The sequence below is a fragment of the Armatimonadota bacterium genome, from assembly GCA_023511795.1.
In the GTDB taxonomy this organism is placed as follows: Bacteria; Armatimonadota; UBA5829; order DTJY01; family DTJY01; genus JAIMAU01.
Window position 1 is genome coordinate 461,372 of sequence record JAIMAU010000001.1, and the last position, 115,343, is coordinate 576,714.

Consider the following 115,343-nt stretch of genomic DNA (forward strand, 5'->3'; position numbering starts at 1 on the left):
ACGAATGCAAGCCTAAGTCAAATTTGCCTCACCTGCTTAATTAGTGATGTCTTGTAGGTATACTCTAATCTGGAGAGTGCAGCAAATGGCTGTAACCTAAGATTGAGTGAGAATGCCGAAGGGTGTCTTCTTCCAACCAAATAAGGGAACATAAACCGAGAACAACATATAGATCAGCCGGTTACTTGACAGGTAGCTGTGTTTGGAATATAATCTCGAATGCCAATGCTGACACTCTTGAGCTAGTCTTAGACCGTTGCTGGAATGGATTTCAGCGATGGTGACGTTTGGTAAGGGAGGTATGCACATTGGGCAAATACCGTCGCATTGCTAGGCAGAGATTGGCTCGGCTAATCACACTCCTGCTAGTTAAGATTCTTCCCCGACTCGAAGCCATAGGCCGGCTTGAGAAAGGTCTAGCGCTCCTTACCTCAATTGCTCAATTCATTCCATATGAAGAGTGGCAGCGGGAGCAGCTTAGACAGCTGAATGAGGCTTTTAGGAAGAACCATCCGGCGATTCGCCTTGCACGCCGTGTAGTTTCCGAAGTTCATCCAAAATTCCTAATGTCTTTGTTCAACGCTTTATGGATTCCTTGGTGGATAAAGGGAGAAACTAGGGCCGAGTTTGTAAAGAGAGAGGGTTTCGAACCGCCGTGCTTGGCGGTTATCTCTCCGCTTAAGGAATGTAACCTCCAATGTGTCGGATGTTATGCGAGCGCAGTCACTAAGGGCGAAAATGAGCGGCTCGATTTCGATACAATAGATAAATTGGTTACCGAGCTGAAGTCCTTTGGCACAACATTTATTGTATTTACTGGCGGGGAGCCAATGCACCCTGCAATCTGGCCAACCATAAAGGCAATTTGCGCGAAACACAAAGACCAGGCGTTCATGATGTACACAAACGGAACGCTAATCAACGATGAGAAGGTCGCCGATTTTATAGAACTCGGTAACCTTTCGCCTGCTATTAGCCTTGAGGGTTGGGAGGAAGAAACCGACGCAAGGCGGGGTAAAGGAGTCTATGCCAAAGTTATGGCAGCAATGGATAAACTACGTGAGGCAGGCGTGCTTTTTGGTTTCTCGCTCACATATACTAGCAAGAATTTTGAAGTTGCAACCAGCCCCAGGTTCATTGACCATCTTATGAAAAAGGGATGCTTGTACGGCTGGTATTTTATGTACGTCCCAGTGGGTAAGAATCCGGATACCTCGCTTGTAGTAACCCCGTGGCAAAGAGATCGCATCCGTCAGTTTACTTGGGATATGCTTCGCGAGAAGGGACTCTTCATTGCTGATTTTTGGAATTCTGGTCCTATTTCGAAAGGCTGCATTGCTGGCGGTCGGTACCTGCATATAAACAATCGGGGCGACATTGAACCTTGCGTCTTCTTTAAATTTACAACCCACAATATTCGCAATACAAGCCTTCTCGAAGCGCTTCGCTCTCCTCTCTTCTCCGAAATTCGCAAAGGTCTAAAACATCAGCGAAACCCACTTACACCTTGCCGGTTCATGGACCATCCTGACGAAGCCGTGAGAGTTATTAAAGTCACGGGGGCGCGCCCAAGTGAAGAGGGTGGCGATGCCCTGCTAGGCCCGGAGATTAAGCCGTTCTTGGATCGATTTGCAAAGGAATATCGCGAAGAATATGCAGACCCAGTTTGGACGCAAACTGCCGATTATGCATGGTTTGCACATGTTTACAAGGCTCCTGATTGGATTCCACCGGCTACTGGCAGGGTTACAAGGCTTCCAGCTGAGTCCAAGGGTCGTATGGAGGAACCAGCTGTTCGCCGTTAAAATAGCTAAAGCGGTTCTTTGTGGTAATTCTGAATTCTAACGAGGGGTCGCCGAAAGCAAAAATGATTGTGCTTGGCTGGAGGTGGCCCCTTCATTGTTTTAATTTGTTTGGCAGAGCAATTTTACTATTGACATGCGTTCTGCGCTGTGTTATACTCACGGCTAGTGTTGGCAGCGGACAGTCTGCTAGCAGTTCGTTTGAAAACAAAATAAAGTCGCCGAATTTCCGTCAGGAGAACGGGGGAACCGCTTTTTGTGGTTGGGGCGCATCGCATATGCGTAGGGTAACTCTTCAGCCCGAGCCCGTCAGCTAACTCCGTAGGCGTTGTGAAGAGAAAATAAGTCACATGGTTGGTCTTCTCTTGCAAGCCTTCCGTAGGTAGTAGCGTTGAGCCACGTTCCCCAATCAGTGGTTTTTTTATATTTGTTTGCCCTAACCCTTCAAATGTTTCCTTCCCCTGTTTGGTGGTGTGATTATGCCAGTTGTATTTGACGGCAGGCGGCAAATCTCGTATTAGGTCAGGAGAGTGAGAAATTGAGAAGCGCCAGAAAGGCAGCATTAGTAACTGCCGGAGTTATCTGCTTAATTCTTGCTTTTTTTAATCATGTTTTTGGAGAACCTATAGGTCAAAAAACAAAGTCCTCTAGTCCGAATCAAGCTGTCGAGAATCCTAAGACAAATGAAGAACCAAAGCTTCAAGTGCCTCCCGAGGGTCGAGACCTTACTACACAAGAACTCCACATTATCCTGGACCCAATTTTTAGTAGCTCGTTCGATAAAAAAGGTCGCCCAGATGCTATTAAGGAATCGTCAGCAAAGCAAGATAATAACGACACAAACTTTGTTTCTCGCGTAATAGCCGGAACGAGAAACCTGATAAGCAGGGCGTTTTCCTACGTGGGAGGGCGCTATAAATGGGGCGGCACTTCAAGGGATGGTATTGATTGCTCAGGTCTGACGCGAATGCTCTACCTAAAAGAGGGTATTGACCTGCCTCATAATGCAAAAATGCAGTTTAAGCTTGGCAAGCCTGTAAAAAAAGAAGATTTGCTACCTGGCGACCTTGTCTTTTTTAATACACGTGGGCCCCTAACCCATGTCGGGATTTGGATTGGCAATGGACAATTCATCCATGCGGCTAGCCGAAAACGAGGCGTTAGAATTGACTATCTGAGTAACCCTTATTACTCTAAAAGATTTGCCGGCGCACGGCGGTATAAAGATTTTAGCAAGGTTGCCGATTCTCGAGAATAGAAAGCTAAGATATCGAAGGTTAATTTGCAGATTCTCTAGGCTTTTCGCGTTACAAAGCGCCCAATTTTTAAATTTGAAGGAAATCCATTAAGTTTTGTCAAAAAGCGCCTTGGTGGATAAAAATGTACGTTCTTGGTTTGGACGTGGGGACTCAGGGCGCAAGAGCTTTAGTATTGGATGCTGAAGGCGAGGTACTGGCGCAGGCATCCCAACCATTTGCTTCGTCTGCGCACCTTGAGTTGCTTCCGCCTGGTTGGTCAGAACAGCATCCTCATGAGTGGTGGAATGCTGCGGTTGCATGTCTCCGGAAGGTGACCGATGAATTAAAACTATGTGGTCGCGATCCCCGGGGAATTAAAGCCATCGCTGTTGACTCGACCTCGGGCACGATTCTCCCGCTTGACCGCAAGGGTGAGCCACTTCGCCCCGCAATTATGTATAACGACGCTCGGTCTGTTACAGAAGCGGAAGAGTGCAATTCTGCCGGTAAGATTCTAGTTGAAAAGCTAGGATATAAGTTCTCATCAGCATTTGCTCTTCCAAAGATTTTGTGGATAAAAAAGAACCAGCCCGAAATATTCGAGCAGACATCGGTATTTGCCCACGCAGTTGATTTCCTTGTTAGCAAACTTGCGGGCAATTTCCATATGTCTGATACCTCAAACGCGCTTAAGACGGGCTATGACCTTATTGATCGTCGCTGGCCTGCATTTATCGAGGAATCTCTTTGCATCCCCACCGAGAAACTTCCCCAGATTGTAACCCCAGGCTTGGTCATAGGCCAAGTTACAGAGAAAGCCGCTCGCGAAACCGGCATTCCAAGCGGAATTCCAGTAGTGGCAGGGGTGACAGATGGCACGGCCGGGTTCCTAGCATCTGGTGCGGTCAAAGTTGGTGATTGGAATACGACCATAGGCACCACGATGGTTCTTAAAGGGGTTTCAAAAGAGCTAGTAAAAGACCCTCTCGGACGAATTTACTGCCATGTCCATCCAGAGGGGTATTGGCTGCCCGGTGGAGCAAGCAATGTTGGCGCGGAGTGCTTGGAAAAACTTTTTAGCGGCAAAAATCTTGATGAATTAGATGCTTACGTGCCTCAATATGCACCAACCGCCTTAGTAGTTTATCCGTTAGTTCGCAAAGGGGAGCGTTTCCCGTTCGTAAATCCCGACGCGGAAGGATTTATCTTGGGACAGCCTAGGGATAGCCGTGACCTTTACACGGCGTACCTCGAAGGGGTTGGCTTTGTCGAGCGCTGGTGCCTAGAGGTATTTGCTGAACTTGGCGCAGAGGTCGGCGACACCATTTACACGACAGGAGGCGGAGCAAAAAGTGTTGAATGGATGCAGGTTCGTGCTAACATTCTAAACCGCCGAATTGTTCGTCCAAAGCTCACTGAGTGTGCTGTTGGTGCCGCAGTAATTGCTGCCTCCAAAACTTTATTCGAAAGCCTTGAGTTGGCAGTAAGCGCCATGGTTAAGGTAGGGGAGGCAGTGGAGCCTGAGCCTAAGAAAGTCGAACTATACGACGTCAATTACCGCATTTTTCGTGAAGCGTGCGTCAGCCGAGGTTATTCATAGCGGCATGCCGTTTCTGGCTCCTTGGGTCAAGGGTAAATATTGCTAGCAAAAGGTTGATTATAGCCTCTATAATAATTTCAATGTTTCTAAGTTCTTCTTGCTTGTTTGAATGCCATATAGGGAAGCCTTTCCCTGGAAAGGAAAATTTATTTTTGAGGGTAAAAATTATTGTGAACTTGGACAAATAAAAATGCGTCTAATATACAAACTAGGCGTTGAAGCGCTGAGGAGGTTGTTCAAAATGCGATATTCATTGTTTTTTCTATTTATTGCAATATCTCTTGGGATGGCATTTGCTGCTGATGAGCCGCAGAATACACCGGTGCAATCAACTATCTCGATTGACTTTGCTGATATGGACATAAGTCAAGCGCTGAGTTCGCTGGCTCAAAAGGCTCAGATCACAATCGTAGTGGACCCAAACATCAAAGGAAAGGTGACCTGTAGCCTTAATGATGTTCAGCCTGAGCAGGCGTTAGCCACAATCTGTAAGCTGAACAAACTGACCTGGGTCAAAACCTATACAAGCGCAGGTTCTGATACCAGTAAGCTAGATGCAACAAAGCTTATTAATTTGCTGGATGCATTGAAGGCTCTTGGCAATAACTCGTTAATTTTGGAGGACTCTGCTTCACAAAGTGCAACCATATTTGCCGCGGGAGTTAAGCTCGAAGCAGAAAAGGTTAACAGTATGGCGGCAGATTTGAAACTTAAACCGGTATATTTGGTGCGTGGGGAGTCCAGCGCAAGTGCCGAAGCGACAAAGAAAGCTCAGGAGGGACCAAAACAAGTCCAGAGCATAAGCGTAATGATGCCGCCTTCCGATCCCCGAGCTGCTGCTCAGGAAGTCTGGAGTTATTTCGCCCAGATGACGCCGGAGCAAAGAGGTCAAGTTATGCGCGAGATTCGGCATATGATGTTTGAAAACTTAACGCCCGAGCAGCGAGAGGAGATGCGTCGGAGATTCGAGGACTGGCGTAGGCGTCGAGATGATGGCCCGCGTGACGGTCGTCAACCTATTCCAGGGCCCATGCCTCCGCCACCTCCGCAGCCCCAACCGCGACAATAACGCAAAATGTTATTTTAAGGTAGTAGATAAGCCCATGGAAAAATCCATGGGCTTACTTTTTGGTTGACAAAGGTCTCATATTCGGAGCACAATAAAGCAGTTTATGAGTTAAAAGGGGGGTTAGCCATGCGTATAGGGTTTATTTGTGACTTAAGCGAGCAAGATTTTAAATTTGCATCCGAAAACGGATTCAAATGCGTCGAATACAATGGCAATGTAGATGTTGAATTTACAAAAAAGGCAAGCGAGTTGACGGGCTATGTGAAGAAGTATGGAGTAGAGTTTAATATGATTGGACTGTTCGGTCGGAATTATATTGCTGATGATCCGGCTGAGCGTGCTAAACATCTTGCTGACGCCAAAACCTGCATTGACTTTTGCTGTGAAATTGGTTCGCCCCTTTTTGTGACTGGCGGAGGACATGAAGAAAATCGCTCGCTTCAGGAGAATTGCAAGCGTGCCATTGACTTTCTGGGCGAGCTGATTGAGTACGGCAAAAGCAAGGGTGTTAGGGTAGCACTTTACAATTGCCACTGGGGCAATTTTGCAGTTGCGCCTGACTCATGGGAAATCATTATGCCGGCGCTGCCCGACCTAGGGATTAAATATGACCCATCGCATGCAATCGGCGACAATCGTGACTATTTGGCAGAGCTGCGAGATTGGGGCAACAGGGTATACCATGTTCATGCGAAGGGCTCACTAATTATAGGCGGAAAGCGTTTTCCTGACCCCAATCCAGGTATGGACCAGACAAATTGGGGCGCAATTTTTGCAATTCTCTATTACCACAATTATCAGGGCGATGTGAATATCGAGCAACACTCAGGCAGGTGGCTGACTGACCTCAAATATCCTGGTTTACTATTTTCCAAGCGCTATTTGGAACAGTTTGTGCTCTGAGAAGTGTCGGGGACAAGTCGTGCTAATGACAGATAATCTACGTGGGCTGAGGAAGGAAGTTGCGGGGCCTAGGGAAAAGGAGATTGATTATGACAAATAGCCGTATAGCGATTTGGGTTATATTTTGGTGCCTTCTAGCATCAGGTGTGCTGATTTTTGCAGGTTGTGGCAAGCCTAGGTTTCCTAAAGCGCCGATAAAGCCAGTTAACGAATTCTCGCTTGGAACAGCGAAGTTTAAGCCATTTGTTAGGCCCCCAACGGCTCAGGAATTGTTCGACCGCACACTTGAGTTTTATGATTCTTTCAGCAGCGCTGCTGTATCCTGGCGTCAAAGCGAGCACCATTTCGAGGGCCAGCCCGTCGAACCCAGTGGTGCAGTCGAAGGGATAAAAGAAAAAACCGGTACTGCTAGTGTGGAACTTAGGTATGTCAAACCAGATAAGCTATTGTACAAGCGCGATGGGGATTCACCGCTCACGGAAGTTATAAACGGTGGTGTCCATCTTTTCTACGTGCCTGAGCAAGAGATATGTTTTCGTTCGCGCCCAGGAGCAAGAAACGAGATTCCTTCGCACTTGTTGGCTAGGTTTCTTGGCCTTATACCTGTAGATGATAGGGAGTATTCTTCTTTGCAGTTGTTAAGGGAAAATAAGGTTGGTAGTGCGGATGTTTACCTTCTGGAAGCAAAGCTACCCTCCAAGGTTGCTGGCACGCGAACTTTACCGGCGGAGGTCCGCCGCTTCTACATTGGGAAGTCAGACCTCCTGCTTCGTCGAACTGAGATCAAAGAGATTGCAGATGGAGTAAATATAGGCGCATCGGAAAACCGGAGGACGTATCAATTCCTGGGTTTTATTGCTAATTCTCCGCTCTCGGATGATTTGTTCCCTACCGAATGTCCGAAGAATATACGTGTTGCAACCATGCCTTCATCTGGTTTGCCGCGCTGAGAAAGGAAGAAACAGCATGACTTCACGAGAAAGAATTCTTACCGCATTAGCCCATAAAGAGCCTGACCGCGTGCCAATTGATTTTGGGGGCATGCGCTCGACAGGCATAATGGCCATAGCATACAACAAGCTTAAAGCATACCTGGGAATTACAGGTGGTGAAACGCGAGTCTATGATACCATGCAACAGTTAGCTCTTCCCGAGCCCCAAATACTTGAGCGGTTCCATGTTGATGTGATTGACCTAAACAATACCCTGGGGCGTTTTGAAGAAGAGTGGAAGGATTGGACGCTACCCGATGGTTCGCCTGCAAAAGTGCCCGTTGATTTTAATCCTATTCGCGAAGGAGATTGCCTGGTTGTTAAGGATTCGCTTGGTCGAGTGCAGATGCGAATGCCCGACGGATGTCTTTATTTCGAGCCATGCTTCAATCCACTGGCAGACGCATATACATTTGCCGATGTAGACCGACTGTTTGAAATGAAGCCCGTTGAACCGAAGGACCTTCTCAGCATGCAGGAGCGTGCAAAATGGCTCTATGAAAACACGGATTATGCGATTATGCTTGGATTTGGCGGCAATATCTTAGAAGGAGGACAGAACGCTTTCGGATGGGAGCGGTTCATGACTGAAATTGCTTTGAATACTGCGCTTGTTGAGTACGCACTGGATAAGATGGTTGAGGTTTACATGGAAAACTTGCGAATCTACCTAGAAATGCTTGGCGGTTACATTCAGTTGATTCAAATGGGCGACGATCTTGGGACACAAATTGCTACAATGCTTTCGCCCGACCTCTATCGTCGAGTGGTCAAGCCAAGGCATGCTAAGCAATATTGGTATGTTCGAGAGCATTCAGACGTTCACGTTTTCTTGCATGCATGCGGTTCATGCTGGGAGATTATGGGTGACTTGATTGAAGAAGGTGTTGAAGCGCTAAACCCGGTTCAGACTTCGGCAGCAGGGATGGATCCTCGCAGGCTAAAAAAGGAATTTGGAGATAAGCTTACGTTTTGGGGTGGAGGATGCGACACGCAGTCAGTTCTTCCAAACGCCACTCCAGAAGAAATCAAACAACACGTGAAAGAGCGCATTGAGATATTTGCTCCAGGAGGCGGTTTTGTCTTTACACAAATCCACAACGTCCAGGCAAACGTACCGCCGCAGAACGTCGTAGCTTGCTATGATGCCGCTTGGCGATATGGGAAATATCCAATAGGAAGTATTGATTAAAAATCAATTAGGCAAGCCATAGTTTTGCCAGTGCTTGACATTTTGGCAGTTTTATGTATAATAAATATAACCCCAAGTGAATTGCCTCAATAGAAATTGTAAAGGTAAAGCATGAAATCCTATCAGGCGATTTCCCTTCTATATTGCATAATTGCTTTGTTTATTCTTCCTTCAATCTGCTTGGCTGAGGTAACGCTTTTGGAGGCAAAGCGTAGTCTCCCTGACGGTAGCCAAGTTTCGTTCTCCAATATTGCTGTAACCGCTAGCTTCCCGCGGTGTATATATGCCGAAGCTATTGATAGGAGCCAGGGAATTAGAATAAATACGGACAAGATATTCTCCGAGAATGAGCTGATTTATGTATCAGGTACAATTGAGACAGACCCTCTAACGGGAGAGCGGTATATTTTTGCCTACCCAGAATATCCACAGCGCTCAGGGGGCGCGCATGTAGTTAAACCCATTGGAATGAACGCAAGAGCAGTGACTGGCGGGGATTGCGGCCTTCAGCAAGGCATAGCTGGCGATGCCAATTTAAATAATATCGGCTTACTGGTAACAATTTGGGGAACGGTCACAACATATGATTACAATAACCCTGCGCGTTGGTTTAAAATTAGCGACTCACCCGGCACCGAAGTCAAGATTATTGCTTCTGACGGTGTTAATGTTGACAAGGATTGGAAGTTTGTTAGGGTTACAGGAGTCGTCACTGCTGAGAAGGAAGACGGCATGATGATTCGTGCCGTTAAGGTCCGCAGGCAAAGCGACATTGTGTGTCATGAGACACGCTCGGCTGCTAGACTTGCGCTAATGACGTTGGATGAAAAAATTGGTCAACTATTTCAAATTCGAATAGATGGTCCAACGTTAGACGAGTCGGAACGCCAGATAATCCAGAGTAAGCACATCGGCGGGGTAGTTTATTTTCAATATAATGGCAACCTAAATGACCCAGTTCAGGCTGCTACACTCAGCAATGATCTGCAAGAATGTGCCATTGGCCCAGATGGTCGAGGCATCCCTCTGCTTCTTTCACTTGACCAAGAAGGCGGCAGGGTTACAAGAATAACCGGCGGCGCTGAATTTCCTGGCAACATGGCTATTGGGGCATCTCGTTCTGCCCAAATGTCGTTTTTGACTGGCAGTGTCTTCGGAGCAGAGATAAAAGCCATTGGGGCGAATATGAATCTAGCGCCAGTATTGGATGTAAATAATAACCCGCTGAATCCTGTAATTGGGGTTCGCTCATTTGGCGAACAGGCGCAATTGGTTTCAGACCTCGGAATAGCTTATATGGAAGGATTACATAGCCAAGGAGTGCTTGCGACAGGAAAGCATTTTCCAGGGCATGGAGATACCGCCGTTGATTCGCATACCGGCCTGCCGATTGTAACTTATGATTTCGAGACTCTGGACACTATCCATGGAAAACCTTTTAGAGATTTGGTAAACAGGGGCCTTGATGCCATAATGACCGCACATATAGTTGTTACTTGCCTAGACCCCAATCATCCTGCCACCTTATCGCCTCAAGTGATTGAAGGTTATCTTCGAACTAACATTGGGTTTGATGGTGTGGTTATGACTGACTCAATGGGTATGGCAGGGATTACCTCTAATTATACGGTCGAGCAAGCAGCGGTAATGGCAGTTCAAGCAGGTGTGGATATGCTGTCTCTTCCACCAAATCTAGATGCGGCTTTCGATGCCGTCAAATCAGCTGTGCTAAATGGACAGATTCCGTTATCTCGGATTGACCAAGCGGTTGCCAGGATCCTTCGTTTGAAGTATCGGTCCGGCGTTTTCGACAATCCTTATGTCGACGCAAGCATGGCTGATGATATTGTGGGCAATTCCGACCACAGAAATGCTGAATTAATTGCGGCAAGAGCAGGAGTCACCTTAGTTCAGAATATAGATGGCTATCTTCCTTTAAGTCTTTCTCCCTCTCAGAAAATACTTCTCGTAACGGTGCAGTCGTCCGAGACAACGACCGATGCCGCCACTCGATTCGCTACGATAATGAGCCAAAAACATTCCAATATCCAATCAATTCCGATATCAGCGAATCCAACTTCATCGGAGCGGAACAATGTTAAGAATGCTGCAGTGTCTGCAAGTGTGGTAATAGTCGGTACCTCAAGAGCCCAGCTTTCTTCCAATTCAGGCCAGGCGACGCTAGTAAACCAACTAGTATCAATGGGAAAACCAGTTGTCGTTGTGGGGCTTCGAGAACCTTATGAGTTGGCGAGCTTTCTCGGTGTGAAAGCTTATGTTGCGGCATATAACTACAGAAACTGCGGTTTCCAAGCAGCTGCTGATGTGATCTTCGGCGATGTCAATCCAACTGGTGTGCTTCCTGTTACTATTCCAGATTTATATCCTTTTGGCCATGGATTAAGCTACTAGGCCGCAAGAAATGGTAAATAACAATCCTTGACGATTTTAACTAGTCTATGGTAAATAAAAACAAAGGATGCGAAAGGAAATTGAAAATTATGTAATATGGGCTTGGCGATGGACGTATGCAGCTTGTCCATTTGCCAAGCTGGACTGAAGAAATGCAGTCTAAGTTTATGGCCGTGGGCAAGCTGCGTGGGCTCGCTCACGGCTGTTTTGCAATGTAAGAAAGGGCCGGAAGCGAGACAAGAAGCTTTCCGGCCTTTTTAGTGTGGCGAAATATCACTTGCGGAGTCTCGAATTCTGGAGGTTTTTATGAAAGGAAGAATACTTACAGGCGACCGACCCACCGGACCATTACACCTAGGACATTACGTGGGTTCGCTAGCCAATCGAGTCAAGCTTCAAAATGAGTATGAAACGTTTATTATTATCGCTGATGTGCAAGCGCTGACCACGAACTTTGAGCATCCAGAGAAACTTCCGGCCGATGTGCGCCAAGTTACCCAGGATTACCTGGCGGCTGGGATTGATCCAGAGAAGACAACAATTTTTGTTCAATCACTGGTGCCGGAGATTGCAGAGCTTACCATATTCTACTCAATGTTCGTTACTGTAAATGTTCTTCGACATAATCCAACTATTAAGACAGAAGCAAAGCAATACGGCTATAAGGATATGACCTATGGCTTCCTAGGCTATCCTGTAAGCCAAGCGGCGGATATCACATTCTGCAAGGCAAATCTTGTTCCAGTGGGCGCAGACCAAGTTCCTCATATCGAATTTGCACGCAAAATAGTTCGTAGGTTTAATGAGCTTTACAAACCGGTGCTTGTCGAGCCTGAGGCGCTTGTAGGCGAGGTTGGACGGCTTGTTGGGCTTGATGGCAATGCGAAAATGAGTAAGAGCTTGGGGAATTGTATTTATCTTTCGGATAGCCCAGAGGAAGTAGAGAAAAAGGTCAACATGGCGGTCACAGACCCTGCTCGAATGCGCAGAAGCGACCCTGGACATCCAAACGTATGCACAGTATTTGCATATCACAAAGTCTTTAATCCTGATTTTATAAAGGAGCTTAAGAAAGAGTGCGAAACAGCAGGGATTGGTTGTGTAGAGTGCAAAAAACGCCTTGCAAAAGAAATAAATGCACTTCTCGACCCGATACGCGAGCGCCGAGCAAAGTACGAAGCAAATCCAAAGCTAATTGACGATATCCTAATTGCTGGAACCAAGCGCGCCCGTGAGGAAGGTGCCAAAACTATGGCTGAAGTTCGTGAAGCAATGTGCTTGGATTACTTTGAGATAAAGTAATGCATTTGTAGTTCTACATGAAATGCTAATAAATCCAAGGCTTTCTGGTCCAGAGTTTTCAAACTGGGTTTTCGGTTTAATTTCTTGTGAAATAATAAAATTGCAAAAACAATTTTAGTTGTGGTGAGGAAGGCATTGCTAATGGTTGGTCCTACTCTTGTCGGGAAGAAAGCCAAGCTCAGACCACTACGCGATGATGATTTGGAAAGGCGCGTCAAGTGGCTAAACGACCCCGAAACACATAAATTGCTAATGGGGTGCGAACCTAGCCGACAATTATATCTTGCAGATGCCCAGCGGTGGCGCAGCATCCTTGAATCAGACCCTTCTGCGCTTGTGTTTGCCATTGATACTATTCACGGCCGGCATATTGGTGACGTAGACCTCCACAATATTGACAAATCCAAGAAATCCGCAAAGCTTACAATCCTCATCGGCGACAAATCATATTGGGACCGTGGCTATGGCAGCGATGTTATAAAGACGCTTTTAGATTATGCATTTTCCGACCTTGGTCTTGAAAGTGTAGCACTTCGGGTATTTGCGTTTAATAAGCGTGCCATGCGATGTTATGAGAAATGCGGATTTCGACAGGTTGAAAGCAAGCCCATCGATTCGAATACCGAAGAGATAAGCATGGTGGCTACTAAGGAAAGCTTTGCTTTGGCAATGTTGCAAAATCAGCAACTTAGAGCTGCATAATTTTTAGACACACAAAATTCCCCAATATTATCTAGGTTTTTGGTATAATGATTGCAATCTTTTTAGTATGAGTACCCGCGGGATGCAGAGCCTTTTTAAGCTTGACAGGCTAAGAATCTCCTATAATTCAGTTCCAGTTCTAGATGACATTTCCTTTAAAGTAAACAGAGGGGAATTCCTGGGAATCATAGGGCCAAACGGCTCTGGAAAGTCTACTCTTCTTCGAGCGATGACTGGGATTCTTCCGCCGGCTGCTGGGTCGGTTAAGTTAGAGGGCAAAGAGGTATCGCAGATTCCCAGCCGTTCTTTAGCTTTGCGTATTGCTGTTGTTCCCCAAGAAATTCTGGTAACCTTTGACTTTACGGTGCTTGAAATTGTTCTTATGGGGCGTGCCCCGTATCTCGGAAGGCTTGAATTCGAAGACCAAGACGATCTTGAAATTGCAAGAGAGGCGCTAAAACGCACGAATCTACTCCATCTAGCCAATCGCAGAATAGAAAAGTTAAGCGGTGGCGAACGACAAAGAGTTATGATAGCCAGGGCGCTTGCTCAGAACACCGATATTCTATTTCTTGACGAACCAACTGCTCATCTCGACATCAATTACCAAGTTGAGATACTTCATCTGCTCAAACGTGAGAATGTCGAATACGGAAAGACAATTGTCGTTGTTTTGCATGATCTCAATTTAGCTGCGGAGTTTTGCAATCGGTTGCTGATGTTGAGTGGTGGAAAGCTATATGTTGATGGCACGCCCGAGGAGGTTATTACGGCATCGAACGTTCAGAAAGTATATGGAACCCCAGTTTGGGTCCGCAGGCATCCGACGTCGGGGCGTCCGTATGTACTTTCGATTAGCAGCAGGGGAATCGCGTCTAAACTTGCTGCCGAGGCAGTTGGATTACAAGGATACAAAGTTCATGTAATTTGCGGTGGTGGTAGCGGCGCCACGATATTCGCTAATCTTCTTGAGATGGGTTGTGAGGTTACAGCTGGGGTTGTCAACATTGGCGATACCGATCAAGAGGCAGCTGAAACATTGGGAATCGAATATGTCGAGGAGTCGCCTTTCTCACCGATTTCGGAGAAAGCGCAAAGTGCGAATGTTGACTTCATTTTGCGTTCTGATGCGGTGGTTGTTGCGGAAGCTCCATTTGGCACTGGAAATTTGGCAAACTTACAGTGTGCATTGCAAGCTCTTGAAGCTGGGAAACCTGTTGCAGTGATTGGGCAATTAGAAGGCTTTGCTGAGCGTGATTTTTCTAATGGCAGAGCGGCAGAGATGTTTGGAAAACTTATCGAGAACGGAGCTTCGGTTCTAAATTCAGCCGATGAACTTGCCGCTTGGATTGCTAAAACAAGGACCTGTGTAGTATAATATGCTGTCGCATCCGGTGTAACTTGGATGGATGGGGCTCGAGCTAGCAAAGGAAATGGCACGAACGGCGGTTTTGCTGTGTGTTCGTGCCATTAGTGTTAGGCTTTTCGCATTTGTATTCATGCGCTTTGCCTTTGCCGCCAAAGCAAATTGCAAATCGGTTAGACGGCTCTCTGCACTTTGCCAGCTTTTAGGCATTTTGTGCAAACCCGGATGGTCTTCGGCATACCGTTGACCATAACTTTTGCAGATTGCAAATTTGGGAGCCATCTGCGCTTTGTCTTTGGAGCGCGAAGAGCCCACGATCCAGAGTGTTTATGGCGGATATTTTGTCCGAACTGCGGACCTTTTCCGCAGATTTCGCAAACTTTCGACATGGGTGTGAAACCTCCTAGTACTTTGCCGGAAAACACCCTAACATAATAACACAACCAAGTAAGGTTTGGCAAGACCTATTGTACCATGCGTGACGCACCAATTTTAAGCATCATTCGAAGGATTATGCCGCTTTCTCCAGCCGATACAATTGGCCGGGCAGCCGAGCTTTTGCGTACCTCAGGGCTTTCTATGTTGCCGGTTGTTAGCAACGGTCTGATAGTGGGAGTGTTGTCGATTTCTCAGCTGTTGGAGGTTCTTAGCGAAGGTAATGCAAAGGAAACTGCTGAGCATCCAGTCTCGACAATAATGTCTCAGAAGGTCATATGCGCGAACAGATACATGAGCATTGGTCAAGCTTCTGAGGTGATGAGGGAACACGGCGTGGAAGCACTTCCTATTTTGGATGAGCATGGCATATATCTTGGTGTAATCACTGCGTCAGATGTGGCAAGTGCGCTTTCACTTTCGATTCGACCACCGACGGTGGCAGGGATGGCTACGCCTTTGGGCGTGTATCTAACGACTGGCCATGTTAGAGCTGGAGCGGGGGACATTGGACTCTTCTTGTCAGGAGTCTCGCTTATGCTTCTAAATTATTTAGCCATTGGGATAGTATCCGTTTTTGCATGGCTTTTGGAAAAAACCTCAGGGTTGCCGTTTTGGTCAGTACTTGTCTCACCAGTGCCTCAGACGACGCCTTTAATGGCAATGCTAAAAAGCATAGTAGTAGGGTCTTTTGCGCCCGTATTTCTAATATTACTAAGGCTGGCTCCGCTGTCCGGGTATCATGCTGCCGAGCATCAGGTTGTTCATGCCATCGAAAATGGGGAAGCTTTGACCCCTGAACATGTGCAGGCGCAGCCAAGGGTTCATCCTAGGTGTGGAACGAACATAGTAGCTGCAGCCACCTTGTTTTTGATACTTGGGAAGCTATTTTCCATAGAGGTAGCAACTATTATTGCGGTTTTAATATTGGTAACATCGTGGAAGGTGATAGGTAGTTATTTTCAATATTATGTGACCACAAAACCGCCAACCGAAAAGCAATTAGCAAGCGGGATTCGAGCAGGGAAAGAATTGCTGGAACGATATCGCAGCAATCCGGGCTATTATGTGACAGGATGGAGAAGGATTTGGAATACTGGTATGCCCCAGGTAATGCTCGGCGTTGCAGCAGTAACAACATTAGACCCATTGCTGCACGAAATTCTCCCGGGGGTATTCTAATTTGAACGGAGGATTCCTGATGGTCGAAAAAGGCAAAATAACGAAGGATATGACAATAGCTGAGGTGCTTGAAATATGTCCGCGAGCGGTGGAAATATTAAATGCGCATGGCATGGGCTGTTTTGCGTGTATGGTTGCCGAAGCCGAAACTATCGAGCAAGGTGCACTTATGCACAATATGGATGTACAGGAAATTCTCGACAAACTTAATGAATGCTTTTGTGAATAATGACTATAATGTCATAAAATATTTAGATTATCGAGTGGAATGGAGCAATGATAAAGAATAAACTTGCGCAAGGTATAGAAAAAGCACTTCAAGAAGCAAAAGAGGCAGGCGAGCTAGCGTTTGAAAAACTCCCTGACATAACTTTAGAACCTCCTAAAAACAAAGCATTCGGTGATTTCACGACAAATATTGCAATGGTTTTGGCGAGTGAAGTAGGCCTTAGCCCACGTGAGGTAGCAGCACGCATTGTTGGGCGTATTGGCGACCTTAATGGTTTGATTAAGAAGGTCGAGGTTGCAGGGGCGGGTTATATCAATTTCTATCTAAGTCCGGAATGGCTTTACGATGTCCTGCGCCGAATTAGTGCTGAGGGCGATTCATATGGCAGAGCCAACATCGGGCGTGGAGAGAAAGTACAAGTAGAGTATGTGAGTGCAAATCCGAATGGGCCAATCACGGTGGCACATGCTAGGGGCGGGACTATCGGCGATGTAATTGCCAATTTGCTAGAGGCTCTTGGTTACGATGTAACCCGCGAGTCGTATATTAATGATGCGCCGACCAGTACGCAGATGCAAAATTTCGGTAAGTCGGTACATGCTAGATACATGCAAGTACTGGGGTATGATTGGCCAATGCCGGAAGACGGATATCATGGGGAATATGTTGTGGATATTGCCAAAGATTTAGTTCAAAAATATGGCGACAAGTTTCTCTCTGTGCCCGAAGATGAAAGAATCAAAGTTCTTACGGACTTGGCTGAGCAAGAAATGCTGAGCATCCAAAAGGCGGATTTGGAGAGGTTTGGCATAAAGTTCGATGTTTGGTTCTCTGAGCGCACACTTCATGAGAGCAGCAAAGTAATGAAGGCAGTCGAGAAGCTTCTCGAAAAAGGTTATGCCTACAAAAAAGCTGGTGCAATCTGGTTGAAGTCAACTGCCTTCGGTGACGATAAGGACCGAACGTTAGTCCGAAGTAATGGCCAGCCTACATATATTGCTTCAGATGCGGCTTACCATGCGGATAAATTTGAGCGAGGGTTCCAACACATAATTGATGTGTGGGGTCCGGACCATCATGGCTATGTAACACGAACAAAAGCGGCAATTGCGGCTTTGGGATACGATCCGGAGAAAGTTGAGATTATCATCTACCAGGCGGTACGTCTCTTTTCAGGGGGCGAAATGGTTATGATGTCAAAACGGGCGGGTGATGTTGTGCTCCTTTCAGAGCTTCTTGATGACGTTGGGAAAGATGCAAGCAGGTTCTTTTTCCTTATGAGAAGCGCTGATAGCACATTGGATTTTGACCTCAAACTAGCGAAGGAACAATCCGCGGAGAACCCAGTTTACTATGTACAATATGCCCACGCACGAATTATGAGCATCCTCCGCCTAGCAAAGGAGAACAATATCGAGGTTCCCGCCGCCGATAAAGCTGATTTGTCGCTGCTTACTCACGAATCTGAAGTTGATTTGATAAAAAAGCTAGCCGAATTCCCCGATCTAGTGCTTCAAGCAGGGCAATTGCGCGAACCTCATAGATTGACTAGATATGCACAAGATTTAGCTGCAATCTTTCACAGTTTTTACACAGACTGCCGAGTAGTAAGCGATGATAACGCTCTGACAGCCGCGCGACTAGTTCTAGTGGATGCAACCAGGGTTGTTTTAGCAAGCGTTTTGGGTTTGATGGGGGTCACCGCTCCAGAAAGAATGTAGCGTGGTTTTGGCGTTTTGCCTTGGAGCATTGTTAGACAGCTTGAAGACACCCAAGTATCGAACACGCGGAGGAACACTGCTTGCGTGGAAGTCGTATACAAAGGGGATACCAATTTTGGGAGCAATATAATGCATTCCAAAGTATTTTACGGAATTTTAATCTTTCTTTTTCTTGGGATTTCAGCGTGGGGAGGCACGTTTACAGACCGTGATGGCGGTAAGCATCAATGGTATGTGAATGACACCCATACATTGGTGTGGGATGGTAACTCTTATATTCCTTTTGGCGTTGAATTTTCACCAAAATACCTCACCGATGCGCAAACTGAAGAAAACCTGGCGGCCGATGAGGCGGAGATTGGTGCACTCAAGCTTGCTGGTATCTCGGACGTAATCATCAAACCTGCAAAAGCTTTGAGTTCAATTCCACCTTCAGCATTCCAAAGGATTATAGATCTTCTTGAGACTAATGGAATGCATTATGGAATTGAACTCAACGATTCGCCATATTACTCGCTTGTGGGTTGGGTGATTGCGCCTACGAAATATCGTGAGGATGGCATACAAGCAAGGGGCGAGGTTATTAAGAGCATCCCCGACACTCAGATGGCGTTTTACGTACTTTGCAATGCCATCACTGGAGAAGTAAACCGTCAAGGTCAGGCAACTGTTGGGGTAGACGAAGTGCGAATTTTCGTAGAAGAGATGCCGGCTGTTACTCAGGTGCTTCTCATCTATCCGCTGAGAAAAATTCGGCAAAGCTCCTCTGAATGGGGATTGCCTGACCTTTGGGCTTCGTATGACAAGCACCGGGACCATTTGGTGGCATATCTTTCACAGCTGAAATTTGGACCAGGTCTTCGCTTCTTTGTTGATCCATTCACCGAGCGGCTGGCACCCATTGGCGATACTGAGAGTATGTTTCCCGCATCACCAAGCTTTAGAATCGAGTATTCATCCTGGCTCTCACGCAGATATAACAACACGCAGACCCTCAGCATGCAATGGGCACTGACGGATTACGTAATTAAAACTTATACGGAAGCAGCTCGCCTTATTCCACTTTGGAGGCAGGGCAGGGGTGTAGGTGAGGTATACGATCCTTCTACCAACAAGAGGTACAAGGTTGATCCCACGAGGTCTACTATCTGGCAGGACTTCTTGGAGTTTCGTGAGACCTCGGTTCGAGGGTATATGAACTCGATGGCTGATGCTTTGAAGAGGCTTGTGGCGGATGTTCCAGTCGTTTTTACCGGAAATGCCCTGCAGCCGATGTTCCAGAACTCAGACCCAGCAGGCTATGATGGCTTGGTGGTGCCCAAGCCATTTGACAATCGCACGACGAATCAGCGGGCGGCCGAGGTGCTTTCTCTTGCAGAGAATTCAATGCGAAATATTTGGATTCTTTCTCGCATAAGCCCAGCCGCGCCTGGAGAAATAGTGTACCAGAAGAAGGAGGAACTTTTTGCAGAGCTCAATACGCTAAGAAGCCTCGGGTCCAAGGGCTTTTTCCTTTCGCAGATACCCGCAGAGGCTAAAATTGGCAGTGCAGATTTGCTATTCTGGCTTGCAGAATACGGGAATCTTAGCATATCGGATAAGCAGTTTGCTAGCTACAGGCCACGTGTTGCCTTCTACCCAAGGGATTATGGGGAAATCGGCATAAAGCGATTCAGCAGCGGAGTATGGTGGATTCCTTCGCTTGCTGCTGGACATAAACTCAATTTGGGCGAGGCATATGGTGGATACGTGCTGGCAGGAGTCAGTGGCATGGGGCTCTATGTTTGGTCAACTAAGGGTTCAAGAACTATTACCATAGCTACTCCTCAGCCTATCACATTGACTACTATGATAGGTGAAAAAACTACACTCAATCCTTCTAAGGGCAGAGTCGCTATTCCTTTGAGTGAAGAGCCAGTTATTGTGGATGGCATACCACCTGAGCAGTTTCTCCCTTTGGAGGTTGTTGTTGGAGCGCTACAAGAACTTGAGAAACTAATTGAAAAAGCACGTACTAGCGTTCCTGATATTGAGGCATATGTTCGGCTGGCCGCTCAGGCAAAAAAGCAAATAGAAAAAAACGAGTTTCTTATGAGCTATGATTTTATTATGGGAGCGATCCAAGAGCTTGAACACAAGGTGCGTGCAATGGAAACGGCGCCACCCGGTATGACAGGCGGCATGTAAAACCTTAGCGGCAAGGAAGGAGCTAGCAATGAAAGCCATGGTTTTCAACGCTCCAAATGATTTATATGTTACTGAGCGTCCTCTTCCGGAGATGGGTGACTATGATGCCTTGGTTAAAGTCGGCGCATGTGGTATATGCGGCACAGATATTCATATTCTTCGTGGCGAGCATATTGTCAAGTTTCCGGTCGTGCCTGGCCATGAATTTGCCGGCGAAGTAGTAGCTATAGGAAGTAAGGTTGATAATATAAAGGCTGGCGACCGGGTGACCGTCGACCCAAATATCGTTGACAATACTTGCTTTTTCTGCCAAAGGGGCGAAATCCATCTATGCAAAAACCTCACCGCCATTGGCGTGAACTTGGATGGTGGGTTTGCTGAGTATTGCTCTGTTCCTGCAGTTCAATGCTATAAGGTTCCTGCAAGCCTTAGCATAGAAGAAGCGGCAATGGTTGAGCCACTCGCATGTTGCATCCATGGCATCGACCAAGCGAAAATTGAGCCGGGGTGTAATGTGGTTATATTGGGTGCTGGGTTTATTGGTTTGCTAATGGTTCAACTTGCCAAAATAGCCGGGGCGAAGCACATAATTGTGAGTGAGCCTGACGAGAGAAAGCGACACCTAGCGGCAAGGTTTGGTTCCGATGTTCAAGTTGACCCAAGGACGCGTGATGTAGCAGCAGAGGTTGGCGAGGTGACGGGCGTTGGCGCTGACGTAGTTATTGAGGCTGCCGGTATGCCCGAGACAGCTGTACTAGCGATTGATTTGGCACGCCGTGGAGGAACGGTCCTTCAGTTTGGCATGGTGAGTCCCGACCGGTTGGTCGAAATGTCGCCATATCAGATTTATTATAAGGAGCTAACAATTCGTGGGTCATTCGTCAATCCGTTTACACATTCACGAGCAGTGGAGCTCCTGGCGTCTAAGCAAGTGGATGTGATGCCGCTTATAACTCATCGCTTTGGACTAGAAAAGGCGGCAATGGCAATCCAAACAGCACGCACTGGCGATGCAATAAAAATATTGATTATTCCTGATTAACGAAGTAATATGCCGAGTATTGGAAAAACGCTAAAGAAATCATTCGCAGATTCATACGATTACCTAGGGCTCGTTCTGTTTTGTAGCTTTCTATGGTTTGGGATTGTAATCGCAATATTCTCAACAGCTAAGCTTCCACTAACCACGCTGGTACACGTTTTGTTGTTTATTGTGCTTTGCATATTATTGCTATCACCAATAACTGCCGGTGTGCTGGCGGTGGCACGGAAAATCGCCGCAAGGGACGACCCTTCAATACTTGACCTTTTTCTTGGTTTTAAATACTTCTTAATCCCTGCGTGGAAGCTAGGCACATCAGAAATAGTAATCACGGCATTGTTGGTTGCCAATATCTGGTTTTATCTAACTCGAACCATGCCATTGAAATTGGTTTCTGTTTTCTTTTCTTATCTGTTGTTGGCATGGATAATGAGTATGATTTACCATTATCCCTTGTTAATCGAACAGAATCCAGGTACGCTGAAGATTCTAAAGAGGGGATTTCTATTAATGCTCGACAATTTGGGCTTTACGGCCATTGTATTCCTTGCTATAATCATGCTTACTTGCCTATGCACTGTCACATTGGTAGGATTACCTCTTTTATACGCTGGTATGGTAGGAATATTAGCAACCCGGGCTGCAAGATCGCTTTTCATAAAATACGGAATTTTGCCGCCTGAGCCTGAGCCCCAACCAGTTGCGGATGATGTTTGGAGACTCCCTGACTAGGGAGAGGGAATTAGAATAACCAATTTTTGGGTGTTTTAATCCGCACCCGGCATATCATTGTTCAAAGTTCAAAGAAAACTGCTCTGAAAGGAACATTGCGATGTCGGAAGTTGTTTGTATTGGAATATTGGTTGCAGATGTCATTGGGAAACCGGTTACAGAGTATCCCGAGCGGGGAAAACTTGTTTTAGTCGACCGAATGGAGCTTCACAGCGGCGGATGTGCATCAAGTACAGCGATAGCACTTTCCAAAATAGGGGTGGAGACCGGAGTAATCGGCAAAGTCGGAGACGACGGTTTTGGTGACTTTTTAATTGGGGTTCTTGAACGCGCGGGCATAGACGCCAGGGGGGTTGTGCGCGACCCCGAGACAGCAACTTCGGCAACGATGGTCATGGTTCACCCAGATGGTGAGCGAAGCTTCATTCATTACCTGGGAGCAAACGCAACATTGACCGAACACGATGTGAATTTTGACTTGCTAAAGGATGCAAAAATATTGCATATCGCAGGGTCGTTTTTGATGCCGGCGTTCGATGGAGAGCCAACTGCAAGGGTTCTGCAGAAAGCAAAGCAGATGGGGCTTACAACAAGTATCGACACCGCATGGGATTCGAAGGGCCGATGGATGAGTCTAATCGAACCATGCCTTTCATATGTTGACATAGCAGTTCCAAGTATAGAGGAAGCACGAATGGTGACCGGCAAGCACAATCCACCTGATGTTGCGGCCGTGCTAATGGATCATGGAGTGAAAATTGTGGCTCTCAAAATGGGTGAGGAAGGTTGCTACATACGCTCGAAGGATGTTGAGCTTTATATACCGCGGTTTGACGTAGTGGCAGTAGATGCATGCGGGGCAGGTGACTGTTTTGCGGCAGGTTTCCTTACCGGCATCTTAAGTGGTTGGGACTTGGAAAAAACAGGTAGGTTTGCGAATGCTGTTGGCGCCACTTGCGTTATGGCATTAGGCGCAACTACGGGAATAAAAAGTCTAGAGGATACGCTATATTTCATGGAGCATACCCCGACATGTTAAGTAGTGAGCTGAGGACAAAATATCTTAAATTCTTTGAGGAACAAGGACACCTTATACACCCAAGTGATTCTCTCGTGCCCGATGATCCCACCTTGCTATTCACCAGCGCTGGAATGGTTCAGTTCAAACCGTATTTTATTGGCGCACGCAAGCCTCCAAGAAGTCGCATAACTACCGCTCAGAAATGTCTGCGAACTGGAGATTTGGAGGTAGTAGGAACAACACCATTCCACCATACTTTTTTTGAGATGATGGGCAACTTCTCCTTTGGCGACTATTTCAAAAAAGAGGCAATTACTTGGGCATGGGAGTTTCTTGCGAAAGTTCTTGGTTTCTCACCAAACGACCTTTGGGTTAGCGTTTATGAGAACGACGACGAGGCATATGAAATTTGGGAGAAAATAGTTGGTGTTCCGGCCGAGCGCATTGTTCGTCTAGGGGCTGGAAAGAACTACTGGCCTCCAAATGCACCAACCGAGGGTCCAAATGGCCCGTGCGGGCCGTGTTCTGAGATATTCTTTGACTATGGTGCAGATGTCGGCTGCAAGCGACCAAATTGCGACCCTTCTTGCGATTGTGCGAGGTTTAGCGAGGTTTGGAATCTTGTTTTTATGCAATACAATCGCGAAGAAGATGGTACGCTAACGCCACTGCCCCAAAAAAACATCGATACGGGTCTTGGACTCGAACGTGTGACAGCAATTCTCCAAGGCACGCCTACAAACTTCGAAACCGATTTGTTTTTCCCAATTATCAAAACCATAGAAGAGATAAGCGGGGCGAAGTACCAAGCAAAGGAATCAGATGCTGATATAGCCTTCCGCGTTATTGCCGACCATATCCGGGCGATGGTTTTTGCAATCGCGGATGGTGTTCTTCCATCGAACGTAGGAAGAGGATATGTTTTGCGGCGAATTATCCGCCGGGCAGTACTAAAAGGCAGATTACTTGGCCTCCAGGAACCATTCCTAGACCGAATTGCACCTGTTGTGGTTAAGGTTATGAAAGACCCTTACCCAGAGCTGGTGGAACGTGAAGGGCATGTCTGCAGGACTATAAGAGCTGATGAGGAAAAATTCCTGCGCACTTTGAACCAAGGGATGCAGAAGTTGGAGGAGGCAATAGAGGCTGTACTCAAGGGCAGTGGCGGTGAAGAGAAAGTGCTTCCGGGAATGGAGGCGTTTGTTCTCTACGATACTTACGGATTCCCTTTGGAGCTTACAGAAGAGATTGCCGCCGAACACGGACTGCGCGTAGATATCCAAGGCTTCAATGAGGCGATGGAAGAACAGCGGAGAAAGGCCAGAGAAGGAAGCGAAATTCCCTCCGAACTATTCGCAGTAAGCCTCATGACCCTTGCTGAAATAGAAAAAGAAGAGCCTGAGACTGAGTTTGTTGGCTATGATATGCTAATTTCAGAATCGAAAATAGTTGGCATTCTGAAAAATGGAGAACTTGTTGATTCTGCTTCCCAAAATGATGAAATTGAGCTTGTGTTGGACCGAACACCATTCTATGCCGAGTCTGGAGGACAAGTAGGCGATAAAGGCATTATTACAACAAGAGAAGGTGCAGAAGTTGCTGTAGAGCATACATACCGAGCCGGTTCGCTTATTGTACATTCTGGCAGAGTGACCTCTGGGAAATTGAGTCATGGAGAGAGAGTAACGGCTGCGGTAGACAGTGTGCGGAGAATGGCGACAATGCGCAACCATACAGCAACTCACTTGCTCCATAAGGCGCTTAGAGTAGTGCTCGGCGAACATGTTGTCCAGTCTGGTTCGTCGGTTGATCCTGAACGACTGAGGTTCGACTTTACGCACCCATCGCCACTTTCGTCTGAGGAATTAGCGCGGGTAGAAAGTATTGTAAATACCGAGATATTTAATGCCCTTCCTGTCGAAATTTACCAGACCACCCTCGAACAGGCGAAAGAGGATGGTGCGATGGCTCTATTTACCGAGAAATATGGCGGCCAGGTAAGAGTGGTAAGGATCGGCGATGTAAGTTTAGAACTTTGTGGCGGGACTCATGTGTCAAACACTAGTCAAATTGGGATATTTAAAATCGTCAGCGAAAGTAGCGTTGGTGCAGGTCTTCGAAGAATTGAGGCAATGACAGGACTTGCTGCGCTTGCATACCTAAATGAACGCGAGGCGCTTCTCAACGATGCGGCGGAAATCTTGAGGACGGCTCCAACAGATGTTCCCGATGCTGTGCGCAGGCTTGTTGAGAATTTAAAAACTGCAGAAAAGCGAATCGGCGATCTCCAGCGTCGAATTGTTTCGGGAGGCGCAGAAGAGCTTGCTTCGAGAGCCGTTGATGTGAACGGTGTAAAGCTCATTGCGGCGCGCGTTGAAGGCGATGCTGAGGCGTTGAGCACGTTGGCAGATGGCTTGGCGAATAAACTAAAATCTGCTGTTGTTGTGCTGGGTGCCCCGGCAGATGGGAAAGTAATTTTTGTCAGTAAAGTCACCGCCGACCTTGTGAAAAAAGGTTTCAATGCTGGAGATATAATACGTGAGGTGGCGAAAGTTGCAGGCGGAGGTGGCGGAGGACGTCCAGATTTTGCGCAGGCTGGCGGGCGTGATGTCAGCAAACTTGACGAAGCGCTTGAGAAGGCTAGGGAGCTTGTGAAAAAGAAAGCAGAGGGTAGCACCCCATAACTTCTGAGCAAATTTTTGTTTTTTGTGCTTGCAATTAAAGACATGCGGTATATGGGTCTAGATGTGGGTGATAAAACAATCGGCGTTGCCTTAAGCGATGAGCTTGGAATGGTGGCAACGCCATTAACTGTAATACGGCGAAGCACAAGCGTTAAGAAAGACATTGCTGAGATTAAAAAGCTGGCTGAAGCTTATCAAGTCGGCATTATCGTCGTTGGATTGCCCCTAATGTTGTCAGGGACGGTTGGAGCCCAGGCAGAAAAGGCTAAGGAGTTTGTCGAAGCACTCAAGCCACATGTCAAAGTTCCAGTCAAGCTTTGGGACGAACGGCTGACTACTGTTGAAGTGGAACGGATACTTATCGAAGCAGACCAGTCGCGTGAAAGTCGCAAGGCGGTTGTCGACAAACTAGCGGCGGCGGTGATGCTTCAATCCTATCTCGATCGTAAAAGGCGCGAGGTCCGTAATAGTGAGCAATCTTAGACGTGTTAGCCTTTTGGCAGTATTCCTTCTAGCAATCGTGGCGTTAGGGGTTTTGCTTTGGCTTAGTTGGGGGGTATGGACGCCAGCAGGTCGCGACCGCAAAGTAATGGTTTTGATACCCAATGGTTACTCTACCAAAAAAATTGCACGTTTGCTAGCAAAATCGGGTGTTATCCGCAGCTCATCTGGTTTTATTCTGCTTGCACTGTGGCAGCATAAAAGCGAAAGCCTCAAACCCGGTGCATACGAGCTAAGCCCTGCCATGACCCCCAGCAAAATTCTCAGGAAAATTGCCGCGGGCGATGTTAGCGCAAAGTGGGTTACGTTTCCAGAAGGGTTCACTACTTCGCAGATTGCCGAGCGTCTTCACGCAGAAGGCTTGGTAAATATGGATAGATTCTATAGCTTAGCACGAACCAGGGGGTCAGATTTTACTACAAGCTTCCCACATCCAGGAGATGACTTAGAGGGCTACTTATTCCCAGATACTTATCTGATTTCCATTGGCAGCTCAGAGGAATCTATAATTCAAGAGATGCTTGATAATTTCGGAAAAAGAATAGCGGATCTGATGCCTGAAATTGCTACAAGCGGCATGAGCCTTCATGAGATTGTTATCTTGGCTTCGCTCATTGAGCGTGAGGCACGCATTTCAAAAGATAGGCCGCTAATATCTGCAGTTCTTCGAAACAGACTTTCGAAAGGGATGCATTTGGAATGCGACGCAACCATTCTCTACGCCCTTGGGAGGCACAAGAGCCGCCTTTTTTATAGAGACCTGGGAATAGATTCCCCTTATAATACTTATAGGTATCCAGGACTCCCGCCTGGTCCGATTGCAAACCCTGGCCTTGCTTCTATCAAAGCAGCACTTCATCCTGCAAATGTGGATTATCTTTATTATGTAGCCAAACGAGATGGCTCGCACATCTTCAGCCGAACTTTAGACGAACACAACCGTGCAAAACAAATTGCGCGTGGAGGGACTGGTAGGTGAATAAGCTCCTTAAGCTTTTTTGCCCTGATGAATATTTATCTTCAGTGAGCCAGATAGACTTACAAGCATTACGAAATCGCGGTTTTTCAGCAATACTTGTTGATTTAGATAATACATTGGTGCCCTGGAGAAAAAGCGAAGTTCCCAAAGAAACTCACAACTGGCTTCAGAAGGCAAAAGAATATGGATTCAAGGTTTGCATAGTCTCGAATACACGTTTTCCCAATCGGCTTAAGCGCCTTGCGAAAGAAATGAATTTGCCATATGTGAATAAGGTATTAAAGCCTCGGCGCGGAGGTTTTAGAGAGGCACTAAGACTTCTTGATGTAGAGCCTGAACATGCAGTTGTAGTAGGTGACCAGGTTTTTACCGATATTTTGGGTGGTGAAAGGCTAGGACTGTATACCATTCTAGTAAGGCCCCTTTCTAAACATGAATTCATAGCAACAATAATCAGCAGGTTTTTCGAGAGAATGCTTTTAAGGTTTTTTGAAAGGCGCGGAATGCTTGCCATCAAAGATGGTGTAAAGCCTTTGTAGATGGGAACATTTGAGTAATCTGAAGCGTCAGAAAAAGGAAGATGGAAAATTGAAAGGACTGTTGAGCGGCGAGACAAAAGTTGTTGGCGTTTTCGGATATCCCGTGCGTCACAGCTTGTCTCCTGCAATGCATAATGCTGCTTTCAAAGAGCTTGGGCTAGACTTTGTCTACGTTCCGTTTAACGTGCACCCTGACAATTTGGAAGCCGCGGTTCGAGGCATCCGCGCGTTACAGATAGTCGGCGTGAATGTGACAATCCCACACAAGGAATCAGTAATTCGATTCCTTGACTGGGTCAGTCCTGAAGCCCAGCAGATATCTTCTGTAAATACGGTGCATAACTCTGAGGGATTACTTAGAGGCTACAGCACAGATGGGCAAGGTTTTATCGAATCGCTGGGTCAAATGGCTGCGGAGGTGGTTGGCAAGAAGGTTGTCGTGTTAGGCGCTGGTGGTTCAGCTAGGGCAATAGTTAATGCCTTGGCTGTTCGAGGTTGCCAAGTGACTGTTGCAAATCGCACGCTTAGTCGAGCAATTGAGATGGTCGAGGCGCTTAAGGCAAAATTGGGTGAGCATCCAATTCACACAGTGCAAATAGAAAGCGAGGAAGCACGGCAGGCAGTGGAAGAAGCGAACTTTCTGGTCAACTGCACTTCTGTCGGGATGTTTCCGCATACCGATGAGCAGCCGGTTCCTTCGGAATGGTTACACGAAGGGCTGTTGGTATACGATTTGATATACAACCCAATGGAAACGAAATTGCTGCAAGCGGCACGCAAGGTTGGATGTAAGGTAATGAATGGTATTAAAATGCTAGTTTATCAAGGAGCGATTTCATTTCGGATATGGACTGATTTGGAGCCGCCAATTAAGGCCATGGAGGAGGCAGTGGTGGCAGGATTGAAGAGAATGAAGTAAATCTTCGGAGCGGCCGATTGTATATAGTAAGACAGGATGGTATAATACTTTGAATAGGATGTCTGAATGCACGAGCATGGGGTGGAGGTCCTAAAGCAATGGTAACGATGAGAAAAGATATAGGCGATCTCCTTCTGGAGGCGCAGGTAATAACACCTGAGCAGCTTGCCCAGGCAAGAGAAGCTCAGAAGGCTGCACCTGGGGATATTGGCCAGATAATCATGGATCTTGGGTTTGCAAATGAAAAACAGGTGCTACAGGCTCGTGCACGCCAGCTAAACATACCGTTTGTAGACCTTACCACCCAGAAGATTGACCCTGCTGCTATAAACGTGGTGCCTGAGAATATAGTCAGGCGGCACAAGGTAATGCCAGTCATGAAGAATGGCAATCGCTTGACGGTAGCAATGGCGGATACAAACAACATAATGGCGCTTGACGACTTAAGGTCAGTCACGCGATTGCAGATTCAACCGGCGCTTGCTACTGCTCAAGCGATTGAGGAAGCTATCGAACGCAATTACCGTGGTGGAAGCAGTGACGCCGCAAGTGCTACTCCAGCTGCAACCACAGGTGCTCCACTTGGCGGCGGGATAGCAAGCATTCAAGATGCGATAGACTCATATAGGTCTCGCGAGGTTGCCGAAGAAGAAGACCCCGATGCAGTTGCAAGGGTTGCCGAGGAAGCCCCAATAATCCGGGCAGCCAACACGATCATACAACAGGCCATCCAGCAGGAAGCAAGTGATATCCATGTCGAGCCCGACAGGCGCCATGTGCGTGTGAGATATCGCTTGGATGGCGTTCTGCATGAAGAGATGACGCTCCCAAAATATATTCAAGCACCCTTGATTTCAAGATTTAAAATTATGGCGGAAATGAATATCGCTGAACGAAGGGTGCCTCAAGATGGACGTATTGCCGTTCGGGCAAATGGAAAAGATTATGACCTTCGTGTGAGCTGTTTGCCGACTATATATGGTGAGAAAATCGTCTGCCGAATTCTCGATAAGAGTAGCGTATTGATTGGTTTGAACAAGCTAGGTTTCTCGCCAGAGTCACTTGCAAGGCTTGAAGAATTAATAGTGCAACCTAACGGAATGGTTCTCTCTACGGGTCCAACTGGTAGCGGCAAAACTACAACCCAATATTCTGTCCTTCATAAGATTAACTCAGTAGCAAAGAACATAATCACAATTGAAGACCCTGTAGAGTATCAGCTTCCAGGAATATCACAGGTGCAAGTCAACGTCAAAGCAGGCTTGACCTTTGCAACCGCTCTAAGATCTTTCCTCCGGCAAGACCCCGATATAATTATGGTAGGTGAAATGCGAGACCTTGAAACAGCAGAAATAGCGGTTGAAGCAGCTCTTACAGGTCACCTGGTTCTTTCCACATTGCATACCAACAATGCCCCATCAGCTGTTATCCGAATGGTGGATATGGGGGTTGAGCCATACCTGATATCCGCAACTGTAATTGGTGTTCTGGCGCAAAGGCTTGCTAGAAAAGTCTGCCAGAACTGCAAAGAACCCTACCAAGTGCGTGCGAGCGAGCTTCGAGTGCTGGGTTATCCGGTAGAGGATAGAAATGAGATGATCACACTCTACCGTGGTCGCGGCTGTGAGGTGTGCAGGCATACCGGTTTCAAAGGAAGAATTGGAATCTTCGAACTTATGTGTGTAAATGACGAGATTGCTGAGCTTATCGTACGCAGAGCACCTCTTGCCGACATTCGCGAAGCGGCAAAAGCAAATGGAATGAAAGAACTCCGGGAGGATGGATTAGATAAAGTCCTTCAGGGGATTACCACTCCCGAAGAGGTCAAGGCTGTAGTCTTCACCGCAGGTCATTAAAGCTTGAATTCCTTTCCTAATAAATAGGGAAGCAGAAGTGAGGGGGACATATTGGTACAGGATGCCATGATAACTGCCCAAATGCAACAACGTCCGATTGGTAAAGTACGTCCAATCGAGGAAGTTCATATAGATGACCTTCTTAGATTGGTGGTGGAGCGTGGAGCTTCTGACCTCCACCTAGCAGTAGGGGTGCCACCAATTCTTCGAATCGATGGCCAGCTTATGCCAACTAATTACGAGAAGCTAACACCAACGGACAGTCAGAGGCTAGTGTATGATATTCTAACTGACGAGCAAATTCAGCGGTTCGAAGCCGACCTCCAGCTTGATTTTTCATATTCTTTGGCTAAAGTTTCGCGCTTCAGAGTTAACATCTTTCGCGACAAAGGTACAGTAGCAGCCGCTTTCCGGGTAATCCCCACACGAATTCCTACTATTCGCGAGTTGGGTCTTCCAGTAATACTTGAAGAACTTTCAAGAAAGCCTCGCGGATTGATTCTCGTGACAGGACCGACTGGTTCAGGAAAGTCTACAACCCTGGCGGCGATGGTCAACCAGATAAACTCCGAGAGAAGTGCGCATATCATTACCATTGAAGATCCCATTGAGTATTTGCATCAACATAAAATGAGTATCATTAATCAGCGTGAGCTAGGCCTTGATGTCAAGTCGTTCTCAGGCGCACTTCGAGCTGCTCTTCGCGAAGACCCAGATGTAATCCTCGTTGGCGAAATGCGAGATTTGGACACGATATCAACTGCGATAACATGCGCTGAAACAGGACACCTAGTGCTTGCCACACTACATACAATCAATGCGCCGCAAACAGTTGACCGCGTGGTAGACGTTTTTCCGCCTGAGCAACAAGAGCAAATCCGGTTTATGCTTTCAAATAACTTGGAAGCTGTTCTATGTCAACAGCTATTGCCCAGAGCAGGAATGCCGGGCCGCGTTTGTGCAATGGAGGTAATGATAGCTTCACCGGCTATAAGAAACCTCATTAGAGAAAATAAGGCACACCAGATAACTTCGGTTATACAAACGAGTGCTAATCTTGGGATGCAGACAATGGACCAATCGCTAAGAGACTTATATCAACGCGGCCAAATAACGTATGACGAAGCTCTATCACGAGCGATGAACCCTGATGAATTCAAAACAATGGTAGCCACAGCCGGACGTGGCGCCCCCATGCCTGGGAACGCTAATGGAAGATAGGAAATATCGGGCACCGCTGATTTAGGAGTGAAAAGATGGCAACCTTCGCATACACAATCAGAGACGCAACAGGCACAATACGACAAGGGATATCGGAAGGTGAAAGCGAGGCAGCGGTAGCACGGTCGCTTCAAGAGCGCGGCTATACCGTTATGAAGGTCCAACGGACAAAAGCTTCCAAACCTAAATCCGCTGGGATGGGATTTGGGCGCGTGAAGCTTACCGACCTTGCTATCTTTTGCCGTCAATTTTCAACAATGATTGATGCAGGTGTTTCACTCGTAAGGTGTCTTTCAGTTCTCGCGGAACAAACGCAAAGTCCTAAATTGCGGCGAATCATTGCTGATATTGAAGCCCAGGTTCAGGGTGGAGAAACGCTTTCAAAAGCAATGTCCAAATATCCTAATGTTTTCAGCAATCTATTCATCGGTTTGGTTCGAGCTGGCGAAGTTGGCGGTGCGCTTGAAGAAAGCCTTCAGAGGTTATCTACCTTCTTAGAAAAAGATTTGGAACTCCGCCGCAAAGTTAAATCCGCAATGACATATCCGACAATTGTCGTGGTTGTTGCACTTATAATTGTCATTGGCTTGGTCACGTTTGTGCTTCCGAAGTTTATGGATCTGTTTAAAGACCTCGGCGTTAAAGAAATGCCAATCACGACGCTAATGCTTATGAATTTCAGCCATTTTCTGACAACAAAATGGTATATTATGCTGGGTTGCCTTCTCGCTTTTTTCGCGGCCTTTCGCCTTTTTGTCAAAACCAGAGTTGGACGTCGAATTTACGACCGAATAAAGCTTAAGGCGCCGGTATTCGGAAAGCTAAATCACAAAATATGCCTCTCGCGATTTTCCCGCACACTAGCAACGCTTCTGATAAGCGGCGTGCCGATACTTCAGGCTATGGAAACCGTCGCAGGAACAGTGGCAAATGAAATCATCGGCGATGCGATTCTAGAGGCGAGATCGAGAATTCGCGAAGGCGATAGGATTGGCGAACCTCTTCAAAAAAGCAAAATGTTCCCGCCTATGGTAGTCCAAATGATAAGCATCGGCGAGGAGTCCGGTGCGCTGGACCAAATGCTTGGAAAGATCGCGGACTTCTATGAAAATGAAGTGGATGCCGCGCTCCAAAGCCTTACGGCTTCCATCGAACCTGTAATGATTGTATTTTTAGGTGGTGCTGTAGGTTTCATAGTCATCTCAATGTTTATGCCGCTTATCACAGTTATTGGCAATCTTTCCCAAGGTGGCGGCGAGTAGAGCTTAGGAGAAAAGCATATTAGCAATGCCCGAATGGCTCGGTGCAGCGATTGCATTCATATATGGGACGGTGGTCGGCAGTTTTCTCAATGTATGTATCTGGCGTATGCCGAGGGATGAGTCAATCATCCGGCCAGGTTCCCGTTGTCCATCTTGTAAAACACTCCTCCGTGCATGGGATCTGGTCCCCTTGGTAAGTTTCTTGATTCAAAATAGACGCTGCCGTTATTGTGGCGAGCCAATTAGTTGGCGGTATTTCTTGGTTGAATTATTGACTGGAGGATATTTCGCAGTAACATATATCTGGTTCGGATACAGCGTGAACTTCTTTGCGCATGCGCTTTTTGGAGCTGCACTAATCGCAGTTTTTTTTATAGACTTAGAACATTGGATTATACCGGACCAGCTAAGCCTTTTTGGGATAGTAGTTGGTTTGGTACATGATGGAATCGAATTGGCAATAGGGGGTCGGCAACCATATAGGATTCCAATACCAGGTACAGATTTGCTGTTGCCTGTGCCACAATCAATAGCAGCAATCGTAATCTGCGGCGGATTTTTCATGGCAATCGCCGTTATCAGCTATTATGTATTCAAGAAAGAAGGGATGGGCGGCGGCGATATTAAGCTAGCAGCAGCGATAGGCGCAAACTTAGGAATATGGCCTTCGATGGTATCATTCCTGATTGCGGTGGCGCTGGGCAGCTTGATTGGCATTGGCTTGGTTTTGGCAGGCAAAAAAACAAGAAAAGACTATGTTCCTTTTGGGCCAATGATGGTTGCCGGTGCGATAATAGCAATATTTTTTGGCCAGCGAATACTGGATTCATATCTAGTTTTTAGTGGACTTGGCAACTAGGCGGGGTCGGATACGCGGCTCTGGCAAACGGAGGAATGAAAGATGCTACTAAAAAAACATGGCGGTTTTACAATTATAGAACTTTTGACAGTTATTAGTATCATGGGCGTGCTAGCGGCCTTAATCTTTCCAGTCGTAGCTTCTTCACGCGAAAGTGCGAAGAAAGCTCAGTGCACGAGCAATCTTCACCAAATGTGGACCGCTCTAAAGCAATTTCAAATGGACGAACACCGATATCCAGATTTTATTGCAGGTCCGGCGTATAGGGAGAATGGAGCAATTGTACCGCTAAATAAGACTTCTGGCATGGATGCAACCGGCCGTGCTGTGTCGCTATACCCCGAATACATAAAAGAGGCTAGTGCTCTAAATTGTCCAAAATCTGTTGTCAACGGAGAGGGCGCGGAATATAAGCAAACGGACGTAGCCCCAGACCCATTAGGCAGAACGTGGTATGAGACCAACACAACAGACCCCAATAACCCAGAGCCACAGCCAGTTTTTCTATATAAATACTCCAGTTACGATTACCAGTGCCCAAGACCGCTTGGATGGAAACCCGAGGCGCATTATTCCATTGAGTGGCCGCTAGATGATGATGATGACAAGCTACAAGAAAATATAGTAAAACAATTAAAATGGCGGAACCCGCCTGCAGAGACAGTCGTTGCTTGGTGTTCCTACCACAGGGATGTCACACGAACAGGAGTTAGGCCCAACAGCAAAGATTTAGTGCTGTTCTTGGATGGACATGTAAAACAACTGCCATCTTCATTGGCAATTGATTGGAAAAACGCCTGGAGGAACTTCAAACAATAGAGCAAAATCAAGCTAAAGTTCGCCGAAAGGTAACTAAAACAGATGCTTGCTTCCTTATTTATTTGAAAAGAAATGGCAAGGCTGTTGAAGTTACCTTGTTTAACATTTAGGATGGGAACATTAATCGAGTTCGGGGAGTCAAATAACTGGTAGAAAATAGCGCTTAAATGCGTGAAGATACCAGGTAAGTATGCGCCCTCCGGCTCATCCGAATTAATAAAATTGGCCCGTGCTCCTAATGAAGTAAATTGTTTCATGAAAACGTTGGAGAGCAGGACCAAAGAGTAGCGATTGAGACGGAAGCCGGCGCATTCTTTTTAGGAAGACCGATTGGTGAAGCCAATGAAGCTTCTTTTACAATTTAAAAATGAGCGAGGAATATCCTTAGTCGAGGTCCTGACAGCAATAGTCATATTCCTCGGCGGCATTCTCCTAGTGGTGCGCATGTTTCCAGGTGGTTTTGCCGTCGTAAAGCACAGTGAAGACGTTACCCTCGCAAATCGCCTTGCCCAACAGGAGCTCGAGCGGTGGAAAGGTATGGCTGCCAATCTTCCTGGCGGAATATTGCCTTGGGGTTGGAATGAAACCTCCGGCGCCTATACCGTGCTTCCTGATATTAGTCCAGACAACTTGCGCGATCCTGTCGAACCTAGCGATGGGTGGCCAGCAGGATTTAACACGTACTATTACACGGATGTCAACAAATTCCGCCACATCTATGCTGAAGCTACCAAGATTCCCATGCCATTAAACCCAGCGGCCCCTGACTCCTTAGGTTCGATTTACATCCTGGGATTCAGCCCCATAGCGTGGGATGGCCCAGGATCCATTAAGGTTTATAGCGGCCCGATGCGACGGCGAAATGTTTGGCTTGGGATTCCTACACTCAGAAGCCTTAGTGAATATGCCATTGATTATGATAATGCGGTTATCTATCTCCGGGCTACCCCCTATACCCGGCGATTTATGATTACCTACTCCTATTGGGACAATGACCCTTTGGTAGATGGCAGACCTGACCTGGTTCCGGTGGTTAGCCAAGAAATTATTGTCAACAACAATACTGCCAAACAAATTGACCCCTACACTGTGGCAGTAGATATTCCAGGCCCAGCAGGAACAAAGCTGTCTACAGAACCGGGTTATATGTTTATCGACCATGGCAGCGATTCACTGCATCGAATGTTCGAGCTGATAGATGCAGGCGCTCGGTGGAATCCGAACAATCCGTATGAATACAAAGTTTTAGACTATGTGGCCGGCGTTATTTATTTTAACCCATATGGATATGGCTACGAAGAATATACCGCACGAGGGAAAATGCCTTTGATTGCCTACATAGACTACAATGTTCTCGATTGGCATATTATTCGCGAGGAGCGAAAACTCCCCGACCATATAAACAGTCCAGCAGATTGCGAGTTTAAACTTACCCTTCGGTTTATAAAAAAGGCTGGAGAAACCATTGAATTGAATGGCCAAAAATATGAAGGATTGGCGGCACACCCACCTTATAATTATCTTCCATATGATGTATTAGCGCTCGACGTGGAAACTGGCGCATATTATACTGAAGACAGCAAAATGAGCGACGGAACCCCAGCATTGCAGGTTAATTATAAAGACGGGATAATCCGCTTTCATCCTTTGTTTGCCGGCAAAACATTTCGCGTCTACTACCGCGCAGATGGGGATTGGGCGGTTCAAGTTTATAAAACCTATGATGTATACCGGAAAAGCGATAGGCTGAGCTTGGATTACCGCCAATACCATATAAACAACAATGGCATAATGACTTTCACCAGATGCTATGCTGGTATGGCCGTAGCAGTGGATTATACCTTCGAGGCTACCATCCAAGGGCAGGGGCGCTTAAGGCTTACCAGGAATGGCGATACTTTCCGCATTTCGGAGGCCACGGGCCCCGGAGGTTACTGCAGTGTTGATATCCGCCAAAGATTGTTGGACTTATATGGTCCAGACTCCGACCCGAGAATTCTATTTGTAAGCAAGGTCTATGGCATTACCCTCGGCGCAAGGGTTATTTGGCGTGACTCCGGCCGCGCGCTGAAGGCCGGCAAATGGAAGTCTGCAGATATACAGACATATCTGACGCGGGCGATGCAGTAAGCAGCGAATAGGGTTGCTAAGAGAAGATGAAACGATTTCTTAAATCCAATAAGGGATTCACGCTCTTAGAAATACTGATTGTCATTGCCTTGACGGTGATTGTTCTGGGACTGGTCTTCATTCCGGTTACCAGGACTTTCGAATTTACTCGACAGGCCGAAGTGATGGTCAGGACCCAGGACAACGCGCGCATCGCCATGGAACAGATAAGCCGTGATTTGGCGGATGCCATGTATGTTTTCGACAATACGCGGGACCCAATCAATTTTAAGGTAAAAGATGCAACGGGTAGAACAGTTTTCGTCCCAGTATATTACGCCAAAATTGATTTGGTTCTTCCTCGCATGAGATGCTATTGTACTAGCCCGAAACATCCTAATAACCAGCCGAGGGATTTTCCGAGACACGATCCTTCTAATCCCGATTTTGACGAATCAGCGCCAAGGTGTAAGTATGATGGATCGTTGCTGGAAATCCGGCCTGCCGAGCCACTTGCGCCTGATACTTTTATTGTTCGCTATTTCATAGGCCTGAGAGATCCGACAGCAGAGTATTCGAATAGTTATGCGAGCAAGACAGCAGTCCCGGGTACTGATAATATGTTTGTCCTTTACCGGGCAGAGTTTAGTCTCTACGATGATAACTTATTTGACCCAAGCATTCCCGTACAGGACCGACTGTCTTATCCAAACTTTTTCTATGATGAACCATACTGCAAACGCTGGAAGCAAATAAGCAGGCCTATGGTTACGGTGGAGAATACCGACCTAGTGAACATTAGATTTGAAGGTGTAAATCCAATCGTTATGCCGACGGTAAAGTTTATGCCGACGGCCGTCTACAACGATCCCATGGTTCCAACTGTGGAAAAGAGTGATGCTCCGGAGTTTGGCGATGCACCGCCAACCGTTTATAAAGCGACCTATGGACATTGGGTTCTGCCCTACGAGGTTATGCTATTGCGAAAAGATCCGAAGAATCCAGGCTCGCATATATTGTATAAGACAGCTCAGAGCACCGATGGAAATGGCAATCCGTTTATAGGCATCTTTAGGGATGGAAAGCTGATATTCAATATAACAAAATACCTGGCTACGAAGAATACCAGTAAATATGGCGCCGGGATAATCGAACCAGCGAAGCCTGAAGTTGCCTTCACGATTGATCCGGTTAAAGGCACTGCGAATTTCGCCTTTCCGGTAGTAAACGACCAAATCAGCAGTAGAGCGGGCGGTACAATGGCGATTAGCAAGATGGGTAGCACTGACGATATCAACGCGGCTTATATTAGTTCAGGATACCGCGACCGATACCGCCGCTTCCTAATCAATGATCCTACTGATACTTCAGACCCAGTTTCCGAGATACTACTTAATGCACGGGTTGTACCGATGTCCGAGCGTGTAGTAGCACCTTGTGCCACCCCGGGTTCAAACTATGGAAAACCAATTCTGTATAGTCGGACTCCACTATATTGCTACGAGCCAGATTATAACCAATACAAGCTGGATATTGATTATGGCATCGGAGGCAATGGAACACCTTGTGAAGGCGTCGCGGCAATTTTCTTCCATTCCCTTCAGACCCAGGAGAGAGGATCAGGTGTACCATTGCCGCCGGGGAAAGACAATGTGTTTGTCTTTTATCAGGTGCAGAACAATCTTGCAGATGACACATTGCGGGCAAATTATGTGACAAAGAGCTTGATAACAGTGACGTTAGGCATAAAAATGTATGACCCAGCATCAGGTAAGCCACAGAATATCGAACTTACAAATAAGGTGCGCATTAGGAACGTTGCCTCATGAGCGGGTGGTGTAAACGAATGCAAAAAGATCAACCGGGCAAAAATACATTGGCTAACCAAAGTGGCCAGTCGCTCATACTGGCATTGACAATTATGTTCCTTTTGCTCTTCCTTGGCGGCATATTTGTTGCTCTCATTGCTCGAAACTTGGTGAGAGCACAAAGAAGCGGCGAAAGCTTGTCGGCGGAGTATCTTGCCGAGGTTGGTATACGATATGCAGACCACCAACTAACCTACAGCGAGGAAGGGGCGGACTGGCGGCCAGTGCCGACATTCCCGAAAGTAGTCCAAGCAATCGCAAATGGCCAAAACCCTGAGTCCTTACCCCCGGCAGATAAACCCAATCCATTGGACCCTGATTACCAGTGGCTAATAAGAGGTTTCAGCAGGTTTAATTATGGTAAAGGACGATTTCTCCTCCTCGTAACCTATGAGCCGAAGCGTGGCGACCCGATGTCAAAGTATATCAAGATAACGTCAATTGGACGCTCGGGAATTGTTGACCAGAATGACCCCACTACTTGGACAAAACAGCCTTCTCGTTTGCGCTCCGAACTCGTTGCATATAAGGCAATTTGCATTACCGATTACGCCAGGTTTATAACAAACAAAGATAGAAGGACAGGTGCATTACCCCTAGGCACTCCAAGGTTTACAACAAACTTCGGAGAGCTAGTGAATAATAACATTCATGGCGCACCTATCCGTGTAAATGGCGATTTAATTTGGCACGGCAAGAACTACGTTTGGCTGGATGCAAGTAGGGGTGATGTTGTAGAAGTGGCTGGCGATATAAGCCATGCTTCGCCGCCATCACCATCGGAACCAGATGTCACCGCCGTCTATGTTAATGGTGTTCAGGCAGAGGAAAGCAGTTCGCCGACTTTCAATACAAGTCCAGATGATCCTAATGCTGAGATTGGAAAGTACAGAGATGGCAGACTCGAACCTGACGTACAAAAGAGGCCAAGGCACATTACTAGGATTGAGCCACCTTTGATAGATGCGCTCGGTACCGCAAGCAGGGTGACAAGATATCGTGAGCTTACTCGGAATTCAGGCGAGTGGAAACAGACAAGACAAGGCGAATGGTATAATACAGGCTATTACGGTTGGGGCAAGGGTATTTATATCGCAAACTTTCGCGACGTCCAAACTGAAAGCGAGGGTTATACCCTTCGGGCAAACTGGACTCAGCCTGGTACAGAGTATTGGAATGGCCCATATTACACGCCGCCTGCTGTAACTATCACCCTTTTTCCTTATGACCTCGACAATGCTGATAATGATAATAAACCCGAGACCGGACCAGATATTGTTATAACAAGGGATGAGAGAACTCGCTATATATGGCGCGACCGGGATGGCAATCCCCTTCCTGCCACCGGTGAGCAAATTATAATGCAATATCCAGAAAACGGTGTGATATTTGCCGAGGGGAATATACGGATTAAAGGCGTGCTTCCTCCAAAGGTCCAGCTCACTGTTGTATCTGGCGCAACTATCTACATTGACGGAAACATTCTCCGAAATCCAGCCGAGCCCGATGAAAGCGCAATCGCCCTGCTAGCCGAAGATTATGTATGCGTAAACACGACGCAGTTTTTTGGGCCTGCAAGAGAAGTCCCGCTTCCAAATCCAGGCGCAGAACATTTTGACGTTTCCCCAAAATCGTCATTCTGGTTTAGTTTTACATTTGGAGCAGATCCAGCTAGGGCATATCCGAACATTCCTGTCAGGCTTTATGCAAGACATACAGCAGCTCCTGGTGGCGCGAGCTATATAAACCTTCTGCTGAACTATCCGCCCAACCAAGCCGAGGTAAATTCCAATCCATATTATTCGTTCTACATGTTTAATCCAAGTGCAAACTTAGTTCCTTTGCGATATGTTTATCCTCTTGGCGATATGATTTTGAACCCAAACACTTATTGGACCCAGCAATACGATGAGTGGGAGTGCGCAGCATTCCCACTGGAAATCTCCTACCCTGGTAATAAGAGTCCAAATTATGCGATTTGGGGACTCCCCGGCAAGGAGAATTATATTGGTTTCCAGCTCGACCAGAGTATGCCGTTTGGGACTGGCACGCAGGATTATTATCTGTCGCGAGCGTTCATCCAGCCGCTAGATATAAGGATAGAAGCACTCATATATGCGCAGAATAAGTCGTTCTTTATTATCCCTGGTCCGTGGATGAATCCTGACCCAACGGACACAGAAGAAAACTTCCGAAGGCTTGGTCATCGGCCGCCTGGGACAAATCCGTTTTGGCCGTTTTATGGCCAGCCACCTGATATACGAATAATTGTCTACGGCTCTATAAGCGAGAATTTGCCTGCGCCCATTGGTGATTCAAGCGCTTGGATGGAAAAGTGGGGTTGGATTCCACCTGAACATGGAACGTCTGGTGAGTTTGTTGATGCATATAGGCCTCCTCTCGACCCCAACCAGAATGGGAAAACAGACAAAAGGGCGGGTTTAACTTTTGTTTATGACGACCAGCTGTCATATCCTTATGTAGCAATCAGTCCAACTCAAGAAATTCCAGTTCGTTGTGATGAGTATGGTAGAGTTCTGCCGCTACTTCCAAAGTTGCCAGTAAGCCCACAAATGTTGTATATGGGTGAACCCACTTAATATGGAATATTTGGAACAAGACAGGCTGTGAAGTAATCAGAATAAATGAGAAAACATGGGCTACACCGGTTGAAACGGTGGTGAATTTTTCATGAAATACAAGTTTGTAATTACAATTGCAATTTTGGTTTGCGTTGTGTTGCTGACCAGCGTAGTGCAAGCGGCTGGCTTTGTATATTCAGGCAGCCGAAAGGAGATCAAAGCTGGCGTTTTAATCTTTAAATACAATAATGCGGGAAATATTGAATACAGCAAAGCAAGCGATCCATATATATTTTATGTAATGGACCAGCGGAGCGAGCTCAAGCCAGCCGGCTGGGAATTCGTCAATCCTTTGGCGCCCTCAAGAGTGACGCCAGACATTATTAATAGATGGGGGTCAGCTTATAAAGCTGGCGACCAAGTAACAAAGGACATGGCTTGCTATTGGGAAGTCAAGATAGATGCTCCATTTTCTGATTTAGCGAAGTTCGACGTGCTCTTTATGACATGTCCTTCTAGTTCAAACCTTTTGCTTAAGCCACGTGATATCGAAAAACTTCGGAAAATGGTTGACGCCGGCGGCGTAATTTGGATCGAAGACCGTGGGGGCGCTAGATTTAGCGACACAAATGCTTTTTTTATACGCGATTTGGATTTTGGCACAGGCGGTTCGCCAGGATTAGCAAATGTTCCCAACCCAGCACATCCGCTGCTTACCATGCCTTTTACTCTTAGCTGGGAGGAAGTAAGCAACCTTGGACCGGGCCCAGAATTGATTGGAAGGAACTTCATATCAGCCGCAGACCCTCACTATTTTGCCCCCATAGTTTTGTCACAAGGGAGATTAATTGTGGCGGCTGCTCAATATGGCAGTGGCCATATCGTTGCTGTTGGCGAGAATGTGGGGACTGCAATTAGTAGCGCTGTAGGTAACGGCCCATACGCAAAACAGAATTGGATGCTTGCCCAAACCGAAGATTTAAAATTCGCCTACAATATTGTGAGCTGGGGCTCGGAGCATACTACTTTCCATAAAAATCCTCGCCATACAGGTTATTCATTTGAGCGAATGAGTAACAACTTGGCGATACTGTGGAAATTCCTAACTCCAACTAGCTCAATGGAAACAGGTTCTTCGCCAGCTTTCCTCGACAATATGGTTTTTTACGTCGACAACCAGGGCATACTCCATGCGTTTGATCTTATGCCAGAACGAGATAGAGACAACGATGGAAATCCTGACGATGGTAAACCCGATTTTGGGACGGGTACGCCTTACGATGAAGTGTGGTTTGATCAGGTGGGCCCGGCATCGTCGCCCACAACTGCCTATGTTTCGGTAGGTGGCAATTTTATCCCAGCTGTGTTTGTGACAACAAAAGAAGGCAAAGTTATCGGATACTGCGCTCGCGACGGAAGTCAGAAACACGACGCCCTTAATCTCGGTGTTCCTTTTGCAAGCGACTACGATATCCCTGCGCCAACCTTTTGTGATGGAGTGCTCTATTGTGGAAGTTTGGATGGCAGACTTTACGCTCACGACTATAATAGAGACATTTCCTGGGTGTGGCCAAGGCCGCCTCAGTACTCAGGTATTGGCCAGGTTTTAAACTCGCCTACCATTGGATATTTCCGCAATCCGGCGACCGGAGCGGTTGACCAGGTGCTTCATCTAGCGACACGTGGTATCAAAGGAACATCTGATGGCGCCATCCAGTGTTTTCCAATTAAAGTGTTCGGCGAGCCCCTTAAAAAGGTCGGAGCTACTGGGACAGGAACAAGCATTTATGAAATTGCTTTACCAAGCACTGCCATAATAGAAACCCCGGGTTCGTATCAGGTCTATTATGTGCTTCCCGATGGAACAATAGAAGATGTTACAGACAATGTTATAAGAATTAATCAGCCAGGAAAGTTCGAGATTAGCGAGAGTACTCCCAAACAAATTCCTCCTGGAACTGGCTTATTCGCCAATTATGAGGTAGATTATGCAAGCAATCAAGCTACTGGCATGTATCGCCAGCGTATCACCGTAAAAACACGTCGCCCAACGGGAATAGGTCCTGAGGGTGTTGGAGTTCTTTCTACTCCAGCAGCAGGGCCAAATGATGTGCTGTACTACATTGCAGAAAACGGCTCAATCTATGCCGCTCAGGAAAGCGGACGTGGCGCAGCTGTCATTAAATGGCGGTGGTTCCTTGGCGATCCCGGTGCAGTGCAGCTTCTTGGCGGTCAAGCTTTGCCCGTTGGGTCGCCGGTGATAGGCGATGACATAGTCTATGTTGCTGTAAACGTAGATGGGCAGGGGATGATTCTCGCCTTTGAAGCTGACCCCTCCTTTGTAATCAATACTGGCGTGCCGATTGACCGCCGCAGACCAGTCGAAGTATATCAGTTTGATACGCTAAATCCTGGCGTCGAACCAGTGCCAATAGGAGGGGCTCCCGAAGATAGCGGAGGTACTGCCGCGTACCGAGTAGACTACGAGAGGGGAAGGATTACATTTGTCAACTTCCGCGATCCTCGAAATAGTCAGACTGAGCTTTCCGCATCTCAAGATCTGGTGGTAAAGTTCTACATAGCTGAGGAAGCAGGCGGCAGTGGCACGCCAGAGTCTCAGTGCCATGCAGCATTCCCGCCTAGCGCGGGATTGGTAGTTTCCACCTGCCAGTGGTATCCAAATGACTCATGGAATAATCTAAGATGGTTTGCAAGGTTGCCAAATAATCCATTAGGCAAAACAGAAATAACTTCATCGCCCGCGTTGATTGGAGACACATTGTTTGTCGGTTGTGCAAATGGCATGCTTGCTGTCTTGGACGTCGGCAAGCTAAATGAGAAATTCCGCGGCCCATGCTCAAATGTTTCGCAAGACCCTGAGAGCATTAAATTAATCAGAGTTTTTCCTGCAATGCCCGGTATAAATCCTCCCAGCGCTGCGGGCAACGTATGGGCGACTGTTGCAGGGCAGAACGGAATCCTTGCGGTAGCGACACAAGCTGGATTGGTCGTTCTCCACAACGGTCTTACACTTGTGGCTGACGGCAAGCGAATACTCGAAATTGATGCCGGAGGCTCAGCCGTTTGGTCATGTGATTCGACGATTAGCTTTGTTAGGAGCACATCTCCAGCTGGCGATGTTTACAGCCAGGTAAACACGCCTCTAAACAGGCCTTCGGTAGCAAGGCGAACAGTAGGTGGTGGAATCGTTGTTGCAGATACCGGAAACAATCGGGTTGTGCTCATAGACCGGGCCGGAAAGGTACTTTGGCAGATTAGCGATTTTGTGGATCCTCGAAGGAGTACGCCGCAGGATCCTTATAAGCCAAATGATTCGTTGAACGAACCAACCGACGTTTATATGTGGATACAACGAGACCGAAGCACAGGTTATCCAGAATATCACTACCTGATTGCCGATGCAGGAAAGTACCGAATTGTCGAAATTGCCGCAAAGTATATCGACAATGTTGGATTCGTGAATGAACTTGTCTGGACAACTCGAACCTTCGAGCAAGGAAAACGCTACAGATATAAGAAACTATGGTCAGATTTTCCGCAAGGTCGAAGGTCAACCCTAATTGCAATTGTTACAAACTACCAGCCACAATCGCCCGACCCATCTGATGCCACATTGCCTAATCCAACACTTGCTCCCGAGGCGATTGGGAGGGAACGTGAGGGTGGCGCGCTTGTCGTTATTAACCCAAGCCCTGATATGACAGCCGCCGACCTTGCGACCAATCCTTCTGCCGGTCTGATAAGGACCGTTGTCACGGAAATAGAGGCAGTAAACGGGAAAAAGTACCAGTTATTCAATCCAACTTGCTTTGATAGATACAAAGTCAGTAGTACGCGCTATTACGACCTGATAACTGATTCAAGGGGAATCTATATCATAGACCATGCTGTGAGTGGCGGCAAAGACGTTATTCAGGATATCTATGCTTGCATGTCAACAGACTACTTCAAAGCCACAGGACATCTGATGATGCCTGTGCATGGAAAGATTTTGCCGAGTCTCAATGTTTTGATAACAAATATGGCATCTTGGGCAGGGGGACCGTTTGGGTTCAGCGGAGAAATTGTAGAGTTGGATCCAACTAGCTGGCCAAGCAACTGTGGGATTGTTGGAACTATTAGTTCTATCCCTGGAAGTTACGAGCTTCAGCAGCCAAGTAGCGCCGAAAGGCAGTAAAGAATTATGGCAAGCCAAAGTTGGTGTAAGGCCAAGTTGCTCCCCAAACGGGAGGTGAGAATGAAGATGAGAACGAGAATTATTATATATCTAGTTGCCACCGCGATTTTATTCGTGGTTTCTGGCGACCCTTTGTCTGCTGCTGGACAGTGGCCGACGTTCCGCCACGATGCCAATCGAACAGGTATGGGAGAGAATGGCTCCTTAATATATGAGAAGCCTGTTCCGATTTGGATATTTCCCTATCCCGAAAAGGAATGGCGAGAACCAAACAATGTGATTGATGATAAGGATTCCGTTGGCAGATTCAATGCAACACCGGAATGGCAGCGGCAATCGGCAGATGCGAAATCGCCGGATGCTTATGCAGATGACTATCTATACGCTATGGTGACGAATGATGGTGGAGAAGCTGCAACATGGACATTCGAAATGGCAGATTCTGGTGCTCCACGTCAAGTAAAGTTCTATATTTATGTGTGGTTCCCCTCATACGTCTCCGGTTTTCCTCACACAACGGATGCTCAGTATTCGGTTGTTATAAATGGTGAAACCGTCGCCACATTTTCTATTGACCAGACTTCTGGTGGCAATTGGGTTCCGCTAGGAACGTCGCCATTCAAGCTGAAATTGGGTGCAGGCGGCGATACGCTCCAAATTAGATTAACCAACAAGACATTCAAGCTAGAAAGGCCACAAAATACAATTGTAATTGCCGATGCAGTTAAGATTGAACAGGACACGGGAGTGGCGCTTTCTTCTCCGATTGCTAGCAATGAAAACCCAATCGTAGTTGTGCCACGCATCGAAACTCGGTTGAAGCCCGTGGTTGGTACACAAACGGGGCGGTGTGATGTTGGCGTTGTGTATGGCGTTGGTACCGAAGCAGATTCAGGTATTCCAACTCAAACAGACGACCGCGGATGGCCCGCTTGGCAGTTTCCAAGTGATGAAAACGCGTGGATTGAGGGTGGTTTCTCAAGCACGCCTGCCATTGGAAAGCTGAATGGCCAAGAAGTTGCCTTCGTTGCAGGAGCAGATGGCACTATATATGCTTTGAGAACAGATGCCGCGGCGCTTACTGATGCTGAGAGGTGCGTATGGCGAGGGCCAGGATGGTTTGTTGACGATAGCGACGTAGTGTTTACTTCAAGTAGCGGCAGTTGGGTTGATGGACCTCTCCATGGCGGCTATCAAGGCATTGGTTACCACCATGTCATGGCGGACGCAAATGGCGATAGCAAATTTGAATGGTTCCCAGAGGATATTCCAGCGGGTTCGTATGCCATTTATGCTTGGATACCACCGTCAACTGCAGACGAGCCATATATTTCCGATGCCAGATATACCATAAAGGTCGGCACGAAAGAAAATCCACCTGTAATAGTTGACCAGCGGGACGGTGGAAAGTGGATAAGGCTAGGCGGTCAATATATTGTACAGACGGGCGAGCGGATTTCAATAACGCTTACCAACAAAACTAGCCTATCGCTTGAGGAACCTAGATATGTCGCAGCCGACATGATTAAAGTAGTTCCTTCGGAATTAGGAAGCTTCCAATTCTCGTCTCCTGTGGTTGATGACATTAGCGATACAAAAAGGCTGTATATTGGTAGCACTAGCGGCCGTGTATATGCGCTACAGCCAGGCGAACCAGAACCAGTTTGGGTGTATCCACCACCTGATAAAAGTTCAATCGGAGCCATATACGCCTCGCCAGCATTGGATGGAACCGTTCTCTATGTGGGCTCAAGCGATGGGCGTGTATATGCTATCAACGCAACAACCGGCAACCTTCTTTGGGTATATCCACCTGACCCAGCTCAAGGTGAGCAAATAAAGACTCTTGGTCAAATATCAAGTACAACTGCTATTGGTGATTATGTTTATGTATGCACTGGCGGCTATAGTCCGACATGGGGTCCTCCGGATGACCCATCCAAGCAGTACAAGATGTCAGGCAGAATAATTGCGCTTAGTAAGTCTGATGGCAGCTTGCAGTGGATGTATCCGCCAGCCAATCAGGAGAACAAGGGTGCATTTCTCTATTCCTCGCCGCTTATTATCAAGCGGCCGGGAGAAGTGGACCCCATTTTGGTGGTTGGATCGTCGGATGGAAATCTTTATGCTGTCAACGCCAAGGATGGACGGGGACTTGTGGAGCAAGGCCAGTGGGAGAGCTATCCTGACCTATTTGAAGCGATTTACTCAAGCCCAGCAGGCGTGGTTATTCCCGGATCGAATATTCCAATGGCGTTTGTGGGAACCGAAAGCAATCGGATTTATGGGATTGACCTAAGAAATGGTACAGAAAAGAAAATTTGGTCCTACTCACTTTATGGTCGGGTTACATCGTCACCAGCATTAAGCGAAGGCAGGATGTATGTGACTGATACCGCCGGTGCAACGTGGGCATTCTCAAGCAGAAGTGGCGGTGGTGTTGGTGGGTTGGAAGATTTCAACAGGACGATTGACCCGAACTTCGAACCGGAGGATACAAGCGGGGCCGGGGAGAATGCCGAGCCCGAAGTGGACATCTTTCCAAAAGAAATTTACGACAAACTTCAGGAGGGTACAGCACCAAGCGATTTGCCTGACAACTTGCATACAGTTGCCCTAGGTTATCCAAGGAGTGGACCATTGGCATTTGAATGGGGTGAGGCGATCTATGTGATAGCTTGGAACCTCCGACCACCGAAGGATTCCGAGGGTAGAGATGTCAATGAAGGCAAGGAATTTGGCGATGATGGCTTCAAGGAGAAGACCGAAAGCAACTGTGTGGTTATTTTCAAAAGTAGGGGGCCTGGAGAGGAAAGCGATCAATCGCAATCATTTACTATGTCCTCGAAAGGATGCTTCAAAGGCAAGGATACCGGCGAATACATACATTGGGCAAAGTACTGCTATGTATTGGACAATTCTTCCCACAGCAAGCCACAGTCGCCAGGTAGCCGAATAACAGTATCCGTTCAGGAAAGACCTGGTGGAAATGATAAGAAAGCGGTTCCAGGCGATTCCGTGGTGCCCGACCATAGCAAGGGCATGAGTGATAGAAATAAATATGTGCCGCAGATTTTGGCAATCAATAACCCACTAGGGCTTGTGTACAATGACACCACAGGCATAGGTGTCTCGGCAAGCGTTGGTGTCGAGGCGCAAGCAAATTTATTCAAGACAAGGAGAAACTTAGCCTGTACCTCAATGAATGGCAATGACCTTATTGGCTATATGCCTTGGGTTGAAGGCGGTGTCGTAAGCCATGGCACGAGTTCTGAGGAAAGAATCGTTAATGTTTGCGATAGAAGCCTGCTTTTCAGGATAAACCAAAGAATAGACAAGTTCAGAGTTGAACGCCAAGACCTCGCCTGGACAGGAGGACCAGATAGGGTAGTAAATCCTTTACCATGGGATACACTGCCGCCTTATGTCGGCATAAACTCAAGCCTGGATTATCCTGATATCCGCTCAAGAAATCTTTCTTGCGTAATGGCAAGCACACGTGAAGATCCCACACAGGGAACCGTGAGCCTCTGGCCATCAGTGCCTATCCAAAACAGCTCAGATGAATGGGCTGTGGGGGTCAATCCGGTATTAATACAATACACTATTCCGCGATTCCAGCCGGCAAACGTGCCAAATGGTGTTTCACCTACTGCTTTGGAGTGGCGGAATTCAGGTTACACCGGAAAGGTCTACTTCTATGTTGATTCGAACAGGGATGGCAGACTAAATAAACCTGCTGAACTGGGTCAGTCGGTACTAATTCAGCGACAAGTTAGTGGAGCAAGGGCTGAGGCATACCGCGAAGTTGAAGCACAAGTGCATGTTCCTGTAGACCAGCGCGTTGAAGTTGTAGAAAAAACCATTGACATTGGCAAGGTGCCGCAAGGGTTCGGATTTACCGTGAATCCAAATACTGGACTGCCGATGACATTCCTTGAAAATCTTGGTGATTGTTTGTTGAGTTGGAATGGGCCCAAGCGTGGTTTTGGCGAATGGTTCAAACCCTTTACAGTATATAATCTTGGCAATGTTAATTTGATGAACATCCGCTTGGCCCGCAAGGTAGAACCACCTGGCAGTCGTCTGTATTCGCTTGATTTATATAGCGATACAGTACAAGACCCATTTACGGGAGGGTCAGGAAATGTGCTGCCGGCAGATTGTGTGGTTTCTTCGCTAGACCCAAGGTTCCAGTCAAGCCCAGGGTTTACACCTTTGCCTAATTTGCCTCCATTAACCAGAACCTTCCACAAAGCGAGGGTGGGCGAGTCACCAACAGTGCTAAGGATTCCCGATGTTCCTGATCGCTGGCTCGCGTTACGGCCGGGGTTGACCCCAACACTGCCGGTACTTAGTGTGGCGGTTCCCATTGGTCAGCCAGTCGGCACGTATTCCCAAAAGTTCACGTTATATCACGACTGGCCGCAAGCAGAAGAAATCTACAGAGCGGGAGAGTCACTTGGTAATCCAATAATTGAGGTAAAAGTTACGGTCACCGAGGCTAGGCTTACGGATGGTACAACTCCTGGGACGCTTCCGCAAATAGACGCGGGCGCCTCAATAAACACGGGTGACATGTCTCCCGCAGCATATATAGATCCGCAAAACGGCAACCTGCATATATTTTGGTCTAGCAGTAGATATGGTGGAAATACTGGAGGTCCTTCTGCTTCTACGCCAGTTGCCTCCGACCCATGGTATTTATACCAATCTACACTGCCATGGCTTGGAGATAGATGGGGTTTTGCAGCACCGGTAGCTGGGCAGTGGTGGTCACCAACAAACGCAAATGCAGCTTTCCCAAATCCCAGCGGTGTTGCTGATTTCTTCCCACAGCCACCCGAAGGCGCTAGCGGAAGTCTTTTGCCAGGAAGCGTTAGGTTCAGCAACCCGTCTGTTGCCGTTGACAAAATGAGCGGCAGAGCTTGGCTCTTTTTCGGCGGCCAGGCTTATAAGGATCAAACAACTATTACCGGTGTAGACCAAAAGGTTGCCGAGCATAGGGTGTTCTATACCGAACTTGTAAATGGAAGTCCAAGTTCAACAATTTATACGACAACACATGACTGGACAATGCCAAAGTACGGTATTAGGGGGCTAGCGACTAGAATTGGCAGCGACCCGTCAAATTCAAGACTATGGCTCTGGTCGTTCTGGTACGGTGGAAATAACAACAAATGGCGATTGTATTTCAACGGAAACCCAAACCCCGATGGTCCCAATGCTGAGAGTAATTGGTCGAATGATGCCCAGCTCTCGGTGCCTCGTGGGCTTACATCTGTAGCTGAGCCAGTTCCCTTGTTCAGGCTTGCTGCTGGTCGAACGACAAACGTCATAGATGTTGTTTATTCCGGATTCTCGGCATTCCACAAAAATTCAGACATTTACCTGAGCCGCTATAAAGTTCCGCAAAAAGTCAATCGAGACGGAAGTCTGAATATGGATATTGTAACCTTGCCTGAGATTAGGGACGAAGAATTGACCCGAGACGCAAAGACTTCGATTTGGTACTCAAGGCATGTGGACTGGGATGCAAGCAAACCTAGTTTGGACTCTGATGATCCTCCAAGTACCGCTACGAGCTTTACCGTGCAGGTAGTTGACCCTGTAGAAGGCAAACTGAAGCTAAATGTAGGTAAGTATATCCAAGACTCACAAACGCACGCCTTGATATTCGATTATTCGGATAACTCTGATCCTTTGCAAGTAAAGCTGAAAGGATTATACCGTGCTGTAATAATCAATCCAGAAGAAGGCACAGTTAAATTCCTGCGCACTCCGGAGGCCGGAGCTAGAATTTTAGCCACCTATAAGCCTAAGGGTTATAGGCTAACGATCGATGATGTTTCGGATGTTTCGCCATTTGTTCTTCTGGATAGCGACCCGAACCCCCGCTACCGCCCCGGGCCAGGAAATCCGTTCGTTCTGCCAAACGCTGATTATCCTGAGGATATCGGTCCGCCAGTGGACCGCCTATGGCTATTCTGGAGGCGTCCAGCTCCTGGTGGCAAAGGAACAGGCTTGTATTACAAGGCTTTCAGGAACAGCATTAAGTTGAATAAGCAGGTCGCTGTAACTCCAGAGGGCGTCGCTGATGTTGAATCAGTGACCGTGGTAGGCGCATACCCGCCGCTCGAGACTCCTGTAGAAACCGATTGGGTGAAGAACCGTCTCTACTTTACTTCTATTGAAGAAGGCAAGAGAGTTGAGGTCAGATACAAACCGGCTGGGTCGTCGGAATATATTACGGAGCAGCATACAGTAACATTCCAAGAAGAACCTGACGCAAAAGGAAATGCGTTCGGTTACCTAACAGATCAAATAATAAACGAAGGACAGATTTATGCGATAAAGAATACCTATTCAAACGCATTGTCGAGCGAAATCTGGGTTTTCTGGACGAGCACTCGTTCGGGGAATACCGACCTATATTTCGAGACTATTTGTCCGCGATTCTATGGAGCTAGGTACTAAAGACGTAAAAGTGGGTTTTAATGCCTCCAGAAAACTGATACAAGCATTAAAAGTGCATCTGTCCAAATTATTGACAACGTTGCCAGGAAGTGATAACATCATTGTGTTTGCGCAATGGCGGTTGCCGGGCTCCAAACGCTTGGTGATTGGAACCGTCGCAAAAGCTACTGAATGGCAGGTTAGATTTCAATGGAGTTAATGAATGGGAAAGCGGTCTAGTGGTGCTCCCACCGTTGGGATTGATATTGGTTCTAGCTTGATAAAGGTGGTGGAGGCAAGGCCTGGAAAAAGTGGTATACAAATAACCGCTCTAGGGATAAGCCCAACTCCACCAGGGACAATAGAAAACGAAATTGTTATAGATCCTCAGACGCTTGGGCAGGCAATTCGACGCTTGCTGTCGGAAAGCGGCATAAAATGCAGGCGATGTGTGTCATCTGTCTCGGGTCAGTCCTCTGTAATTGTTAGAATTATTGAAGTGCCAAAGATGACAAGGCAAGAGCTGGCTGAGACAATGAAATGGGAAATAGAGCGCCATGTTCCTTTTTCAGCCAGCGAGGTCGTTATGGACTTCCAGCCTATTGAAAGACCCGAAGCGCCTCCTGACGACCAGAACATGGAAGTCTTGCTTGCGGTTGCCCAACAGGAAGTCGTGAATACTCATGTGGAAACCATTTTTGCAGCTGGACTTGAACTCGTTGCCATCGATGTTGAGCCTCTTGCTGTATGCAGGTCGTTAGTAGACCTTTCCAGCAATGGAGAGGCTGCAGGTACAGTAGCTATTATCAATATGGGCGCAGAAACCACGGAGATGGCCGTTTTCCAAGATGGTATACTTGCATTCCCAAGAACAATTCCGATTGCAGGCGATGCCATTACCAGGGCACTTAGCGATACGTTGAATATACCACTGGAAGAGGCAGAACGCATAAAGCGGCAACGTGCCAAAGTAATGTTGGATAGAATAGAAATCCATGCTACCGGCGCCGAAGCAGGGGGATTTGGCCTTACTGGCGTGGGAGGCACCAACGCTACTGTTAACATAGGTGCTCCACCCGCTGAGGAAGAAGATCTAAGCACATTAGCATTCATTCCTGGATTGGGATATGGCCCATCGGAGCCGGAAACTCAACAATCTGCTCAGCAAGCAGGCGCGGTTCCGGATTTCGACGTTGATTTCGGGGAGCCGGCAGCGCCAAAGCCGCCGTCTATGGCATTTGACCTGTCGGAGGAGCCTGAGTCATCTGCGCCCACCGGGCAGAATTTCGATTTCTCTGCGGATCTACAGTCCGAGACTGGAATGGCTCAACCGACTGAACTTGAGTCATCCATGCTTGTTCCTGCCGGCGAACAAAGCTTGCAAGTATCAGAGGACGCAATCTCTGACGAGATGATTTTTGATGCAATAGCGCCGGTACTTGTAGATCTAGCAGCGGAAATCAGACGGTCATTGGAGTACTACGTTAGCCGCTTCCAAAAACAACCTGAAAAGATTTTGCTATGTGGCGGAACTGCAAAGCTACAAGATATTGATAAATTTCTCGAAAATGAACTTGCAATCCCAGTAATCATAGCCAATCCTCTCAGGAATGTTGCGTTCTTTCCCAAAGGTATGTCTGAAGATTACCTAGAGGAAGTGTCAGCAGTTCTTCCAGTAAGCGTTGGTCTTGCAATTAGGGATTTGATAGGAGAATAGTAAGTAAAGTGTTAAAAATTAATCTTCTACCTCCTTATATATTCGAAAGACGAAAAGTACGTCAGGCTGCCTTCGTTGCAGGTTTGGCTTTTGTAATGGTCTTGGGTGGCATGCTTGGATGGTGGTTTACCCTCAACAAAGCAAAAGCCGACTTGCAATTGCAAGTTCAGGAAATGGAAGCCAAGCGCGACGAAGTTGTTGCTCTTCAAAAGCGTGTTGAGGCTGAAGAAGCCAAAATCCCGCCAATTCAGCAAAAACTCGATTTCATAGATGGGCTTCTCAAATATATAGACGCAATACCGAATCTATACGAGGAATTGGCACGGTATACATATGGGCGCATCCTTTACAGGTCGATTACTCCATCATCAGATAGTCTCTCTATCGAAGCCCATGCGCGAAGTCTTGGTGACTGTGGGAGATATCTGCTTAATATGTATAGAGCAAGCCATATCTTCAGCTCTGTAACCATATCATCAGTTCCAGGATATCCGTCTGGGGTAACTAGAGGTGGCCAGGGCTTTGATTTTACGGTTACTTGCAGGCTAGTAAATCCCATAGTGCCGCCTCAATATGCCGGAGTATCTACCGAGGCACAAGCAGGTGGTGCGCCAGTAACTGGTGGTGCGCCTGGAACCTTCGCTCCGCCTCCACCTTCTGCGCAACCTCCGGGCGGCGGCCCCATGCCAGGAGCACCGACAACGGAGGAATTGCAACGCGCAGAATCTGCGCCACCTCCTGGTTATCAAGGTGAAGAGTAGTAGGATTTCAAGTCGTCGAGGAAAATAAATGGGTCAAGGAAAGCTAAAAAGGATACATGTCATAATAATAGGCATAGTTGCATGCATAGCCGTCGCTGCAGGGATATACTTTTTGGTAATATCAAAGTTGCGCCAAGAAATTGCGGCTTTGCAAACAAGATATGATGAGGCAAAAGCTGTTGCCGATACTCGTCCGCAAGTAGAACGAAAACTTGCAGCTGCTCAAGCGAAATACCAAATAGCATTGGCTCGCTATAACTACTATCTGCGAACAAAAATGCCTCCGATTACATTCCAAGATCGAGCACAGGGAATGATCGCCTTGTGGAAAGAACAAGCCGAGATTCTTGGACCAATGATTGAATCATGGCCTAGGAAAACCAAGGTTAGACTATTAAGCGGTGTTCAAGTGCCAGCAGCCCCAGTCGATCCGAACGCGATAAATACAACCCTGATACGAATTCCAATCGGTACTTTGCAAGTGCGAGGGGATTTTAAAACTTTGATGAACCACATTCGGTCTTGGAAGAACTTTGGAAGATTAGTGCAGGTTGACCCAGCATCGTTAACTGGTCCTAGCCCAAATATGACCGCCCAATATGGCTTGACAGTCTATATCTTCCCATATGGTGAGCCAGGACCGCCTGTTCAGATGGCTGGCGCTGGAGGAACATCGACGGGCGGATAGGGGTACTATTTATGGATAAAGTAAGAGCTTGGTTACAAGATAGCAAGAATTTGCCAATAGTAGCCGCAGGTACAGGGATACTAATAATAGTCGTTGCCCTCATGTTCTTGAAATTATACGGAGTCATAGGAGGGACGCCACCTGCAGAATCTGATATGGAAATGGCGCAGCAGAGTAGCCCACAGCAGATGGGTTCTCCTGAGCCGTTGCCTCCTGGAATGGGAACTCCATCCGAATCAACACAGACAGCGCCAGGAGCTCCACAACCTTCTCCTGCGCCCGCGGAAACTACGACAGCAACAGTAGCAGAGGCAAAACAGCCTCCGATGCTGCCATACCGGAAAGACCCATTTATGCCGTTTACAGGGCCACCTACAAGAACTCAGGCTCTTATGGCGCTTGTGCCGACTGTGCAACGCATACGCATTGCACCAGCAGAAGTGAGGCCTATACAACCTAAGAAGGTGGAAGAAGAAGCAGAGGAAGTATTGCCACCTCAACCCTTCCGTCGCGTAGCTGGTATATTATGGAATGGCAAGGTGAAAGCCATTCTCGAAACTGAAGGCGAAGTGCAAATCGTCCAGCCAGGAGATGTTGTAACCAAAGGTGGCTCCAAAGTACGTGTAGAGAGCATCGAACCCGATGGCGTGGTACTCAAAACTTTGGATACACGTGTGCCAATGGCTATCAAGGTGCAGCTCGCAGGATCAATAGCAGCCAGACAAAGCGGAGGAACTGGGCAGTCTGGAGGGGGTGCGCCACCCACAACATACCGGGAAGCTCCACCTCCCGGAGGTGGAGCTTTCTATGAAGGTCCGCCGCCTGGATTTTAGTGCTTATTGGTCCTGAACTTATTAGCAAATAATGTCGTCCAACAATATGAAGACAAGTTTGAAAAGAGTAAAGGAGTGGATAGCAATGAAAGCTATTTTAGTTCTATTGACTTTAGCGTCCATTTTGACCGTAATTGTGGCTGCACCATCATTTGCGCAAGCACAAACCGAAACAGAAAGGCTTGTAACTATAAGGGTTCAGGATACACCAATTCGAAGTGCGATTGACATGTTGTTCCAGGGAAGTGGAAAAAACTACGGTTTTGAAGCAGGCGCAGATCAAAATACGCTGATTACCGTAAATCTGGTAGATGTTCCATTCACAAATGCGCTAAACACCATGCTAAGAGCCGCTGGCATGACTATGCGCCAGGAGAACGGCATCTATATGATTGGCCCCAAAAAGGAGCAAACCACCGAGGTAACTGCTCCGACGGAATGGATTCCGGAAGTTGAGACCGACCAGACGACTTCAAAAGACATTAGAAAATTGCAGATTGGGTTTATCGATGTCGGCGACCTTGCCGATATCTTTGGGGTTCAAAGTTATGGTACTAGAGCTGCTTATGGCGGCTATGGAGGATATGGTGGTGGTTATGGCGGCTACGGAATGGGAATGGGTAGCTACGGCATGGGTAGCTTCGGTTATGGCGGCTACGGAATAGGAATGGGTAGCTACGGCATGGGCGGCTACGGTTATGGCGGCTACGGAATGGGAATGGGCAGCTACGGCATGAGTGGCTATGGCGGCTACGGCTATGGTGGCTACGGTACTGGCGGCTATGGCGGCGGCTATTATCGTTAAGAATATTTGCTTGTCAGAGCCGATGTCTTTTAAGAGCGAGTATTATAGAAGTAAAATCTATAAAGCGGCATACGTTAAATAAATGAAATTCAAACCAAGTTATCTACTAACCGGGGGAGGAAATTCTATGAATTGCAATCGCGGACTGCCCGAAGCAAGAAAAAGCGTCGGGATGCTTCTGGTAGTCACAACAGTTTTGTTGCTCGGGATAAACTGCATTTTGTTCGCACAAGGTATCGTTGATCTGAGCACAGGACCACGAATTACCCTTGATGTTATTGATGCTGACCTTAGCAAGGTGGTGATGCTTCTCGCAAGGGACAGCAAGCAGAGCATTATCATAGCCGACCAGGAAAAGGCTACTGCAAAGGTAACAGCAACACTAAAAGATATGCCCTTAGAAACAGCACTCAAGCGAATCGTGGAAAGTGTTGGATGTACATACCGAAGGGAAGCCGATGGCACATATATTATTGGTGGCCCAGCGTCGGCTACAGTTCAGGCCACCTCCCAAACGAGCACTCCATCACTCAACGAGTCCTTAGGTTCAGCTGTGTGGGAAGCCGCCCTCCCGCAACGGCGGAATGTAAAGGTAGAAAAGATTCCCCTTTACTACGTCCGGCCGGTTGACATGATGTGGTTGCTGGGGTTATACCAGCATCCGCCAGAAGAAGCAAAAAGCGAAGAAAAAATAGTACCTGGGGTTCACATTCCTGGCGGCAAAACGTTCCCTCCAGTTGATGCAACTCCGCCTTTAACTGAATCGCTGAGGGCTGATTTAGATTACGCAGGGCGAGCTCCTGGTGTAAGCTTGGAAGCTGCGCAAGGCGTACCACCATCACCTCCGGGTAGGCCAACCTACACTAGACCAGGGCAGGCTCAAACACAGCCCGGACAGGCGCCAGGCCAAACTACAACAACTCAGCAGACAGGTCTTTGGCCTGAAGGTGTTGATTTTATAATGCCGTATGAATTAGACAACTCTCTTATCGTGAAGGGAACCGATGAAGGTATAGAAGAATTAGAGTCAACGATAAGACAGTTAGATTTGCCACCAAAGCAGGTAAGCATAAAGGCAGAATTCGTCGAAATAAGCACAACCGAAGCATCTTCCCTCGGTATTGATTGGAGCCTTGAAAGGGCTAACTCGTCATTCCAGACCCAATTTGGCCCTGGTGGCAATGTTATCTTTGGCTATGCTAATGGCAATGTTATGGCGACATTGCGAACTAAGCTTCTCCAAAACAAGGCAAAAATAATAAATGCTCCAATTATCTCTACTTTAAACAATGTCCCTGCGACCATCCAAGTTGGCAGGCAGGTACCATATTGGACAACAATAATAACCTCACCAGGACAAGGGCAGCTTGTTACGCAGCAGGTTCCTTTATTCCTTTCAATCAGCAGTCAACTTCTGGTGAGGCCTACAATAAACCGCGGTGACAATTCTATTACGGTTTGGATTCAGCCGGTTGTAGCAGACCAAGGAGACCCGGTAAAAGGTCCTGACGGTACGGAAATCCCTATCACAAATCAACAATCGCTCTCGACGACGCGGCGAGTTGCAAATGGCGAGACAATAGTTATTGGCGGAATTATTCGCAAATCTGATTCTACTAACGTTACCAAGATTCCACTTCTTGGCGACATTCCAATAATTGGCCCGCTATTCCGAAATGTTACTAAAAACAACACCGACGTCGAGCTTCTAATCTTCCTCACACCAAGTATTGTTCCAGAGCGGCCGGTGGCGAGCACGGAGATTGGTGTGGCGCAACCTGAGAGAAGGTCAGTTACTCCTTAAAATTAAATGAACTTGTTAGAATGTACTGGGCGGCGGAATCCTGCCGCCCACTATTATTTTCATGAAGAAATTAAAGTCATACGTTGACATATAGGGTTACGTTGTGATAACATACATCGACAGCTGAATCTAGCAACTGCCGTAGACAGTAGGTGTCTGACGACTTAAAAGGTAGCAATATACCTGCCTACCGAGGCTGGGGAAGGGCAAAGGGTTTTTACTCAGATTAAGTTGCCCAAAAAGATGTTTAAGGGATCCCGCAGTCTACGGCGATCCCTTTAATTTTTAAAGAAGGTTTTCAAGAGGGAGGTGATACATATTGCCGAAAGAAGAGAAGGTTGAAGCGGTAAGAAGGCTCGAGGAAGATATTCGTAGCTCCAGCGGTCTGTTACTTACAGATTATCGCGGGCTTAATGTCAGTGATATTACCGACCTTCGCAGGAAGCTACGCGAGGCAGGCGCAGAATACAAGGTAGTTAAAAACACCCTTTTTAAGCGAGCAGTGGCCCAGGCGCAGACGTCGGGAATTAATTTGGACGAATTACTTGAAGGCCCAACGGCAGTAGCGTTCGTTCACAATGACCCAATCACTGTGGCGAAAGTCCTAACCGACTTCATGAAAGAGCACAAAACACTTGCCATTAAAGGCGGGTATATTGAGGGCCAGGTGTATGGTGCTGCCCAAATTGAGCAATTGTCAAAGATACCAGCAAAGCCCGTACTATATGCCCAATTGCTGGGAAGTATGCAGTCACCTATAGTAAACTTGGTTGGCACGCTACAAGGCGTGATTTCAAACCTAGTCTATACTCTACAGGCAGTTGCTGACAAGAAGGCAGCATAATCCAAGCTTAAAGAGGTAGTAATTTTCGCTCAATTTGCCCATAGGCGAAATTTTAAAAGAAAATGTGAAACTAATAGGAGGTAAGCACAGTGGCTAATAAAGTTGAAGAAATCATCGAATCTATAGACAATCTAACCGTACTAGAGCTTAATGAACTAGTAAAAGCTCTGCAAGAGAAGTATGGAGTTTCAGCAGCGGCTCCTGTAGCGGCAGTTGCAATGCCAGCCGGTGGAGTTGCGCCAGCAGCTGCAGAGGCTGCCCCAGCTGAAGAAGAGAAGAGCACATTTGACGTAGTCTTAACTTCTGCAGGGGAAAAGAAGATCCAGGTCATCAAGGCTGTACGTGAGGTTACAGACCTAGGTCTTAAGGAAGCAAAAGACCTTGTTGAGTCCGCGCCACAAACAGTTAGAACAGGCGTGCCGAAAGAAGAGGCCCTTAAAATTAAAGCCAAACTAGAGGAGCAGGGTGCAACTGTAGAGCTGAAGTAAATCTAGTTTGACAAAATTCATTATAGCCGGGAGTGTTGCCCTTCTCAAAAAGGATTCACACTCCCGGCTTTTGTCGATTATTTAATTTTTTTCAAAATTATTTTGAAAAAAATTTTCTCGTCATCTCCAAAGTTATTGACAATTGATTTTTAAGCTGCTATAATAACAGTTCGTGTCTTAAGGTGGAGGGCCAAATGAGATCGAACCAATATTCATTCAATCGCACTCCTGCAATCCTCAAGGAAATCGATATCCCAGACCTCGTAGAAGTCCAACGAAATTCATATGAATGGTTTCTACGAGAAGGCTTGAGGGAGCTTTTTGAGAGCTTCTCTCCAATTTATGATTTTACTGGTAATATTTCGCTCGAACTCCTAGATTATACACTGGGAGAGCCAAAATACAGTATCGAAGAATGTCGCGACCGCGACATGACTTACGAAGCACCTATAAAGGCAAAGGTTCGGCTTACTGGTGCAGCAAAGGAAGTCATCGAATCTGAAGTATACCTTGGCGACCTCCCTCTAATGACTGAGAAGGGAACATTTGTAATCAACGGAGCCGAGCGAGTTGTAGTCAGTCAGCTTGCCAGGTCAGCTGGGGTCTACTTTAGAGACACGTTGGATTTCAGCGGCCGCGTTCTCTATTTCGCTTCAATAATCCCAAATGAAGGCGCATGGGTTGATATCGAGACAGACCCGAATGATGTAATTACCGTGCGCATTACTCAAACTCGCAAGTTTCCAATTACCACTCTCCTTCGCGCATTGAACATGTTCCCAGTAGCACGCCCAACAACGGAAATGGTTCCGCCGGAGGAAGCTGAGGGACGCAAACTTGTTAAACAGCTTGTTGACGTAGCTACTGGTGAGTTGTTGGCTGACGAAGGTACAATTATAGATGCTGAAATTATGCAAAAAATTAAGTCGGCCATACTGCCCTCGGAAGGAATAGCGGTGGAGAAGCAATCGGTGCCATGCGATAGCACACGCGATATTGTGGACCTCTTCTCAGAACGAGAGGTAATACAAAACCCAACGAGGGACCAACTTGTTGGTCTGCGTGTTGCAGAGGAAGTGGTAGATCCCAAAACTGGAAAACTGATTCTTGAAGCGTATGGGAAGATAGAGAAAGAAGTTGCTCGAAAGATTGAAAATTTGAAACTGCCAGAAATCGCTGTGCTTAGGGTCAATCGCTATATAGAGAGCACGCTTAGCCAGGATCCGACTCGAAACAAAGAAGAGGCATTACTGGATATATATAAGAAGATTAGGCCTGGTGACCCAGCGACAATCGAGAGCGCAAGAAGTCTTCTCAATTCCATATTCTTTGACACCAGACGATATGACCTAGCTAAAGTGGGACGCTATAAGCTAAATCGCAAACTAGGACTAAGATTGCCACTAAGCTGCCGTACTATCACAAAAGATGACCTAATAAGCATAATCCAGTACATAATAGGTTTAAGCCAAGGTGTAGGTTCAACAGACGACATTGACCATCTAGAGAATAAACGTGTTCGTTCTGTCGGCGAGCTCTTGCAAACCCAGCTTCGAATGGGTTTTCTCAGGATGGAGAAAGTTGCAAAGGAACGCATGACAAGCTTGGAAGCAGAAAATATTATCCCGCAGGTCGTGCTATCTGTGAAACCAATCTCAGCAAGCATAAAAAGCTTTTTTGGAAGCAGCCAACTTTCACAATTCATGGACCAAACAAACCCGCTGGCCGAACTTACTCACAAGCGGCGCCTTAGCGCTCTTGGGCCTGGCGGGTTAAGTAGACAAAGTGCAAAACTTGAAGTCAGAGACGTTCATCACTCGCACTACGGCCGAATTTGCCCTATCGAGACGCCAGAAGGTCCGAATATTGGTCTAATTGGCTCGCTCGCAATTCACGCAAAAATAAATGAGTTCGGTTTCATCCGCACGCCATATCGGAAAGTTGTGGATGGTAGAGTTACCGATGAAATACACTACCTTACAGCAGACGAGGAAAGCCATTATCATATCGCTCCTGCAAATACCCCGGTAGACGAGGAAGGCAGGATAAGCGTGCCGCACCTAACCGTACGCTATGAGAGTAGCTATCCTTCGGTGCCGGCTAAGGCAGTGGATTACATGGACGTGTCGCCGATGCAAGTGTTCAGCGTTGCTACCGCCATGATCCCATTCCTCGAAAATGACGATGCGAACCGGGCGCTCATGGGTTCAAACATGCAGAGACAGGCCGTGCCTTTGTTGAGGAGCAACGCGCCACTTGTAAAGACTGGTGTTGAGCGCCGAGCGGCACTGGACTCCGGTGCGGTTGTGGTCGCCAAGCGGCCTGGTATCGTAAAGCGAGTGACAGCAGAGCAAATCAGTATTCAACTACGCGACGGAAGCATTGACGATTATAATCTAATCAATATGCTTCGGTCTAACCAAGCTACTTGCATTACCCAGAAGCCAATTGTAAAGCCAGGTCAGCGAGTGCGTGAGGGCGACGTTATAGCTGATGGACCTTGTACTGATAACGGTGAACTAGCGTTAGGTCAGAATGTCTTAGTTGCATTCCTTCCGTGGGGAGGTTACAACTATGAGGATGCAATCCTAGTGAGTTCACGCCTTGTGAAGGATGACACGTATACCTCTATTCATATTGAGAAATATGAAATCGAGGCTAGAGATACCAAGCTGGGCCCTGAGGAAATCACCCGCGATATCCCAAACGTGGGCGAAGACATGCTCAAAGACCTGGATGAGAACGGCATCGTACGAATTGGCGCCGAAGTCAGGGCTGAGGATATCCTTGTAGGCAAAGTAGCGCCCAAAGGCCAAGGAGAGCTAACGGCAGAGGAGCGGCTGATAATCGCAATCTTTGGCAAAAAGGCTGAAGAAACAAGAGATGTATCACTCCGCGTGCCACACGGGGAAAAGGGGAAAGTTATTGACACCAAAGTTTTCTCCCGATTCAAGTACAGATGTACAAGGTGCCAGACGGTCTTCAATTTCAGTAAGCGCGCGGACCGCACGGTGTGCGACAGGTGCGACGGTGAGCTAGAAAGACTGCCAGGAGATGAGTTGATGCCAGGCGTCAACCAACTAGTTCGCGTCTATGTCGCTCAAAAGAGAAAAATAATGGAAGGAGACAAGCTTGCCGGCCGCCATGGAAATAAAGGAGTTATATCTAAAATAGTCCCAGAGGAAGACATGCCGTTCTTGCCCGATGGTACCCCAGTTGATATGGTTTTAAATCCATTGGGCGTACCGTCGCGTATGAATATTGGTCAGATTCTCGAAACTCACCTAGGAATGGTAGCTGCTAACACAAATGGCTCGTATATCAATCCCATTTTTCAGGGTGCCAGCGAGGCCGAGATTCTTGCAGAGCTAAAGAAATACGCTGAAAAAGCTCGGCAAACTATCCTGGCGGATTATGTAAAAACGGAACTCCGCTTCGATGTCGAGGTAACCCCTGAGGATACCATGGACACAGTGCTTGCGAAGATTCGTGACAGTCTTGCCGAGCTTTCGGCTAAGGAGTTGGAAGACATTGCTCGTTATGTATGTGCGCCACCTGTTATCGATAACGAAATATATGAGGCTGAAAAGGCAAAGATAGAAAAGGCCGCAGAAACCGGTGGAGAACCAACATTGGTGCCAGCTCCCGAGGATTATGACCTGAATCAAATTGTTGAGCGGATTAAGAAAATAGTATGGGAGCGAAAGGGCTTCGACGAGAACACAGGAAAGACATGGCTTATTGATGGTTTGAGCGGTGAGCGCTACAAACAGCCGGTAACTGTGGGGTATATGCATATGATGAAGCTGGCACACCTAGTTGACGACAAGATTCATGCTCGTTCGACTGGACCATACTCGCTAGTAACACAACAGCCGCTCGGCGGAAAGGCTCAGTTCGGCGGCCAGCGATTTGGCGAGATGGAAGTATGGGCTCTTGAAGCTTATGGTGCGGCTTACACGCTTCAAGAGATTCTTACTATCAAGTCAGATGACGTTCTAGGGCGCGTTAAAACTTACGAATCTATTGTAAAGGGCGAAAGCATTCTCGAGCCCGGCGTTCCTGAGTCATTTAAGATACTTATCAACGAACTTCAGAGCCTTGGCCTCAAGGTTACTGTAGAGGATGATAGGTCTAGGGAGATAGACCTCAAAGACCGCGAAGAAGAATCTACCGAAACGCGCCGCGGGTTAATGCGGCCCCGAGCGCCTTTAATGACTCCTAGCAGCGAGTTTGAGGAGGGCAAATAATGACGGATGTAAGCACATTCGATAAGATAAGGATAGCAATCGCTTCACCAGACGAAATACGTGCCTGGTCATGTGGCGAGGTCAAAAAACCAGAGACGATAAACTACCGCACTTTTAAGCCAGAGCGAGACGGCTTATTCTGCGAGCGAATATTTGGACCAGTAAAAGACTGGGAATGCCATTGTGGTCGTTATAAAAAGGTTAAATTCAAGGGTATAGTTTGTGACCGCTGTGGCGTAGAGGTCACTAGGTCAAAAGTAAGGCGCGAACGCATGGGTCATATCGAACTAGCGGCGCCCGTCTGCCATATTTGGTATCTCAAGGGAGTGCCAAGTCCCCTAAGCTTAATCCTCGATATTTCGACTAAGCCGCTTGAAAAAGTCATTTATTTCGCATCTTACATTGTCACACATGTAGACCGAGCACTTATCAATAGCGAGCTAGATGAGATTAGAGCGGCTGTGAGTGCCGAAATCGAGTCTATTAAAGAGGCTAAAGATGAAGCCATAGCTTCTATTCGCCGGTCTGCTGCAAAAGAAATGAAAGCAGCAGGCGAGGAGGAAGAAGGAGACGGCGAACTTAGCCAGAAGGAAATCGCAAGTCAAATTAGGATCGAAGAAGAAGATGCTGCCGCTCGGATTGACGAGCTCATGCAATCTTTGAAACTCCTCGAGACGATTGAAAAGCGGCAACTCATAACCGAAGATCAATACCGTTCTCTTGAGCGCTTGCTATCGATGGTCAGCGCCAGAACGGGAAAAGATTTGACAGGTGTCGTAAAGGCTGGCTTGGGTGCTGCAGCGATTAAGGAACTCCTTCGAGAGATTGATTTGGAGCAGCTGGCGCGCGAGCTAAGACAAGAGATAAAGAATACACAAGGCCCGAAGCGGGCTCGTGCAATTAAAAGGCTCGAGGTTGTGGAGGCTTTTATTAGCTCGAAGACTAGGCCAGAATGGATGATCCTAGAGGTGATTCCTGTTATATCGCCGGAGCTCCGTCCAATGGTTCAGCTCGACGGCGGGCGGTTTGCTACGTCTGACTTGAATGACCTTTATCGGAGAATAATCAATAGAAACAACAGGCTAAAGAAAATCATCGAAATTCGCGCTCCGGAGTCTATTATCAATCACGAGAAGCGTTTGCTTCAGGAAGCGGTGGATGCTTTGATAGACAACGGTCGGCGTTCACGGCCGGTCGTGGGTTCAAACAATAGGCCGCTAAAATCGCTCTCGGATATGCTGAAAGGCAAGGAAGGGCGGTTCCGCAAAAACTTGCTTGGCAAACGCGTTGACTATTCTGGTAGGTCAGTCATCGTAGTTGGTCCCCATCTAAAGCTGCACCAATGCGGTCTTCCAAAAGAAATGGCGTTAGAGCTATTCAAGCCCTTCGTCATGAAGACGCTGGTTGAGAAACAATATACTTCGAATATTAAAACAGCAAAGCGAATGATAGACAGAATGAAACCCGAGGTATGGGATGCCCTTGAAGAAGTCATTCGCGAACATCCAGTTCTTCTTAACCGAGCTCCAACCCTCCACAGACTTGGGATACAAGCATTCGAGCCTGTGTTGGTAGATGGAAAGGCTATTCAGATACATCCATTAGTTTGCCATGGATTCAACGCAGACTTTGATGGCGACCAAATGGCAGTGCATGTGCCGCTTTCAGCTACTGCGCAAGCTGAGGCGCGGATACTCATGCTTTCAAGCCATAACCTTTTCCTTCCGGCTGATGGGCATCCTGTTGTTGCACCAATTCAGGATATCGTACTTGGGTGTTACTACCTAACCCAAATGGCGGATGGAGAGCCACCTGAAGAGGTATTTAACGTAGATGAAGCCATTTTGGCTTGCGAGCTAGGTCACCTTGATTTGCATGCGCCAATCAAAGTACGAGTCAAAGATGAGAATGGCGATTCGAGCATTCGCGTAACAACAGCCGGCAGGCTTATTTTAAACAAAATTCTGCCCGAAAAACTGCACAACTTTGATAAGGTGCTAAATAAGAAAGCAGTTGAGAACCTAGTAGCCGAATGCCACAAGCACTACGGTTCCGATAGAACTATTCAGCTACTTGACGATCTAAAGGCAATCGGCTTCGAATATGCTACGCGCGCAGGAGTGACAATTTCAATGACGGATATGGACATTCCTGCAAAACGCGATGAAATCATACGGTGCACAGAGGAAGCTGTCGAAAAAACAAATCAGCAATACCATAGGGGTCTAATTAGCCAAGGCGAACGCAAGCAAAAGGTCTTGGAGTTGTGGACAAAAGCTTCTGAAGAAGTTGCAGAGGCTATTCTGGAAAATATCGACCGATTTAACCCAATATACATGATCACAGATTCCGGTGCCCGAGGTAGCCAAAGGCAGATAACCCAACTTTCAGGTATGCGCGGATTGATGTCCGACCCATTTGGCAACTTAATTGAAGACCTCCCAATCAAGTCGAACTTCCACGAGGGTCTCTCAATCCTTGAGTACTTCATCTCGACACACGGGGCACGCAAAGGCTTGGCAGACACAGCTCTTCGAACCGCAGACGCCGGCTACCTGACTAGACGGTTGGTAGACGTTGCACAAGACGTAATTGTCCGAGCCGAAGACTGCGGCACAACCCAAGGTATATGGGTCAGCGAGATAATCGAAGAAGGCGATGTTGTCGAGACCTTAGCAGAACGAATTCGCGGACGATGTGCAATTGAGCCAATTATAGATCCAAACACGGGGGAAGTACTCGTTGATGTAAACGAAGAAATCAGCGATGACATGGCCGACAGAATCGAAAAGCTAGGCATCAAGAAAGTGGGTATCCGGTCGCCTCTAACCTGTGAGCTTCGCCAAGGAATTTGCGCGAAATGCTACGGACGCGATATGGCAATCGGCAAGCCAGTTGAGGTTGGCGTAGCCGTCGGAATAATCGCAGCCCAGTCCATAGGCGAACCCGGAACTCAGCTTACGATGAGAACATTCCATACGGGTGGGGTTGCTGGAAAATACCTCACAGGCGTTGCAGAAGTCAAAAAGAAGAAGCAGGAATCCCTCCGAGAGCTTCATGACGATATCCAGCGCGGTCTTATCTCGCTCGAGGAAGGCATCGAAGGAATGGAAACCGAGCGTGTGCGTGCTGTGCAGGCAGTTCTGAAGGTTCTCGAAGATCAAGTTCGAGGCTTGCTTCGTGTAGTTGAGCTGTTCGAAGCACGGAAGCCAAAAGGACAGGCAATCATTACCGAAGTGGGTGGCAAAGTTGTCGACATCGAGACTAAAGGTCTCAAACGAGTGGTCATACATACAAAGCAACCTACTGAGAACCCGTCAGCACTTGTTGGCGAGGTGCTTGCGGAAGACATCATAGGTGAGGACGGCGAAGTATTATATGCCGCTGGAACTGAAATAACCGAGAAGATTGCAAGAAGACTCAAAGAACTTGGTCTTGAAACAGTAACGCTACGGAGAACCCACCTTGTGCCGTATCGTGGCAATTTGGAAGTCAACATCGGCGACGAAGTCCAACCAGGAGACAGACTCACGGAAGGTCCTCTAGACCCACACAAGGTCCTGGAGCTTCGAGGTGTACGTGGTGTTATGGACTACCTTGTCCGAGAAATTCAAAACGTCTACAAATCCCAAGGTGTGTCCATCAATGACAAGCATATCGAGGTCATCGTTCGCCAGATGCTCAGGAAGAGGAAAATCAGAGATGCTGGGGATACAAAGTTCCTACCTGGACAAATAGTGGACAAGTTCGAATTCGAGGACGAAAATGCTAGAGTCAGGCAGCTTGACCCGCCTGGAACCGAGGCAACAGCCGATTGGGTGTTGCTTGGTATTACAGAAGCATCACTTGCAACCGATAGCTTCCTATCTGCGGCATCGTTCCAGAAGACCACAAGAGTTCTTACAGAAGCCGCGGTGAAGGGCAAGCGCGATAACCTAGTAGGTCTCAAAGAGAATGTAATAATTGGTCGTTTGATTCCAGCAGGCACTGGTTTGCCAGACTATCGTGCTATTGAGGTAGAGCCTGCCGAGAGCAAAGAAGCAATCGCTGCCCGCGAGGTACTATCGGCACAGGCATTTCTCCCTGTAGGCGAATCGGCTACGGCAGAGTCCAAATCGGGAGAGTCATCCAGCAGAGAAGCCGAAGGTGAAGCGGAGGCGGCCGGGGCAGCTATATAAATATACAATCGGTGCTGCTGCTAATGGTAGACTCGGCTATTGGCGAGAATGTGACAAAAATATCACAGAAAACTTCAGTACGGATTGTTGACAAACTACGAGCCATCTAGTATACTATATCGGTTCGTTAGAATAGTCGCGGTGACGAATTGATTGCTTTGCCTAGCTTTCTCGGCGAGGCAGTTGACAAGTTCCATTAAGGTGCTTGTATTGTCGTTCCGCATTAATATAAGGGGGGCGATGCGAGGAAAACATCTCCTCACATAGATAGCTATAAAGTTCACTGCGGACGTCTATGTCTCATTGCCCCTCAAATCGCATGCGAGGGGCAATGTTGTTTGTAGAGAGATTTTTCACAGGCTAATAGCCTAAAAAAGTAAGCAATTTTTAAAAGAAACAATAAAAAAGGAAGAGATCCTATGCCAACAATCAGTCAACTTATTCGAAAAGGACGCAAAAAAGTTAAAAAGAAGAGTGCGGCTCCAGCACTAAGAGGCACACCTCAGAAGCGAGGGGTATGTTTGAGCGTGCGTACTGAAACACCCAAAAAGCCTAACTCAGCACTCCGTAAGATTGCAAAAGTTAGGCTTACGAACGGAATGGAGGTAAAAGCCTACATTCCCGGAATTGGCCATAACCTTCAGGAGCACTCGGTTGTCCTTGTGCGCGGTGGTCGTGTTAAAGACCTTCCGGGTGTTCGCTACCACGTTGTAAGGGGGGCATTGGATGCTGCAGGCACCAAAGATCGGAAGAGTAGTAGATCCAAATACGGAACTAAGAAGCCCAAGTAAATTGGAGGTACGCTAATGCCAAGAAAAGGACCTGCACGAAAACGTGAGATACCACCAGACCCGGTGTACAACAGCACCCTTGTCCAACGCTTTATTAACAGGCTCTTTACAAGGGGCAAGAAAAGCGTGGGCGAAAAAATACTGTATAAAGCACTTGACCTCATTCAACAGAAAACAGGTAAGAATGGGCTAGAAGTGCTTGAACAAGCTGTTAAGAACGTAATGCCTGTGGTTGAAGTAAGACCTAGGCGCGTTGGTGGTGCCACGTATCAAGTTCCTGTGGAGGTTAGGTCCGACCGCCGTCTATCGCTTGCGATACGGTGGATTATAACGTTCGCACGCAAGCGACCTGGATATACAATGATTGAAAAGTTGGCAGGGGAAATTATGGATGCTGCGGCAAATACCGGAGCATCCGTTAAAAAGAAAGAAGATACCCATAGGATGGCTGAAGCTAATAAAGCGTTTGCCCACTACAGGTGGTAGTTGCCCATTGGGTGCTCCCTGGGCAACATCGCCCAGGTGTAGCAGCCAAATTGGGGGTGGAGTAATTGAGGAAAGATTACGATTTAGAGAAGACAAGAAATATAGGGATTGCCGCGCACATTGATGCTGGCAAGACTACCACCACAGAACGCATCCTGTTCTACTCAGGCCGAATCCATAGAATGGGTGAAGTGGATGACGGAGCAGCGACTATGGACTGGATGGAGCAAGAACAGGAGCGCGGAATCACAATTACATCTGCGGCAACAACCTGCTTCTGGCGGGACCATAGGATAAATATAATCGACACACCAGGGCATGTAGACTTCACTGTAGAAGTTGAAAGGTCCCTCAGGGTCCTTGATGGTGTTATTGCAATATTCTGCGCCGTAGGTGGCGTTCAGCCCCAGTCTGAAACAGTCTGGAGGCAGGCTAATAAGTATCGCGTCCCAAGGATAGCCTTCGTAAACAAAATGGATAGACTTGGGGCGGATTTCTATAGGGTAGTTGCTCGAATTCGCGAGCGTCTTGGAGCAAATGCAATCCCTATTCAGCTCCCTGTAGGAGCCGAATCCGCATTTGAGGGCATTGTTGACTTGCTACAAATGAGGGCTATCCATTACCTTGATGAGCTGGGGACTCAAATAAGGGAGACCGACGTGCCCGCCGATATGCTAAACAATGCACTTGAGCATCGCGAGGCTATGATTGAGGCTCTGGCTGAGGTAGACGAAAATCTTATGGACATATACCTAGAAGGCGGTAGGATTACAGTTGAAGCTCTCAAAGCTGCAATCCGAAAAGGCACGCTTTCTGGGCAAGTAGTTCCTGTGCTTTGTGGTGCGGCATTCAAAAACAAGGGAATCCAACCCTTGATGGACGCAATTGTGGATTACCTACCTTCACCGCTTGATATAGACGCAGTAATAGGCACAAACCCAAAGACAGGTGAAATAGAAACCCGAAGCCCAGATGAAAGCCAGCCGTTCAGCGCATTGGCATTTAAGATAATGTCCGACCCCTATGTTGGAAGACTTACTTTCATTCGGGCGTACTCGGGGCGTTTATCAAAAGGTGCTCATGTCTTTAACTCGACCCGCGGCGTTAGGGAACGTATTGGACGAATTTTGCGAATGCATGCAAACCATAGGGAAGATATAGAGCAAGTCCGCGCGGGCGATATAGTGGCAGTTGTTGGGTTGCAGAGCACTGTGACGGGTGATACGCTTTGCGAGCAGAATCACCCTATTGTTTTGGAGGCAATCCAATTTCCGGTGCCGGTGATCTCAGTGGCTGTTGAGCCAAAGACAGCCGCCGAGCAAGAAAAAATGGCAACCGCCCTTGCAAGACTGTCCATTGAAGATCCGACATTCCGCGTCCACGTAGACGAGGAAACCGGGCAAAGCATAATTTCAGGCATGGGTGAGCTTCACTTAGAAATTATACTGGATAGACTATTTCGGGAATTTGGCGTCCAGGCAAACCACGGCAGGCCGCAAGTAGCGTACAAGGAAACAATAAGGCACGCTGGAGAAGGCGAAGGTCGCTATGTAAGACAAACAGGAGGACGCGGCCAATACGGACACTGTATATTGAGAGTTGAGCCGCTAGGTCCTGGCGAGGGCATAAAGTTTAATACAAGAATCAAGGGTGGCGAAATCCCCAAAGAATTCTTCCCTGCAATAGAAGCAGGAGTTCGAGAAGCACTTGAATCAGGTGTATTAGCCGGCTACCCGGTTATTGATGTTGGGGTAACACTAACCGGCGGCTCGTACCATGAAGTGGATTCTTCGGAAGTAGCATTCAAGATAGCAGGCTCGATGGCAGTAAAAGCTGCTCTTAAAAACGCAGAGCCTGCCCTAAAGGAACCAATTATGGCCGTTGAGGTTGTGACTCCCGAAGGCTTTATGGGAGACGTAATCAGCGATTTGAACTCCAGGCGTGGACAAATTCTAGGTATGGAGCCAGGGCCCGGTGGAACACAGATAATTAGGGCAGAAGTTCCACTTGCCGAAATGTTCGGGTACGCTACGAGTCTTCGTTCAATAACCCAAGGCAGGGCATCCTATACAATGGAGCCTTCGCGATACGAAGAAGTGCCAAAAGACGTCGAAGAAGAATTGATTGTAAAGGTCGGAGGACGACCCATCGGCGTGTCTTATTGATGCTAAGCGTTAGTCGAGAATAGATTAAACACAATTTTGATAGAGTCTTTTCTTCTCCTTGACCGGAGAAGGATGAGTAATAATAGATGGAGGCGTGTGCTAGAATAATTAGCGCAAAAGTCTTCCATTTTCTGGATTAATCTGGTATTATTGCAAAGTTCGCGTCCAATAGAAATCAGACGTGCTTTAAGGAGGCATAAGAGATGGGGAAGCAGCGGTTTGAGAGGACGAAGCCGCATGTAAACGTAGGGACTATTGGTCATGTTGACCATGGGAAGACGACGTTAACATCAGCGATCACGCAGGTATTAGCATCGAAGGGTCTAGCGCAGTTCAAGAGTTTTGATGAGATTGACTCAGCGCCTGAGGAGAAGGCGAGGGGGATAACGATTGCGACGTTTCATGCTGAGTATGAGACAGAGAAGCGGCATTATGCGCATGTAGACTGTCCTGGGCATGCTGATTACATCAAGAACATGATTACTGGTGCGGCGCAGATGGATGGAGCGGTATTAGTAGTATCGGCGGCGGACGGGCCGATGTTGCAGACGAGGGAGCACATATTATTAGCGAGGCAGGTAGGAGTGCCGTACATAGTAGTATTCCTGAACAAGTCTGACATGGTAGATGACCCTGAGTTACTAGAGCTAGTAGAGCTTGAGGTACGGGAGTTACTATCGAAGTATGAGTTTCCTGGGGATGAGATACCGATAGTTGTAGGGAGTGCGTTAAAGGCGTTAGAGTGTGGATGTTCGAAGAGGGAGTGTGAGTGGTGTGGCAAGATATGGGAGCTTTTGGATGCGATAGACAGCTACATACCGACGCCGCAGCGAGATGTAGACAAGCCATTTTTGATGCCTATAGAGGATGTATTTACGATAACTGGTCGAGGCACGGTAGTAACTGGCAGAGTTGAGCGTGGTCGGATTAGGGTAGGAGAGGAAGTAGAGATAATAGGGTTACGTCCGGAGGTACGGAAGACAGTAGTTACGGGCGTAGAGATGTTCCGCAAGGTATTAGATGAGGGACAAGCTGGCGACAACATAGGAGTATTACTTCGTGGGGTAGAGCGGAAAGAGGTAGAGCGAGGCATGGTAGTAGCGAAGCCTGGTTCTATCAAGCCGCACACGAAGTTCAAGGCAGAGGTATACGTATTATCCAAGGAGGAAGGTGGGCGGCACACGCCATTTTTCAATGGTTATCGGCCGCAGTTTTACTTTAGGACGACAGACGTTACAGGCACCATCACGCTACCTGAGGGTGTAGAGATGGTGATGCCTGGTGACAACGTTTCGCTTTCAGCGGAGTTGATACAGCCGATTGCGATGGAGGAAGGTCTTCGGTTTGCGATTCGGGAAGGCGGCCACACTGTGGGCGCCGGCGTCATCTCCGCATTGATTGAGTAATGGTCGGAGGAGCAGTTTATGCGTAAGGAAAAGGTCAGGATTCGGCTCAAGGCCTATGATCACAGAATACTTGACCAGTCTGCTGAAAGAATTGTGGAGACCGCGCGCCGTACAGGCGCTAGAATTTCTGGCCCGGTTCTTTTGCCAACTGAAAAGGATATTTTCTGTGTAATCAGAGGGCCTAATATTGACAAGGAATCAATGGAGCATTTTGAAATGCGAACCCATAAACGGCTAATTGACATAATTGAGCCGGGTCCCAAGACCATTGATGCGCTAATGAGGCTGGACCTGCCGAGCGGGGTTGATATAGAGATTAAGTTGTAGCGGAGAACCGAGGTTAGGTTTAAAGCTGGAAGTAATCCCAGTGATTAAGCCAGGACCTCGGTTACTCCTGGGTAATGGAGGAATGTGTAGAAATGATTAGTAGCATATTGGGCAGGAAAGTCGGAATGACACAAGTTTTTGGCGACGGAGGTGTCGTCGTTCCGGTTACTGTGATAGAAGCAGGTCCGGTTGTCGTAACACAAATACGAACACCTGAAAAAGAAGGCTATAGCGCAGTTCAGGTTGGTTTTGGTGAAATTCGAGAAAAACTAGTAAACAAGCCACTTGCTGGCCATTTTGCGAAGGCCGGGGTTTCACCAAAGCGCTATCTGCGAGAATTGCACGTCGAAGATACAAGCGACATACAAGTAGGGCAGGAAGTCAAAGTTGATATCTTCCAGCCCGGAGACAAAGTTAGCGTTACCGGCATTTCAAAAGGCAAAGGTTTTGCCGGCGCTGTTAAGCGATGGCATTTCCATGGCGGTCCAATGACCCATGGCTCAATGATACATCGCAAACCGCAGTCCGGTGGTGCGACGGATGCGGCAAGAACTTTCAAGGGCTCACGAAGGCCGGGTCGTATGGGTGGTGAAAAAGTCACTACTCGTAACCTGACTGTCGTCAAAGTTGATCCCGAAAAGAACTTGCTTCTCATTAAAGGAGCAGTTCCGGGAGCGAATGGTGGACTTGTTATAGTATCTAAGACTTCATAATTGTATGTTAGCAAAGGATGGAGGACAAAAATGCCTGAGGTAGCGGTGCTTAACACCGAAGGCGCCGAGGTAGGCAAAATAAACTTGGCACCTGAGATTTTCGAGGTTGAGCCAAACGAAAGTGTGGTGCATGCGGCAGTAATTGCTCACCTTGCGAAAATTAGAAGGGGAACGGCGGACACAAAAGTACGTTCAGAGGTCAGCGGCGGTGGCGCAAAGCCCTGGCGGCAGAAAGGTACTGGACGTGCAAGGCAGGGGAGCATACGCGCACCTCATTGGCGGCATGGTGGCGTAGTGTTTGGTCCCCATCCTAGGGATTATGACCTTGATATGCCAAAAAAGGTACGAAGGCTGGCTATGTGCTCGGCACTTTCTGCCAAATTGGCTGAAGGCGGGATCAAAATAGTAGAAGATATTAAGTTGGATGAGATTAGCACAAAGAAAATGGTTGAAATTCTCGATGCTCTTGATGGCGCAGGGAAAACCATGCTTGTGCTTGCAGAACCAGATGAGACAATCATAAAGTCAGCAAGGAATATCCCATCTGTAGCTGTGCGTATCTCGCCTTCAATTTCAGTGTACGACATTTTGAATGCTGATACTCTTATTTTTACCAAAGCCGCGCTCGCCAAGTTGCAGGAGGCTCAAATAAAATGAAAGATCCTTATCAGATAATAGAGCGCCCAATTGTAACGGAAAAAAGCATCGCTGGAACGGACCAGCGAAAGTATACATTTCGCGTCAACCGGCGTGCGAACAAAATCGAGATAGCGAGAGCAATCGAGCAAATATTCAATGTCAAAGTTCAGGATGTGAATACAATAAACGTTAAAGGCAAGAAGAAAAGGCTTGGCCGCTATCCTGAAGGCAAAACGCCGGATTGGAAGAAAGCAATCGTTACATTGAAGCCGGGCCAAAAGATTGAAATTTTTGAAGGGATGTAATTGCAAATGCCTGTTAAGAGTTTTAGACCAACATCACCGGGCAAAAGGTTTCAGATTGTGCCTACCTTTGAGGAAATAACGGCAAAAGAACCTGAAAAGTCGCTGACACGGCCGCTAAAGAAAAGCGGAGGGCGAAATTCGCTTGGCCGCGTCACGGCTCGCCATAGAGGCGGAGGACATAAGCGTCTTTATAGGGTGATAGACTTCAAGCGCGATAAGGAAGGCATACCGGGCAAGGTTGTTAGCATTGAGTATGACCCAAACCGGTCAGCGCGTATAGCGCTAGTTGTCTACGCCGATGGCGAAAAGCGTTATATATTGGCGCCGCTGGGCTTGAACGTAGGAGACACCGTAATCTCAAGCCCAACTGCAGATATAAAACCAGGTAACGTTTTGCCGTTAAGCAATATTCCTGTTGGTACTATCGTTCATAATATTGAGCTTACACCAGGCAAAGGTGGCCAACTCGTGCGTAGCGCAGGTGCTGGCGCACAAGTCATGGCAAAAGAAGGCAAATATGCACACCTGCGGCTACCATCGGGCGAAGTACGCCTAGTTTTGCTTACCGCTAAAGCCACAATCGGACAAGTAGGCAACGTCGAACACGAAAACATTTCGCTCGGTAAAGCAGGCAAATCACGTTATCTGGGTATCAGACCGGCGGTTCGGGGTGTAGCCATGACGCCTAGAGATCACCCGCATGGTGGTGGCGAAGGCAAGTCTCCAGTTGGGCGCAAGACACCCGTGAGCCCTTGGGGCAAGCCAGCTTTAGGGCGAAAAACTAGACATCGCAAAGAAACCGACAAGTTTATCGTCAAGAGAAGGAAGTAGGGGGTCGAGAAATGGCGAGATCTTTAAAAAAAGGACCTTACGCAGATCCGAAGCTCTTGAAGAAAATTGAGGAAATGAACGCCAAGGGCGAAAAGCGGATTATCAAAACGTGGTCGCGTCGTTCTACGATCTTTCCTTCAATGATAGGGCATACGATAGCGGTTCACGACGGACGAAAACATGTGCCAGTGTTCATTACCGAAAATATGGTGGGTCACAAACTGGGAGAGTTTGCGGCAACTAGGACATTTAGAGGACACGGTGGCCATACTGAAAGGTCAACAGCATTGAAGTAAGCCTGACAAGGCTTGGGCTGCCTAAAGTTTTGAGGGTGGGAGTCCAAGTTAACTTTGGTTCATCGTTTGGCAAGTTATTGGAGGTTTTAAATGGAGGCAAGAGCAGTAGGGCGTTACTTAAGAGTCACACCCAGAAAAGCTAGATATGTGTTGGATTCAATACGGGGTATGACCGCAAGCGAAGCCCTAGCATTGTTAAAATTTGTACCAAATGAAGCGGCAAGATACATAGCTCGCTTAATTGAATCGGCTATAGCAAATGCCGAACACAACTATAATCTTGACAGAAACGCCTTGCGGGTATCTCGTGCTTATGTTGACCAGGGGCCATCGCTGAAGCGCATTCGGCCAAGGGCAATGGGGCGAGCGTACCGAATACTTAAGCGCACAAGCCATATTACTGTTGTTTTAGAGGAGGATGAGAGCCTGAAGGCAGCGGCTTCCAAGCCGTCCAAGCAACGGAGGAGTCCTGCCCAGCGTGTGAAGAAACAGGCTACAGAAACTGCTACTCCGCGGGCTCAACGGGAAGCCCAAAAGAAAGAGCAAGCCGAAGAGACAACGGAGTAGCGAAGGAGGATAAACGATTGGGTCAGAAAGTTCATCCAATAGGTTTTAGAATCGGCGTCATACGAGATTGGGAAAGCAAGTGGTATGCCGATAAGGGGTACGCGGCTAATCTCCTTGAGGATATTCAAATTCGTAGATACATAAAGAAGAAACTATTCGCCGCTGCCATCTCAAGAATAGAAATCGAGCGTGCCGCTAATAGGATAAAGGTCACGTTGCACACAGCGAGGCCAGGGATTATTATCGGCCGCGGCGGTAAGGGCGTTGACGAACTGAGGCTTGCACTCGAGAAGATGACAGGCAAACAGGTGCATGTGAGCGTTCAAGAAATCCGACGTCCTGAGCTAGATGCACAATTAGTAGCCGAAAGCATAGCCGCCCAAATTGAAAAGCGAGTCTCGTACAAGAGAGCAATGCGGCAAGCCGTGCTGCGAACAATGAGAATGGGCGCAAAAGGCATCAAGGTCACAGTTTCAGGCAGACTTGCTGGTGCAGAGATGGCTCGAAGCGAATCAGACAAACAAGGCAAGATACCACTTCACACCTTGCGTGCCGACATTGATTATGGCTTTACCGAAGCAAGAACCACCTATGGCAACATTGGTGTTAAGGTTTGGATATATCGGGGAGACATCCTTCCTGGTCAAAAGGCTGAAACAGAGACGACTAAGACACTCGAAACCATGCCATTAAGCGTAGGAAGAGAAGAGCAAAGAAGCGAAGAGCGTGTTGAGAGTCGTCCACGGCGCGGCGGCAAACGTGCTGCACGTTCCGAAGAAGGAGAGTAGCTCAAAATGTTAATGCCCAAAAAAGTCAAACATCGAAAAATGCAACGTGGTTCGTTGGCTGGCAAGGCAAAAGGCGGCACTACCCTAAACTTTGGTGAATATGGTCTTCAGGCCTTAGAATCTTGTTGGTTAACAAGCAACCAAATCGAGGCTGCCCGAATCGCGATGACTAGGCACATCAAGAGGGGCGGCCAGATCTGGATAAGAGTATTTCCAGATAAGTCAGTAACAAAAAAGCCTGCGGAAACTCGAATGGGAAGTGGAAAAGGCGCACCTGAGTATTGGGTTGCAGTTGTCAAACCCGGGCGCATCTTATTTGAAATGGCAGGCGTGAGTGAAGAATTGGCAAAGGAAGCAATGAGATTGGCTTCTCACAAACTCCCAATCGCAACAAAATTTGTAACAAAGAAAGACTACGGAGAAGTTTATGAAGCGGGCACAGTATAGGGATCAACTTCGACAGAGCACTGAAGCTGAGTTGCAGCGCATGCTTCAAGATGAGAGGAAAAACCTCTTTTTGACAAGGCGTGATGCTGCTACAAAGCAATTGGAGAATCCCATGCGGATTAGAGAAATACGCAAGAATATCGCTCGCATACTGACAATTCTGCGAGAGCGAGAGCTCAAAGCCGAGAAAGGACGCTAGTAAGATATGGAAAAGCAGAGAGGTCGGCGCAAAGTAAGAAGCGGGCGTGTTATAAGCGACAAGATGGATAAAACCGTCGTTGTTGCTATCGAGTCTGCAATTCGTCACCCCCTTTACGGACGCATAATTCGGCGAACAAAAAAGGTAAAAGCTCACGATGAGACAAATGAGTGTAGCGTTGGTGACCTTGTAGAAATAGCGGAGACTCGCCCGCTGAGTCGTGAAAAGCGCTGGAGAGTTGCACGAATTCTGGAGAAGGCAAAATGATTCAACCTTATACTCGCTTAAAATCAGCAGACAACTCGGGTGCGCGCGAGATCATGTGCATTCGAGTGCTCAAAGGTTCGAACAATCAGTTTGCAAATGTCGGCGACATAATAATTGGAACCGTAAAGTCGGCGACCCCTGGGGCCGCCGTGAAGAAGGGCGATGTCGTTAGGGCAGTTATCGTTAGGACAAAGCAACCAATACGTCGGCCAGATGGTTCGTATCTGCGATTTGACGACAATGCGGCTGTTGTTATTACAAACCAAAATGAGCCGCGTGGCACAAGGATTTTTGGGCCGGTAGCCAGGGAGCTTCGAGAAAAGAACTTTATGAAAATTATATCCCTTGCTCCGGAAGTACTGTAGGGGAGATAAAGATGGGCATCAAAATCAAAAAAGGCGACGAAGTTGTAATATTGGCTGGCAAAGATAAAGGCGCAAGGGGAAAGGTAATCCATACCTTTCCAAGGGAAGGCAAAGTCATAGTTGACGGCGTCAACATTGTAACGAGACATCAGCGGCCAAGAAGGACAACGCGAGCAACGCCGCAGACGCAGACCGGTAGAATTCAGAAGCCTGCGCCACTAGCAGTGGGAAAGGTTATGCTCATCTGCCCTCGATGTGGTAAACCTACTCGCGTAGGACATACAATTGCTGAAGATAACAAGCGAGTAAGAGCCTGCAAGAAGTGTGGCGAAATCATAGATATGGTATAAGGGAGCACCAGACAATGGCGCGTTTGAAAGAGTATTACAAAAAAGAAGTAGTGCCTGCCATGATGAAGCAGTTTGGATACAAGAACATCATGGAGGTTCCTAGAATAGAAAAAATTGTAATAAATATGGGTGTTGGGCAGGCTGTTCAGGAGCCAAAGCTACTTGATGGGGCTGTTCAAGACCTTTCTCTAATTACAGGTCAGCGCCCTGTGGTTACGAAAGCAAAGAAATCCATAGCTAATTTCAAAATCCGCGCAGGAATGCGAATAGGGGCAAAGGTTACCCTTAGGGGCGACCGCATGTATGAGTTCCTGGACAGACTGTTGAATGTCGTTCTCCCGAGGGTTCGAGACTTCGGCGGAGTTTCACCAGACTCGTTTGATGGACGCGGAAACTTTGCCTTAGGACTAAAAGAACAATTGGTCTTCCCAGAGATAGACTATGACAAAGTAGATAAAGTGCGAGGAATGGACATCATAATAGTGACGACTGCCAAAACAGACGAGGAAGCTCGCGCTTTATTAAAACTTATGGGAATGCCATTCAGGGAGCGTTAGGAGGATCACGTGAAAACATATAAGGCGGACGCTATCCGAAATATAGGACTTGTGGGGCATGGAGGTTGCGGAAAGACCTCTTTAACTGAGGCCTTACTTTTTACCTCAGGGGCAATAGACAGGCTTGGCAAAGTAGATGATGGAACAACCACTTCTGATTATGACCCGGATGAGGTAAAGCGCAAGATTAGTATAAACGCAACAATGGCGCCCTGCGAGTGGAAGAACGTCAAGGTCAACTTGATTGACACACCAGGATATGCTGATTTCGTTGGCGACGTAAAAGGTGCGTTAAGAGTATCTGATGCTGTGGTCATAGTTGTTTGCGCAGTCTCAGGCATCGAAGTAGGCGTGGAAACGGCATGGGATTTCGCCGACGAATATGGCATTCCCAGAGCGTTTTTTATCAACAAAATGGAACGCGAAAACGCAGACTTTTACGCCGTCTACGAGGCATTAAAGGTTCGCTACGGTTCCCGGGTTGTACCTTTGAATCTGCCGATTGGTTCTCAAGATACGTTTAAGGGAGTTGTAGACCTTATTAGCATGAAAGCAATCACCGGTGCTGGTAGCCAAGCTTCTGTGGGTGAAATTCCAAGTGATATGGCCGAGGCTGCTGCAAAGTTCCGCGAGACTTTGGTTGAAGCTGCTGCAGAAAACGAAGATGAGCTTGTAACTAAGTACCTTGAAGGCGAAGAACTTACAAATGAGGAAATTGCGCTAGGCGTTCGCTTGGGAATCAGAGCAGGCAAGCTGGTTCCAGTATTTTGCGGGTCAGCGCTAAAGAATATTGGTTCAGTAACTCTTCTGGATAGCATGGTCCAATACTTCCCGGCGGCTGGTGATATGCCGCCTGCCAAAGGTAAGGACCCGCAAAGGAATGCCGAAGTCGAACGAAAGATTTCGGATGCTGAGCCATTCTCGGCACTTGTATTTAAAACACTGGCAGACCCATATGTGGGAAAGTTAACGTATTTTAAGGTGTACTCCGGCATATTGAAGTCGGATTCGCATGCTTTCAATTCAAGCAAAGGCATAGAAGAGCGTATAGGGCAAGTTTATTTCCTTAGAGGCAAAAATCAAATTCCTGCCGCGGAAGTTCACGCCGGCGACATAGCAGCGGTCGCCAAACTTTCTGAAACAAGCACTGGCGACACCTTGTGCGATAAGGCGAATCCAATTGTTTATGAGCCAATAGAATTTCCGCCACCGGTCTATTCTGTGGCAATTCAGGCAAAAACAAAAGCCGACGAGGACAAGCTTGGTACCGGATTGGCAAAATTGGCTGACGAAGATCCGACATTCCACTACCATCGCGATCCTGAGACATCTCAAACACTGGTTTCGGGTCTTGGCGAAACCCATGTAGAGATAATCGTGGACCGACTCAAGAGAAAGTTCGGTGTGGAGGTCGAAACGCAGCTACCAAAAGTGCCCTACCGAGAGACGATTCAAGTAGCAGCAAAGGCTCAAGGGAAACACAAGAAACAAACAGGTGGCCGAGGGCAATACGGCGATGCTTGGATAGAGATAGAACCTTTGGAAAGAGGCAAGGGATTCGAATTCGTAGACAAGATAGTCGGTGGCGCAATCCCGAAGCAATACATACCTGCCGTCGAAAAAGGTGTGCGAGAAGCAATGGAGCGAGGCATTTTGGCAGGGTATCCGGTTGTGGACGTGCGGGCTACAGTTTATGATGGCTCATTCCACACGGTTGACTCCTCCGAACTGGCGTTTAAGTTGGCAGGCAGTCTCGCTTTCCAAAATGCAGCGGAGAAAGCGTCACCGGTGTTGCTAGAGCCAATGTTGAATGTAGAGGTCGTAATACCTGAGGAATATATGGGCGACGTCATCGGTGATTTAAACGGGAAACGTGGGCGCATTTCTGGCATGGAACCACTTCCAGGTGGTAAACAGAGGGTGCGCGCCATAGTGCCGCAGGCGGAAATGTTAAGATATGCAATTGATTTGCGCTCTATTGCGAGAGGAAGGGGCACATTTAAAACAGAGTTCTCGCACTATGAGGAAGTGCCAGCGCATATTGCTCAGCAAATAATCGAGCAACGCAAGAAAGAGCGAGAGAAAGAAGAGTAGTCAATAAGGAGGAGCTAGTTGGCAAAACAGGCACTTATTGAAAAAGCTAAGAAGACGCCGAAATTCAAAGTTCGCAAGTATAATAGGTGCGGCGTATGCGGTAGACCGCGCGGATACATGCGAAAATTCGGCATTTGTAGGATTTGCTTTAGAGAATTGGCTCATAAGGGAGTCATCCCTGGCGTAACCAAATCCAGCTGGTGAGCTCGGAGTAGATTTGGTAAGTTGTTCGGCATTGACAGCTAGCATTCGAAAAGTTGCGCACAGGGCACATGGAGGAAACTTATGTCAATTACCGATCCAATTGCAGATATGCTAACCAGGATTCGAAATGCAAATGCAGCAGGTCACGAAAGTACCGAAGTTGATATGTCGAAAATGAACCTGGAGATAGTCAAAATTCTGCAATCCGAAGGATTTATCAAAAGCTATGAAATAGTTAAGGGCCAGACACATGACCTAATAAAAGTTCACCTAAAATATGGCCCTCGAAAGGAAAAAGTCATTACGAACCTGAAGCGCGTGAGCAAACCAGGCTTGCGAATATATGCAAAAAAGGGAGAAATCCCACGAGTTCTTGGCAGTCTGGGCATAGCAATAATCAGCACGTCGAAGGGTATAATGACCGACCGCGAGGCCAGAAGGTTAGGAGTGGGCGGCGAGGTCTTGTGCTATGTCTGGTAGGAGGGCTTAGGATGTCTAGAATTGGCAAGATGCCCATTCCAATCCCGGAAGGGGTCAAAGTAGATATAACGGACAATGTAGTTACGGTAACCGGACCCAAAGGAACTTTATCGCAAAGAATTCATCCTGATATGGATGTAGCGATAGAAGACAAAAGTATTGTTGTGCGTCGGCCCTCAGACGATAGGATGCACAGGTCGCTTCATGGGCTTACTCGAACATTGATTGCCAACATGGTTGAAGGCGTAACAAAAGGCTTCGAGAAAGTCCTGCACATCTACGGAACCGGCTACCGCGCAGAGTTGGTAGGTAAGAATTTGAGCATACAAGTCGGCTACTCGCACCCAGTTATCGTTGAGCCGAGGCCAGGGATTTCTTTTGAGGTTGGCCAAACATCAGTGCAATATGAGGGTCGTGAGACCAGAATACCAGTCATTACCGTACGCGGGATAGACAAGCAAGTTGTTGGCCAACAGGCAGCCGATATTCGTCGGATACGCAAGCCTGAGCCTTACAAGGGCAAAGGTATTAGATATGCAACAGAAGTTGTGCGTCGTAAAGTCGGAAAGAGCGGCAAGGGCGCTTAGTGGAGGTATTTAACTATATGAATAAAAAGCAGTTAATGCGCCTTAAGAGACACGAGCGAATAAGGAAGCGCGTTACGGGTGTGCCTGAACGCCCTAGATTGAATGTCTTCCGTAGCCTCTACAATATATATGCTCAAATCATTGATGATACAAAAGGCCAAACGCTAGTCTCAGCGTCCACACTAGACAAAGAAATTAAGGAAAAGATCAAGAGTGGGGGAACTGTAGAAGCAGCGAAAGCCGTTGGCGAGTTGCTAGCACAGCGTGCCAAAGAAAAGAAGATCACGAAAGTGGTTTTCGATCGCGGTGGCTATAAGTATCACGGCAGGGTGAAAAGCCTGGCGGAGGCTGCGAGAGCAGGCGGATTGGAATTCTAGGAGGATTTTATGCCGAGAATCGAAGCAGATAAGCTGAACCTGGAGGAGCGGGTTATTCGGACAAATAAGGTCCAGAAAACTCATAAAGGGGGTCGCACCCTCAGTTGGAATGCTCTGGTAGTGGTTGGTGATGGAGAAGGCCATGTTGGCTTAGGCTTAGGCAAAGCACGTGCCGTTCCTGACGCTATACGCAAAGGCGTTGAGGATGCGAAAAAGAACCTAATAGAAATTCCATTGGTTGGCACGACAATCCCTCATGATGTGATAGGACAAGCCGGTGCGTCAATGGTACTTCTAAAGCCGGCGTCTCCAGGTACTGGCATTGTAGCGGGAGGGGCGGTACGGCCAATCCTCGAAGTGGCGGGCATTCGTGATGCATTGGCAAAATCATTAGGTTCACCAAACGCCATAAACACTGCAAGAGCAACAATAGACTGCCTGCGAAAGCTCAAAAGAGCCGAGCAGGTTGCCCAAATGAGGGGCAAGTCTATCGAAGAACTTCTTCCGAAGGGTGTTCTAGCTGTAATGGCTGCTACTGAAACAACCCCTAGCTTCGAGACGGCAAGTGAGGAGAAAGAAGAAGCAATGTTAGCTGCTTCGGAGGACGAGTCAAATGATTAAAATTACTCTAAGAAAGAGTCCTATAGGCTATAGTGAAAAACAGCGGCGGACCCTGACGGCGCTAGGTCTCAGACGGCTAAACTCGTCAACTATAAAACCAGATAATCCGCAGATTCGCGGAATGGTTAAGAGGGTTATTCATCTTGTGGAAGTAGAGCCGGTTGAAAATGATGCGGTAGGAGGCAAAGAAAGTGAGACTAAGTGAGCTAAAGCCAGCACCTGGCGCCGTCCACAGGCGGAAGCGCGTTGGAAGGGGAATAGGCTCGGGTCATGGAGTGACTGCGGGAAAAGGAACGAAAGGTCAAAAGGCTAGAGGAAAAATACGCCTGGGCTTCGAGGGAGGCCAGACTCCTCTACATCGCAGGCTACCCCAGCGCCGTGGTTTTACAAACATATTCAAAAAAGAATACGCCATCGTTAATCTAGACCAATTGGCAAAGCTAAGCGAAGACACCATAACGCCAGAGCTTCTTCTGGAAAAAGGGATAATAAAAGATCTTAAAGATGGCGTTCGGGTTTTGGGGCGAGGAGATATTGATAGAGCAATAACGGTGCGTGCACACCATTTTAGCAAAACAGCTGAAGAAAAAATCAAAGCCAAAGGTGGAACAACGGAGGTAATTTAATTGCTCCAATCCATTGTCGCAGCATTTAAGCTTCCTGACCTGCGGAGGCGAATATTATTCGTGTTTGGTATGTTCGCAGTCTTTGTTATTGGACTGCACATACCTGTTCCAGGTATTGACCGCGAAAAAATGGCGGAACTTTTCCAGCAAGGCGGCTTGCTGGGAATGGTTGACGTGTTTTCAGGCGGCGCGTTGAAGAAGTATACAATACTTGCTATGGGAATTGCGCCCTACATTAACGCGTCTATTATAATGCAGCTCCTGACGGTTGCTGTACCTAGCCTCGAGGCTATGGCAAAAGAAGGAGAGCATGGAAGGAAAAAGATAGCGCAGTATACTCGCTATCTTACAGTCGTCTTGGCGGCATTTCAGGCTGCAGGAATGAACAGTATGCTCCAGCGTATTGGTATTCTTCAGGCGACACCGTGGCACTTTGTCCAGATCGTTGTAACCCTTACAGCAGGAACGGCATTCCTAATGTGGATGGGCGAACAGATTCAGGATAAGGGTATCGGCAATGGTGTGTCGTTGATGATTTTCGTTGGAATTGTGGCTAGCTTGCCGCCGCAAATAATGAGCACAATAGAAATGATTCAAGGCGGGGCATACCCAATTCCGAAAGTCGTGGCACTGATAGTATTGTTCATTGGAACCGTTGTGGGAATTGTTGCCGTTCAGCAAGCGCAGAGGAAAATACCTATTCAGCACGTAAAAAGAGTCGTTGGCAACAAAGTATATGGCGGGGCAACTTCGTACATGCCACTGCGGGTAAACTCTGCGGGCGTTATCCCTATCATCTTTGCAATCTCGATACAGATGTTTCCCGCTACCATTGCGCAATTTGCAGGTAGCGGAAGGTTCGGAGAAACGGTTAGGTATATAGCTAATTTATTCTCACCTGGTGCGAGCATCTGGGCAGCAATCGTTTATGCCGCCCTTATCATATTCTTCACGTATTTCTACACGGCTGTGCAGTTCAATGTGCCTGAAGTTGCCGAAAATATGAAGAAATATGGTTCATTTATACCTGGAATCAGACCTGGGAAGCCGACGCTAGAGTACCTTGACCGTGTAATGTCGAGAATAACGCTAGGAGGCGCGATTTTCTTGTGTATTATTGCTCTGCTCCAATATTGGGCGCCTCAGCTTACAGGGATACAGACATTCTACTTAGTTGGTGGTACATCACTTCTGATTGTAGTCGGTGTGGCACTTGAGACTGTGCAAGCCATGGAAGCCCAGCTTCTCATGAGGCATTACGAGGGATTCATTAAGTAAATGAGATTAGTATTATTGGGACCGCCCGGAGCAGGTAAAGGCACGCAGGCGTCGCTTATTTCTAAAAAATATAAAATACCGCATATCTCAACAGGAGATATTCTAAGAGAAGCAGTAAAACAAGGCACGGAACTAGGACGTAAGGCCCAGGAGTATATGCAAAAGGGCGAACTAGTGCCGGATGAAATCGTGATTGGCATTGTAGTAGAGCGCATTCAACAGCCTGATTGCCAAAACGGATTCATGCTTGACGGATTTCCGCGAACGGTAGTTCAGGCAGAAGCGCTCGATGAGGAGCTTCGTAAGCGCAACCAAGAATTGGATGCTGTTCTTTGTTTCGAAGTTGATGAAGAAGAAATAGTTCGCAGAATAAGCGGGCGTCGTGTTTGCGAGAAATGCGGTGCGGTATACAATGTTAATAATCTAACCTCTGGGAAAGAGGATGGGATTTGCGACAAATGCGGTGGTAGGTTAGCAACCCGACCTGACGACGAACCAGAAGCCGTGCGCAGGAGGCTGCAGGTCTATAAAAAGCAGACAGAACCATTGATTGATTACTACCGCCGAAAAAGCATTTTGAAGACAGTAAAAGCAGTAGGAGCGGTTCAAGAGATATTTGCCAGGGTTGAAGAGATTCTTGGAAGTGGTGATGTTTAAAAGTGCATAGTTCGGACCCGGGTTTTATCGGTGGTTATATTATACGCCAATAAGACAGGCCCACAGCCTTTCAGCGCAGTCCATCTAAGCCGGTTGGCATGATAATAATTAAGACAAAGCAAGAAATCGAAAAAATGCGCCGAGCTGGGCGGGTAGTTGCAGCTGCACTAGCGCAGCTTGAGGCTTCAATAATCCCAAACAAAACTACCACTGCCGATCTTGATAAACTAGCGGCTTCAATTCTAGAGAAATGGAACGCTATACCATCGTTTAAGGGTTATCGTGGCTACCCAGCGGTGATATGTGTTGCAGTAAATGAAGAAGTGGTTCATGGGATACCTGGCCCAAGAGTACTTAAAGAAGGTGATATAGTCGGAATTGACATTGGCGCTATCGTGGAAGGCTATCATGCCGATTCGGCGATAACTGTAGGCGTAGGCGAAATCTCTCCGCTAGCTGCGAAGTTGATAAGGGTCACGAGGGAAGCCCTATTCTGTGGGATTGCAAAGGCACGGGTAGGTAATAGACTTACTGATATTTCAGCAGCAATCCAAGAGCACGCTGAAAAGAATAACTTCTCGGTTGTTCGTGATTTAGTTGGCCATGGTATCGGTCGAAGCATGCACGAGGATCCGCAAGTGCCGAACTTTGGCCGTCCAGGGCGGGGACCGCGTTTGGAGGAAGGCATGACTTTGGCCATTGAGCCAATGCTGAACGCAGGAGGCTACCAGGTAGAAAGCCTCCAAGATCAATGGACGATAGTAACGAAAGATAGAAGCCTTTCGGCTCATTTCGAGCATACTGTCGCAGTTACATCAAAGGGACCAGACATTCTTACTTTGCGCGAAGGGGAAGAAATCCCTGCGTTAAAATAAACAGAGCAGACCTTGATAAAAGACTAGTTTTTATGTATAATAAAAAATCTGCGCCGGCTTTGTTGAAAGAAAAGCAGAAAGAACAAGCAAATGGAGGCAGATAGTGAAAGTTAGAGCTTCTGTGAAAAAAATTTGCGACAAATGCAAAATAATCCGACGCGAAGGTGTTGTGCGGGTGATTTGTGTAAATCCCAAGCATAAACAGCGGCAAGGGTAGGTGGAGGTGTAAAGTTTGGCTAGAATAGCAGGTGTAGATCTACCCCGCGATAAGCGGGTTGACGTGGCGCTCACTTATATTTATGGCATTGGGCCTTCTAGCAGCCGCAAGATTTTGGAACAGACGGGCGTCGAGCCAAGTACGCGAGTACGCGACTTAACGGAGTCCGAGGTTAGCAAACTCAGGGAAGTTATTGAACGCGAATACCGCGTAGAAGGAGACCTTCGGCGGCAGGTGTCAATGAATATAAGGCGTCTCATGGAGATTGGTTGCTATCGAGGGCTAAGACACCGTCGTGGCTTGCCGGTAAGAGGGCAGAGAACCAGCACAAACGCACGCACCCGCAAGGGCCCGCGACGAACCGTCGGAGTCAAGAGGAAGAAGAAATAAGGAGGTATCCCGGGCGTGGCTAAAAAGGCAGCAGCCGCAAAAGGCAAACCAAAAGAAAAGAAAAACATTGCTCAAGGGATCGCCCATATCAAATCGACATTCAATAATACAATCGTTTCTATCACCGATACTAAGGGTGAGGTTATAGCTTGGGCTTCCGCGGGTACTGTTGGTTTCAAAGGTACAAAAAAAGGTACGCCATTTGCAGCGCAGATGGCGGCGGAGTCATGTGCCCGTAAAGCAATGGAACATGGAGTTAAGCGAGTTGACGTTTATGTTCGAGGCCCAGGCTCAGGTCGAGAGACTGCAATTCGTTCATTACAGGCAGTTGGACTGGATGTTAGCTCGATCAAAGATGTTACGCCTATTCCACATAATGGGTGCAGACCACCCAAGAGGCGAAGAGTTTAGGAGAAGATAGACAATGGCTGTTACATCTGGAGCTGTTTGCAGGATGTGTCGTCGGGAAGGCATGAAGCTTTTCTTGAAAGGCGAGCGTTGCTATTCAAGAAAGTGTTCTTTTGAAAGGAGAAGCTATCCTCCCGGCCAGCATGGCCAGACACGTCCAGGCAAGATAAAAGAGTATGGAGCTCAGCTTAGAGAAAAACAAAAGTTGCGCAGAATCTATGGCGTCAGAGAGACACAACTTCGAATCTATATCAAAGAGGCTATACGCAGGAGGGGTGTTACTGGCGAAACATTGCTCCAGTTGCTGGAGTCAAGGCTTGACAACGTGGTTTACAGACTAGGATTCGCATCTTCTCGAGCAATGGCCCGTGAACTCGTAAGCCATGGACATTTCCTGGTTAACGGACAAAAGGTTAATACGCCTTCCTATCTTGTCAAACCAGGCGATGTCATCGAAGTGAAGCCGAAAAGTAAGGATATTATTCCCATCGTGGAATCTCTTCAAGCAACTGCGGGCAGGGTACCACCATGGCTCGAACTCGACGCGGAAGCAAAAAAAGGTAGGGTGCTACGATTACCTACTCGCGAAGAGATAGACACTCAGGTTGATGAAACACTAATCGTCGAGTTCTATTCAAGATAATGGAGATGAAGATATGGAAGCAATTACGCCGCGCATAGAGGCTTTGTCTCAGACAGATACATATGGCAAATTCCTGGTCGAACCTCTGGAGCGAGGATTTGGAACAACCTTAGGCAACTCGCTCCGGCGCATATTACTGTCATCCATCCCCGGTGCGGCTATTACCTCCGTTAAAATCGAGGGGGTATTGCACGAATTCTCGACAATACCGGGTGTGAAGGAAGACACAACGGAGCTTCTTCTGAACCTGAAAGACCTTCATATAAAGCTCCACCATGATGGAGCGGGTAGACCAGAGCCTAAGACAATATGGATTGATGTAAAAGGTGCAGGAGAAGTTACCGGTGCCGATATTCGCACGCCTGCCGAGGTTGAAATTGTTAATCCAGAGCTCCACATAGCAACCATCAGCGACGAATCGGCTAGTCTTTCTATGGAGATGACCGTGGAGCTTGGCAAAGGATATGTACTGCCTGAAAAACATGAGAGAATCAAGTCAACAATCGGCGTAATTCCAGTCGGAGCTGCGTTTACTCCTGTTAGAAAAGTGAATTTTATTGTGGAGCCAACAAGAGTAGGCCACAGAACAGACTTCGAGCGTCTCATATTAGAGATCTGGACAACCGGGGCAATTTCGCCGAAAGATGCTCTCGGCAAGTCTGCAGAGATACTTGAGCGACATATTCGGTTGTTTAGAGACTTTGCAGGAGGAGCAGGAACCGAATCGCTTGAAACTCAAGGAATAGTCGGTGATGAAGCCCAGCCTGCGGTCAGAGATGTAAGAATTGAGGAACTAGACTTCTCAGTTCGGACATATAACTGCCTTAAGAAAGCAAATATTATGACAATTGGCGAGCTAGTACAGATTAGTGAACAAGATTTAATGGGCATCAGGAACTTCGGTAAGAAATCGCTCGCAGAGGTAAAAGAAAAGCTTGCACAGATGGGCTTAAGTCTCAAAAAGGTAGGCGGTGAATCGGCAACCGACGATATAGAATCGGAACAAGGCGAGGAGGCTGAAGCTGAGTACTAATCAGAATAACTTGGGAATGTAGTCCAGCCTTAGCGTTCTTGGAAAGGGAATGTTTTTAAAATGCGACATAGAGTAGCATGGAGAAAATTTGGATTACCTAGCGACCAAAGAATGGCTCTACTTAAGAGTCTTCTGCGTGCTCTTATCGAGCGCGGAGAAATCCAGACAACAGAAGCTCGCGCAAAAGACCTGCGAAGCATAGCAGAAAAGGTAATAACAATTGCGAAGACCGACAGCCTGCATGCTAGACGGCAGGCTCGCAGATGGCTGAACGACGAAAATCTGGTCAAAGTGCTTTTTGATAATGTGGCTCCCAAAGTTGCCGAGAAACCTGGGGGCTATACCAGAATTACAAAGCTTGGTTTCCGACGGGGCGATGCTGCTCCAATGGTTAAAATAGAGCTTGCTACTGAGTAGGAAACGGCGAAGTTAGCTAAACAAGGCACACGTCGTGCGCAATATCAAGGCTGTCATAGATTACGACGGTACCGATTTCTTCGGATTTCAAAAGCAGCCGAAGGTACGCACAGTTCAAGGAGAACTTGAAGCTGCTCTCGGCGAGCTCCTTAACGAGCCGGTTAGAGTTATTGGAGCAGGTCGAACTGATGCGGGAGTCCATGCAACAGGGCAAGTAATCAGTTTTCGTGCTGGGGGCACCATACCGATAGACAGGTTCCGCCCCGCACTCAATGGCATACTGCCGAAAGATATTAGGATAAAGACAGTCGAGCAAGTCTCGGATGAATTTCATGCTAGGTATTCGGCAAAGGCGCGGACATATGTGTATTCAATTCTAAACCGTGAGATACCATCCGCGTTACTTGAGCGATATACTTGGCAGATAATTCAACCGCTGGACATTGAGAAAATGATTGCCGCCGCGCAAAAGCTTATTGGCATTCACGACTTTGCTTCGTTTGGGATGCCTGATAAGGCTAGTGGGAGCACTATCCGAAATCTCTGGGAATGTCGTATCTGGCGGCAAAAAGATCTGGTTCTTATTAAAATCAAAGCGAATGCATTTTTAAGAGGCATGGCGCGCGCTATCGTAGGTACGCTGGTCGAAGTTGGTCAGGAAGTGCTTCCTGTAGAAGGGATAGTTGAGATTTTGGCAGCTAGAAATCGACAAGCAGTGCGTTTAACAGCGCCGCCGCAAGGGTTGTTTTTGGTTAAAGTGGATTATTAAAAAGTTTTTGCATTTTTATTCGTTATAATTTCGGGAGGATTTGCATGAAAACCTACACGGCAAAGCCGCAGGAAATACAACGAACGTGGTACGTAGTCGATGCTGCTGGGAAGCCACTCGGTCGTCTTGCTTCTCAAGTGGCAAAGATCTTGCGTGGCAAGCATAAGGCAATCTTTACGCCGCATGTAGACACCGGAGACCATGTAATCATTATAAATGCAGAAAAAGTAGTCCTAACTGGCAAAAAGGCGGGCGAGCCAATATATTGGCATTCGGGTTATCCAGGAGGCTTAAAGAGCACGACTTATGGCAAAATGCTTTCTGAGAAGCCAGAGCAGCTTATCAGAAGAGCGATTAAAGGGATGCTTCCACATAATGCACTAGGCAGGAGAATTTTTAGAAAACTCAAAGTTTATCGAGGCGCCGAACATCCTCATGAGGCACAAAAGCCAGAGGCGCTTGAGATTTAGGAGGAAACACAGTCTTGGTAGAGCAGGTTAAATACTACGCGACAGGCCATAGAAAAAACGCAACGGCAAAAGTATGGTTAACGCCTGGTGAGGGCATTATAACCATAAATGGCCGTCCGGCCGCCGAGTACCTCGGGCGCAAGACTCTCGAAATGATCATCCGACAGCCGTTGGAAGCTGTGGATGTCGCCGGGAAATATAACGTCATAGCACATGTGCTTGGCGGCGGCATTTCCGGCCAGGCGGGAGCAATCAGACATGGCATCTCTAAAGCTCTCGTTGTTGCTGATCCGGAACTGCGGCCTTTGTTGAGGAGAATGGGCTTCCTCACACGCGATCCAAGAGTAAAGGAGCGCAAGAAGTACGGCAGGAAGCGTGCGCGCCGCGGATTCCAGTTCTCGAAGCGTTAAAATATCTGGCCGTTTCTTGCAATAGAAAAGATTCGGCTGCGAATTAAGGGGCGAAGCATCGGCTTTTGTAATGAGTTAAACGATTTACAGAACCGAGGTCTCGCCCCATTTGCATGTTAAGGAGTGATGTGCTATATTTCAAATGCATCTAGCACTTGTACTTGCTAAAGTTCATACCTCAACCAAGCCGATAATTTGAAAGGCAGCGCTTACATCCAATTTTAAGCTGGTATACTATAAACTGAAAATGTTTCTTTGCTTATGAGGAGAATTGAACTGTTGGCAAAAAATATCATATTCTACTTTGCCTTTTCAGCACTCCTAATAATCGGCAATGGATATGCCGATGGACAGCTTACCATTACCCTTGATCCTCCTGCTGAGGAGCAGAAGGATAATCTTCGTTTGAACCACGAGACACTCGGCGCTACTAGAGAGAACTCAGCAAAATATGAGGCAAGAGTTCTAAGTGCACGGCAAACCACAAATAAGGAGGTCGTAATCGGTCGAGTGGGAGTTGTCAGGGCGGCAAGTGCAAATATCATGCGCGCTCCTACAAAGAAAGGATATCAGCTATTTACTTGCCCCAAGGGTTCATATCTTGCAATCGTCGCTGATAGCCCCAACTGGTATGGTGTCCTGATGATTGATGGCAGTACAGGCTGGATTGAAAAGAGCAAAGTAAGCCTTCTAAATTACAATGTCGTTGGCCAGAAGAACCTTCCAAATGGACTTGGCCCTAAAATTGTTAATACAGCGCTTAAGTACCTTGGCATCCCCTATCAATGGGGTGGCTACTCTTGGAATGGATTGGACTGCTCCGGTTTTGTTAAAGCTGTCTTCGCAAGCCACGGTATTGAACTCCCTCGTACAGCACGGGAGCAAGCAAATGTAGGCGTTCCTGTCAATGCAAGCAACCTCCAACCTGGCGACCGGCTTTACTTTGCATGCAAAGGTGGCGCGATTGATCACTGCGGTATTTACATTGGCAATGGTTTATTCATCCATTCATCATCATCGCGAGGAGGAGTTGCTATCGATAATCTTCTAACAAAACCTCTCTATTATAATACCCTTGTTGCTGCCCGAAGATCATAACTCTCCGAATATGGCAAGCGACGAATCCTTCTTCTTGTTGATAAAACGGCGTTCGTGTGGTATCATTTCACTATCCGCATTTTCTTTAGCATCTATCTTCATCTCAGAAAGATTATGAAATGGTAAGAGTAGGTATAATTGGAGCATTAGGATACGGCGGCGGCGAGCTTGTACGAATTCTTACTAATCACCCACATGTCAAGCTAACATATTTATGTTCAGAGCTTGAAAAGCCTATGCGCGTTTCAGATGTGTGTCCAGGATTTAGAGGCATCCTTGACGCAAATTGCGAGGTATATAATCCAACCACAGCAATCGAGCAATGTGACATACTTTTTATTGCTCAACATCCCGGGTGGGCAATGAAACATGCCAGGCGATTTCTTGATGCTGGCATCAAAGTTATTGATTTGAGCGCAGACTTCCGACTTCGCAACCCTGAAAATTATGAGCAGTGGTATAAAATTAAGCATGAATCACCCGAATTGATTCAGCAAGCGGTTTACGGGTTGCCAGAACTCCATCGAAGTCAAATTGCCCAGGCGAAATTGATTGCCAACCCTGGTTGCTTTCCAACGGGTGCAATCTTGGCTCTGATGCCTCTGCTAAAAGAGAAGCTTGTGGACGCAGATACAATCATTGTGGATTCGAAAACTGGTGCTTCAGGTGCAGGGCGCATGGCTCATAAACTCGACTTCCACTTTCCTGAGCTTAACGAGAGCATGAAGCCATATAATGTTGGTGTCCATAGACATACCCCTGAAATTGAACAGGAGCTTAGTTCGATTGTTGGATGCCAAGTAACTATATCATTCACGCCCCACTTAGTGCCAATCACTAGAGGTATTCTTACAACCGCGTATGCTCGGCTTCTTGACACTAGTATGACAACAGAAAACCTCGTTGACATCTACAGGCAACATTATGCAAATGATTACTTCGTTGTAGTCCTAAATGCGGGCGAATATCCAGCAACGAAAAACACATATGGTTCGAACTTTTGCCAGATTGGTTTAAAAGCCGACGAAAGGACAGGGCGTGTAGTTGTGATTTCTGCTATTGACAATCTAGTCAAAGGCATGGCAGGCGAAGCCGTGCAAAATATGAACCTGATGTGTGGTTTTGACGAAAAGACTGCGCTTGATCGTCCGGCGATGTTTCCATGATAGAATATCCTAGTTCAATAACCAAGCCAAAGGGTTTCTTAGCAGCAGGAGTGCGCGCTGGAATCAAAGAAAAAGGCGAGGATTTGGCACTCATAGTTTCGGAACAACCTGCTTCGATAGCTGGTGTCTTTACAAAAAACATATTTAAAGCCGCTCCGGTTCAAGTATGCATTTCGCGAATTCCTAGGGCAACCGCTCGGGCAATTGTCGCAAATAGTGGCAATGCAAATGCATGTACTGGTAAGGTCGGAATAGAGGATGCCAGGCGTATGATTGCCGAGGTGGCATGCCGACTGGACGTGCCGGAGGAAGATGTGTTTGTTGCGTCCACTGGCGTCATTGGACGGCGTCTGCCAATCCAAAAAATAATAAATGGCATTGATTTGGCAGTCTCAAGTTTGAGCAAGAACTGCGGAGCGAATGTGGCTCGGGCGATTATGACCACCGATACTCGTCCAAAGGAAGCCGAAGTTGAGTTTGATATCGGTGGGGTGAGGGCGACAATAGGCGGCATTGCGAAAGGTGCAGGCATGATATGTCCAAATATGGCAACAATGCTTGCATTCCTTACCACCGATGTTGCTATTACACCCACAATGCTTCAGATAGCATTATCTCGTTCAACTGAAATCTCGTTCAACTGCCTTACCATCGATGGCGACACAAGCACAAATGATAGCGTATTTATTCTTGCGAATGGAGCAGCTGGAAATTCAGTAATTAATGCCGAGAGTGAAGTTTTTCAAGTTTTTCAACAACACCTTGATGCTGTCACAATTCAACTTGCTCGCCAAATTGCAGCAGACGGCGAAGGCGCCACGAAGGCAGTCAGCGTAACGGTCAAAGGCGCGAAATCTTATAAGGACTGCCGGCAAATTGCTAAAACAATAGCTAACTCTCCGCTTGTTAAGACGGCAATGTTCGGTTGCGACCCAAATTGGGGCCGAGTTATAGCAGCAGCAGGAAGAGCAGGTGTTGAATTCGACCCCAATGTAGTCAGCTTGTATTTTGGCGATATCTTAATCATTGAAAACGGAGAGCCTGTAATTTTTTCGCAGGCTGAAGCACGCAAATATCTGTCTGGAAAAGATGTATTGATAACTTTGAACGTAGGCAGTGAAAATTGGTCTGCTACTGTATGGACTTGCGATCTTTCGTACGATTACGTCAAAATCAATGCAGAATATCACACTTAAAATTCTACATGATTTTTGGTTATTGAAAGTGTGGTGAAACCGGGGTTTAATGGTTATGGAGAAAAAAATGAGCGCTAGCGCTGAACAAGCAGAAATTCTCGTCCAGGCTCTTCCATATATCAGGCAATACTATGGCAAGACCATCGTCGTTAAATATGGCGGCAATGCGATGGTGGACGAAAGGCTTAAACAAGGCGTGATGAAGGACATAGTCCTTATGCATTATGTAGGCATGCGTCCTGTACTTGTCCATGGTGGCGGTCCTGAGATTACCGAATTAATGGAGCGAATGGGCAAAAAGCCGAGCTTTATCAAGGGGCTTCGTGTTACCGATGCAGAGACGATGGAAATCGTCGAGATGGTTCTTACTGGAAAAACAAACAAGAGCATTGTCTCACTTATCAATTCGCAGGGGGGCAAGGCTGTTGGCTTGAGCGGCAAGGATGGGAATCTTATGGTAGCTGAAAAGGCTCAGATTGAAGATGCTGACCTCGGATACGTTGGCAAAATTGTAGAAATAAATACCGAGATCATTGAAACCCTAATTCATGAGGGATATATACCAGTAGTATCCTCTATTGCGGTAGGTAGAGATTGGGAAACATATAATTTGAATGCAGACCACGCGGCTGGGGAGCTAGCCGGCGCGCTTGAGGCGGCAAAGCTAATCATTCTAACAGACGTAACAGGGGTTTACCGTGACTTCAGCGACAAAACCAGCCTTATTTCGGAGCTTTCGGCATCAGAAGCCAAGGAAATGATTCGGACAGGCAAGGTTGACAAAGGAATGATTCCAAAGCTGGAGGCATGCCTTATGGCGTTATCAGGCGGCGTCGAACGCGCACATATTATTGATGGCACGCTACCCCATGCGCTCCTGATGGAGATATTTACTGACACTGGCATTGGCACTATGATTACCTAGCTTTACCAGTTGGTGTTTGTGACTCAATTGCACATGCGGTTCTAATGTGATTGACTTTTGTGCAAGAATAGGAGTACAATAGACTACAATAGCAACTGTGAATTAGCATGAAAACGCCGGATTGCTCAAAAACCGCATACCGGCCTGGATGCGTCGAAGGGACGGAGCCTTTTGCTCTGTCTCTTTGTGTTTAGAAGATAGGAAAGGGTAAGTGGAATGGCGATGCTAGATATGGATACAAAGACTGCGATTGAAATGGATGCCAAGTATATGATGCGCTTTGTCGGGCGGTTGCCAGTTGCATTTGTACGTGGTGAAGGAATAAAAGTTTGGGATGCTGAAGGAAAAGAATACCTAGACTTTCTTGCAGGTATCGCAGTAAATGGTTTGGGCCATTGTCCACCAGCCGTTGTGTCGGCTATTAGGGAGCAAGCTGGAACGCTCATGCATGTGAGCAACCTATACTACATACCCCAACAAGCAGTTCTTGCAAAGCGGTTAGTTGAGCTCTCAGGCTTGGGTAAGGCGTTTTTTTGCAATAGCGGTGCGGAAGCGAATGAAGCAGCTATAAAGCTTGCCCGAAAGTGGGCGAAAGAGAACTGTGGTGAAGATAAATACGAGATCATAACAACAGAGGGGTCTTTTCATGGACGAACTCTTGCTACCGTAACTGCAACAGGACAGCCGAAGTACCATCAGGGATTCGAACCATTGGTTCCTGGGTTCAAATACGTGCCATTTAATGACCTCACAGCGCTGAAGGCAGCAATTTCTGAGAAGACATGTGCGATAATGCTCGAGCCCATACAGGGCGAATCGGGCGTTTTTCCTGCTACCCTTGAGTATCTGCATGGCATAAGAAAACTTTGCGATGAGTTAGGATTGCTCTTGATACTAGATGAGATTCAAACTGGGCTAGGTAGAACTGGAAAGTGGTTTGGTTTTCAGCATTATGGCATAATGCCAGATATCATGACGTTGGCAAAGACCCTGGGAGGTGGTTTCCCAATAGGTGCATGTCTAGCGTCTGATATCGTTGCCACCGGATTTCAGCCGGGTAATCATTCTTCAACTTTTGGTGGGAATCCATTGGCTTGTGCCGCTGCAATCGCTGCATTGCGCGAAATTGATGAAGAAGGTTTGGTTCAAAACTCGGCGGAAGTAGGGGTTTATTTTAAGGACCGGTTGGAAGAACTTAAATCAAGACGGGATGATATCATCGAAATACGAGGCGTTGGTCTAATGATTGGAATGACGCTAGCGCGCAAGGGTGCACCCAAAGTGGCAACTAAATGCCTAGAAAAAGGATTAATACTCAATTCGATTGGCGAAAGCATTTTGAGATTTCTCCCACCTTTAATTGTCAAAAAGGAACATGTTGATACCGCTGTGGATATACTTAGCGAAACCCTTCAGGAGGTTTAATTTTATTAGACTTCCGCTCTGTTGAGAGGAGATACAAAAATGTGGAAGCAACTTACCCAGAAAGCACAAAAAGCAGTTTTTCTGGCGCTCGAAGAAGCAGGAAAGCTTGGTTATAGCCATGTAGGTCCAGAACATTTACTTCTAGCGCTTGTCAGAGAAGAGGATTGCCTTGCCGCCAGGATTCTTGAGCGCATAGGTGTTGACCTTGGCACGGTGCGCAGCGAAATTATGAAGCGGCTGTCGAGAGGTTCGGAGACCTTGAGCGATGGCCTTGAGCTTACGGCTGAGGCAAAGCACGTAATAGACCTAGCTTTTGATGAAAGCAGACAGGCAAAAGAGGATTGGATAGGAACTGAGCATTTACTAATTGGGCTTGCAGAAGAACCCCATAGTATTGCAGCTCAGTTTCTTGCCGAGCATGGTATTGATGCAGCACTAATTCGTAGGGAGCTAAGAAGTATGCAAGCAGGTGCACTGCCGTTCGGGCAGAACAGTGGAGGAAAGTAACTAATGTGGCAGAGATTCACGGAAAAGGCGCGATTGGCTATTTTCTATGCGCAGGAGGAGGCGGCGAAAAGAAAGAGCAGAATCGTTGGCACTGAGCATTTATTGCTTGGTTTATTGCATAAGCCAGACAACATTGCCAAACGCGTCTTTCAGCGCATTGGAGTAAACGAGGAAAGCCTGCGCAGGGAGATTGAGAAAATGGCGCCGGTTTCCGACACTGGCGATGTAAACCAAGATATGCAACTCTCAGCAAATGCTAAGCGTGCAATTGACTTGGCTTACCAGTCGGCTAGAGAGCTGAGAAGCAATTACGTTGGGACAGAGCACCTACTCCTCGGGTTGGTCAAGAACGACCGTGGAACCGTTGCTCCCCTTCTAGCGCAAATGGGTGTGACTTTCGAGCGTGTCAAGCAAGAAATCTCAGCGATTCAAACGTCAGAGACACGCGTTGACGAAATCACGGCTCACGATTCGCATCTAAAAGTACCAGATAACATGCGAGGCAAAGATTTAATCTCAATTGATGACCTTAGCCGCGAGGAAATAGAAACAATATTTGACCTCGCCCGACAACTTAAATCACGGAGTTTGACAGAGCAATATGCCAATCCCATTCTGCCAGGCAAGACGCTTGCCATGATATTTGAGAAGCCGTCTCTTAGGACACGTGTAACATTCGAGGTTGGTATGTCTCAACTTGGCGGTAACGCTGTCTATCTTGCACCTGCCGACATCCGAATGGGCGAACGTGAGCAAGTCAGCGATGTTGCAAAGAATCTCGAACGCTGGGTACATGGTATAATGGCACGGACTTTTAAGCACAAAACCATAACCGAACTTGCAAAGTATGCAAATATCCCAATTATAAATGGTCTATCAGACCTAGAGCATCCTTGCCAAGCATTGGCCGATTTCTTGACAATCTTAGAGAAAAAGGGCGACCTTTCAAAGCTCAAGCTTGCCTACATTGGCGATGGATGCAACACTTGCCACAGCCTTATGCTCCTCGCTGCAAAGGTTGGCACAGACATTGCGGTGGGCTGTCCGGAGGGTTATGAACCAAATACAGTGATTCTCAACAAAGCACTTCGAGCTGCGGAGCACTCGGAAGCTTCGATAAAAGTAACAAATGACCCATTTGAGGCCGTAGAAAATGCTGATGCAATCTATACGGATGTCTGGTGTAGTATGGGATTGGAGGATGAACGAGAGAAACGACTGCCGGTGTTCCAACCTTATCAAGTAAATCAAAAGCTTGTTGAGGCAGCTCGGAACGATGTGATTGTTCTCCACTGCCTCCCAGCGCACCGCGGCGAAGAAATCACTGACGAAGTAATCGACGGCCCGCACTCGGTTGTGTTCGATGAAGCGGAGAATCGTTTGCATGTGCAAAAAGCACTGTTGGCATTGCTATTGTAACATAAAGAAGGAGCGGAAAAGATGAAAACAGTAGTTCTTGCATATTCTGGTGGCCTGGATACCTCAGTGTGCATACCGATGATGAAAGAATTTTATGGTTTTGATAAGGTTGTAACTGTAACAGTGGACGTAGGCCAGCCACCTGATGACATTGCCGAAGCCGAGGAGAAGGCTCGTATCCTAGGAACAGAGCATTATACTATCGACGCTAAAGAAGAATTTGTGAAGGATTATGTATTCCATGCCATAAAAGCAAATGGCGACTACCAGGGCTATCCATTGAGTACTGCAATTGCTCGGCCTTTAATTGCTGCCAAGAGCGTTGAGATAGCCCAACAGGTCGATGCTGACGCATTCGGCCATGGGTGTACCGGTAAAGGAAATGACCAATTTAGGTTCGAAATCGTTGTTCGAACGTTTGCACCCGAAAAGGAAGTCATAGCTCCAATGCGAGAGCGGAACCTCACGCGAAGCGAGGAAATCGAATATGCAAAAAGCCGAGGCGTACCTATTGCCCAGTCGGTTGAGAAGATATGGAGCATTGATGAAAATCTTTGGGGTCGCTCAATAGAAGGCGGCCGACTCGAAGAACCTGACTTTGTGCCTCCGGAGGAGATTTATAAGTGGACAAAAGGTCCTAACAAAAGTCCAAATACCCCGCTTGAGATTACAATTGGCTTCGAGAACGGTGTGCCAGTCTCGCTGGATGGCAAAAGAATGGACGGAGTTTCCCTAATTCGCCAGCTGAATGAAATCGCAGGTGAGCACGGCGTTGGTAGAATAGATATAATGGAGGATAGAATGCTCGGCCTGAAAGTGCGAGAAAACTACGAGTGTCCAGCAGCCGTCACACTGCTAACTGCACACAAAGCGTTGGAAGCACTGGTTTGCACAAAAGAAGAGATAAAGTTCAAGTCGATGGTTGACCGTGAGTGGGGCCAACTTGCATATGAAGGTCTTTGGTTCCATCCTCTGAAGGATGATCTAGAGGCGTTTATTGATAAGATTCAAGAGCGGGTAACCGGGGACGTAAAAATGCAGTTATTTAAAGGTCAGGCAAAGGTCATTGGACGGAGTAGTAGATGGGCGCTATATTCTGAGGACTTAGCATCGTTCGACACAAAGACCTTTGTGCAAAGCGAGATGACGGGTGCAGTAAAAGTTCATGGCTTGCAATCCAAAATGTATTGGTGGTTGAAAAGGGGTCAGTGATGTCTAAGCTTTGGGGCGGAAGATTCAAGAAAGCAACTTCCCCAATTGTGGATGAGTTCAATGCGTCGATAAGCTTCGACGCGAGGCTTTGGAGATATGACATCGAGCAGAGCATTGCCCATGCTTCTATGCTTGGCAAGTGTGGAATTATTCCGCTGGCAGAGTCGGAAAAGATTATACAAGGTCTTCGTGATTTAAAAAACGATATTGAGGCGGGAAAAGTTGAGTTCGACACGTCGGCAGAAGACATCCATATGAACATCGAAAAGCTTCTTCACGAGCGAATAGGCGATGTGGCTGGGATGCTGCAGACCGCTCGAAGCCGCAATGACCAGGTCGCAACCGATGTTAGAATGTATGTAAAGGCGCAAATAAAGGAGATTGATAGCCTGATTCGAGAAGCCCAATCGGCTTTTATCAAAGTTGCAGAAAGCAATATCGATACAATAATGCCTGGATATACACACCTTCAACATGCCCAGCCAGTTATGCTAGCTCATCACATTCTTGCATATGTGTGGATGCTCCAGCGTGATCGAGAACGCCTAGCAGATTGTTTCAAGCGGACAGATGTGCTTCCGCTGGGATCCGCGGCGCTTGCGGGAACCTCGTTCCCGATTGATAGGGAATACACGGCTAAAATGCTTGGATTTTCACGGATAAGTGAAAATAGTATGGATGCGGTAGCAGAGCGAGACTTTGCGGTAGAGTTCTTATGTGCAATCTCAATCCTAGCCATGCACATATCCAGATTTGCTGAAGAAGTCGTCATTTGGAATACAAGTGAATTCGGCTTTATTGAACTTGACGACTCAGTTGCGACAGGCAGCAGCCTAATGCCACAGAAAAAGAATCCAGATGTAGCTGAACTCATGCGTGCGAAGACAGGACGTGTCTATGGTGACCTTATGGCACTTCTTACTGTTCTCAAAGGTCTGCCTTTGACCTACAACAAGGACCTCCAAGAGGATAAAGAACGCTTGTTTGATGCTTCAGATACAATAGTTATTTGTCTGAAAGTCCTCATTGAGTTTGTTGGGCATTTGAAGTTCAATACCAAAAGGATGTCGGCTGGGCTTGAAGATGACTTTTCAACTGCAACTGACATAGCAGATTACCTTGTAACACGCGGTGTGCCATTTAGAACCGCCCATGAAATAACCGGGAAGCTTGTAAGGTATTGCTTGGAACAGGGCAAGACCTTGGGTAACTTGACGCTTGAAGAAATGCGGCGATTCTCGGATAAGTTCGAGGACTCGAGCTTGACGTGGGATGCCTGGTCCTCGGTTGAAAAACGCAATATCCCCGGAGCAACAGCTCCATGCCGATTGAAGGAACAATTGGAGGCTGCAAAAAAGGCTCTCGCCGCCGATTTGTTCTAGCCGTGTGACGGGTGTTTGTTTCCGGTTTATAACCTCAAGTTAATTTTTTTGCCATCCGAACGGTGGTAATGCCATTACTACAACAAATTTTAAAGTTATCCATCACTTGTTTTATTAGATACAATCCCAAGCCGCCTTCGTGTATTTTTTCGAGGGGAGGTGGCTCAATCTTGAGCTTTTCCGGCTGAAAGTCGGCACTTTCGTTTCGTATCTCTATTTCAATCTGGTTAGGATGAATCTCAAATGCTATCGTAATCGGTGAGTTTGGCGAACGGCTGAACTTAATTGCATTACTGCATGCCTCACCTATTGCTAGTTTGAGATCATCTTTTTGTTCTTCGGTTAGAGAAATTTGATTTGTCGGCATAAGATCGATTAAGTTTCTAACAAGCGAAAGATATTTCGGCGAGCTTGGTATCTCAACGTGTATGAATTCCAACGGTGCCACAGCAATCTACTCCTTATTACGTTACAGTGTTTTAATTATAATAAGTGCTATATCATCAGTAACCTTAAGATTGGGAGCCGTTGCTAGTTTGTAAATATTATCGGCAATCTCATTGGCAGGTTTCAGGTGATATTTCACAAGAGATTCACTAATCGCACGCAGAGACGTGGCGGGATCGTGTGATATCGCTTCAATCAAACCATCAGTGTAAAGCATAAGTATATCACCACTCCCCAATCGGATGCTTCGTTCTTGATAATTGATAGAGGGCATTACGCCAAGAATTAAACCCGGAGTGCTTATCTGTTCAACTCTACCAATGTGTGCCCGGTATAGGATTGCTGGTTCATGACCAGCACAACTTAGGACGAGCGTACGTCGCCTCGCATCGAGAACTGCATAAAGCATGGTAATGAATGACTCATTCCCGGTTTGCTGGTATATCAGACGATTCATTTTTTGAAGCAGCTTCGCCGGTGATTGTGTTTCTTCTGCCAATGCTCTTAGAGAATGCTTGCACATTGCGATATAATTCGCCGCTGCAACGCTTTTCCCTGAAACGTCCGCAATCGCTATACCGTAATTATGTTCGGAAATCTTTATAACTTCGTAGTAATCTCCGCCTACTTGGTGGGCTGGGTTAAATTTGGCGCTAACTTCGAACCCCGGTATGTTTTCAATTTCACCAGGTAAAAGATTTTTCAGACTAATATTGGCTATATCCCATTGATGCTGGTAAAGGCGTGCGTTTTCAATTGCAATGGCGGCAAGTTCGGCTAATCCGAGAAGCAAACGCTGAAGAGGAAGCTGGAAAGCGCTTGTTTGGCGGTGAAATATTACAATGTAACCTACTACTCTGCGCTTGATTGAAAGCCGCACAATTGTTGCTGCATCAAGCCCAAGATTTGTGATGGTTTTTATATCTTTGTATTCCTTATATTCTGAAAGGTCTAAGGTTACTATATTTTTTTTGGACCTTTCGGCCGTAATTATTCCTGGCATTGCAAGATCCATATATGCTCGGCTTTCGTCAGCTCCAAGTCCTCGGCCCCCTCCTAATTGGACCTCGCCGGATTGGGGATTATAGAGTACAATGCAGCATACTTCCGCTGCGAGCTTTTCGCAAAGCTGACCCAATATTAACTCAAAAACCTTTTTTAATTCAAGCGATGAAGTTATGGTTTTTGCAATTTTAAACAGACTTGCAAGGTATTTTGTTTGAGTTGTAGCGGCGTTGTAAAGAAGGTTATTTTCGACCGCCATCGCTATTTGTCCCGATATTGTTGATACCATCACCATTTCTTGGTTTCCAAAAGTTCGCCCTGGCCTGGTTCGGTTCACGCTTAATATGCCAACAAGTGATTTTCTCCCAATTAGGGGAGTCGAGATTGAGGATACAATTTCTGGCCTCTCGGTGATTAAATCGAACTGGTTGGGGTCAGCTGGACCATTCAAAAGCAGTGGCTTTCGGTTTGCTATTACCCAGCCGGCTATTCCTCTTTCTTTGGGGATTGTTGTTAGTGGCTGTATATCTTCCTTAAGGCCTTTGCAGGCGTAAATAGTAAATATTCCCCGCTTGCATAACATCACCGAGCCGCTATCTGCGTCTAGAGTATAAAGTATTTCCGTTAGTGCTTGGTCTAAGAGCTGTCGAATGTCTAGAGTTGAATGTGCAACTTTTGTAAGACGTTCGAACGGTAAATCGGTGTGCGTAGGAAAACTTCTAGCTTTTTGCCGCCCAAAGACAGCTGCAATGTGATTAGCTATCGTATATAGAAGCTCAACTTCCCAAACAGGGAATGGGCGGATGTGTGATGCCATGCCCAGCAGCACTCCAGGCTTTGAGTCGGGAATTTCAACGGGAATAGCTACAAGTGCCCTTACATCTTCAAGTGAATATGGGCACACCGATTCGCAACCAATTGAGGGTAGATTTTCTATCACTTTGGGAGAGCAGTTTGTTACGACCCAGTTGATAACTTCATCATTTGGGTGTTGAAGATACTCGCGTAGACTTGGTGAAAGATTTCTTGATGCAATTAAAGCAGGAGTGCCTACAATTGGCGAGGGGAGAAGAAGAGCTGTTTTATCTAATCTAAGGCATCGTATTGGAATTTCAACTGCAAGCTCCAGAACGTGTTCCAAATCACCTGCCGCTGCGTGGCGCGACAAAAAGTGAAGGTGCCCCAAAATATCAATAAAACTCTTGGGGCCTTGGCTGCTTTTGGCTGTAATCTCTTCTCGGCTTTCCATTGGATTCACGCCCGGCGAAGCACGATGTTAGCGCAACTGAGTATCTTTAGGCAATTCCTATTCTTAAATTGTCAACTAAATATAAGCGAAGTATTTTTTCTATATTTTTGCAAGCAGCCAATTCAAAGCTTAAAATATTGACTATCTGAGGTTACAATTAGTTGGAAATTGTGCGCCTTTACCTTGCCAAACCAGATTGCCATTAAGGTTGCTAGAAAAGATATCCTCCCTGACTCGGTGTTTTCTTCTTTCTTTGAAAATACTTTTTGTCCTTTGGCGCTTATTTGTTTCTTGTTATCTTAGAATTTTTCCTTTATATAGCTAGTTGTTGGTAGCTGAGGTAAAATAAAGGGAATAATGGCTTGGCCTATGCTTGATAGTAATTATAGGTCATCCCATGGAGGCAGTCAAGTTTTTTTCTTTAGAAACTTCTAAAATTATGCCACCATGCTTTCCCTTAATTTTATCTTTATCAGCTTTTCTAGGAGGAATATTGTTTTAGAAGCATAAAGAATATCTGGCGTAATTGTTAAACAACCAAACACTTCCTAGGAAAAGGGGCATGGAATTGAGTAAGTTGCTTGCAGGCGTTGCAAAGGCGGTAATTAATCCTCCAGTTGGAGTAGACCTTAGCGGTTATGCTAGCAGAACCAGCGGAAGCACTGGTATTCACGATGATCTACATGCAAAAGCGCTGGTCATTTCAGATGGCTCGACAAAGGCAGCAGTTGTTACCCTTGACCTTGTCGGTATAGATGCTAGGCAGGTTGCTGATTTGCGAGCCGAGATATCATCAAAGACTGATGTCCCAATGGGCAATATCCTGATTTCTGCGTCACACACTCATACAGGACCAGCCACACAAGAGCTGAGGGTTTGCGGCAGAGTACATGAGCCATATGTTAGAGATTTGCTGAAAAAGATCACACTAACGGTCGAAGAAGCAGAAAAATGCATGCAGCCTGCAGAATTTGGTTATTCGGTTGGCAGGGCAAATATCGCTGTCAATCGGCGGCTTCGCACTCAAACCGGCGAAACTCATTTAATGCCAAATCCTGCTGGGGTAACTGACCCCGATGTTGGTGTTTGGTACTTTAGAAACATGAAAGGTGAACCAATCGCCATTCTTTTCAACTATGCCTGCCATGCTGTAGTTATTGGCGATGTGCTCGAGATTTCTGCTGATTGGCCGGGTGTGGCACAGCGGACGGTTGAGCAGGATGTCGGCGGCCAAGCAATGTTCTTGCAAGGATGTTGTGGAAATATCAACCCACGAGAGCGTTTTTCATGGCAAATTGTCGAAAAATTGGGCAGAGAAGTTGCTGATGCAGTAAAGAACGTTTTGCCAGATATTCATTTGACGAGCGACGTAAAGATTAGTGTTGCTCGGGAAGTCATAGAATTGCCGCTTCAGCCACCTCCAAGCCGAGAGGAACTTGAGCGAATCATTGCTGAGACGGAGAAATCAATGCAAGCAAGTGAACCTACTTCGACTGATTGGCGTATTAATGCCGCATATAATGATTGGGCAAAAACCCTCCTTACAGGGGAAAGTAAGCCCTCTATCTCAACAGAGGTTTTTAGACTCAGGTTGGGAGATTATAACATCGTTACTCTTCCTGGAGAGGCATTTGTAGAGTATGCCTTGCAGATAAAGGCAATGAAGCCAAATACCATAGTCGCAGCATACTCAAATGGCAATATCGGTTATGTTCCAATCAAATCAGCTTTTCCCGAAAAAGGCTATGAGGTTGAAGTAGCATACAAGCTTTATGGTGAGCAAATGATAACAGATGATGCTGAGGATTTAATCCTTACTGCTGCATGTCGGTTGCTTACTTGAAAATAATTCGAACCTTTGGTAACTTGGTAAGCACTTCGACAAATGATTATGGGATATAGGTGAAAAAAGTGAGTGTTAAAAAAGTAAATTCGGTAGTTGATTTTTCATTCCAATTGCCAGCCGAACAAGGAATGCGAGGTGTTTTGCTACTGGATTGTAACCATCAAATAACTTCCATCGATCCAGGTTTCTGCGAATTGTTTGGCGTATCGTCGTCTGAAATGATAGGGAAGGATAGGTTGCAAGCAATGCTCCAAATCCCAAACCTTCGCTTCCGAAATCCTGATGCTTTTATTGAGAGTTGTCAGGGCTTAGTTAGTAGACCCAAGAAGATTCTCGACGATGTGTTTGAGATAGTAAGCCCAACCCATCGAGTACTTCATAGATACAGCAGTCCTCTATTTGACAGCGAGGATAGATGCCTAGGGAGAATAGAGATCTATAGTGACATCACTAGAAGACGTGAGCTTGAGCACAGAGTTCGGCAGGCATATGAGGAGCTAAGGACTACCCAGGACCAACTTATTCAATCCGAGAAACTTCGAGCGGTAGGAGAAATTGCTAGTGGCGTTGCACATGATTTTAATAATGTGCTTGGTATTATCTTGGGGAACATTCAACTTCTAGCTCGTACAACGAAAGATGAGGCTGTTCTTACTCGCTTAAACGCCATGGAACGAGCAGCTCTCGATGCGGCAGAGACTGTCCGAAGAATTCGCGAATTCACCAAAGTAAAACCCGACGAACCATTTTGCCCCATTGATTTGACTGCTCTTGCGACAGAGGTAGTGGAAATGCTCCGTCCAATGTGGGAAAATTCGATGCAGGCACAAGGGAGCAAAATTGAAGTCAACATTCATGCACTCGAAAGAGCATTCGCTCTGGGTGTTGCTGCCGAGATTCGCGAAGTCCTTGCGAATGTTCTTCTAAACGCCATACAGGCAATGCCTTCAGGTGGCAAGATTGATATTGCAGTAGGAAGAAATAATGGTTCATCCTGGATGCGAGTGGTTGACACAGGCGTTGGCATGTCAGAAGATGTGAAAAAGCGAGTATTCGATCCCTTTTTCACTACCCGCGGGGTCGAAGGTGCCGGTCTCGGAATGAGTGTAGCCTATGGAATCATTAGCCGGCATAATGGCAATATCTCAATAGAGAGTAAGCCTGGAGAAGGCACGAGCGTAACTATATCACTTCCAGCCGCATTTGAGATTCCACAGAGTGATTCAGCAACTCCCGAAAAGGGGACCGCCAAACCAGCGCGAATTCTCGTTGTAGAAGATGAAGAAATGTTCGCAGAGGTGTTTTTTGAAATGCTGACCGAATGTGGACACGCAGTCTGCATCGCTAAAAGCGGGGAGGAAGCGATAGAAAAGTTTAAGGTGAACAATTTTGATATTGTGTTCACAGACCTGGGGATGCCAAGCATGTCCGGATGGCAGGTTGCAAGGGAAATAAAGAATATTGAACCGAGAACGCCTGTAGTCCTCCTTACAGGTTGGGGTACGTCTGTTAACCAGACTGATGTGGAAGATTCAAGCATTGACATGGTCCTCTCGAAACCTGTTAAATTTGAAGATCTTTCAGCAATAGTGGCGGAAGCTTTGGCGAAAAAAGGTTCGTAAAGTGAGCAGTAAATATGTCTTAGTTATAGATGATGAGGAAGGTATTCGAACCGTTCTTGCAGACCTTTTCGGAGAGATGGGGTGGCATGTTTGCGAGGCTAAAGATGGCAAGAGCGGTCTTGACTTAGCATTGTCAGAGGACTTCGACCTTATAATCCTCGATCTCAGCCTCCCCCGCCTCGACGGATTGGCTTTGCTTCGCAAGCTTAGGGAATCAAAACCTGATGTTCCAGTTATCATAATCACCGGCTACGCCACAATGAAGAGTGCAATCGAAGCTCTTAAGCTAGGTGCATTTGATTATGTTACCAAACCATTTGACTTGAGCGAAGTCCAAATTATCGCACAGCATGCTGTTGAGCGCCAACGCTTGATATATGAAAATCGGTATCTGAAAAACGAACTTCGGCAACGCCATGGTTTCGATAATGTCATTGGCCTTACGAAAAAAGTGCAGAAGGCGTATATTCTCGCTGCAAAAGTTGCTGACAGCAACGCTTCAGTCTTAATTTTAGGAGAGACAGGCGTAGGCAAGGAATACCTAGCCCGAGCAATTCATTATCAGAGTGCGAGGGCAGATGGTCCATTTGTTAAGGTAAGTTGTGCAGCCTTGCCAGAAGCGCTTCTAGAAAGCGAGCTTTTTGGCCACGAGAAAGGAGCCTTCACTGGGGCAATTGCACGCAGAATTGGGCGCTTTGAGATGGCGGATGGCGGCACTCTATTTCTTGATGAGATCGGTGATATAACTCCAGCAACTCAGGTAAAGCTCCTTCGAGTCCTCCAAGAAAAGCAATTTGAGCGCGTGGGAGGAAGCGAAACAATAAGTGTAGATGTGCGAATCATTGCTGCTACAAACAAAGATCTTAAAAAAGCCATTGCCAACAAAGAGTTTCGCGAGGATTTATATTACCGCCTTAATGTAATAACTATAAATCTCCCGCCGCTTAGAGAGCGTATTGAGGACATACCGGAGCTTGTTCGCCACTTCATCGCAAAATACAATAGCGAGACCGGGAAATCCATTGAGGGCATTTCGCCAGAGGGAATTGCAATGCTCCAAAGCTATCAATGGCCTGGTAATATCAGGGAGCTTGAGAATTGCATTGAGCGCGCTGTAATCCTTTGTCATGGGCGAACAATTCTTCCCCAACATATCCTCTTAAGCGAAGAAAATGTCCCATTTTCCACCCCCGCATTTTCAAGCGATGGCATGAGGTCTCTTAAAGATGTCGAGAAGGAACACATCGCCAATGTTCTTGCCAAATGCAATTGGAACCAAAGTCGCGCCGCATCAATCCTCGGAATAGACCGCAAGACCCTCCGCAATAAAATCAGGGAATATGGGCTTGGCATGGAAATTGCTGGCTCCAGCCCTGATTATGAGCAATAAATCCTCCAATAATCTAAATGTGTATTTTCAACAAATTGCTTTTTGCCTTGCAAAAGCACGCGATGAAAGAGAAATCGCCGAAATAGCCAACAATTGGGCAGCCGAGGTTAGAGAGTATGTAAATGCCGAAAGACTTTCGGCGGCAAGTAGGATGGCAGGTTGGCTTGCTCATCGACTTAATAATTCGCTTGGAGCGATATCAGGAAATGCTCAGCTTCTTGCCAGGCGACTGCAGCGTGATATTAGCGATGAAACTGCTCTTCCAACGTATCTGAGGCACGTTGAGAGCATCCAGGTTGAGACCGAGCGGTGTGCTCAAATAACATCCAATCTGTTGAGTTTTACTCGTTCTCGGAGCGTAGAATTAGGAAAAGTGGACGTGAAGCAGGCAGTGGAAGAGGCTACCATACTTGCCTCCTACAATCGCGGCAAGACAGATATTGCCTATGGTAATGGACTGACCAATGGTAACATCTATGCACTTGCGGATAAAGAATTGTTTGTTCGGGCTATCTACGAAGTATTGGTAAATGCTATTCAAGCATCCGACGGACGGAAAGTATATGTTGATGTTGAATTAGTTCCTGCCGAAAACCCTGAGTGGGTTCATGTATTGATAGCCGATTCTGGTCCCGGAATACCGGAAGATATTTTGCTGGACATTTTCGACCCATTCTTTTCCACTCGAGAAAAAGCACAAGGGCTTGGTTTGACTATAAGCTTAGCAGTAATGCGCCAGATGGGTGGGTCGGTTGAAGTAATGCACACAGGGCCAGAGGGCACCGTGATGGCAATCAAAGTGCCAGCAAGGAGGTAACAAGTTGAGCCGGGCACGAATTCTCGTTGTAGATGACGAGCAGAAGCTTTGCGATATCTTAAAGGATATTCTGGAAATAGAGGGATACGAAGTTGAGGTATGTTTTGATGAAGCCTCGGCTTATGAAAAACTTGCCTCTAATCGGTTTGACATAGCCATTGTGGATGTCTTTATATCCAACGAGCCGTGTGGCATCTTGTTAGCCAGGCATATAGCTGAGTGTTATCCAGAGACAAGCCTGATTCTAATGACTGGTTTTGCAGACGAAGCGGATATTTGCCGGGCCTTCGAGGCTGGAGCCTATGCCTGTATTGCTAAGCCTTTCATGCTTGACGACGTTCTTCGTGTTGTCGGAACGGTCTTGGATAATCGAGGGCAAAATCTTGCGTTTGCGGCTTGATTAGCTGTCTGAAAGCAGGGTGTCGAAAATGCGAATAAGGACGGAAACATCACAAAAGCAGATAGCTGGGATAGCGCCTGAGTACATAATGGGGAAAAGCGTACTGAAAATGAGTTCTTTGGAGCTTCAGGAATTTGTTCAGGCGCAGTCCGTTGAAAACCCAGCTCTGGTTATAGAAGAAGTACCACAATGTCCTGTTTGTGGCCGTGACCTCTCAGATGGTGAATGTCCTGCATGCGGTTCTCATCCACTCGATGTTTCCAATGACCAAGTTGAATCGGACGATTGGCATGAAGAGGGGTGGTTGGCAGTCCAGCGCTCATCAGAAAGTGATACTTCGTTCGAGCCTCTTTCCGTTGTGGCATCACCTCAATCCCTTCGTGATTATTTAAAGGAGCAAATTCGGACTAGCCTTGAGCCTGAGCTTTATGAAATTGCAGATTTCATCGTTGACGTTTTGGACGAAGACGGCTATTTGCGGGAGCCCTTAATTGATATGGCTAGTCGCTTAGGCCTTAGCGTACCTGAACTTGAGTCTGTACTTGAGAAAGTCCAAGATCTTGATCCACCTGGGATAGCTGCCCGAAGCCTTCAAGAATGCTTGCTTATTCAACTTAAGCGGTTAACAATAGCACATCCAGCCCATTTTCTTGCATGTGTTATCGTCCGCGACCATTGGGATGGTGTTGTGCGAATGAGGCTCGACCAAGTCGCGAAGAAGATAGGCGTATCACGGGAGCAAGTTGATGGCGCTTTCAAGTTCATACGTGAGCATCTAAATCCTAGACCTGCAAGCATGTTTCGCGACCCATGGGAGCGTTTCGCACCACACAACGTGTGCCGAACAAGCCCTGATATTGAGGTTCGTTTGGATGCTGATGGTTTAATAGCACAAATTGTAGATCCAACGACTGGCCGCATTGCGGTAGATCAGTTTTATGCTGACTTATATGCTGAAATGAGCCACAAGCGGAATGGTTACTCAGAATCTGACCGTGCTCATGTTCGAGAGTGCGTACTGAAGGCTCAGGCGCTCATTGAGGCTCTTGAATTTCGAAAAGTAACACTCCGAAAAATTGCCAATGAGCTTCTTAACTTGCAAGCTGATTTTTTCCTTCGAGGTCCATCGGAATTAAAACCTATGACAAGAAAAGAGCTTGCTGCACGCATAGGTGTTCATGAGTCGACCGTATGTCGAGCAATTAAAGATAAGACAATCCGACTCCCATCTGGCGAAGTTATTTCAATGGAACTCCTTTTTGACTCCGCACTTCCGGTTAAGGAGCTTGTGAGAAGTCTTGCATCTCAGCGGCTTAGCGACAGCGAAATCGCGGCACGGCTTAAAGAACTAGGAATCTCCATTGCTCGCAGAACTGTAGCCAAATACCGCGAGCAACTACGGGTGCCGCGCATGGAATACCGCATTGCATAGGCATCTCTTTTTGCTTGCAAAATCCCATCATTAACTGCCAAAACCCTCTTCTCAGCAAAAAAACTTTGTAATATTGCTCGGGCGGCACTAGGCAACCGCAGTAATTCTTTCCCATGGCACACAAATTGCTGTAAATACGTTGCCCATCGAACAAAGGCAGGTAGAGGTAGATATGGTACGCAGTTTCTTCTCAGATTTAACGACTGTAATGCTGGCTAAATGCTTGGATGCTTGTGGCCTAAGACAGCGCGTCATTGCCAATAATATCGCAAATGTTGAGACGCCTGGCTTCACGCGCTCAGAGGTGGCTTTCGAAAGCCGTCTTAAGGAGGCACTCGAAGCTACGAGCGAAGAATCAGCAATAAGCCTGATTGAGAAAATCCAGCCTGAAATTATACAGGATAACATTTCGCCAGCAAGACCAAATGGGAATAACGTCTCGATTGAGAAAGAAATGACTGATATGACGAAGAACTCAGTGCAATATGAAGCTCTTGTTCAGCTAATGAACCTCAAAGCAGCCATGATTCGCATGGCAATGAATGAAGGGAGGCGTTAGCTGTGGGTAGTTTTTCCTCAATGGACATAAGTGCAACGGGACTTTTCGCCCAACGAGTTCGCTTGGATGCTATTGCCAACAATATTGCAAACGCAACGACCACCCGCACTGAGAGAGGTGGACCGTATAAAAGGCTTGAGGTTATTTTCAAGGCTTCAAGTGGTCAGTTCGACCACTCAAACGCGGGTGTGCAGGTGGAATCAGTTGTAGAAAGCAACGACCCACCTAAGATGATTTATGATCCCTCGCATCCCGATGCTGGGCCTGATGGAATGGTCGCCATGCCGAACGTGAATATTGTGGAGGAAATGGTGGACCTGATTAGCGCAACAAGAGCTTATGAGGCGAATATCATGGCAATTAATGCAGCACGTTCTATGGTAAGCAAGGCTTTGGAGATCGGAAGAACATAATGGGGGCAAGTGATAGCCATGAGGATAGAAGGAATTGGTAGTGGAATTTCAAAAAATCCAGTTTCAATAACAGAAACCACCAATAAAGAAAGGAGTTTCGGGCAGTCGATAAGAGATGCGATTTCCGAGGTAAACCGTCTTCAAACGGAAGCAGACCAGCTCGCCAAAAAGCTTGCAGTAGGTGACGCTGTCGAGATACACCAGGCGATGATTGCTATGCAGAAAGCAAGCACCGCACTGCAGTTCACTGTTCAAGTTAGGAACAAGATTATAGAGGCTTATCAAGAAATTATGAGGATGCAAGTCTGAAGAGGTAAGTAACTAATGGAGCAATTGGCTAAATTTGGTCCGTTTCAAGCTGTCGGAAAGTTTTGGAATGCTCTGACAGGCACTCAGCGTTTCATAAGCGTTGTTTTTATCTCAACGAGTGTGGTTTTACTCATTGTTGTATCAGTTTTAGCCACAAGGCCAAGGATGGAGGTACTTTTTGCTGGGTTGGAATCCACTGATGCCGGCGCAATTGTCTCCAAGCTTCAGGAAAAAGGAATTCCTTATGAGATTAGCGGCGGCGGCTCTGTTATCAAAGTACCTGAGCGGAGCGTTCATGAGATGCGTTTGGCTATGGCGACTCAGGGCTTGCCTCAAGGTGGGAACGTTGGATTTGAAATCTTTGACAAGACAACCTTTGGGATGACGGAGTTTTCGCAGCGCCTGAATTACCAGCGTGCGTTGCAGGGTGAACTAAGTCGAACAATTAGCCAGCTTGATATGGTTGATCAGGCAAGAGTTCATATTTCTATCCCGGAGCCAAGTGTTTTTAAGAAAGACAATAAAGAGGCGTCGGCATCTGTGGTAGTCAAGCTGCGCCCTGGCGGGAGGTTGGAATCTGAGCAGGTAGCTGGCATAGTGCATCTCGTTGCGTCCGCAGTTTCCGGGTTAGACGCAGACCATGTGACTGTTATTGATACCCATGGCAATGTACTCTCAGAGGCTGGTGAGTCTAAAACCGGAATTGACCCTCGACTTAGTGCTTCTCAATCTCAGCTCAAGAGGAACTACGAACGCCAAGTTGAGAAGGACCTTCAGGCCATGCTTGACCGTGTTGTTGGACCCAACAAAGCAGTTGTAAAGGTAAATGCAAGGATGAACTTTGATCGCCGTGAAACAAGCAGCGAAACTTATATTCCAGTGGGAAATGGCAGAGGCATTCTTTTGAGCGAGGAGCACGAAGAAGAAACGTATGGCGGCAATTCCGGGACTGTGGGCGGTGTTGTTGGAATAACAGGCAATGTTCGGCCCTCCGTTTCGAGGACCGTTGGGCAAAATGCAGGCTATTCGCGCATTCAAACAAGCAACAAATACCAGGTTTCCAAGACAACTGAGCATGTAATTAGGGCGGCTGGATCGGTGGAGCAGCTTTCCGTTGCTGTA

General features: G+C 47.1%; 102 protein-coding genes, 1 pseudogene and 1 other annotated feature (1 of these 104 cut by a window edge). Of the genes and pseudogenes, 100 read left to right on the forward strand and 3 right to left on the reverse strand.

Annotated elements, in window-relative coordinates:
* The first annotated feature begins 308 nt into the window (after window positions 1-308).
* From K6T99_01935 to K6T99_01985, 11 genes are all read left to right on the forward strand, one after another.
* Window positions 309-1,805 carry a radical SAM protein gene (locus tag K6T99_01935; protein MCL6518568.1) on the forward strand — a complete coding sequence of 499 codons (1,497 nt, stop codon included), beginning with the start codon at window positions 309-311 and terminating at the stop codon, window positions 1,803-1,805.
* Between the two features lie 535 nt (window positions 1,806-2,340).
* On the forward strand, window positions 2,341-3,060 hold the full coding sequence (locus tag K6T99_01940) for a C40 family peptidase (protein ID MCL6518569.1): 720 nt from the start codon (window positions 2,341-2,343) through the stop codon (window positions 3,058-3,060).
* Window positions 3,061-3,182: 122 nt separating this feature from the next.
* A complete protein-coding gene (locus K6T99_01945; GenBank protein ID MCL6518570.1) occupies window positions 3,183-4,640 on the forward strand; it encodes a hypothetical protein in 1,458 nt (485 codons plus the stop codon).
* Window positions 4,641-4,881: 241 nt separating this feature from the next.
* Window positions 4,882-5,709 carry a hypothetical protein gene (locus tag K6T99_01950; protein ID MCL6518571.1) on the forward strand — a complete coding sequence of 276 codons (828 nt, stop codon included), beginning with the start codon at window positions 4,882-4,884 and terminating at the stop codon, window positions 5,707-5,709.
* Between the two features lie 126 nt (window positions 5,710-5,835).
* Window positions 5,836-6,612 carry a sugar phosphate isomerase/epimerase gene (locus K6T99_01955; GenBank protein ID MCL6518572.1) on the forward strand — a complete coding sequence of 259 codons (777 nt, stop codon included), beginning with the start codon at window positions 5,836-5,838 and terminating at the stop codon, window positions 6,610-6,612.
* 89 nt (window positions 6,613-6,701) lie between these two features.
* Window positions 6,702-7,562 (forward strand): hypothetical protein, encoded by an 861-nt coding sequence (locus tag K6T99_01960; protein MCL6518573.1) that lies wholly within the window; start codon window positions 6,702-6,704, stop codon window positions 7,560-7,562.
* Window positions 7,563-7,578: 16 nt separating this feature from the next.
* Window positions 7,579-8,796: a methyltransferase gene (locus tag K6T99_01965; protein MCL6518574.1), complete on the forward strand. Its 1,218-nt coding sequence runs from the start codon at window positions 7,579-7,581 to the stop codon at window positions 8,794-8,796.
* 111 nt (window positions 8,797-8,907) lie between these two features.
* A complete protein-coding gene (locus K6T99_01970) occupies window positions 8,908-11,208 on the forward strand; it encodes a glycoside hydrolase family 3 protein (protein ID MCL6518575.1) in 2,301 nt (766 codons plus the stop codon).
* Window positions 11,209-11,514: 306 nt separating this feature from the next.
* Complete coding sequence (gene trpS, locus K6T99_01975) at window positions 11,515-12,510, forward strand: tryptophan--tRNA ligase (GenBank protein MCL6518576.1); 996 nt, start codon at window positions 11,515-11,517, stop codon at window positions 12,508-12,510.
* Window positions 12,511-12,651: 141 nt separating this feature from the next.
* Window positions 12,652-13,212: a GNAT family N-acetyltransferase gene (locus K6T99_01980; GenBank protein ID MCL6518577.1), complete on the forward strand. Its 561-nt coding sequence runs from the start codon at window positions 12,652-12,654 to the stop codon at window positions 13,210-13,212.
* An 82-nt stretch (window positions 13,213-13,294) separates the two neighbouring features.
* Window positions 13,295-14,590: a heme ABC transporter ATP-binding protein gene (locus tag K6T99_01985; protein MCL6518578.1), complete on the forward strand. Its 1,296-nt coding sequence runs from the start codon at window positions 13,295-13,297 to the stop codon at window positions 14,588-14,590.
* A gap of 161 nt (window positions 14,591-14,751) precedes the next feature.
* On the opposite strand, the gene rpmB is transcribed toward K6T99_01985, so the two are convergent.
* On the reverse strand, window positions 14,752-14,967 hold the full coding sequence (rpmB, locus tag K6T99_01990; GenBank protein ID MCL6518579.1) for a 50S ribosomal protein L28: 216 nt from the start codon (window positions 14,965-14,967) through the stop codon (window positions 14,752-14,754).
* Window positions 14,968-15,052: 85 nt separating this feature from the next.
* On the opposite strand from rpmB, the gene K6T99_01995 reads away from it, so the two are divergent.
* The 79 genes from K6T99_01995 (at window position 15,053) to argH (ending at window position 102,732) form a co-directional block, all read left to right on the forward strand.
* Window positions 15,053-16,195 (forward strand): DUF1385 domain-containing protein, encoded by a 1,143-nt coding sequence (locus K6T99_01995; protein ID MCL6518580.1) that lies wholly within the window; start codon window positions 15,053-15,055, stop codon window positions 16,193-16,195.
* 19 nt (window positions 16,196-16,214) lie between these two features.
* A complete protein-coding gene (locus K6T99_02000) occupies window positions 16,215-16,424 on the forward strand; it encodes a DUF1858 domain-containing protein (protein ID MCL6518581.1) in 210 nt (69 codons plus the stop codon).
* Window positions 16,425-16,471: 47 nt separating this feature from the next.
* Window positions 16,472-18,145 (forward strand): arginine--tRNA ligase, encoded by a 1,674-nt coding sequence (gene argS, locus K6T99_02005; GenBank protein ID MCL6518582.1) that lies wholly within the window; start codon window positions 16,472-16,474, stop codon window positions 18,143-18,145.
* Between the two features lie 129 nt (window positions 18,146-18,274).
* Window positions 18,275-20,332, forward strand: a complete 2,058-nt coding sequence (locus tag K6T99_02010; protein ID MCL6518583.1) for a hypothetical protein — start codon at window positions 18,275-18,277, stop codon at window positions 20,330-20,332.
* A 28-nt stretch (window positions 20,333-20,360) separates the two neighbouring features.
* A complete protein-coding gene (locus K6T99_02015) occupies window positions 20,361-21,374 on the forward strand; it encodes a zinc-dependent alcohol dehydrogenase family protein (GenBank protein MCL6518584.1) in 1,014 nt (337 codons plus the stop codon).
* Window positions 21,375-21,383: 9 nt separating this feature from the next.
* Complete coding sequence (locus K6T99_02020) at window positions 21,384-22,106, forward strand: hypothetical protein (protein ID MCL6518585.1); 723 nt, start codon at window positions 21,384-21,386, stop codon at window positions 22,104-22,106.
* 100 nt (window positions 22,107-22,206) lie between these two features.
* On the forward strand, window positions 22,207-23,145 hold the full coding sequence (locus tag K6T99_02025; protein ID MCL6518586.1) for a sugar kinase: 939 nt from the start codon (window positions 22,207-22,209) through the stop codon (window positions 23,143-23,145).
* A complete protein-coding gene (alaS, locus tag K6T99_02030) occupies window positions 23,139-25,811 on the forward strand; it encodes an alanine--tRNA ligase (protein MCL6518587.1) in 2,673 nt (890 codons plus the stop codon). Before K6T99_02025 ends, alaS begins: the two co-directional genes overlap by 7 nt.
* A 42-nt stretch (window positions 25,812-25,853) precedes the next feature.
* Window positions 25,854-26,294, forward strand: coding sequence for a Holliday junction resolvase RuvX (gene ruvX, locus K6T99_02035; GenBank protein ID MCL6518588.1), 441 nt, complete (start codon window positions 25,854-25,856; stop codon window positions 26,292-26,294).
* Entirely contained in the window at window positions 26,281-27,291 is a 1,011-nt protein-coding gene (mltG, locus tag K6T99_02040) for an endolytic transglycosylase MltG (protein MCL6518589.1), read from the forward strand. The genes ruvX and mltG overlap by 14 nt, the downstream gene beginning before the upstream one ends.
* Window positions 27,288-27,830, forward strand: coding sequence for a YqeG family HAD IIIA-type phosphatase (locus tag K6T99_02045; GenBank protein MCL6518590.1), 543 nt, complete (start codon window positions 27,288-27,290; stop codon window positions 27,828-27,830). Before mltG ends, K6T99_02045 begins: the two co-directional genes overlap by 4 nt.
* A 61-nt stretch (window positions 27,831-27,891) precedes the next feature.
* A complete protein-coding gene (locus K6T99_02050) occupies window positions 27,892-28,749 on the forward strand; it encodes a shikimate dehydrogenase (protein MCL6518591.1) in 858 nt (285 codons plus the stop codon).
* Window positions 28,750-28,847: 98 nt separating this feature from the next.
* A complete protein-coding gene (tadA, locus tag K6T99_02055) occupies window positions 28,848-30,605 on the forward strand; it encodes a Flp pilus assembly complex ATPase component TadA (protein ID MCL6518592.1) in 1,758 nt (585 codons plus the stop codon).
* Between the two features lie 81 nt (window positions 30,606-30,686).
* Window positions 30,687-31,826, forward strand: a complete 1,140-nt coding sequence (locus tag K6T99_02060) for a type IV pilus twitching motility protein PilT (protein MCL6518593.1) — start codon at window positions 30,687-30,689, stop codon at window positions 31,824-31,826.
* 35 nt (window positions 31,827-31,861) lie between these two features.
* Entirely contained in the window at window positions 31,862-33,088 is a 1,227-nt protein-coding gene (locus K6T99_02065; GenBank protein ID MCL6518594.1) for a type II secretion system F family protein, read from the forward strand.
* Between the two features lie 25 nt (window positions 33,089-33,113).
* Complete coding sequence (locus K6T99_02070; GenBank protein ID MCL6518595.1) at window positions 33,114-33,947, forward strand: prepilin peptidase; 834 nt, start codon at window positions 33,114-33,116, stop codon at window positions 33,945-33,947.
* A gap of 42 nt (window positions 33,948-33,989) precedes the next feature.
* Entirely contained in the window at window positions 33,990-34,766 is a 777-nt protein-coding gene (locus K6T99_02075) for a prepilin-type N-terminal cleavage/methylation domain-containing protein (GenBank protein ID MCL6518596.1), read from the forward strand.
* Window positions 34,767-35,108: 342 nt separating this feature from the next.
* Complete coding sequence (locus K6T99_02080) at window positions 35,109-36,896, forward strand: hypothetical protein (GenBank protein MCL6518597.1); 1,788 nt, start codon at window positions 35,109-35,111, stop codon at window positions 36,894-36,896.
* 26 nt (window positions 36,897-36,922) lie between these two features.
* A complete protein-coding gene (locus tag K6T99_02085) occupies window positions 36,923-38,704 on the forward strand; it encodes a type II secretion system GspH family protein (protein MCL6518598.1) in 1,782 nt (593 codons plus the stop codon).
* A gap of 17 nt (window positions 38,705-38,721) precedes the next feature.
* Entirely contained in the window at window positions 38,722-41,343 is a 2,622-nt protein-coding gene (locus K6T99_02090) for a hypothetical protein (protein ID MCL6518599.1), read from the forward strand.
* A gap of 91 nt (window positions 41,344-41,434) precedes the next feature.
* The gene (locus tag K6T99_02095) at window positions 41,435-45,523 is read left to right on the forward strand and encodes a hypothetical protein (GenBank protein MCL6518600.1); all 4,089 of its coding nucleotides are present in this window, start codon (window positions 41,435-41,437) and stop codon (window positions 45,521-45,523) included.
* A gap of 60 nt (window positions 45,524-45,583) precedes the next feature.
* Window positions 45,584-52,000 (forward strand): PQQ-binding-like beta-propeller repeat protein, encoded by a 6,417-nt coding sequence (locus K6T99_02100; protein MCL6518601.1) that lies wholly within the window; start codon window positions 45,584-45,586, stop codon window positions 51,998-52,000.
* Between the two features lie 202 nt (window positions 52,001-52,202).
* Window positions 52,203-53,696 (forward strand): type IV pilus assembly protein PilM, encoded by a 1,494-nt coding sequence (gene pilM, locus K6T99_02105; GenBank protein ID MCL6518602.1) that lies wholly within the window; start codon window positions 52,203-52,205, stop codon window positions 53,694-53,696.
* An 8-nt stretch (window positions 53,697-53,704) separates the two neighbouring features.
* Window positions 53,705-54,457 carry a hypothetical protein gene (locus K6T99_02110; protein MCL6518603.1) on the forward strand — a complete coding sequence of 251 codons (753 nt, stop codon included), beginning with the start codon at window positions 53,705-53,707 and terminating at the stop codon, window positions 54,455-54,457.
* A gap of 28 nt (window positions 54,458-54,485) precedes the next feature.
* Entirely contained in the window at window positions 54,486-55,145 is a 660-nt protein-coding gene (locus K6T99_02115) for a hypothetical protein (GenBank protein MCL6518604.1), read from the forward strand.
* An 11-nt stretch (window positions 55,146-55,156) separates the two neighbouring features.
* A complete protein-coding gene (locus tag K6T99_02120; GenBank protein MCL6518605.1) occupies window positions 55,157-55,978 on the forward strand; it encodes a hypothetical protein in 822 nt (273 codons plus the stop codon).
* Window positions 55,979-56,063: 85 nt separating this feature from the next.
* On the forward strand, window positions 56,064-56,783 hold the full coding sequence (locus K6T99_02125; GenBank protein ID MCL6518606.1) for a hypothetical protein: 720 nt from the start codon (window positions 56,064-56,066) through the stop codon (window positions 56,781-56,783).
* Between the two features lie 127 nt (window positions 56,784-56,910).
* On the forward strand, window positions 56,911-58,587 hold the full coding sequence (locus K6T99_02130) for a hypothetical protein (GenBank protein MCL6518607.1): 1,677 nt from the start codon (window positions 56,911-56,913) through the stop codon (window positions 58,585-58,587).
* A gap of 121 nt (window positions 58,588-58,708) precedes the next feature.
* Window positions 58,709-58,816: a sequence feature (ribosomal protein L10 leader region), on the forward strand.
* Window positions 58,817-58,903: 87 nt separating this feature from the next.
* A complete protein-coding gene (gene rplJ / locus K6T99_02135; protein MCL6518608.1) occupies window positions 58,904-59,431 on the forward strand; it encodes a 50S ribosomal protein L10 in 528 nt (175 codons plus the stop codon).
* A gap of 89 nt (window positions 59,432-59,520) precedes the next feature.
* Window positions 59,521-59,919 (forward strand): 50S ribosomal protein L7/L12, encoded by a 399-nt coding sequence (gene rplL / locus K6T99_02140; protein ID MCL6518609.1) that lies wholly within the window; start codon window positions 59,521-59,523, stop codon window positions 59,917-59,919.
* A gap of 194 nt (window positions 59,920-60,113) precedes the next feature.
* The gene (gene rpoB, locus K6T99_02145; protein ID MCL6518610.1) at window positions 60,114-64,169 is read left to right on the forward strand and encodes a DNA-directed RNA polymerase subunit beta; all 4,056 of its coding nucleotides are present in this window, start codon (window positions 60,114-60,116) and stop codon (window positions 64,167-64,169) included.
* Window positions 64,169-68,347 (forward strand): DNA-directed RNA polymerase subunit beta', encoded by a 4,179-nt coding sequence (rpoC, locus tag K6T99_02150; GenBank protein MCL6518611.1) that lies wholly within the window; start codon window positions 64,169-64,171, stop codon window positions 68,345-68,347. The genes rpoB and rpoC overlap by 1 nt, the downstream gene beginning before the upstream one ends.
* 419 nt (window positions 68,348-68,766) lie before the next feature.
* A complete protein-coding gene (rpsL, locus tag K6T99_02155) occupies window positions 68,767-69,138 on the forward strand; it encodes a 30S ribosomal protein S12 (protein MCL6518612.1) in 372 nt (123 codons plus the stop codon).
* A gap of 15 nt (window positions 69,139-69,153) precedes the next feature.
* Complete coding sequence (gene rpsG, locus K6T99_02160; protein ID MCL6518613.1) at window positions 69,154-69,624, forward strand: 30S ribosomal protein S7; 471 nt, start codon at window positions 69,154-69,156, stop codon at window positions 69,622-69,624.
* A 65-nt stretch (window positions 69,625-69,689) separates the two neighbouring features.
* Window positions 69,690-71,789: an elongation factor G gene (gene fusA / locus K6T99_02165; GenBank protein MCL6518614.1), complete on the forward strand. Its 2,100-nt coding sequence runs from the start codon at window positions 69,690-69,692 to the stop codon at window positions 71,787-71,789.
* A 203-nt stretch (window positions 71,790-71,992) separates the two neighbouring features.
* Window positions 71,993-73,195: an elongation factor Tu gene (tuf, locus tag K6T99_02170; protein ID MCL6518615.1), complete on the forward strand. Its 1,203-nt coding sequence runs from the start codon at window positions 71,993-71,995 to the stop codon at window positions 73,193-73,195.
* Window positions 73,196-73,213: 18 nt separating this feature from the next.
* Window positions 73,214-73,522, forward strand: coding sequence for a 30S ribosomal protein S10 (gene rpsJ / locus K6T99_02175; GenBank protein MCL6518616.1), 309 nt, complete (start codon window positions 73,214-73,216; stop codon window positions 73,520-73,522).
* A gap of 92 nt (window positions 73,523-73,614) precedes the next feature.
* Window positions 73,615-74,235: a 50S ribosomal protein L3 gene (rplC, locus tag K6T99_02180; protein MCL6518617.1), complete on the forward strand. Its 621-nt coding sequence runs from the start codon at window positions 73,615-73,617 to the stop codon at window positions 74,233-74,235.
* Between the two features lie 30 nt (window positions 74,236-74,265).
* Window positions 74,266-74,892, forward strand: a complete 627-nt coding sequence (gene rplD, locus K6T99_02185) for a 50S ribosomal protein L4 (protein MCL6518618.1) — start codon at window positions 74,266-74,268, stop codon at window positions 74,890-74,892.
* Entirely contained in the window at window positions 74,889-75,179 is a 291-nt protein-coding gene (rplW, locus tag K6T99_02190) for a 50S ribosomal protein L23 (protein MCL6518619.1), read from the forward strand. The genes rplD and rplW overlap by 4 nt, the downstream gene beginning before the upstream one ends.
* 6 nt (window positions 75,180-75,185) lie before the next feature.
* Window positions 75,186-76,010, forward strand: coding sequence for a 50S ribosomal protein L2 (gene rplB, locus K6T99_02195; protein ID MCL6518620.1), 825 nt, complete (start codon window positions 75,186-75,188; stop codon window positions 76,008-76,010).
* An 11-nt stretch (window positions 76,011-76,021) separates the two neighbouring features.
* On the forward strand, window positions 76,022-76,306 hold the full coding sequence (rpsS, locus tag K6T99_02200; GenBank protein MCL6518621.1) for a 30S ribosomal protein S19: 285 nt from the start codon (window positions 76,022-76,024) through the stop codon (window positions 76,304-76,306).
* A 90-nt stretch (window positions 76,307-76,396) separates the two neighbouring features.
* Complete coding sequence (gene rplV, locus K6T99_02205) at window positions 76,397-76,873, forward strand: 50S ribosomal protein L22 (GenBank protein MCL6518622.1); 477 nt, start codon at window positions 76,397-76,399, stop codon at window positions 76,871-76,873.
* Window positions 76,874-76,890: 17 nt separating this feature from the next.
* Window positions 76,891-77,661: a 30S ribosomal protein S3 gene (gene rpsC / locus K6T99_02210; GenBank protein ID MCL6518623.1), complete on the forward strand. Its 771-nt coding sequence runs from the start codon at window positions 76,891-76,893 to the stop codon at window positions 77,659-77,661.
* Window positions 77,662-77,667: 6 nt separating this feature from the next.
* Complete coding sequence (gene rplP, locus K6T99_02215) at window positions 77,668-78,108, forward strand: 50S ribosomal protein L16 (GenBank protein MCL6518624.1); 441 nt, start codon at window positions 77,668-77,670, stop codon at window positions 78,106-78,108.
* Window positions 78,089-78,307 carry a 50S ribosomal protein L29 gene (rpmC, locus tag K6T99_02220; protein ID MCL6518625.1) on the forward strand — a complete coding sequence of 73 codons (219 nt, stop codon included), beginning with the start codon at window positions 78,089-78,091 and terminating at the stop codon, window positions 78,305-78,307. Before rplP ends, rpmC begins: the two co-directional genes overlap by 20 nt.
* A 6-nt stretch (window positions 78,308-78,313) precedes the next feature.
* Entirely contained in the window at window positions 78,314-78,574 is a 261-nt protein-coding gene (gene rpsQ / locus K6T99_02225) for a 30S ribosomal protein S17 (protein ID MCL6518626.1), read from the forward strand.
* Entirely contained in the window at window positions 78,571-78,939 is a 369-nt protein-coding gene (rplN, locus tag K6T99_02230; GenBank protein ID MCL6518627.1) for a 50S ribosomal protein L14, read from the forward strand. The genes rpsQ and rplN overlap by 4 nt, the downstream gene beginning before the upstream one ends.
* Before the next feature lie 17 nt (window positions 78,940-78,956).
* Window positions 78,957-79,289 (forward strand): 50S ribosomal protein L24, encoded by a 333-nt coding sequence (gene rplX, locus K6T99_02235; GenBank protein ID MCL6518628.1) that lies wholly within the window; start codon window positions 78,957-78,959, stop codon window positions 79,287-79,289.
* Window positions 79,290-79,303: 14 nt separating this feature from the next.
* A complete protein-coding gene (gene rplE, locus K6T99_02240) occupies window positions 79,304-79,846 on the forward strand; it encodes a 50S ribosomal protein L5 (protein MCL6518629.1) in 543 nt (180 codons plus the stop codon).
* Window positions 79,847-79,855: 9 nt separating this feature from the next.
* Window positions 79,856-81,940: an elongation factor G gene (fusA, locus tag K6T99_02245; GenBank protein MCL6518630.1), complete on the forward strand. Its 2,085-nt coding sequence runs from the start codon at window positions 79,856-79,858 to the stop codon at window positions 81,938-81,940.
* A gap of 18 nt (window positions 81,941-81,958) precedes the next feature.
* Complete coding sequence (locus tag K6T99_02250; protein MCL6518631.1) at window positions 81,959-82,144, forward strand: type Z 30S ribosomal protein S14; 186 nt, start codon at window positions 81,959-81,961, stop codon at window positions 82,142-82,144.
* Window positions 82,145-82,225: 81 nt separating this feature from the next.
* Complete coding sequence (gene rpsH, locus K6T99_02255) at window positions 82,226-82,624, forward strand: 30S ribosomal protein S8 (protein ID MCL6518632.1); 399 nt, start codon at window positions 82,226-82,228, stop codon at window positions 82,622-82,624.
* Window positions 82,625-82,635: 11 nt separating this feature from the next.
* Complete coding sequence (rplF, locus tag K6T99_02260) at window positions 82,636-83,211, forward strand: 50S ribosomal protein L6 (GenBank protein ID MCL6518633.1); 576 nt, start codon at window positions 82,636-82,638, stop codon at window positions 83,209-83,211.
* A 17-nt stretch (window positions 83,212-83,228) separates the two neighbouring features.
* On the forward strand, window positions 83,229-83,588 hold the full coding sequence (gene rplR / locus K6T99_02265; protein ID MCL6518634.1) for a 50S ribosomal protein L18: 360 nt from the start codon (window positions 83,229-83,231) through the stop codon (window positions 83,586-83,588).
* 9 nt (window positions 83,589-83,597) lie between these two features.
* Window positions 83,598-84,209, forward strand: a complete 612-nt coding sequence (gene rpsE, locus K6T99_02270; GenBank protein MCL6518635.1) for a 30S ribosomal protein S5 — start codon at window positions 83,598-83,600, stop codon at window positions 84,207-84,209.
* Entirely contained in the window at window positions 84,202-84,414 is a 213-nt protein-coding gene (rpmD, locus tag K6T99_02275) for a 50S ribosomal protein L30 (protein MCL6518636.1), read from the forward strand. Before rpsE ends, rpmD begins: the two co-directional genes overlap by 8 nt.
* Entirely contained in the window at window positions 84,401-84,835 is a 435-nt protein-coding gene (rplO, locus tag K6T99_02280; protein ID MCL6518637.1) for a 50S ribosomal protein L15, read from the forward strand. The genes rpmD and rplO overlap by 14 nt, the downstream gene beginning before the upstream one ends.
* Window positions 84,836-86,113 carry a preprotein translocase subunit SecY gene (secY, locus tag K6T99_02285; protein MCL6518638.1) on the forward strand — a complete coding sequence of 426 codons (1,278 nt, stop codon included), beginning with the start codon at window positions 84,836-84,838 and terminating at the stop codon, window positions 86,111-86,113. It abuts the gene before it with no gap.
* The gene (locus K6T99_02290) at window positions 86,114-86,770 is read left to right on the forward strand and encodes an adenylate kinase (protein MCL6518639.1); all 657 of its coding nucleotides are present in this window, start codon (window positions 86,114-86,116) and stop codon (window positions 86,768-86,770) included.
* Between the two features lie 98 nt (window positions 86,771-86,868).
* Complete coding sequence (map, locus tag K6T99_02295) at window positions 86,869-87,645, forward strand: type I methionyl aminopeptidase (GenBank protein ID MCL6518640.1); 777 nt, start codon at window positions 86,869-86,871, stop codon at window positions 87,643-87,645.
* A gap of 103 nt (window positions 87,646-87,748) precedes the next feature.
* Window positions 87,749-87,862: a 50S ribosomal protein L36 gene (rpmJ, locus tag K6T99_02300; GenBank protein ID MCL6518641.1), complete on the forward strand. Its 114-nt coding sequence runs from the start codon at window positions 87,749-87,751 to the stop codon at window positions 87,860-87,862.
* A gap of 15 nt (window positions 87,863-87,877) precedes the next feature.
* Entirely contained in the window at window positions 87,878-88,252 is a 375-nt protein-coding gene (gene rpsM, locus K6T99_02305) for a 30S ribosomal protein S13 (protein MCL6518642.1), read from the forward strand.
* A 6-nt stretch (window positions 88,253-88,258) separates the two neighbouring features.
* The gene (gene rpsK, locus K6T99_02310; GenBank protein ID MCL6518643.1) at window positions 88,259-88,663 is read left to right on the forward strand and encodes a 30S ribosomal protein S11; all 405 of its coding nucleotides are present in this window, start codon (window positions 88,259-88,261) and stop codon (window positions 88,661-88,663) included.
* Between the two features lie 13 nt (window positions 88,664-88,676).
* Window positions 88,677-89,303, forward strand: a complete 627-nt coding sequence (rpsD, locus tag K6T99_02315; protein ID MCL6518644.1) for a 30S ribosomal protein S4 — start codon at window positions 88,677-88,679, stop codon at window positions 89,301-89,303.
* Between the two features lie 13 nt (window positions 89,304-89,316).
* Window positions 89,317-90,336 (forward strand): DNA-directed RNA polymerase subunit alpha, encoded by a 1,020-nt coding sequence (locus K6T99_02320; GenBank protein MCL6518645.1) that lies wholly within the window; start codon window positions 89,317-89,319, stop codon window positions 90,334-90,336.
* 60 nt (window positions 90,337-90,396) lie between these two features.
* On the forward strand, window positions 90,397-90,753 hold the full coding sequence (rplQ, locus tag K6T99_02325; GenBank protein MCL6518646.1) for a 50S ribosomal protein L17: 357 nt from the start codon (window positions 90,397-90,399) through the stop codon (window positions 90,751-90,753).
* Between the two features lie 34 nt (window positions 90,754-90,787).
* Complete coding sequence (gene truA, locus K6T99_02330; GenBank protein MCL6518647.1) at window positions 90,788-91,522, forward strand: tRNA pseudouridine(38-40) synthase TruA; 735 nt, start codon at window positions 90,788-90,790, stop codon at window positions 91,520-91,522.
* A 44-nt stretch (window positions 91,523-91,566) separates the two neighbouring features.
* Window positions 91,567-91,992 carry a 50S ribosomal protein L13 gene (gene rplM, locus K6T99_02335; protein MCL6518648.1) on the forward strand — a complete coding sequence of 142 codons (426 nt, stop codon included), beginning with the start codon at window positions 91,567-91,569 and terminating at the stop codon, window positions 91,990-91,992.
* A 14-nt stretch (window positions 91,993-92,006) separates the two neighbouring features.
* Window positions 92,007-92,402, forward strand: a complete 396-nt coding sequence (gene rpsI, locus K6T99_02340) for a 30S ribosomal protein S9 (GenBank protein MCL6518649.1) — start codon at window positions 92,007-92,009, stop codon at window positions 92,400-92,402.
* 279 nt (window positions 92,403-92,681) lie between these two features.
* Window positions 92,682-93,500 (forward strand): C40 family peptidase, encoded by an 819-nt coding sequence (locus tag K6T99_02345; protein MCL6518650.1) that lies wholly within the window; start codon window positions 92,682-92,684, stop codon window positions 93,498-93,500.
* 119 nt (window positions 93,501-93,619) lie between these two features.
* On the forward strand, window positions 93,620-94,666 hold the full coding sequence (argC, locus tag K6T99_02350) for an N-acetyl-gamma-glutamyl-phosphate reductase (protein ID MCL6518651.1): 1,047 nt from the start codon (window positions 93,620-93,622) through the stop codon (window positions 94,664-94,666).
* The gene (gene argJ / locus K6T99_02355) at window positions 94,663-95,862 is read left to right on the forward strand and encodes a bifunctional glutamate N-acetyltransferase/amino-acid acetyltransferase ArgJ (GenBank protein ID MCL6518652.1); all 1,200 of its coding nucleotides are present in this window, start codon (window positions 94,663-94,665) and stop codon (window positions 95,860-95,862) included. The genes argC and argJ overlap by 4 nt, the downstream gene beginning before the upstream one ends.
* A gap of 67 nt (window positions 95,863-95,929) precedes the next feature.
* Window positions 95,930-96,787: an acetylglutamate kinase gene (gene argB / locus K6T99_02360; GenBank protein ID MCL6518653.1), complete on the forward strand. Its 858-nt coding sequence runs from the start codon at window positions 95,930-95,932 to the stop codon at window positions 96,785-96,787.
* Window positions 96,788-97,018: 231 nt separating this feature from the next.
* Window positions 97,019-98,212, forward strand: a complete 1,194-nt coding sequence (locus K6T99_02365) for an acetylornithine transaminase (GenBank protein MCL6518654.1) — start codon at window positions 97,019-97,021, stop codon at window positions 98,210-98,212.
* 39 nt (window positions 98,213-98,251) lie between these two features.
* Window positions 98,252-98,719, forward strand: coding sequence for a hypothetical protein (locus K6T99_02370; protein MCL6518655.1), 468 nt, complete (start codon window positions 98,252-98,254; stop codon window positions 98,717-98,719).
* A gap of 3 nt (window positions 98,720-98,722) precedes the next feature.
* Window positions 98,723-100,138 carry an ornithine carbamoyltransferase gene (gene argF / locus K6T99_02375; GenBank protein ID MCL6518656.1) on the forward strand — a complete coding sequence of 472 codons (1,416 nt, stop codon included), beginning with the start codon at window positions 98,723-98,725 and terminating at the stop codon, window positions 100,136-100,138.
* A 21-nt stretch (window positions 100,139-100,159) separates the two neighbouring features.
* Complete coding sequence (locus tag K6T99_02380; protein MCL6518657.1) at window positions 100,160-101,350, forward strand: argininosuccinate synthase; 1,191 nt, start codon at window positions 100,160-100,162, stop codon at window positions 101,348-101,350.
* Window positions 101,350-102,732, forward strand: a complete 1,383-nt coding sequence (argH, locus tag K6T99_02385; protein ID MCL6518658.1) for an argininosuccinate lyase — start codon at window positions 101,350-101,352, stop codon at window positions 102,730-102,732. The genes K6T99_02380 and argH overlap by 1 nt, the downstream gene beginning before the upstream one ends.
* 34 nt (window positions 102,733-102,766) lie before the next feature.
* Here the strand turns inward: argH and K6T99_02390 are convergent, their stop codons facing one another.
* Both K6T99_02390 and K6T99_02395 read right to left on the reverse strand, forming a co-directional pair.
* Complete coding sequence (locus K6T99_02390; GenBank protein ID MCL6518659.1) at window positions 102,767-103,180, reverse strand: ATP-binding protein; 414 nt, start codon at window positions 103,178-103,180, stop codon at window positions 102,767-102,769.
* Between the two features lie 21 nt (window positions 103,181-103,201).
* Window positions 103,202-105,433 (reverse strand): SpoIIE family protein phosphatase, encoded by a 2,232-nt coding sequence (locus K6T99_02395; protein MCL6518660.1) that lies wholly within the window; start codon window positions 105,431-105,433, stop codon window positions 103,202-103,204.
* Window positions 105,434-106,001: 568 nt separating this feature from the next.
* Between K6T99_02395 and K6T99_02400 the strand changes: the two genes are divergently transcribed.
* The 10 genes and pseudogenes from K6T99_02400 to fliF all read left to right on the forward strand — a co-directional run.
* On the forward strand, window positions 106,002-107,276 hold the full coding sequence (locus K6T99_02400; GenBank protein ID MCL6518661.1) for a neutral/alkaline non-lysosomal ceramidase N-terminal domain-containing protein: 1,275 nt from the start codon (window positions 106,002-106,004) through the stop codon (window positions 107,274-107,276).
* Between the two features lie 68 nt (window positions 107,277-107,344).
* A complete protein-coding gene (locus K6T99_02405) occupies window positions 107,345-108,901 on the forward strand; it encodes a response regulator (protein MCL6518662.1) in 1,557 nt (518 codons plus the stop codon).
* Between the two features lie 7 nt (window positions 108,902-108,908).
* Window positions 108,909-110,291: pseudogene (locus K6T99_02410) on the forward strand (sigma-54 dependent transcriptional regulator).
* Window positions 110,281-111,108, forward strand: coding sequence for a hypothetical protein (locus tag K6T99_02415; GenBank protein ID MCL6518663.1), 828 nt, complete (start codon window positions 110,281-110,283; stop codon window positions 111,106-111,108). The pseudogene K6T99_02410 and the gene K6T99_02415 overlap by 11 nt, the downstream one beginning before the upstream one ends.
* A gap of 4 nt (window positions 111,109-111,112) precedes the next feature.
* On the forward strand, window positions 111,113-111,508 hold the full coding sequence (locus tag K6T99_02420; GenBank protein ID MCL6518664.1) for a response regulator: 396 nt from the start codon (window positions 111,113-111,115) through the stop codon (window positions 111,506-111,508).
* Between the two features lie 28 nt (window positions 111,509-111,536).
* Entirely contained in the window at window positions 111,537-112,940 is a 1,404-nt protein-coding gene (gene rpoN / locus K6T99_02425) for an RNA polymerase factor sigma-54 (GenBank protein ID MCL6518665.1), read from the forward strand.
* Window positions 112,941-113,148: 208 nt separating this feature from the next.
* Complete coding sequence (gene flgB, locus K6T99_02430) at window positions 113,149-113,499, forward strand: flagellar basal body rod protein FlgB (GenBank protein ID MCL6518666.1); 351 nt, start codon at window positions 113,149-113,151, stop codon at window positions 113,497-113,499.
* Window positions 113,500-113,501: 2 nt separating this feature from the next.
* Window positions 113,502-113,912 (forward strand): flagellar basal body rod protein FlgC, encoded by a 411-nt coding sequence (flgC, locus tag K6T99_02435; protein MCL6518667.1) that lies wholly within the window; start codon window positions 113,502-113,504, stop codon window positions 113,910-113,912.
* An 18-nt stretch (window positions 113,913-113,930) separates the two neighbouring features.
* Entirely contained in the window at window positions 113,931-114,221 is a 291-nt protein-coding gene (gene fliE, locus K6T99_02440; protein ID MCL6518668.1) for a flagellar hook-basal body complex protein FliE, read from the forward strand.
* A gap of 15 nt (window positions 114,222-114,236) precedes the next feature.
* On the forward strand, window positions 114,237-115,343 hold the 5' portion of the coding sequence (gene fliF / locus K6T99_02445; GenBank protein ID MCL6518669.1) for a flagellar M-ring protein FliF. Its footprint extends 441 nt past the window's final position; only the first 1,107 of its 1,548 coding nucleotides appear in the window; its start codon is at window positions 114,237-114,239; the stop codon falls past the right edge of the window.

What these genes read in the sequence shown, in the direction of transcription:
- K6T99_01945 (MCL6518570.1), top strand. Translation starts at nt 3,183, where the DNA reads ATGTACGTTCTTGGTTTGGACGTGGGGACTCAGGGCGCAAGAGCTTTA.
- K6T99_01950 (MCL6518571.1), top strand. Translation starts at nt 4,882, where the DNA reads ATGCGATATTCATTGTTTTTTCTATTTATTGCAATATCTCTTGGGATG.
- K6T99_01955 (MCL6518572.1), top strand. Translation starts at nt 5,836, where the DNA reads ATGCGTATAGGGTTTATTTGTGACTTAAGCGAGCAAGATTTTAAATTT.
- K6T99_01960 (MCL6518573.1), top strand. Translation starts at nt 6,702, where the DNA reads ATGACAAATAGCCGTATAGCGATTTGGGTTATATTTTGGTGCCTTCTA.
- K6T99_01965 (MCL6518574.1), top strand. Translation starts at nt 7,579, where the DNA reads ATGACTTCACGAGAAAGAATTCTTACCGCATTAGCCCATAAAGAGCCT.
- K6T99_01970 (MCL6518575.1), top strand. Translation starts at nt 8,908, where the DNA reads ATGAAATCCTATCAGGCGATTTCCCTTCTATATTGCATAATTGCTTTG.
- trpS (MCL6518576.1), top strand. Translation starts at nt 11,515, where the DNA reads ATGAAAGGAAGAATACTTACAGGCGACCGACCCACCGGACCATTACAC.
- K6T99_01980 (MCL6518577.1), top strand. Translation starts at nt 12,652, where the DNA reads ATGGTTGGTCCTACTCTTGTCGGGAAGAAAGCCAAGCTCAGACCACTA.
- K6T99_01985 (MCL6518578.1), top strand. Translation starts at nt 13,295, where the DNA reads ATGCAGAGCCTTTTTAAGCTTGACAGGCTAAGAATCTCCTATAATTCA.
- rpmB (MCL6518579.1), bottom strand. Translation starts at nt 14,967, where the DNA reads ATGTCGAAAGTTTGCGAAATCTGCGGAAAAGGTCCGCAGTTCGGACAA.
- K6T99_01995 (MCL6518580.1), top strand. Translation starts at nt 15,053, where the DNA reads ATGCGTGACGCACCAATTTTAAGCATCATTCGAAGGATTATGCCGCTT.
- K6T99_02000 (MCL6518581.1), top strand. Translation starts at nt 16,215, where the DNA reads ATGGTCGAAAAAGGCAAAATAACGAAGGATATGACAATAGCTGAGGTG.
- argS (MCL6518582.1), top strand. Translation starts at nt 16,472, where the DNA reads ATGATAAAGAATAAACTTGCGCAAGGTATAGAAAAAGCACTTCAAGAA.
- K6T99_02010 (MCL6518583.1), top strand. Translation starts at nt 18,275, where the DNA reads ATGCATTCCAAAGTATTTTACGGAATTTTAATCTTTCTTTTTCTTGGG.
- K6T99_02015 (MCL6518584.1), top strand. Translation starts at nt 20,361, where the DNA reads ATGAAAGCCATGGTTTTCAACGCTCCAAATGATTTATATGTTACTGAG.
- K6T99_02020 (MCL6518585.1), top strand. Translation starts at nt 21,384, where the DNA reads ATGCCGAGTATTGGAAAAACGCTAAAGAAATCATTCGCAGATTCATAC.
- K6T99_02025 (MCL6518586.1), top strand. Translation starts at nt 22,207, where the DNA reads ATGTCGGAAGTTGTTTGTATTGGAATATTGGTTGCAGATGTCATTGGG.
- alaS (MCL6518587.1), top strand. Translation starts at nt 23,139, where the DNA reads ATGTTAAGTAGTGAGCTGAGGACAAAATATCTTAAATTCTTTGAGGAA.
- ruvX (MCL6518588.1), top strand. Translation starts at nt 25,854, where the DNA reads ATGCGGTATATGGGTCTAGATGTGGGTGATAAAACAATCGGCGTTGCC.
- tadA (MCL6518592.1), top strand. Translation starts at nt 28,848, where the DNA reads ATGGTAACGATGAGAAAAGATATAGGCGATCTCCTTCTGGAGGCGCAG.
- K6T99_02060 (MCL6518593.1), top strand. Translation starts at nt 30,687, where the DNA reads ATGCAACAACGTCCGATTGGTAAAGTACGTCCAATCGAGGAAGTTCAT.
- K6T99_02065 (MCL6518594.1), top strand. Translation starts at nt 31,862, where the DNA reads ATGGCAACCTTCGCATACACAATCAGAGACGCAACAGGCACAATACGA.
- K6T99_02070 (MCL6518595.1), top strand. Translation starts at nt 33,114, where the DNA reads ATGCCCGAATGGCTCGGTGCAGCGATTGCATTCATATATGGGACGGTG.
- K6T99_02075 (MCL6518596.1), top strand. Translation starts at nt 33,990, where the DNA reads ATGCTACTAAAAAAACATGGCGGTTTTACAATTATAGAACTTTTGACA.
- K6T99_02080 (MCL6518597.1), top strand. Translation starts at nt 35,109, where the DNA reads ATGAAGCTTCTTTTACAATTTAAAAATGAGCGAGGAATATCCTTAGTC.
- K6T99_02085 (MCL6518598.1), top strand. Translation starts at nt 36,923, where the DNA reads ATGAAACGATTTCTTAAATCCAATAAGGGATTCACGCTCTTAGAAATA.
- K6T99_02090 (MCL6518599.1), top strand. Translation starts at nt 38,722, where the DNA reads ATGCAAAAAGATCAACCGGGCAAAAATACATTGGCTAACCAAAGTGGC.
- K6T99_02095 (MCL6518600.1), top strand. Translation starts at nt 41,435, where the DNA reads ATGAAATACAAGTTTGTAATTACAATTGCAATTTTGGTTTGCGTTGTG.
- K6T99_02100 (MCL6518601.1), top strand. Translation starts at nt 45,584, where the DNA reads ATGAAGATGAGAACGAGAATTATTATATATCTAGTTGCCACCGCGATT.
- pilM (MCL6518602.1), top strand. Translation starts at nt 52,203, where the DNA reads ATGGGAAAGCGGTCTAGTGGTGCTCCCACCGTTGGGATTGATATTGGT.
- K6T99_02115 (MCL6518604.1), top strand. Translation starts at nt 54,486, where the DNA reads ATGGGTCAAGGAAAGCTAAAAAGGATACATGTCATAATAATAGGCATA.
- K6T99_02120 (MCL6518605.1), top strand. Translation starts at nt 55,157, where the DNA reads ATGGATAAAGTAAGAGCTTGGTTACAAGATAGCAAGAATTTGCCAATA.
- K6T99_02125 (MCL6518606.1), top strand. Translation starts at nt 56,064, where the DNA reads ATGAAAGCTATTTTAGTTCTATTGACTTTAGCGTCCATTTTGACCGTA.
- K6T99_02130 (MCL6518607.1), top strand. Translation starts at nt 56,911, where the DNA reads ATGAATTGCAATCGCGGACTGCCCGAAGCAAGAAAAAGCGTCGGGATG.
- rpoB (MCL6518610.1), top strand. Translation starts at nt 60,114, where the DNA reads ATGAGATCGAACCAATATTCATTCAATCGCACTCCTGCAATCCTCAAG.
- rpoC (MCL6518611.1), top strand. Translation starts at nt 64,169, where the DNA reads ATGACGGATGTAAGCACATTCGATAAGATAAGGATAGCAATCGCTTCA.
- rpsL (MCL6518612.1), top strand. Translation starts at nt 68,767, where the DNA reads ATGCCAACAATCAGTCAACTTATTCGAAAAGGACGCAAAAAAGTTAAA.
- rpsG (MCL6518613.1), top strand. Translation starts at nt 69,154, where the DNA reads ATGCCAAGAAAAGGACCTGCACGAAAACGTGAGATACCACCAGACCCG.
- tuf (MCL6518615.1), top strand. Translation starts at nt 71,993, where the DNA reads ATGGGGAAGCAGCGGTTTGAGAGGACGAAGCCGCATGTAAACGTAGGG.
- rpsJ (MCL6518616.1), top strand. Translation starts at nt 73,214, where the DNA reads ATGCGTAAGGAAAAGGTCAGGATTCGGCTCAAGGCCTATGATCACAGA.
- rplC (MCL6518617.1), top strand. Translation starts at nt 73,615, where the DNA reads ATGATTAGTAGCATATTGGGCAGGAAAGTCGGAATGACACAAGTTTTT.
- rplD (MCL6518618.1), top strand. Translation starts at nt 74,266, where the DNA reads ATGCCTGAGGTAGCGGTGCTTAACACCGAAGGCGCCGAGGTAGGCAAA.
- rplW (MCL6518619.1), top strand. Translation starts at nt 74,889, where the DNA reads ATGAAAGATCCTTATCAGATAATAGAGCGCCCAATTGTAACGGAAAAA.
- rplB (MCL6518620.1), top strand. Translation starts at nt 75,186, where the DNA reads ATGCCTGTTAAGAGTTTTAGACCAACATCACCGGGCAAAAGGTTTCAG.
- rpsS (MCL6518621.1), top strand. Translation starts at nt 76,022, where the DNA reads ATGGCGAGATCTTTAAAAAAAGGACCTTACGCAGATCCGAAGCTCTTG.
- rplV (MCL6518622.1), top strand. Translation starts at nt 76,397, where the DNA reads ATGGAGGCAAGAGCAGTAGGGCGTTACTTAAGAGTCACACCCAGAAAA.
- rplP (MCL6518624.1), top strand. Translation starts at nt 77,668, where the DNA reads ATGTTAATGCCCAAAAAAGTCAAACATCGAAAAATGCAACGTGGTTCG.
- rpmC (MCL6518625.1), top strand. Translation starts at nt 78,089, where the DNA reads ATGAAGCGGGCACAGTATAGGGATCAACTTCGACAGAGCACTGAAGCT.
- rpsQ (MCL6518626.1), top strand. Translation starts at nt 78,314, where the DNA reads ATGGAAAAGCAGAGAGGTCGGCGCAAAGTAAGAAGCGGGCGTGTTATA.
- rplN (MCL6518627.1), top strand. Translation starts at nt 78,571, where the DNA reads ATGATTCAACCTTATACTCGCTTAAAATCAGCAGACAACTCGGGTGCG.
- rplE (MCL6518629.1), top strand. Translation starts at nt 79,304, where the DNA reads ATGGCGCGTTTGAAAGAGTATTACAAAAAAGAAGTAGTGCCTGCCATG.
- rpsH (MCL6518632.1), top strand. Translation starts at nt 82,226, where the DNA reads ATGTCAATTACCGATCCAATTGCAGATATGCTAACCAGGATTCGAAAT.
- rplF (MCL6518633.1), top strand. Translation starts at nt 82,636, where the DNA reads ATGTCTAGAATTGGCAAGATGCCCATTCCAATCCCGGAAGGGGTCAAA.
- rplR (MCL6518634.1), top strand. Translation starts at nt 83,229, where the DNA reads ATGAATAAAAAGCAGTTAATGCGCCTTAAGAGACACGAGCGAATAAGG.
- rpsE (MCL6518635.1), top strand. Translation starts at nt 83,598, where the DNA reads ATGCCGAGAATCGAAGCAGATAAGCTGAACCTGGAGGAGCGGGTTATT.
- rpmD (MCL6518636.1), top strand. Translation starts at nt 84,202, where the DNA reads ATGATTAAAATTACTCTAAGAAAGAGTCCTATAGGCTATAGTGAAAAA.
- K6T99_02290 (MCL6518639.1), top strand. Translation starts at nt 86,114, where the DNA reads ATGAGATTAGTATTATTGGGACCGCCCGGAGCAGGTAAAGGCACGCAG.
- map (MCL6518640.1), top strand. Translation starts at nt 86,869, where the DNA reads ATGATAATAATTAAGACAAAGCAAGAAATCGAAAAAATGCGCCGAGCT.
- rpsD (MCL6518644.1), top strand. Translation starts at nt 88,677, where the DNA reads ATGGCTGTTACATCTGGAGCTGTTTGCAGGATGTGTCGTCGGGAAGGC.
- K6T99_02320 (MCL6518645.1), top strand. Translation starts at nt 89,317, where the DNA reads ATGGAAGCAATTACGCCGCGCATAGAGGCTTTGTCTCAGACAGATACA.
- rplQ (MCL6518646.1), top strand. Translation starts at nt 90,397, where the DNA reads ATGCGACATAGAGTAGCATGGAGAAAATTTGGATTACCTAGCGACCAA.
- rplM (MCL6518648.1), top strand. Translation starts at nt 91,567, where the DNA reads ATGAAAACCTACACGGCAAAGCCGCAGGAAATACAACGAACGTGGTAC.
- argC (MCL6518651.1), top strand. Translation starts at nt 93,620, where the DNA reads ATGGTAAGAGTAGGTATAATTGGAGCATTAGGATACGGCGGCGGCGAG.
- argJ (MCL6518652.1), top strand. Translation starts at nt 94,663, where the DNA reads ATGATAGAATATCCTAGTTCAATAACCAAGCCAAAGGGTTTCTTAGCA.
- argB (MCL6518653.1), top strand. Translation starts at nt 95,930, where the DNA reads ATGAGCGCTAGCGCTGAACAAGCAGAAATTCTCGTCCAGGCTCTTCCA.
- K6T99_02365 (MCL6518654.1), top strand. Translation starts at nt 97,019, where the DNA reads ATGGATACAAAGACTGCGATTGAAATGGATGCCAAGTATATGATGCGC.
- K6T99_02370 (MCL6518655.1), top strand. Translation starts at nt 98,252, where the DNA reads ATGTGGAAGCAACTTACCCAGAAAGCACAAAAAGCAGTTTTTCTGGCG.
- argF (MCL6518656.1), top strand. Translation starts at nt 98,723, where the DNA reads ATGTGGCAGAGATTCACGGAAAAGGCGCGATTGGCTATTTTCTATGCG.
- K6T99_02380 (MCL6518657.1), top strand. Translation starts at nt 100,160, where the DNA reads ATGAAAACAGTAGTTCTTGCATATTCTGGTGGCCTGGATACCTCAGTG.
- argH (MCL6518658.1), top strand. Translation starts at nt 101,350, where the DNA reads ATGTCTAAGCTTTGGGGCGGAAGATTCAAGAAAGCAACTTCCCCAATT.
- K6T99_02395 (MCL6518660.1), bottom strand. Translation starts at nt 105,433, where the DNA reads ATGGAAAGCCGAGAAGAGATTACAGCCAAAAGCAGCCAAGGCCCCAAG.
- K6T99_02415 (MCL6518663.1), top strand. Translation starts at nt 110,281, where the DNA reads ATGAGCAATAAATCCTCCAATAATCTAAATGTGTATTTTCAACAAATT.
- rpoN (MCL6518665.1), top strand. Translation starts at nt 111,537, where the DNA reads ATGCGAATAAGGACGGAAACATCACAAAAGCAGATAGCTGGGATAGCG.
- flgB (MCL6518666.1), top strand. Translation starts at nt 113,149, where the DNA reads ATGCTGGCTAAATGCTTGGATGCTTGTGGCCTAAGACAGCGCGTCATT.
- fliE (MCL6518668.1), top strand. Translation starts at nt 113,931, where the DNA reads ATGAGGATAGAAGGAATTGGTAGTGGAATTTCAAAAAATCCAGTTTCA.